The sequence below is a fragment of the Isoptericola halotolerans genome, assembly GCF_003003075.1.
GTDB classification, from domain to species: Bacteria; Actinomycetota; Actinomycetes; order Actinomycetales; family Cellulomonadaceae; genus Isoptericola; species Isoptericola halotolerans_A.
The window spans coordinates 170,079-285,421 of the sequence record NZ_PVTX01000004.1; the positions used below are offsets into that span (position 1 = coordinate 170,079).

The 115,343-nt window shown below is 72.9% G+C and carries 102 protein-coding genes and 1 tRNA gene (1 of these 103 only partly in view); 29 read left to right on the plus strand and 74 right to left on the minus strand.

The window, feature by feature from the left end:
- From deoC to BCL65_RS07780, 12 genes are all read right to left on the minus strand, one after another.
- On the minus strand, nucleotides 1-42 hold the 5' portion of the coding sequence (gene deoC, locus BCL65_RS07725) for a deoxyribose-phosphate aldolase (RefSeq protein ID WP_106266753.1). It extends 678 nt beyond the left edge of the window; 42 of the gene's 720 nt are visible here — the first part of the coding sequence; the start codon lies at nucleotides 40-42; its stop codon lies beyond the left edge, outside the window.
- Nucleotides 39-1,133, minus strand: coding sequence for an adenosine deaminase (locus tag BCL65_RS07730; protein ID WP_106266754.1), 1,095 nt, complete (start codon nucleotides 1,131-1,133; stop codon nucleotides 39-41). Before BCL65_RS07730 ends, deoC begins: the two co-directional genes overlap by 4 nt.
- A 17-nt stretch (nucleotides 1,134-1,150) precedes the next feature.
- On the minus strand, nucleotides 1,151-1,387 hold the full coding sequence (locus BCL65_RS07735) for a hypothetical protein (RefSeq protein WP_106266968.1): 237 nt from the start codon (nucleotides 1,385-1,387) through the stop codon (nucleotides 1,151-1,153).
- On the minus strand, nucleotides 1,384-2,280 hold the full coding sequence (locus tag BCL65_RS07740; RefSeq protein WP_106266756.1) for a hypothetical protein: 897 nt from the start codon (nucleotides 2,278-2,280) through the stop codon (nucleotides 1,384-1,386). The genes BCL65_RS07735 and BCL65_RS07740 overlap by 4 nt, the downstream gene beginning before the upstream one ends.
- Nucleotides 2,281-2,293: 13 nt before the next feature.
- Nucleotides 2,294-3,589, minus strand: a complete 1,296-nt coding sequence (locus BCL65_RS07745; RefSeq protein ID WP_106266757.1) for a thymidine phosphorylase — start codon at nucleotides 3,587-3,589, stop codon at nucleotides 2,294-2,296.
- Complete coding sequence (locus BCL65_RS07750; RefSeq protein ID WP_106266759.1) at nucleotides 3,586-3,990, minus strand: cytidine deaminase; 405 nt, start codon at nucleotides 3,988-3,990, stop codon at nucleotides 3,586-3,588. Before BCL65_RS07750 ends, BCL65_RS07745 begins: the two co-directional genes overlap by 4 nt.
- Nucleotides 3,991-3,993: 3 nt before the next feature.
- Nucleotides 3,994-5,289: an ABC transporter permease gene (locus BCL65_RS07755; RefSeq protein ID WP_106266760.1), complete on the minus strand. Its 1,296-nt coding sequence runs from the start codon at nucleotides 5,287-5,289 to the stop codon at nucleotides 3,994-3,996.
- Entirely contained in the window at nucleotides 5,286-6,647 is a 1,362-nt protein-coding gene (locus tag BCL65_RS07760) for an ABC transporter permease (protein WP_106266762.1), read from the minus strand. Before BCL65_RS07760 ends, BCL65_RS07755 begins: the two co-directional genes overlap by 4 nt.
- Nucleotides 6,644-8,167: an ABC transporter ATP-binding protein gene (locus BCL65_RS07765; protein ID WP_106266764.1), complete on the minus strand. Its 1,524-nt coding sequence runs from the start codon at nucleotides 8,165-8,167 to the stop codon at nucleotides 6,644-6,646. The genes BCL65_RS07760 and BCL65_RS07765 overlap by 4 nt, the downstream gene beginning before the upstream one ends.
- Before the next feature lie 114 nt (nucleotides 8,168-8,281).
- Nucleotides 8,282-9,376 carry a BMP family lipoprotein gene (locus BCL65_RS07770; RefSeq protein WP_106266765.1) on the minus strand — a complete coding sequence of 365 codons (1,095 nt, stop codon included), beginning with the start codon at nucleotides 9,374-9,376 and terminating at the stop codon, nucleotides 8,282-8,284.
- Nucleotides 9,377-9,498: 122 nt separating this feature from the next.
- Complete coding sequence (locus BCL65_RS07775) at nucleotides 9,499-10,716, minus strand: amidohydrolase (protein ID WP_106266767.1); 1,218 nt, start codon at nucleotides 10,714-10,716, stop codon at nucleotides 9,499-9,501.
- Entirely contained in the window at nucleotides 10,713-11,831 is a 1,119-nt protein-coding gene (locus BCL65_RS07780; protein WP_106266769.1) for a mannose-1-phosphate guanylyltransferase, read from the minus strand. Before BCL65_RS07780 ends, BCL65_RS07775 begins: the two co-directional genes overlap by 4 nt.
- 169 nt (nucleotides 11,832-12,000) lie before the next feature.
- Between BCL65_RS07780 and sdhC the strand changes: the two genes are divergently transcribed.
- Genes sdhC through BCL65_RS07800 form a run of 4 tightly spaced genes read left to right on the plus strand, consistent with a single transcriptional unit; the run spans nucleotide 12,001 to nucleotide 15,497 of the window.
- Entirely contained in the window at nucleotides 12,001-12,381 is a 381-nt protein-coding gene (gene sdhC / locus BCL65_RS07785) for a succinate dehydrogenase, cytochrome b556 subunit (protein WP_106266770.1), read from the plus strand.
- Nucleotides 12,381-12,833, plus strand: coding sequence for a succinate dehydrogenase hydrophobic membrane anchor subunit (locus BCL65_RS07790; protein WP_106266772.1), 453 nt, complete (start codon nucleotides 12,381-12,383; stop codon nucleotides 12,831-12,833). Before sdhC ends, BCL65_RS07790 begins: the two co-directional genes overlap by 1 nt.
- 58 nt (nucleotides 12,834-12,891) lie before the next feature.
- Nucleotides 12,892-14,727 carry a succinate dehydrogenase flavoprotein subunit gene (sdhA, locus tag BCL65_RS07795; RefSeq protein WP_106266774.1) on the plus strand — a complete coding sequence of 612 codons (1,836 nt, stop codon included), beginning with the start codon at nucleotides 12,892-12,894 and terminating at the stop codon, nucleotides 14,725-14,727.
- Nucleotides 14,727-15,497 (plus strand): succinate dehydrogenase iron-sulfur subunit, encoded by a 771-nt coding sequence (locus BCL65_RS07800; protein WP_106266776.1) that lies wholly within the window; start codon nucleotides 14,727-14,729, stop codon nucleotides 15,495-15,497. The genes sdhA and BCL65_RS07800 overlap by 1 nt, the downstream gene beginning before the upstream one ends.
- Nucleotides 15,498-15,662: 165 nt before the next feature.
- On the opposite strand, the gene BCL65_RS07805 is transcribed toward BCL65_RS07800, so the two are convergent.
- From BCL65_RS07805 to sigE, 7 genes are all read right to left on the minus strand, one after another.
- Nucleotides 15,663-16,694, minus strand: coding sequence for a YihY/virulence factor BrkB family protein (locus BCL65_RS07805; RefSeq protein WP_106266778.1), 1,032 nt, complete (start codon nucleotides 16,692-16,694; stop codon nucleotides 15,663-15,665).
- 56 nt (nucleotides 16,695-16,750) lie between these two features.
- Complete coding sequence (locus BCL65_RS07810; RefSeq protein ID WP_106266780.1) at nucleotides 16,751-17,302, minus strand: 2'-5' RNA ligase family protein; 552 nt, start codon at nucleotides 17,300-17,302, stop codon at nucleotides 16,751-16,753.
- Nucleotides 17,299-18,351 (minus strand): tryptophan--tRNA ligase, encoded by a 1,053-nt coding sequence (gene trpS, locus BCL65_RS07815; RefSeq protein ID WP_181340723.1) that lies wholly within the window; start codon nucleotides 18,349-18,351, stop codon nucleotides 17,299-17,301. The genes BCL65_RS07810 and trpS overlap by 4 nt, the downstream gene beginning before the upstream one ends.
- 73 nt (nucleotides 18,352-18,424) lie before the next feature.
- Nucleotides 18,425-18,823, minus strand: a complete 399-nt coding sequence (locus tag BCL65_RS07820) for a twin-arginine translocase TatA/TatE family subunit (protein ID WP_106266784.1) — start codon at nucleotides 18,821-18,823, stop codon at nucleotides 18,425-18,427.
- Between the two features lie 42 nt (nucleotides 18,824-18,865).
- Nucleotides 18,866-20,248 (minus strand): S1C family serine protease, encoded by a 1,383-nt coding sequence (locus tag BCL65_RS07825; RefSeq protein ID WP_106266786.1) that lies wholly within the window; start codon nucleotides 20,246-20,248, stop codon nucleotides 18,866-18,868.
- A complete protein-coding gene (locus tag BCL65_RS17970) occupies nucleotides 20,245-21,135 on the minus strand; it encodes an anti-sigma factor (RefSeq protein WP_106266788.1) in 891 nt (296 codons plus the stop codon). The genes BCL65_RS07825 and BCL65_RS17970 overlap by 4 nt, the downstream gene beginning before the upstream one ends.
- Complete coding sequence (gene sigE / locus BCL65_RS07835) at nucleotides 21,132-21,707, minus strand: RNA polymerase sigma factor SigE (protein ID WP_207767687.1); 576 nt, start codon at nucleotides 21,705-21,707, stop codon at nucleotides 21,132-21,134. Before sigE ends, BCL65_RS17970 begins: the two co-directional genes overlap by 4 nt.
- 15 nt (nucleotides 21,708-21,722) lie before the next feature.
- Here sigE and BCL65_RS07840 point away from each other — a divergent pair, with 15 nt between their 5' ends.
- Complete coding sequence (locus tag BCL65_RS07840; protein ID WP_106266792.1) at nucleotides 21,723-22,442, plus strand: O-methyltransferase; 720 nt, start codon at nucleotides 21,723-21,725, stop codon at nucleotides 22,440-22,442.
- 84 nt (nucleotides 22,443-22,526) lie between these two features.
- Here the strand turns inward: BCL65_RS07840 and BCL65_RS07845 are convergent, their stop codons facing one another.
- The 4 genes from BCL65_RS07845 to dapE form a co-directional block, all read right to left on the minus strand.
- Nucleotides 22,527-22,694 (minus strand): DUF3117 domain-containing protein, encoded by a 168-nt coding sequence (locus BCL65_RS07845; RefSeq protein ID WP_106266794.1) that lies wholly within the window; start codon nucleotides 22,692-22,694, stop codon nucleotides 22,527-22,529.
- Nucleotides 22,695-22,835: 141 nt separating this feature from the next.
- On the minus strand, nucleotides 22,836-23,789 hold the full coding sequence (gene folP, locus BCL65_RS07850; RefSeq protein WP_243400857.1) for a dihydropteroate synthase: 954 nt from the start codon (nucleotides 23,787-23,789) through the stop codon (nucleotides 22,836-22,838).
- Entirely contained in the window at nucleotides 23,786-24,565 is a 780-nt protein-coding gene (locus tag BCL65_RS07855) for an LOG family protein (RefSeq protein ID WP_106266795.1), read from the minus strand. The genes folP and BCL65_RS07855 overlap by 4 nt, the downstream gene beginning before the upstream one ends.
- A gap of 10 nt (nucleotides 24,566-24,575) precedes the next feature.
- Complete coding sequence (gene dapE, locus BCL65_RS07860) at nucleotides 24,576-25,688, minus strand: succinyl-diaminopimelate desuccinylase (RefSeq protein WP_106266971.1); 1,113 nt, start codon at nucleotides 25,686-25,688, stop codon at nucleotides 24,576-24,578.
- A 71-nt stretch (nucleotides 25,689-25,759) separates the two neighbouring features.
- Between dapE and dapD the strand changes: the two genes are divergently transcribed.
- Nucleotides 25,760-26,725 (plus strand): 2,3,4,5-tetrahydropyridine-2,6-dicarboxylate N-succinyltransferase, encoded by a 966-nt coding sequence (dapD, locus tag BCL65_RS07865; RefSeq protein ID WP_106266797.1) that lies wholly within the window; start codon nucleotides 25,760-25,762, stop codon nucleotides 26,723-26,725.
- Nucleotides 26,725-27,624 (plus strand): hypothetical protein, encoded by a 900-nt coding sequence (locus BCL65_RS07870; protein WP_106266799.1) that lies wholly within the window; start codon nucleotides 26,725-26,727, stop codon nucleotides 27,622-27,624. The genes dapD and BCL65_RS07870 overlap by 1 nt, the downstream gene beginning before the upstream one ends.
- A gap of 371 nt (nucleotides 27,625-27,995) precedes the next feature.
- Here the strand turns inward: BCL65_RS07870 and BCL65_RS07875 are convergent, their stop codons facing one another.
- The 3 genes from BCL65_RS07875 to fdxA form a co-directional block, all read right to left on the minus strand.
- A complete protein-coding gene (locus BCL65_RS07875; RefSeq protein WP_106266800.1) occupies nucleotides 27,996-29,297 on the minus strand; it encodes a citrate synthase in 1,302 nt (433 codons plus the stop codon).
- 170 nt (nucleotides 29,298-29,467) lie between these two features.
- Nucleotides 29,468-30,616, minus strand: a complete 1,149-nt coding sequence (gene dapC / locus BCL65_RS07880; RefSeq protein WP_106266802.1) for a succinyldiaminopimelate transaminase — start codon at nucleotides 30,614-30,616, stop codon at nucleotides 29,468-29,470.
- Between the two features lie 21 nt (nucleotides 30,617-30,637).
- A complete protein-coding gene (gene fdxA, locus BCL65_RS07885; RefSeq protein ID WP_106266803.1) occupies nucleotides 30,638-30,955 on the minus strand; it encodes a ferredoxin in 318 nt (105 codons plus the stop codon).
- A 71-nt stretch (nucleotides 30,956-31,026) separates the two neighbouring features.
- Here fdxA and BCL65_RS07890 point away from each other — a divergent pair, with 71 nt between their 5' ends.
- The gene (locus BCL65_RS07890) at nucleotides 31,027-31,326 is read left to right on the plus strand and encodes a hypothetical protein (RefSeq protein ID WP_106266805.1); all 300 of its coding nucleotides are present in this window, start codon (nucleotides 31,027-31,029) and stop codon (nucleotides 31,324-31,326) included.
- A gap of 5 nt (nucleotides 31,327-31,331) precedes the next feature.
- Here the strand turns inward: BCL65_RS07890 and BCL65_RS07895 are convergent, their stop codons facing one another.
- From BCL65_RS07895 to BCL65_RS08035, 29 genes are all read right to left on the minus strand, one after another.
- Complete coding sequence (locus BCL65_RS07895; protein WP_106266973.1) at nucleotides 31,332-32,345, minus strand: prephenate dehydrogenase; 1,014 nt, start codon at nucleotides 32,343-32,345, stop codon at nucleotides 31,332-31,334.
- A complete protein-coding gene (locus BCL65_RS07900; protein ID WP_243400856.1) occupies nucleotides 32,342-33,292 on the minus strand; it encodes a prephenate dehydratase in 951 nt (316 codons plus the stop codon). Before BCL65_RS07900 ends, BCL65_RS07895 begins: the two co-directional genes overlap by 4 nt.
- Nucleotides 33,289-34,179, minus strand: a complete 891-nt coding sequence (locus BCL65_RS07905; RefSeq protein ID WP_106266807.1) for a hypothetical protein — start codon at nucleotides 34,177-34,179, stop codon at nucleotides 33,289-33,291. The genes BCL65_RS07900 and BCL65_RS07905 overlap by 4 nt, the downstream gene beginning before the upstream one ends.
- Nucleotides 34,179-36,542, minus strand: coding sequence for a VanW family protein (locus BCL65_RS07910; protein WP_106266809.1), 2,364 nt, complete (start codon nucleotides 36,540-36,542; stop codon nucleotides 34,179-34,181). The genes BCL65_RS07905 and BCL65_RS07910 overlap by 1 nt, the downstream gene beginning before the upstream one ends.
- Before the next feature lie 105 nt (nucleotides 36,543-36,647).
- The gene (locus BCL65_RS07915) at nucleotides 36,648-37,064 is read right to left on the minus strand and encodes a DUF6113 family protein (RefSeq protein ID WP_106266811.1); all 417 of its coding nucleotides are present in this window, start codon (nucleotides 37,062-37,064) and stop codon (nucleotides 36,648-36,650) included.
- A complete protein-coding gene (locus BCL65_RS07920) occupies nucleotides 37,061-38,044 on the minus strand; it encodes a PIG-L family deacetylase (RefSeq protein ID WP_106266813.1) in 984 nt (327 codons plus the stop codon). Before BCL65_RS07920 ends, BCL65_RS07915 begins: the two co-directional genes overlap by 4 nt.
- Nucleotides 38,045-38,047: 3 nt before the next feature.
- A complete protein-coding gene (gene typA / locus BCL65_RS07925; RefSeq protein WP_106266815.1) occupies nucleotides 38,048-39,958 on the minus strand; it encodes a translational GTPase TypA in 1,911 nt (636 codons plus the stop codon).
- A 54-nt stretch (nucleotides 39,959-40,012) separates the two neighbouring features.
- Nucleotides 40,013-41,698, minus strand: a complete 1,686-nt coding sequence (locus BCL65_RS07930; protein WP_243400855.1) for a BCCT family transporter — start codon at nucleotides 41,696-41,698, stop codon at nucleotides 40,013-40,015.
- Between the two features lie 89 nt (nucleotides 41,699-41,787).
- Nucleotides 41,788-43,545 carry a dipeptide ABC transporter ATP-binding protein gene (locus BCL65_RS07935; protein ID WP_106266817.1) on the minus strand — a complete coding sequence of 586 codons (1,758 nt, stop codon included), beginning with the start codon at nucleotides 43,543-43,545 and terminating at the stop codon, nucleotides 41,788-41,790.
- Nucleotides 43,542-44,522: an ABC transporter permease gene (locus BCL65_RS07940; RefSeq protein ID WP_106266819.1), complete on the minus strand. Its 981-nt coding sequence runs from the start codon at nucleotides 44,520-44,522 to the stop codon at nucleotides 43,542-43,544. The genes BCL65_RS07935 and BCL65_RS07940 overlap by 4 nt, the downstream gene beginning before the upstream one ends.
- Complete coding sequence (locus tag BCL65_RS07945; protein ID WP_106266821.1) at nucleotides 44,515-45,441, minus strand: ABC transporter permease; 927 nt, start codon at nucleotides 45,439-45,441, stop codon at nucleotides 44,515-44,517. The genes BCL65_RS07940 and BCL65_RS07945 overlap by 8 nt, the downstream gene beginning before the upstream one ends.
- Nucleotides 45,442-45,672: 231 nt before the next feature.
- Entirely contained in the window at nucleotides 45,673-47,292 is a 1,620-nt protein-coding gene (locus tag BCL65_RS07950; RefSeq protein ID WP_106266823.1) for a peptide ABC transporter substrate-binding protein, read from the minus strand.
- A gap of 250 nt (nucleotides 47,293-47,542) precedes the next feature.
- Nucleotides 47,543-48,232, minus strand: coding sequence for an ABC transporter ATP-binding protein (locus BCL65_RS07955; protein WP_106266825.1), 690 nt, complete (start codon nucleotides 48,230-48,232; stop codon nucleotides 47,543-47,545).
- Complete coding sequence (locus BCL65_RS07960; protein WP_106266827.1) at nucleotides 48,229-49,107, minus strand: ABC transporter ATP-binding protein; 879 nt, start codon at nucleotides 49,105-49,107, stop codon at nucleotides 48,229-48,231. Before BCL65_RS07960 ends, BCL65_RS07955 begins: the two co-directional genes overlap by 4 nt.
- A gap of 31 nt (nucleotides 49,108-49,138) precedes the next feature.
- Complete coding sequence (locus BCL65_RS07965) at nucleotides 49,139-51,904, minus strand: FtsX-like permease family protein (RefSeq protein ID WP_106266829.1); 2,766 nt, start codon at nucleotides 51,902-51,904, stop codon at nucleotides 49,139-49,141.
- Complete coding sequence (locus BCL65_RS07970) at nucleotides 51,901-54,765, minus strand: hypothetical protein (protein WP_106266830.1); 2,865 nt, start codon at nucleotides 54,763-54,765, stop codon at nucleotides 51,901-51,903. Before BCL65_RS07970 ends, BCL65_RS07965 begins: the two co-directional genes overlap by 4 nt.
- 3 nt (nucleotides 54,766-54,768) lie before the next feature.
- On the minus strand, nucleotides 54,769-56,592 hold the full coding sequence (locus BCL65_RS07975; RefSeq protein WP_106266832.1) for an ABC transporter ATP-binding protein: 1,824 nt from the start codon (nucleotides 56,590-56,592) through the stop codon (nucleotides 54,769-54,771).
- Nucleotides 56,592-57,500, minus strand: coding sequence for an ABC transporter permease (locus BCL65_RS07980; RefSeq protein WP_106266834.1), 909 nt, complete (start codon nucleotides 57,498-57,500; stop codon nucleotides 56,592-56,594). The genes BCL65_RS07975 and BCL65_RS07980 overlap by 1 nt, the downstream gene beginning before the upstream one ends.
- A gap of 45 nt (nucleotides 57,501-57,545) precedes the next feature.
- Entirely contained in the window at nucleotides 57,546-59,066 is a 1,521-nt protein-coding gene (locus BCL65_RS07985) for an ABC transporter permease (RefSeq protein ID WP_106266836.1), read from the minus strand.
- A 168-nt stretch (nucleotides 59,067-59,234) separates the two neighbouring features.
- A complete protein-coding gene (locus tag BCL65_RS07990; protein ID WP_106266838.1) occupies nucleotides 59,235-61,061 on the minus strand; it encodes an ABC transporter substrate-binding protein in 1,827 nt (608 codons plus the stop codon).
- Nucleotides 61,062-61,374: 313 nt separating this feature from the next.
- Nucleotides 61,375-61,590: a hypothetical protein gene (locus BCL65_RS07995; protein ID WP_106266840.1), complete on the minus strand. Its 216-nt coding sequence runs from the start codon at nucleotides 61,588-61,590 to the stop codon at nucleotides 61,375-61,377.
- Nucleotides 61,590-62,393, minus strand: a complete 804-nt coding sequence (locus BCL65_RS08000; RefSeq protein WP_106266842.1) for a GNAT family N-acetyltransferase — start codon at nucleotides 62,391-62,393, stop codon at nucleotides 61,590-61,592. The genes BCL65_RS07995 and BCL65_RS08000 overlap by 1 nt, the downstream gene beginning before the upstream one ends.
- A 55-nt stretch (nucleotides 62,394-62,448) precedes the next feature.
- Nucleotides 62,449-63,039 (minus strand): hypothetical protein, encoded by a 591-nt coding sequence (locus BCL65_RS08005; RefSeq protein WP_106266844.1) that lies wholly within the window; start codon nucleotides 63,037-63,039, stop codon nucleotides 62,449-62,451.
- Between the two features lie 92 nt (nucleotides 63,040-63,131).
- A complete protein-coding gene (locus tag BCL65_RS08010; protein ID WP_125206506.1) occupies nucleotides 63,132-63,572 on the minus strand; it encodes a HEPN domain-containing protein in 441 nt (146 codons plus the stop codon).
- Entirely contained in the window at nucleotides 63,565-64,179 is a 615-nt protein-coding gene (locus BCL65_RS08015; protein ID WP_146137215.1) for an ArsR family transcriptional regulator, read from the minus strand. Before BCL65_RS08015 ends, BCL65_RS08010 begins: the two co-directional genes overlap by 8 nt.
- Nucleotides 64,180-64,204: 25 nt before the next feature.
- On the minus strand, nucleotides 64,205-65,290 hold the full coding sequence (gene ychF / locus BCL65_RS08020) for a redox-regulated ATPase YchF (RefSeq protein WP_106266849.1): 1,086 nt from the start codon (nucleotides 65,288-65,290) through the stop codon (nucleotides 64,205-64,207).
- A gap of 51 nt (nucleotides 65,291-65,341) precedes the next feature.
- Nucleotides 65,342-66,397, minus strand: a complete 1,056-nt coding sequence (locus tag BCL65_RS08025; protein ID WP_106266851.1) for a GNAT family N-acetyltransferase — start codon at nucleotides 66,395-66,397, stop codon at nucleotides 65,342-65,344.
- A 59-nt stretch (nucleotides 66,398-66,456) separates the two neighbouring features.
- Nucleotides 66,457-68,079 carry a hypothetical protein gene (locus BCL65_RS08030; protein ID WP_106266852.1) on the minus strand — a complete coding sequence of 541 codons (1,623 nt, stop codon included), beginning with the start codon at nucleotides 68,077-68,079 and terminating at the stop codon, nucleotides 66,457-66,459.
- Nucleotides 68,049-68,891, minus strand: a complete 843-nt coding sequence (locus BCL65_RS08035) for an ABC transporter ATP-binding protein (protein WP_106266854.1) — start codon at nucleotides 68,889-68,891, stop codon at nucleotides 68,049-68,051. Before BCL65_RS08035 ends, BCL65_RS08030 begins: the two co-directional genes overlap by 31 nt.
- A 120-nt stretch (nucleotides 68,892-69,011) precedes the next feature.
- Between BCL65_RS08035 and rmuC the strand changes: the two genes are divergently transcribed.
- Together rmuC and BCL65_RS08045 are read left to right on the plus strand one after the other, a co-directional pair.
- Entirely contained in the window at nucleotides 69,012-70,595 is a 1,584-nt protein-coding gene (rmuC, locus tag BCL65_RS08040) for a DNA recombination protein RmuC (protein WP_106266856.1), read from the plus strand.
- A gap of 42 nt (nucleotides 70,596-70,637) precedes the next feature.
- A complete protein-coding gene (locus BCL65_RS08045; protein WP_106266858.1) occupies nucleotides 70,638-72,413 on the plus strand; it encodes an SLC13 family permease in 1,776 nt (591 codons plus the stop codon).
- 3 nt (nucleotides 72,414-72,416) lie between these two features.
- Here BCL65_RS08045 and BCL65_RS08050 read toward each other — a convergent pair whose 3' ends face one another.
- On the minus strand, nucleotides 72,417-73,454 hold the full coding sequence (locus BCL65_RS08050; RefSeq protein WP_106266860.1) for a 4-hydroxy-3-methylbut-2-enyl diphosphate reductase: 1,038 nt from the start codon (nucleotides 73,452-73,454) through the stop codon (nucleotides 72,417-72,419).
- A gap of 97 nt (nucleotides 73,455-73,551) precedes the next feature.
- Here BCL65_RS08050 and xseA point away from each other — a divergent pair, with 97 nt between their 5' ends.
- Nucleotides 73,552-74,838, plus strand: coding sequence for an exodeoxyribonuclease VII large subunit (gene xseA / locus BCL65_RS08055; protein WP_106266979.1), 1,287 nt, complete (start codon nucleotides 73,552-73,554; stop codon nucleotides 74,836-74,838).
- 7 nt (nucleotides 74,839-74,845) lie between these two features.
- Here the strand turns inward: xseA and BCL65_RS08060 are convergent, their stop codons facing one another.
- Nucleotides 74,846-76,477, minus strand: coding sequence for an ABC-F family ATP-binding cassette domain-containing protein (locus BCL65_RS08060; protein WP_106266862.1), 1,632 nt, complete (start codon nucleotides 76,475-76,477; stop codon nucleotides 74,846-74,848).
- 178 nt (nucleotides 76,478-76,655) lie between these two features.
- Between BCL65_RS08060 and BCL65_RS08065 the strand changes: the two genes are divergently transcribed.
- From BCL65_RS08065 to BCL65_RS08080, 4 genes are read left to right on the plus strand one after another with little or no spacing between them, the layout of a single operon-like run.
- Nucleotides 76,656-76,904 (plus strand): exodeoxyribonuclease VII small subunit, encoded by a 249-nt coding sequence (locus tag BCL65_RS08065; RefSeq protein WP_106266864.1) that lies wholly within the window; start codon nucleotides 76,656-76,658, stop codon nucleotides 76,902-76,904.
- The gene (locus BCL65_RS08070) at nucleotides 76,904-77,827 is read left to right on the plus strand and encodes a carbohydrate kinase family protein (protein ID WP_106266866.1); all 924 of its coding nucleotides are present in this window, start codon (nucleotides 76,904-76,906) and stop codon (nucleotides 77,825-77,827) included. The genes BCL65_RS08065 and BCL65_RS08070 overlap by 1 nt, the downstream gene beginning before the upstream one ends.
- Entirely contained in the window at nucleotides 77,824-78,471 is a 648-nt protein-coding gene (locus BCL65_RS08075; RefSeq protein WP_106266868.1) for a carbonic anhydrase, read from the plus strand. The genes BCL65_RS08070 and BCL65_RS08075 overlap by 4 nt, the downstream gene beginning before the upstream one ends.
- Nucleotides 78,472-78,517: 46 nt before the next feature.
- Nucleotides 78,518-79,951, plus strand: coding sequence for a class II fumarate hydratase (locus tag BCL65_RS08080; RefSeq protein WP_106266870.1), 1,434 nt, complete (start codon nucleotides 78,518-78,520; stop codon nucleotides 79,949-79,951).
- A gap of 165 nt (nucleotides 79,952-80,116) precedes the next feature.
- Here BCL65_RS08080 and BCL65_RS08085 read toward each other — a convergent pair whose 3' ends face one another.
- Nucleotides 80,117-81,454: a PhoH family protein gene (locus BCL65_RS08085; protein ID WP_106266871.1), complete on the minus strand. Its 1,338-nt coding sequence runs from the start codon at nucleotides 81,452-81,454 to the stop codon at nucleotides 80,117-80,119.
- 440 nt (nucleotides 81,455-81,894) lie between these two features.
- Between BCL65_RS08085 and nhaA the strand changes: the two genes are divergently transcribed.
- The gene (nhaA, locus tag BCL65_RS08090) at nucleotides 81,895-83,091 is read left to right on the plus strand and encodes a Na+/H+ antiporter NhaA (protein ID WP_243400854.1); all 1,197 of its coding nucleotides are present in this window, start codon (nucleotides 81,895-81,897) and stop codon (nucleotides 83,089-83,091) included.
- A gap of 121 nt (nucleotides 83,092-83,212) precedes the next feature.
- Nucleotides 83,213-83,707, plus strand: a complete 495-nt coding sequence (locus BCL65_RS08095) for a hypothetical protein (protein WP_106266875.1) — start codon at nucleotides 83,213-83,215, stop codon at nucleotides 83,705-83,707.
- A gap of 1 nt (nucleotide 83,708) precedes the next feature.
- On the opposite strand, the gene BCL65_RS08100 is transcribed toward BCL65_RS08095, so the two are convergent.
- Nucleotides 83,709-84,611, minus strand: coding sequence for a LysR family transcriptional regulator (locus BCL65_RS08100; RefSeq protein WP_106266877.1), 903 nt, complete (start codon nucleotides 84,609-84,611; stop codon nucleotides 83,709-83,711).
- A 132-nt stretch (nucleotides 84,612-84,743) separates the two neighbouring features.
- Between BCL65_RS08100 and BCL65_RS18500 the strand changes: the two genes are divergently transcribed.
- Together BCL65_RS18500 and BCL65_RS08110 are read left to right on the plus strand one after the other, a co-directional pair.
- Complete coding sequence (locus tag BCL65_RS18500) at nucleotides 84,744-86,258, plus strand: 3-oxoacid CoA-transferase (RefSeq protein WP_106266879.1); 1,515 nt, start codon at nucleotides 84,744-84,746, stop codon at nucleotides 86,256-86,258.
- Nucleotides 86,255-87,475 carry an acetyl-CoA C-acetyltransferase gene (locus BCL65_RS08110; RefSeq protein ID WP_106266881.1) on the plus strand — a complete coding sequence of 407 codons (1,221 nt, stop codon included), beginning with the start codon at nucleotides 86,255-86,257 and terminating at the stop codon, nucleotides 87,473-87,475. Before BCL65_RS18500 ends, BCL65_RS08110 begins: the two co-directional genes overlap by 4 nt.
- A 34-nt stretch (nucleotides 87,476-87,509) precedes the next feature.
- Here BCL65_RS08110 and BCL65_RS08115 read toward each other — a convergent pair whose 3' ends face one another.
- Entirely contained in the window at nucleotides 87,510-92,294 is a 4,785-nt protein-coding gene (locus tag BCL65_RS08115; RefSeq protein ID WP_106266883.1) for an NAD-glutamate dehydrogenase, read from the minus strand.
- Nucleotides 92,295-92,388: 94 nt separating this feature from the next.
- The gene (locus BCL65_RS08120) at nucleotides 92,389-93,900 is read right to left on the minus strand and encodes an XRE family transcriptional regulator (protein ID WP_374956672.1); all 1,512 of its coding nucleotides are present in this window, start codon (nucleotides 93,898-93,900) and stop codon (nucleotides 92,389-92,391) included.
- Between the two features lie 138 nt (nucleotides 93,901-94,038).
- Between BCL65_RS08120 and aceA the strand changes: the two genes are divergently transcribed.
- The 5 genes from aceA to BCL65_RS08145 all read left to right on the plus strand — a co-directional run bounded on the left by aceA (nucleotide 94,039) and on the right by BCL65_RS08145 (nucleotide 99,896).
- Nucleotides 94,039-95,388, plus strand: coding sequence for an isocitrate lyase (gene aceA, locus BCL65_RS08125; RefSeq protein ID WP_106266887.1), 1,350 nt, complete (start codon nucleotides 94,039-94,041; stop codon nucleotides 95,386-95,388).
- A 64-nt stretch (nucleotides 95,389-95,452) separates the two neighbouring features.
- Nucleotides 95,453-97,186, plus strand: coding sequence for a malate synthase A (aceB, locus tag BCL65_RS08130; RefSeq protein WP_106266889.1), 1,734 nt, complete (start codon nucleotides 95,453-95,455; stop codon nucleotides 97,184-97,186).
- Between the two features lie 148 nt (nucleotides 97,187-97,334).
- Nucleotides 97,335-97,805 (plus strand): hypothetical protein, encoded by a 471-nt coding sequence (locus BCL65_RS08135; RefSeq protein ID WP_106266891.1) that lies wholly within the window; start codon nucleotides 97,335-97,337, stop codon nucleotides 97,803-97,805.
- Between the two features lie 94 nt (nucleotides 97,806-97,899).
- Entirely contained in the window at nucleotides 97,900-98,325 is a 426-nt protein-coding gene (locus BCL65_RS08140) for a hypothetical protein (protein ID WP_106266893.1), read from the plus strand.
- A gap of 83 nt (nucleotides 98,326-98,408) precedes the next feature.
- Nucleotides 98,409-99,896: an HNH endonuclease signature motif containing protein gene (locus tag BCL65_RS08145; protein ID WP_106266895.1), complete on the plus strand. Its 1,488-nt coding sequence runs from the start codon at nucleotides 98,409-98,411 to the stop codon at nucleotides 99,894-99,896.
- Between the two features lie 136 nt (nucleotides 99,897-100,032).
- On the opposite strand, the gene BCL65_RS08150 is transcribed toward BCL65_RS08145, so the two are convergent.
- Both BCL65_RS08150 and BCL65_RS08155 read right to left on the minus strand, forming a co-directional pair.
- Nucleotides 100,033-100,908, minus strand: coding sequence for a PKD domain-containing protein (locus BCL65_RS08150; protein WP_125206505.1), 876 nt, complete (start codon nucleotides 100,906-100,908; stop codon nucleotides 100,033-100,035).
- Between the two features lie 24 nt (nucleotides 100,909-100,932).
- Nucleotides 100,933-101,592, minus strand: a complete 660-nt coding sequence (locus BCL65_RS08155; RefSeq protein ID WP_106266899.1) for a DUF6318 family protein — start codon at nucleotides 101,590-101,592, stop codon at nucleotides 100,933-100,935.
- A gap of 388 nt (nucleotides 101,593-101,980) precedes the next feature.
- Between BCL65_RS08155 and BCL65_RS08160 the strand changes: the two genes are divergently transcribed.
- On the plus strand, nucleotides 101,981-102,457 hold the full coding sequence (locus BCL65_RS08160) for an HNH endonuclease (protein ID WP_106266900.1): 477 nt from the start codon (nucleotides 101,981-101,983) through the stop codon (nucleotides 102,455-102,457).
- Between the two features lie 6 nt (nucleotides 102,458-102,463).
- On the opposite strand, the gene BCL65_RS08165 is transcribed toward BCL65_RS08160, so the two are convergent.
- The 5 genes from BCL65_RS08165 to BCL65_RS08185 form a co-directional block, all read right to left on the minus strand.
- A complete protein-coding gene (locus tag BCL65_RS08165) occupies nucleotides 102,464-103,501 on the minus strand; it encodes a hypothetical protein (RefSeq protein ID WP_181340724.1) in 1,038 nt (345 codons plus the stop codon).
- Between the two features lie 78 nt (nucleotides 103,502-103,579).
- Complete coding sequence (locus tag BCL65_RS08170; protein ID WP_106266902.1) at nucleotides 103,580-103,870, minus strand: DUF3175 domain-containing protein; 291 nt, start codon at nucleotides 103,868-103,870, stop codon at nucleotides 103,580-103,582.
- A gap of 42 nt (nucleotides 103,871-103,912) precedes the next feature.
- Nucleotides 103,913-104,353 carry a DUF779 domain-containing protein gene (locus BCL65_RS08175; RefSeq protein WP_106266904.1) on the minus strand — a complete coding sequence of 147 codons (441 nt, stop codon included), beginning with the start codon at nucleotides 104,351-104,353 and terminating at the stop codon, nucleotides 103,913-103,915.
- Between the two features lie 18 nt (nucleotides 104,354-104,371).
- On the minus strand, nucleotides 104,372-105,895 hold the full coding sequence (exaC, locus tag BCL65_RS08180) for an acetaldehyde dehydrogenase ExaC (RefSeq protein ID WP_106266906.1): 1,524 nt from the start codon (nucleotides 105,893-105,895) through the stop codon (nucleotides 104,372-104,374).
- Nucleotides 105,896-106,034: 139 nt separating this feature from the next.
- Nucleotides 106,035-107,348, minus strand: coding sequence for a helix-turn-helix domain-containing protein (locus BCL65_RS08185; protein WP_106266908.1), 1,314 nt, complete (start codon nucleotides 107,346-107,348; stop codon nucleotides 106,035-106,037).
- Between the two features lie 208 nt (nucleotides 107,349-107,556).
- Between BCL65_RS08185 and BCL65_RS08190 the strand changes: the two genes are divergently transcribed.
- Genes BCL65_RS08190 through BCL65_RS08205 form a run of 4 tightly spaced genes read left to right on the plus strand, consistent with a single transcriptional unit; the run spans nucleotide 107,557 to nucleotide 110,538 of the window.
- Entirely contained in the window at nucleotides 107,557-108,480 is a 924-nt protein-coding gene (locus tag BCL65_RS08190) for a sulfurtransferase (RefSeq protein ID WP_106266910.1), read from the plus strand.
- Between the two features lie 14 nt (nucleotides 108,481-108,494).
- A complete protein-coding gene (locus BCL65_RS08195) occupies nucleotides 108,495-108,950 on the plus strand; it encodes a SufE family protein (RefSeq protein ID WP_106266912.1) in 456 nt (151 codons plus the stop codon).
- Between the two features lie 57 nt (nucleotides 108,951-109,007).
- A complete protein-coding gene (locus BCL65_RS08200; RefSeq protein WP_106266913.1) occupies nucleotides 109,008-110,144 on the plus strand; it encodes a calcium/sodium antiporter in 1,137 nt (378 codons plus the stop codon).
- A gap of 13 nt (nucleotides 110,145-110,157) precedes the next feature.
- On the plus strand, nucleotides 110,158-110,538 hold the full coding sequence (locus BCL65_RS08205) for a universal stress protein (RefSeq protein ID WP_106266915.1): 381 nt from the start codon (nucleotides 110,158-110,160) through the stop codon (nucleotides 110,536-110,538).
- Between the two features lie 9 nt (nucleotides 110,539-110,547).
- Here the strand turns inward: BCL65_RS08205 and BCL65_RS08210 are convergent, their stop codons facing one another.
- The 6 genes from BCL65_RS08210 to BCL65_RS08235 form a co-directional block, all read right to left on the minus strand.
- A complete protein-coding gene (locus tag BCL65_RS08210) occupies nucleotides 110,548-111,717 on the minus strand; it encodes a DUF2235 domain-containing protein (RefSeq protein WP_125206504.1) in 1,170 nt (389 codons plus the stop codon).
- 71 nt (nucleotides 111,718-111,788) lie between these two features.
- Nucleotides 111,789-112,544, minus strand: coding sequence for an amino acid ABC transporter ATP-binding protein (locus BCL65_RS08215; RefSeq protein WP_106266919.1), 756 nt, complete (start codon nucleotides 112,542-112,544; stop codon nucleotides 111,789-111,791).
- Nucleotides 112,541-113,410: an amino acid ABC transporter permease gene (locus tag BCL65_RS08220; RefSeq protein ID WP_106266921.1), complete on the minus strand. Its 870-nt coding sequence runs from the start codon at nucleotides 113,408-113,410 to the stop codon at nucleotides 112,541-112,543. Before BCL65_RS08220 ends, BCL65_RS08215 begins: the two co-directional genes overlap by 4 nt.
- A 4-nt stretch (nucleotides 113,411-113,414) precedes the next feature.
- Complete coding sequence (locus BCL65_RS08225) at nucleotides 113,415-114,293, minus strand: ABC transporter substrate-binding protein (protein WP_165799965.1); 879 nt, start codon at nucleotides 114,291-114,293, stop codon at nucleotides 113,415-113,417.
- Nucleotides 114,294-114,400: 107 nt separating this feature from the next.
- Entirely contained in the window at nucleotides 114,401-114,907 is a 507-nt protein-coding gene (locus BCL65_RS08230; RefSeq protein WP_106266980.1) for a dsRBD fold-containing protein, read from the minus strand.
- Nucleotides 114,908-115,101: 194 nt separating this feature from the next.
- A tRNA-Met gene (locus tag BCL65_RS08235) sits at nucleotides 115,102-115,178 on the minus strand.
- Nucleotides 115,179-115,343: the final 165 nt, after the last annotated feature.

The following is a 115,343-nucleotide window of genomic DNA, read 5'->3' on the forward strand; positions in this document are numbered from 1 at the left end:
CAGCTCGGACGGCGTCGTCGGCGTCGGGTTCGCGGCGCTCATCGGACGGCCCCCTCGATCTTCTGGTAGCCGGGCAGGATGAGCTCGTCGACGAGCTCGCGGCGCTCGTCGTGGTGCATGAACGCGCTCCACGCCGCGGTGAGGGTCACGTCGGCCAGGTCGTCGATGGTCCAGCCCGCGTCCTCGACGAGCCGGCGCATCTCGTGCGACATCGACGTCCGGGACATCAGGCGGTTGTCCGTGTTGAGCGTGACCGCGAAGTCGAGCTCCTTGAGCCGCGTGATCGGGTGGTCGGCGATCGAGGTCGCCGCGCCGGTCTGCAGGTTGGACACCGGGCAGACCTCCAGGGCGATCTGGTGGTCACGGACCCAGTGCGCGAGCTCGCCGAGCTCCGCGGTCCCCGCGTCGTGGTCGAACGTGATGTCGTCCGCGATGCGCACGCCGTGCCCGAGCCGGTCGGCCTGGCCCAGGTGCACGGCCTGACCGATGGAGTCCAGCCCGGCGGCCTCGCCGGCGTGGATCGTCGTCGGGAAGTTGTGCTCGGCCAGGAAGCGCCACACCTCGGCGTGGCGGTCCGGCGGGAACCCGTCCTCCGGTCCGGCGATGTCGAACCCGACGGAGCCGGCGCCCCGGTAGGCCACCGCCAGCTCGGCGATCTCGAGCCACCGGTCGGTGTGCCGCATCGCGGTGACGAGCTGGCCCACGCGGATCGTCCGGCCCGCGGCCGCCGCCTCGCGCACGCCCTCGTCGATCCCCGCCTGCACGGCCTCGACCGTCTCGGGCAGGGTCATCCCCCGCTGCAGGTGCTGCTCCGGCGCCCACCGCTGCTCGGCGTAGACGACGCCGTCGGCGGCCAGGTCAAGCACCGCCTCGCGTGCCACGCGGGCGAGCGCCTCGGGCGTCTGCATGACCGCGATGGTGTGGTCGAAGGTCTCGAGATAACGGGGCAGCGAGCCCGAGTCGGCCGCGTCCCGGAACCAGGTGCCGAGCGACGCCGCGTCGCCCGCCGGGAGCTCGTGGCCCACCTCGGCGGCCAGCTCGAGCACCGTCTGCGGGCGCACACCACCGTCGAGGTGGTCGTGGAGGAGGACCTTCGGCAGGTCGGGGATCGCGTCGAGGAGCGCTTGCGTCATGGCCCCCAACCTACCGGTCAGACGGAGTCCGGGTCGTCCTCGGGGGCGGGAACGATGCTCGCCTGCTCGGCGACGTCGGCCTCGGCCGCCTCCCCGTCCAGGTCGGGCCGCGGTGTCGCCGGGCGGTACTCGTCGGTGTCCTCCTCGTGCTCGGGCGTGGCAGGAGGCGTGCCCGACTCCTCGACGAGGTTGGTGGTGTCGTCCGGGGCTTCCAGGCCGGCGTCGCGCCAGGCGTCCGAGGGTGTCGTGCTCATGCCCTCCATGCTGGCCCCTCCTGCCGCTCCTCGCTCGGCAGGACCGCCCAGACGACGTGGGGCCAGCCGCCCAGGGCCCGGCGACGGCTCGTCTGCTCCTGCGGGGCACCGCCCGCACCCCGCAGGGCGTCGACGGGCACGGCGTGCAGCGCGCCCGAGGACGGCTCGTAGAGCGTGGCCGTGGGGCCGACGACGGTCTGCCGCACGGCTGTGAGCAGGACCACGTGCCGCGGCACCGCCGTCGTCGCGCCGTGCCCCAGGTCCCCGCCCGTGTACAGCGGCACGGGGATCCCGGCCGACGCCGCGTCGACGGCCGCGCGCAGCACGGCGCGCGGCCCCGCGGACGGTTCCCGGCTGCCGACCACCCGGTGGGTGTAGCGCCACGGGCCGTACCGAGCGGCGCGGGCCGCGCCCCAGGGCGGGGTGCCCAGCCTCCGGGGCCAGACCCGCCGGGTGCGGAGCTGGGTGGCGCGCTGCAGCGCGGCGAACGCGGGCCCCGCACCACGCGGGTCCCGGGCCAGGGCGAGCGCCGCCGCCGGGTCGCCCGCGAGGCGGAGCATGACGAGCACCGCCGCACCGCACGTGGTCTCGTCCACCTGGCGCGCCTCGGGGGCGAGCGGCGTGGGCCCCGCGCCCGGTCGCGCGGCACCGGTCAGATCAGGCAGGAGCAGCGGATCCGGCCGGCCGGGGCGCGGGGGCTCCCGGTCCCGTCCCAGCGGGTCGAGCACCCGCGCCCGCACCGCCGGGTCGGCGTCGCGCAGCGCGGACTCCACGGGGTACGGGACGCGCGGCGCGGGGGGTGCGCCCACGGACAGCTGCGGCACGGGGCCGCAGAACAGCCCCACGGCCTCGAGCAGGTCGGTCAGCCGCTGGGCGTCGTGCCGCACCCGCATGGCGTGCGCCGCGTCAGTGGATCCGGTCGAGGACGATCGGCCGACGCGGCACCGACGTGCCCGACGGCGCGACCCGCCAGCCGCCGTCGAGGGCCGCCCGGGCACGTGCGAACCGCTCCGGGGTGTCGGTGTGCAGCGTCATCACGGTCTGGCCGGCGACGACCTGCTCGCCGGGACGGACGTGGATCTCCACGCCGGCACCCGCCTGCACGGGGTCCTCCTTGCGCGAGCGACCCGCGCCGAGGCGCCACGCGGCGACACCCACGGCATAGGCGTCGAGCTCGGCCAGCACGCCCGTGCGGTCCGCGCGGACCTGCTCGGTGTGCGCGGCCACCGGCAGCTCGGCGTCCGGGTCGCCGCCCTGGGCGCTGATCATGCGGCGCCACACGTCCATCGCACGGCCGTCGTGCAACGCGGCGCGGACCTCCTCCTCCGCCGTGGGGCGCCCTGCGGCGTCGAGCATCTCCACGGCCAGGGCGACGGTCAGGTCGACCACGTCCGCCGGACCGCCGCCGGCGAGGACCTCGACGGACTCGCGCACCTCCAGGGCGTTGCCCGCGGTCCGTCCGAGCGGCACGGACATGTCGGTGAGCAGGGCGACCGTGCGCACCCCGGCGTCGGTCCCGAGCTCGACCATCGTGCGGGCGAGCTCGCGCGCCTGGGCGGCGTCCTTCATGAAGGCGCCGGAACCGACCTTGACGTCGAGCACCAGCGCACCCGTGCCCTCGGCGATCTTCTTCGACATGATGGAGCTCGCGATGAGGGGGATCGCCTCCACCGTCCCCGTGACGTCACGCAGGGCGTAGAGCTTCTTGTCGGCCGGTGCGAGCCCCGCGCCGGCGGCACAGATCACGGCGCCGACGTCGTCGAGCTGCGCGAGGATCTCGGCGTTGTCCAGCCCCGCACGCCAGCCCGGGATGGACTCGAGCTTGTCGAGGGTGCCCCCGGTGTGCCCCAGCCCGCGGCCGGACAGCTGCGGCACCGCCACACCGAACACCGCGACGAGCGGCGCCAGCGGCAGGGTGATCTTGTCGCCCACGCCGCCGGTGGAGTGCTTGTCCGCCGTCGGGCGCGACAGACCGGAGAAGTCCATCCGCTCGCCCGAGGCGATCATCGCCTGCGTCCACCGGGCGACCTCTCCCCGGCTCATGCCGTTGAGCAGGATCGCCATGGCGAGCGCCGACATCTGTTCCTCGGCGACCACGCCGCGGGTGTAGGCGTCCACCACCCAGTCGATCTGCGCGGACGACAGGTGGGTGCGGTCGCGCTTGGTACGGATGACGTCGACGGCGTCGAACGGTTCGTTCATCGGTTCAGGTCCTCCGGTCCGAACGCCTGCGGCAGCATGTCGGACATGGTGACGACGCCGCGGGGCGTCTCGACGAGCAGGTCGGGGCCGCCGTGCTCCCAGAGGAGCTGCCGGCACCGCCCGCAGGGGGTGATCAGCTCACCGGAGCCGGTCACGCAGGTGAAGGCGGTCAGCCGTCCCCCACCGCCCGTGACGAGCGCCGAGACGAGCGAGCACTCGGCGCACAGCGTCACGCCGTACGCGGCGTTCTCCACGTTGCAGCCCACCAGCAGCCGGCCGTCGTCGGCCGTCGCGGCCGCCCCGACGGGGTACCCGGAGTACGGGACGTAGGCGCGCTGGGCGACGTCGAGGGCGGCGGCACGCAGCGCGTCCCAGTCCACGGCGAGCTCGTGCGGGGCCACCGGCTACTCCTTGGTGTACGCGTTGGCGAGCGCTGCCGGCGGCCGCGAGCGGCCCACCAGGCCCGCCACGGCGAACAGGGTGACGATGTAGGGCAGCATCAGCATGAACTGGCTCGGCACCGGGGAGCCGACCACGGAGAGCACGTTCTGCAGGTTGGTCGCGAACCCGAACAGCAGGCCGGCCAGCGCCGCACGGATCGGGTTCCACTTGCCGAAGATCATCGCGGCCAGCGCGATGAAGCCCGCGCCTGCCGTCATCTCGCGGTTGAACTGGTTGATGGACACCACGGTGTAGAAGGCCCCACCCATGCCACCGATCGCGCCGGCGACCAGCAGGGCCCGGTAGCGGGTGCGGAGCACCCCGATGCCGACGGTGTCCGCCGCACGGGGGTGCTCCCCGACGGCCCGCAGGCGCAGACCCCACCGCGTGCGGAAGAGCGCGAACCACACGCCCGGGACCATCAGGTACATCAGGTAGACGACGATCGTCTGGTCGAACAGGACCGGCCCGATGACGGGGATGCGGTCCAGCAGCGGGATGGGGATCCGCTCGAACCGCGTCGTGGCGTTGAGGGTCTCGGTGTTCGGCACGAGCACGAGCGAGTAGAAGAAGCTCGTCAGGCCGATGACCAGCACGTTGAGCACCACACCGACGATGATCTGGTTGACGCGGTAGGTGATCGAGAACAGCGCCAGGACCAGGGACACGAGGGCCGAGGCGGCCATCGCGGCGATCAGCCCGACCCACGGGCTGTTGGTCAGGGAGCCGGCGACCGCGGCGGTGAACGCCCCCGCCAGGAGGTTGGACTCGATGGCGATGTTGATCACGCCGGAGCGCTCGCCGATGACACCGGTCATGGCGCCGTAGACCAGGGGCACCGACAGCACCAGCGCACCACCCAGCAGCCCGACGACCGACAGGTCCCGCGGGCTGCCCGCCGCGGCCCAGGCGAGGAACCCGATCAGCAGCGCCGCGGCGTACAGGCCGACCACCCAGGTCGGCGTCCGACGCCGTGCGCGGGTGGCCACTGCGGACACCACGACCAGGACGGCGGCGACCGCGCCGCACAGCCAGGCCGTCAGCATCCCCGGGACGACGTAGACCGGGATCTGGAAGAAGTCGCTCGGCGTCGACAGCGCGAAGCGCGCGCTGCCCTCGTGCGGCACGAGGAGCAGGAGCACGGCGTAGAGGGCCAGGACCACACCCAGGGCGACGGTCGTCTTCCGGGAGACCGTGCTGACCCGGCGCGGAGCGTCCTGCGGCTGGGCGGGAGCCGAACCGACGGCGGGGGCGGTCATGCCGACACCTCCTTCGCGGCCGTCGTCGGCCGCTTCTTCTTCGGGGCCTTGCCCGGCTGCGGCAGGCGGAAGATGGCCCGCACCAGCGGCGGCGCGGCGATGAACAGCACGATCAGCGACTGGACCACGAGCACGATCTCGATCGGGATGCCCTCGGCGGCCTGCATGGCCGAACCGCCGGCCTTGAAGGCACCGAAGAGGATGCCGGCACCGAGCACGCCGATCGGGTTGGAGTTCCCGAGGAGGGCGACGGTGATGGCGTCGAAGCCGATCCCGGCGTCGATGTCGGCACCGAACCCGGTGGTCGAGGTGCCGAGCACCTGCGAGACGCCGGCCAGGCCGACGAGCGCACCCGCCACCAGCATCACCGACACGGTCGCGCGGGAGACGTCGATGCCCGCCACCCGGGCGGCTCGCGCGTTCTCCCCGACGGCGCGGTAGGAGAAGCCCACGGCCGACCGGTTGAGGATCCACCACACGACCGCGACGGCCACCAGCGCGAGGACGAAGCCCCAGTGCAGCGGGTAGCGCTCGCCCAGGAGCGGCGGCAGGATGGCCGACTCCTGCATCGGGGGCGTCCGCGGGTTCCCGGAGCCCGGTGCCTGCATGAGCCCGGGCGTCGCGAGGAAGTACGACAACAGGTAGTAGGCGACGTAGTTGAGCATGATCGTCACGATGACCTCGTGGGCACCGGTCCGCGCCTTCAGCAGACCCGCGATGCCCGCCCACAGCGCACCGGCGAGCATGCCCGCCACGACGGCCACGATCAGGTGCAGGGGGAAGGGCAGGCCGGTCACGCCGAACCCGATCCAGCCGGCCGCGCTGGCCGCCATGAGCATCTGGCCCTGACCACCGATGTTGAGCAGCCCCGCCTTGAAGGCGATGGCCACGCCCAGCCCCGCCGCGATGAGCGGCGTGGCGTTGGTGAGCGTCTGGGTCAGGGGCCTGATCCCGGCGGCGAACGTGTCGGCCCGGAAGTTGTAGACGGCGCCCTGGAACAGGGCGGAGTACGCACCTCCGACGGCCTGCCCGACCGCGGCGAAGGTGTCGGCCGGCCGCGAGAAGAAGTAGCCGGCCGCGTCCTGGACGGCCTCGTCGGTGACCACGATCATCAGCGACCCGGCGAGGACCGCGAGGAGCACGGCACCGAGCGAGACCGCCCAGCCGCCCGAGGCGATCCGGCGCAGCGCGTCCTGCCACCGGTCGTCCGACTCCTGGTCGGCCGGGCCGGTCTCCCGGGCGCGCTCCTGCTGGAGCTCCTCGGCCAGCCCTGGCTCGGCGGCCGGGTCGACCTGCTCGAGCTGCTCGTCGAGGGGGTCCTCGGACGACTCTGGCGAGCGCTTCGGCGTGTCGCTCACGCGGCGTCTCCTTCGCTGGTCTCGGGCGCGATGCCGGCCATCATCAGGCCGAGCACGTCGCGGGGGGTGTCCGCGGGCACGATGCCGACAACCTTGCCGCGGTACATGACCATGATCCGGTCGGCGAGCGCCACGGCCTCGTCCAGCTCCGTGGAGACCACGACCACGGGGATGCCCGCGTCCCGGGTCGCCACCACCTGCTGGTGGATGAACTCGATGGAGCCGACGTCGACGCCACGCGTGGGCTGCGCAGCGACGAACAGGCGCAGGTCGCGCGAGAGCTCACGCGCCAGGACGACCTTCTGCTGGTTGCCGCCGGAGAGACGCCCCACCGGGAGGTCGATGCCCGTGGTGCGCACGTCGTACTGCTGCACCTTCTCGCGGGCGAAGTCGTCACGGGCGGCCAGCTGCAGCGACCCGGCACGCACGAACGGCGGCCCGTCGGTCCGGTCCAGCACCAGGTTCTCGGCGATGGTGAACTCGCCGACCAGCCCGTCGGTGCTGCGGTCCTCGGGCACGAACCCGACCCCGGCGTCCAGCACCTGGCGCACGGACCGTCCGACCAGCTCCGCGCCGTCCAGCTGCACGGAACCGGTCACGTCCTCCTGGAGGCCGAGGAGCGCCTCGGTGAGCTCGGTCTGGCCGTTGCCCTGGACACCGGCGACGACCAGCACCTCACCACCACGCACGGTGAAGCTGACGCCGTCGACGACGACCTGGCCGTCGGGCTGGGCGACGACGAGGTCCGACACCTCCAGCGCGTTGTCGCGCGGGCGGGCGGGCTCCTTGTGCACCGTCAGCTCGACGGCGCGCCCGACCATGAGGGCGGCGAGCTCGTTGTCGGACGCCGTGGGCTCCGCCTCGCCGACGACCTTGCCGTGCCGGACGACGGTGATGCGGTCGGCGACCTCGCGGACCTCGCGGAGCTTGTGGGTGATGAAGACGATCGCGGTGCCCTCGTCGCGGAGCTGGCGCATGATCATCATGAGCTCGTCGGTCTCCTGCGGGGTGAGCACCGCCGTCGGCTCGTCGAAGACGAGGACGCGCGCGTCCCTGCTCAGCGCCTTGATGATCTCCACGCGCTGCTGGACGCCGACGGGCAGGTCCTCGACGAGCTGGTCGGGGTCGACGTGGAAGCCGAAGCGGGCTGCGGTGTCGCGCACGGTGGCACGCGCCGACTCCAGGTCGAGCACTCCCGCGCCCCGGGTCTCCTCGTGCCCGAGCATGACGTTCTCGGCGACCGTGAACACCGGCACCAGCATGAAGTGCTGGTGGACCATGCCGATGCCGGCCGCCATCGCGTCACCGGGACCGGCGAAGTCCTGGACCTCGCCGTCGAGGACGATCTCGCCCTCGTCGGCCGAGTAGAGCCCGTAGAGCACGTTCATCAGGGTGGACTTGCCCGCCCCGTTCTCACCGAGGAGGCAATGGATCTCCCCGGGCTCGACCACCAGGTCGATGTGGTCGTTGGCCACCAGCGCACCGAAGCGCTTGGTGATGCCTCGCAGCTCGAGCCTCATCGCGGTGCGTCCACCCTTCCTCACGATCCCCTGGTCAGCCTAGGCCGCACGTGGCGGCGGGACACGGGGAAGACCCCGTGCCCCGCCGCCACGGCGGTCGAACTCAGTACGCGGTCACTGGTCCAGGTAGGACGTGACCTCGAGCTCGCCGTCGATGATCTGCTGACGCAGCTCGTCGACCTCGGTCACGAGCTCCGGGTCGACCTTGTCCTCGAAGTCGTGCAGCGGGGCCAGGCCCACGCCCTCGTTCTCGAGGGTGCCGACGTAGGCCTCCGGGTCGAAGGTGCCCTCGCCGGAGGAGAGCACGGCCTCGTAGGTGGAGACGTCCATCTTCTTGAGGATCGACGTGAGCACGTAGGGCTGCGTGGTCGGGTCCGTCTCGTAGAAGTCGGCGTCCACGCCGACGAGCGCGACGTCGCGGCCGGAGTCCTCGATCGCGGCGATGGCGGACTGGTAGATCGGGCCACCGACGGGCAGGATCACGTCGACACCCTGGTCCAGGATGTTCTTGGCCGTGGTCTTCGCGGTCTCGTTGGCCGCGAACCCGCCCGTGAAGGCACCGTCCTCGCCGCCCTCGTAGCCGATGACCTCGACGTCGGCGCCGTTGACCTCGTTGTAGTGCTCCACGCCCTGCTTGAAGCCGTCCATGAAGATCGTGACGGTCGGGAACGGCTGGCCGCCGAACGTGCCGACCTTGCCCGCCTCCGAGTAGCCCGCGGAGAGATAGCCGGCCAGGAACGCCGCCTCGGCCGTGTTGTAGAGCAGCGGCTTGACGTTCTCCGCGTCCTTCTCGCCGTCGAAGTCGTTGTCCGCGGCGTCGTCGACCAGGATGTAGTCGGTCTCCGGGTTGGAGTTCGCGGACTCGACCGTGGCCGGCGACAGCGCGAACCCGACGGCGACGATGGCGTTGCAGCCCTGGTCCACGAGCGACTGCACGTTGGGCTCGTAGTCGGTCTCCGACTGCGACTGGACCTCGCGGAACGCCGCGCCCAGCTCGTCGGCGGCCTTCTTGGCGCCCTCGTAGCTGAGCTGGTTGAAGCTCTTGTCGTCGAACCCGCCCTCGTCCGAGACGATGCAGGCCGTGAAGTCGGACTCCGCCGCAGCGGTCTCGGTCGATTCCCCGGTGGTCTCCTCGGGGGCCGAGCCGCACGCCGCGAGGGTCAGCGCGGCGGCACCTGCGAGGGCGGTGAGCTGGATGGCTCTCTTCACCTGTCACTCCTGTCGATGAGGGTGGGTGAGCGCGGGCGCTCGCCCGTCTCACGATCAGAGACGGCAAGCCTAACCACCGCTCGGGGTCCCCGACGCCGCGAGGGCCTCCCGTGGCCGAGTCGTTATCGAAGCGGTACGTCCGCGGACACCCGGGGACCGAGGACGAAACGTGCCAGCAACCTGGCGCCGATCCCGATGGCGCGCTCGTCGACCACCAGGTCGCCCTGGTGGATGTCGTAGCGGCGCTCGCCGGGCGTCGCGGTGCCGAGGCGGGCCATCGCGCCCGGCACCTTCGTCAGGTACCACGCGAAGTCCTCGCCGCCGAGCGACTGCTCGGTCAGGACCACGCCGTCGTCGCCCAGGACCGCCGCGCCGGCCGCCTCGAGCCGAGCCGTCACGTCGGCGTCGTTGTCGACCGGTGGCACTCCCCGGACGTGGTGCACGCTGACGTCGACGTCGTAGGCGGCCACGACCTGCTCGACGGCGTCGAGCAGCACCTGGCCGGCCTTCTCCCAGGCGCGCACGTCGAGGCAGCGCAGCGTGCCCTTGGCGACCCCCGACATCGGGATCGTGTTGTGCGCGTGCCCCGCCTCCACGGCGCCCCACGTGAGGTTCACCCCGGAGCGCGGGTCGAGCCGGCGGCCCAGCACGGCGGGCACCTGCGTGACGACCTGCCCGAGGGCGTAGACGACGTCACCGGTGAGGTGCGGGCGGGACGTGTGCCCGCCGCCCGAGGACAGGGTCACCGTCACCAGGTCGGACGCCGAGGTGATCGGGCCGATCCGCGTCCCGACCCGTCCGACGTCGAGCTTCGGCTCGGCGTGCACCGCCGCGATCCGGTCGACGCCGTCGAGCACGCCCTGGGCGATGACGTCGTGCGCCCCGCCGGGCATGGTCTCCTCGGCCGGCTGGAAGATGAGGCGGGCACCGACCTCGAGGAGGCCCTCCGCGTCCAGCCGGGCCAGGGCGAGCCCGGCCCCGAGGACCACGGCGGCGTGCACGTCGTGGCCGCAGGCGTGGGCGACGCCGGGGACCGTCGAGGCGAAGTCGCAGCCGCACAGGTCGTCCAGGGGCAGCGCGTCGATGTCGGCGCGCAGCGCCACCCGGCCGCGCCCCGGGACGTCGGGACCGACGTCGCACACCAGACCCGTGGTCTCGAGCATCCGCGGCCGCAGGCCGGCCGCACGCAGGCGCTCGGCGAGCACCGCCGTCGTCCTGACCTCCTCCCAGGAGACCTCCGGGTGCGCGTGCAGGTCGCGACGCACGGCGACGAGCTCCGGCTCGAGCTCCGCCACCACGGCGTCGAGACGCCCGGCCGCCGTGCCGACGTCGCCGCTCACAGCAGGTCCTCGCGGCCGTGGTCCCGCACCGCGTCGACCATGCGCCGCACCTGCTGGGCACGCGCCCGGGTGGTCACCAGGAGCGCGTCGGGGGTGTCGACCACGACCACGTCGTCGATGCCGAGCAGCGTCACCGTGCGCCCGCTCGCCGGGACCACGACCGACCCGGCGCTCTGGACCCGGACCACGTCCGCGCCGTCGCCGAGGACCTTCGACCCGGAGTCGTCGTCGGCCGGCAGCAGCGCGGCGAGCGAGTTGAAGTCGCCGACGTCGTCCCAGCCGAACGTGCCGGGCACCATCGCGACACCGCCCGCCGCGGCCACCGGCTCGGCCACGGCGTGGTCGATGGCGATCTTCTCCAGGCCGGGCCACACCTCGGCGAGGACCCGGGCGCGCTCGGGGGTGTCCCAGGCGTCGGCGACGCGACGCAGCCCGTCGTGCAGGGCCGGGCGCTGGTCGGCGAGGTGGCCGAGCAGCACGCTCGTGGAGGCGACGAAGATCCCGGCGTTCCACCGGTACTCCCCCGAGGCCAGGTACTCGCGTGCCGTCGCGGCGTCCGGCTTCTCGGTGAAGCCGCGCACGTGCACCGCGCTCGGGGCGCCCGCCACGTCGAGCGGGCTCCCGCCGTGCACGTAGCCGAACGCGGTCGACGGGCGGGACGCGGCGATGCCGACGGTCGTGACATACCCCGCCCGGGCCGCCTCGACCGCCTCGTGGACCGACCGCTCGAAGTCCGCCCGCCCGGTCACGACCTGGTCCGCCGCGAAGGAGCCGAGCACCACGTCGCCCACCCGACGTTCCAGCACGGCCGCGGCCAGGCCGATCGCCGCCATCGAGTCCCGCGGGCTCGGCTCCGGCAGCACCTGGTCCGCCCCCACGCCCGGCAGCTGCTCACGCACCGCCGCGACGTGCCGCTCGCCGGTGACGACGAGGATCCCGTCGTCACCGGCGAGCGGGGCCAGCCGGTCGGCGGTCGCCTGCAGCAGCGTCCGCCCGGATCCCGTGAGGTCGTGCAGGAACTTCGGGCGGTCGGCGCGGGAGACCGGCCACAGCCGGGTGCCGGACCCTCCCGCCGGGACGACGGCGCGGAAACCGGGAATGGCAGACGAAGGCATGCTCGCAGCATAGTGACGGGTTCCCGCCGGCCGACACGAAGGCTGTGGAATGTGTCACAGAAACCGCACAGAGACGCCGTTTTCGGACACTCCGTGACCCGATCGCGACCCGGTGTCACTACAGTGACTTCACGTAACCCCGCCCGAATCCGCCAATGGAGGCTCCCCCGTGCCGACTGCTCCCGCTGGCACGCTCTACCGCGGCCGCGAAGGCATGTGGTCGTGGGTCGCGCACCGCGTGACCGGCGTGCTCATCTTCTTCTTCCTGCTCGTCCACGTCCTCGACACGGCGCTCGTGCGGGTCTCCCCCGAGGCGTACAACGCCGTCATCGGCACGTACCAGACGCCGATCATGGGGCTCGGCGAGGCCGGCCTGGTGGCCGCCATCGTCTTCCACGCCTTCAACGGCATCCGCGTGGCACTGGTCGACTTCTGGGCCAAGGGCCCCCGGTACCAGCGGGTCATGCTGTGGGTCGTCCTCGGCCTGTTCGTCGTGACCATGGCCGGGTTCCTGCCCCGCCACCTGATGAACGTCTTCGGAGGCCACTGATGAGCACCCAGACCGCGATCCCCACCCCGCGATCCCCGTACGCGCGGCGCAAGACCACCCGCGGCAACTACGAGCTGTACTCGTGGGTCTTCATGCGGGCCTCGGGCGTGCTGCTGGTCGTCCTCGTCTTCGGCCACCTGTTCGTCAACCTCATGGTCGGCGACGGCGTCAAGGCGATCGACTTCGCCTTCGTGGGCGGCAAGTGGGCCAGCCCGTTCTGGCAGATGTGGGACCTGGCCATGCTGTGGCTCGCCATGATCCACGGCACCAACGGCGTGCGCACCATCATCAACGACTACGCCGAGCGGGACGTCACGCGCGGGATCCTCAAGAGCCTGCTCCTGGTGGCCTTCACATTCACCGTCGTGCTCGGCACCCTGGTCATCTTCACGTTCGACCCGTGCCCGACGGACGCCCCGGCCGAGCTGCTCGCCTCGTTCTGCACGGCCTGAGCCCGCGCATCCCCCCAGCCCGCTGATCCACCACTCGCCGCAGGAGGCATCGGAACCGATGCAGACCCACCAGTACGACGTCGTCATCGTCGGCGCAGGCGGCGCCGGCATGCGCGCGGCGCTCGAGGCCTCGAAGGGGGCCCGCACCGCGGTCATCTCCAAGCTGTACCCCACGCGTTCCCACACCGGCGCCGCCCAGGGCGGCATGTGCGCCGCCCTGGCGAACGTCGAGGAGGACAACTGGGAGTGGCACACCTTCGACACCATCAAGGGCGGCGACTACCTCGTCGACCAGGACGCCGCGGAGGTCATGGCCAAGGAGGCCATCGACGCCGTGCTGGACCTGGAGCGGATGGGCCTGCCGTTCAACCGCACGCCGGAGGGCCGGATCGACCAGCGCCGCTTCGGCGGCCACACCCGCAACCACGGTGAGGCCGCGGTGCGCCGCGCCTGCTACGCCGCGGACCGCACCGGCCACATGATCCTGCAGACGCTGTACCAGAACTGCGTCAAGCAGGACGTGGAGTTCTTCAACGAGTTCTACGTGCTGGACCTGCTCACCGACCACGACCTCACCACCGAGGACATCGAGGACGGCGCGGAGGTCAACGCGACCGGCGTCGTCGCCTACGACCTGGCCTCGGGCGAGACCCACGTGTTCCAGGCGAAGGCGATCATCTTCGCCACGGGCGGCGCGGGCAAGATCTTCAAGACGACGTCCAACGCCCACACCCTCACCGGCGACGGGATGGCCCTCGCCTACCGGCGCGGTCTGCCGCTGGAGGACATGGAGTTCTTCCAGTTCCACCCCACCGGCCTCGCGGGCCTGGGCATCCTGCTCTCGGAGGCCGCACGCGGCGAGGGCGGCATCCTGCGCAACTCCGAGGGCGAGCGCTTCATGGAGCGCTACGCCCCCACCATCAAGGACCTGGCGCCGCGCGACATCGTCGCCCGGTCCATGGCCAACGAGGTGCGCGAGGGCCGCGGTGCCGGTCCCAACAAGGACTACGTGCTGCTCGACCTGACGCACCTGGAGCCGGCGCACATCGACGCCAAGCTGCCGGACATCACCGAGTTCGCCCGCACCTACCTCGGTATCGAGCCGTACACCGAACCGGTACCGGTGTACCCCACCGCGCACTACGCGATGGGTGGCGTGCCGACCAACATCAAGGGCGAGGTGCTCCGCGACGGCCACAACGTCGTCAAGGGCCTCTACGCCGCCGGTGAGGTCGCCTGCGTCTCCGTGCACGGGTCGAACCGCCTCGGCACCAACTCGCTGCTCGACATCAACGTCTTCGGCAAGCGCTCCGGCCGCTCGGCCGCCGCCTACGCCCAGACGGTGGAGCAGCACCTGCCGATCCCGGAGAACCCCGCCGCCCGCGTCGAGGCACAGCTCAGCGAGATGCGTGACCGCCCCGAGGGCGAGCGCGTGGCCGAGGTCCGCAAGGCGCTGCAGGAGACCATGGACGCCAACGCCCAGGTGTTCCGCACCCGCGAGTCGCTCGAGCAGGCCGCGGCCGACATCCGCGACCTGCAGAAGCGCTACAAGAACGTGTCCGTCCAGGACAAGGGCACCCTGTTCAACACCGACCTCCTCGAGGCGATCGAGCTGGGCTTCCTGCTCGACATCGCCGAGGTGACGGTGGTCGCGGCGCTCAACCGCCGCGAGTCGCGCGGCGGCCACTACCGCGAGGACTACCCGGACCGCGACGACACCAACTACATGCTGCACACGATGGCGTACCGCCGTCCGACGTCGGCTCCCGACGCCGCCGACGGGCACGTCGAGGGCTACTTCGACCACGTCGAGGACTTCGGGGACTACAAGGTGGTCCTGGGGTCCAAGACCGTCACCCAGACGCGCTACGAGCCGATGGAGCGGAAGTACTGATGACTGCTGTTCTGGAAAACACCACGGAAGCCGCCCAGGACGGGCAGGCCGGAGCCGTCGCGTCCTTCGAGGTCACGCTGAAGATCCGCCGGTACAACCCGGAGGTCTCCGAGGAGGCGGTCTGGGAAGAGCACACCGTCACGGCGCACGGGACCGACCGCGTCCTGGACGCCCTGCACAAGATCAAGTGGGAGCTGGACGGTTCCCTGACGTTCCGCCGCTCGTGCGCCCACGGTGTGTGCGGCTCGGACGCCATGCGTATCAACGGTCGCAACCGGCTGGCCTGCAAGACGCTCCTCAAGGACGTCAACCCGGACAAGCCGATCACGGTCGAGCCCATCAAGGGCCTGCCCGTGGTGAAGGACCTCGTGGTCGACATGGAGCCGTTCTTCGCCTCCTACCGCGAGATCATGCCGTTCCTCATCACCTCGGGGAACGAGCCCAGCCGCGAGAACATCCAGTCGCAGGCCGACCGTGACCGGTTCGACGACACCACCAAGTGCATCCTGTGCGCCGCGTGCACGTCGTCGTGCCCGGTGTTCTGGACGGACGGCCAGTACTTCGGCCCGGCCGCGATCGTCAACGCGCACCGGTTCATCTTCGACTCCCGCGACGAGGGTGCCACCCAGCGCCTGGAGATCCTCAACGACAAGGAGGGCGTGTGGCGCTGCCGCACGACCTTCAACTGCACCGAGGCCTGCCCGCGCGGCATCGAGGTCACCAAGGCGATCCAGGAGGTCAAGCGGGCGATGATCACCCGCGCCTTCTGAGCTGTTCGTCCAGCGGGGCCGAAGGTGCCCTGCACGGTCGCGTTCACGGGCGCTGCGCGCCCTCCACTTCGGGGATGACGACCGTGCAGGACACCTTCGGCCCCGCTTCGTCGTCCGTCCCGGCGGAAGCGCGAGGTAGCGCACGACGGCGCGAGGTAGCGCGAGTCAGTAGTCGTACAGTCCGCGTCGGACCCCGCGGACCACCGGGCTGTACGGCCGCCCGCTCCCCGGGCCACGGCGTACCACCCGCTCGATCTCGGCCTGGCGCCGCATCCACGCGACCGTCTCCTCCGCGCGTGCGATCTCTTCGAGCCGCGGCGGGTCGTACATCCAGGCGCACGCGATCAGCAGCACGCGAGCCACGAAGTTGACGAGGATCAGCAACGCCCCGACCGTGACGATCGACGCCAGGATCACGTTGCGTTCCGCCGATGCGGTGATCGCCGACGTTCCCACCCACCGCAGCCCGCTGGCCACCAGCCCGGTCGCGAGGCAACCGATCAGCATGTCCCGCCCGTGGCGCGTGCGCACCCGCGCCACCACCCGGATCACCAGGTAGACCAGCAACGTGTCGAGCACGAGGCCCACCGCGAACGTGCCGGCGGACAGGACCCAGCCCAGCACCGCCGAGTCACCCAGCCATCGCGTGATCTGGTTGTTCACCGTCTGCGAGACGATGCTCGCGACGGCCGACGCCAGCAGCATCAACCCGAGGATCACGAACCCCAGCAGCTGCCACACCTTGGACAGCACGGGGCTGACCCCCACCACCGGTGCTTCGAACAGGGACCGCACGGAGTGTCGCAGGGCCGCCATGACGCCGATGGCCGTCCACAGGAACACGATCGACGCGACGACGGTGGTCCAGCTCCACGCCGTCGTCCGCACGAGCTCGTCCGGCGAGACCAGCCCGGCATCGTCCGGCGAGTCCTTCAGCAGTCCCGGCACCCAGCTGTCGATCTGCTCGAAGACCGCCTCACTGAGCTCCGGACGGTTGCCCAGCACCGCCGAGAACACGCTGAAACCGATGGTGAGACCCGCGCCGAGGGAGAACAGCGCCGAGTAGGCTATGCCGCCGGAGAGCTGGTTGCCGCGCTGCGCCAGGTACCAGCGCACGGCCCGCACCTCACGACGGTCCTGCAGCCACTCCGTCCACCGAGCGATCTTCTCGGTCAGGCGCTCGGGTTCGTCAGGCACGCCCCGACCCTACCGAGGAGCCCCGGGCGGGGCAGGTCGTACCGCCGGCCGTCCCGTCAGCCGAGCCTGTCGCCACCGAGGGCGAACGACCGCTGCGGTCGCCACACGCCGTCGTCCCCGTGCTCGTACATCCAGACGGCGGAGACGGCGAAGACCGCCTCGAACGCGCTCATGTCGCGGAACGCCCGGTCGAGCGCCTCGTCGGGCACCTCGTGCGCGACGGTCACGTGCGGGTGGTAGTTGAACCGGAGTTCCTGCGCGAGCACCCCCGACCGGGCCTGTTCCTCGAGCAGCTCGCACTCCGCGATGCCCTCCGCGAGAGCGACGAACACGACCGGCGAGATGGGGCGGAACGTGGCCGTGCCACGCAGGTGGATACGGAACGGCGGCGTCTCGCCGGCGATCTTCTCCAGGTGCTCGCAGACGGCCGGCAGGACCGACGAGTCGACGACGGTCGGGCCGATCACGGTGATGTGCGGCGGGATCGCCGCGGCGAGCGGGTCGCCGACGTCGGCGCGCGCCTCCTGCAGCTGCGTGGCGTACGGCTCGGGGATCGCGATGGCGATCCCGATCCGCACCTGGTCGGGGCCTCGGGGGGGCAGGTTCACCGGTTGCCTCGCGGCAGGAGCCCGAACCGGTCGAAGTACCGGTCCCGGACACCGCCGGCGATCTCGCGGGCCCGTGCCGCGCCGTCGTCGAGCACCTTGTCGAGCTGCGCCGGGTCGGCCAGGTAGGTGTTCGCGCGCTCCTGGAACGGCTCGAGGAAGGCCACGACGGCGTCCGCCAGGTCGACCTTGAGGTAGCCGTAGCCGCGCCCGTCGTACTCGGCCGCGATGTCGTCGATCGCGCGTCCGGTGACGGCGGAGAAGATGGTCAGCAGGTTGGAGATGCCCGGCTTCTTCTCCCGGTCGAAGTAGACGGCGTAGGACTCGTCGGCGTCGGTCACCGCGGACTTGATCGCCTTGGCGGCCTTCCGCGGGTTCTCGAGCAGCCAGATGACGCCCTTGCCGCCGGCGTTGGACTTCGACATCTTGGCGGCCGGGTTCTGCAGGTCCTGGATCTTCGCCGTGGCGGTGACGATGTACGGGTCCGGCACCACGGCGGTCCCGGCGCCGAACCGTGCGTTGAGCCGCTCGGCGATGTCGCGCGTCAGCTCGAGGTGCTGACGCTGGTCCTCGCCGACCGGCACCAGGTTCGCGTCGTAGACGAGGATGTCGGCCGCCATGAGCACCGGGTAGGTGAACAGACCCACGGTGGTGCCCTCGGTACCCTGCTTGGCCGACTTGTCCTTGAACTGCGTCATCCGGCTCGCCTCGCCGAACCCGGTCTGGCAGCTCAGGAGCCAGGCGAGCTCGGTGTGCTCGGGAACGTGCGACTGCACGAAGAGTGTCGACCGTGCCGGGTCGACCCCTCCGGCGAGGTACTGGGCCGCCGTGGCACGGGTGCGCTCACGCAGGGCGACCGGGTCCGGGTTGACCGTCAGCGCGTGCAGGTCCACGACGCAGTACAGCGCGTCGTGGTCCTCCTGGAGCGCGACCCACTGCGTCAGCGCGCCGAGGTAGTTTCCCAGGTGCAGCGAGGAGTCGGTGGGCTGCATGCCGGACAGGATGCGGGGCCGGGGCGCCACAGGCGCGCCCGGGACGGTGGAGTCGGACATGGGGCTCATTCTGACAGGTCGGACGGGGCGGTCGGAAACGCGCGGGACGTCGGTGGGCGGTGGTCGGTCCTTCTCATGTGGCCTCGTCGTCGAACGGCGCGGGCTCCGCCGCAGCCGTCCTCGACGGCGCGGCGCCGACCCCTGCCGCCGTGGCCGCCGCGCTGCCCGTGCCGGCGTAGCCGGCCGTGCGGCGCGTGGTGCGGGGCGCCGGCTCGTCGTCGAGGAGGGCCTCCTTCACGATGCGGCGCGGGTCGTACTGCCGCGGGTCGAGCTTCTGCCAGTCGACGTCCTTGAGCTCGTCGCCGAACTCGTCGTCGATGCGCTCCTTGGCACCCTGCAGGGCGGCCTTGCCCTGGCGCACGAGCGTGCCGAGCTGGCCGGCGTAGTGCGGCAGGCGCTCGGGGCCGATGAGCACCAGAGCGAGCACGATGATGACGACGAGCTCGCCGCCGTTGATCCCGAAGAATCCCACGCCCGACAGCCTAGCCCGCGCTCGAACGCGTCCGGTACCCGCTCACTCGCTCGGGCGCTCCTGCAGCACGACGCGGACGTCCCGCTCGTCGTCGCCGCTGCGGACCCGCAACGTCACGGCGTCGCCGGGCTGGCTGGCCCGGATCGCCACGATGAGCTCGTCGCTCTGCGCCACGGGGCGGCCGTCGATCTCCAGGATGATGTCGCCGGCCCGGATCCCGGCCACGTCCGCCGGGCCCCCGTCGGTCACCGGTGCGTTCCCCTGCTGCGCCTCCTCGGCGACCTTGACGCCCTCACCGGTGTAGCTCGAGTCCAGCAGCACCCCGATGACGGGGTAGGTGGCCTGGCCGGACTCGATGAGCTGCTCGGCGGTGGTGCGCACCTGGTTCGCCGGGATGGCGAAGCCGAGCCCGATGCTGCCGGTCGCCTGCATGGCGCCCGGCGGCTGCGCGATCGCCGAGTTGATCCCGATGACCTCGCCGGCCGCGTTGACGAGCGGACCGCCCGAGTTGCCGGGGTTGATCGCGGCGTCGGTCTGGATCGCGTCGATGAACGCCGTCGTCGCCTGGTCCCCGGCCTGCACGGGCCGGTGCAGCGCGCTGACGATGCCGGCGGTGACGGTCGAGTCGAGACCGAGCGGCGCCCCGACGGCCAGCACCTCGTCGCCGACCACGACGTCGTCCGAGTCACCCAGCGCGAGCGGCGTGAGCCCGTCGGCGTCGATCTTCACCACGGCCAGGTCGTAGTCCGAGGTCCGGCCGACCACCTCGCCCTCGTGCTCGCTGCCGTCGGCCAGGACGACGACGACCTCACCGCCGCCGGTCCCCGCCGCCACCACGTGGTCGTTGGTCAGGACGTAGCCGTCCGCCCGCAGCACGAACCCGGAGCCGCTGGAGAGGCTGTCGTCGGCACCGGTGACCTCGAACGACACGACCGACGGCAGGACGTCCGCGGCGGTCGACGCGAGAGAACCCTCCGGCCGGTCGAACCCTGCCGCGGCCTCGGCGCTGCCCGTCGCGGCCGGCAGCCGTGCGGACGGGTCGCCGTCGGAGCCGGCCCCGGAGATCCGTTCGCCCGCGAACCCGCCCAGGAGCCCGACCAGCAGGGCGAGGACGAGGATCCCGGCGACACGCGCTCCGCCGAGGCGAGCGCGCGGCGGGTCCGGCGTCCCCGCGCCCGTCGGCGCGGGCTCCCCGGACGGCGATCCCTCCGACGGCGATCCCTCCGACGGCGGCACCTCGGACGGCGGCCCGGCCGGCCCCGGAGGGGACGGCTCGGTGCGTGCACCACCCGGCACCGAGGGCGACGTCGGGCCCGGGGTCGGCGACGGGGCCGGGGTCGGCGGCACCTGCACCGGCGCAGGGTCCGGGCGCCGCGCCGGCGGCTCGGGCGCCGCGAAGAGGTCCGAGGGGTCCTGGTGCGTCATGGGCGGGTGAGTGCTCCTGTCACGGTGGTCCAGCCGCGGGTGATCCGGGGTACGACCCCCGCATCGTAGGCATCGTCGGGGAACGCGGCGACCACGTCGACCAGGACGTCGTGGGGGGCGTCGGTCGTCGCCTCGACGACCATGTCGCCCGCCTGCCACGCGACGTGCCACGGGTCCCGCATCAGCACGTGCACGTCGTCCCGTCCGGGGACGTCCAGGCGCACGTCGGACCGGACCACGTCGGCGAGCCGACCGGGTCGCTCGCGGACCACCACGGGGCCCTCGGGTCCCGCCAGATGGATCTCGACGACCTCGCCGTCGGTCCGGACGTCGGTGAGCTCGTAGCCGGCCGGCAGGGCGCCGGGCGCGACGAACGACTCGTCCGGCGCGACGGCGTCGGTCACGCTCGTCGACACCTCGTCCGTCCCGGCGAGCATGCTCAGCGCCGCCGCGCGGGACGTCTCGGGCGAGACGACGGGAGCCTGCCCCAGCACGAACAGGGCGCAGCCCAGCACGCCCGCACCGCCGGCCCCCACGAGGACCAGCCGACGACGACGGCGCCGCCGTGCCGAGCCGGCGATGTCGCCGGTGAGGGTGGTCCGCCACGCCTCCGGCGTCTGCCACGTGGTGTCCCGGTCGGGGGCGCGCAGCGGGTCGTGGTCCGTCGACGGGATGGACGCGGACAGGGCGAGCAGCCGTGCGGTGAGCTCCGGCGTCGGTGCTACGTCGCAGGCCTGCGACAGCCGGCGGCGGGCCGCCCGCGCCGCTTCCAGCTCGGCCGCGCACAGACGGCAGGCCGCGACGTGGCAGAGCGCCCGGTCCGTCTCGGCCGGGCCGAGCTGGCCGTCGGCGAGGGCGCTCACCCGGTCCCCGAGGTGACCGCTCATCGCACCACCTCGGCGCGTCGGTGCTCGAGCGCGTCGCGGAGCTGGGCCCGCGCACGGTGGATGCGGGACCGCACCGTGCCGATCTTGATGCCGAGCGTCACCGCGATCTCCTCGTAGCTGAGGCCCTCGATGTCGCACAGGACGACCGCGGCACGGTACTCCGGCCGCAGGGCGTCCAGCGCCGCCTGCACGTCGTTGTCGAGGTGGGTGTGCTCGAACCCGCGCTCCGGCCGCGCCCGGTCGTCGGTGGCCTCGACGCGCGAGGCGTCCTCGCCCATGGCCTCGAACCGGATGCGCTTCTTGCGCCGGACCTGGTCGAGGAACAGGTTCGTGGTGATGCGGTGCAACCAGCCCTCGAACGTGCCCGGCGTGTAGCTGGACAGGGAGCGGAAGACGCGCAGGAACGTCTCCTGCGTCAGGTCCTCGGCGTCCTGCTTGTCGCCGGTGAGGCGGTACGCCAGCCGGTACACGCGTGCGGAGTGCTCGCGGACGATCTGGTCCCACGACGGAGGTACCCAGCCCGCGGCAGGGTCGGGCGCTGCAGGGTCGGTACGGTCAGCGGTCTCGGTCATCACGGCCATGGTCCCATGCGAACGTGTGAGCGCCCTGGGAGGTTCCCACGTACGATCGCAGCGCAGCAATCCGAGGGGGCCGCCATCACCACCGGGGTCGGTGCCCAGGACGACCCGACGGCCGCCTGGGCCTTCAGCGAGACGTACCTCGCCGAGGACGTGACGCTCCTGCGCGCCCGCGAACGGGCCGCGGAGCTGGGCTGCGCCACCGTCTCCCCCGGCACGGGAGCGCTCCTGCGCGTGGTGGCCGCGGCCCTCCGGGCCCGCGCCGTCGTCGAGATCGGCACCGGCGCCGGGGTGGCTGCGCTCTGGCTGCTGCGCGGGATGGCCCCGGACGGCGTGCTGACCACGATCGACCCGGAGTCCGAGCACCAGCGTGCCGCCAAGGTGGCGTTCGCCGAGGAGGGCGTCCCGGTGCACCGCACCCGGACCATCGTCCGGCCGCCCCTCGACGTCCTGCCCCGGTTGTCCGACGGCGCCTACGACCTGGTGCTGGTGGCGACCGACCCCCCGGCCTACGCCGACTACGTGGAGGCTGCGGTGCGCCTCCTCCGGCCCGGCGGGGTCCTCGTCGTGGTGGACGCCCTGCTGGGTGGGCGCGTCGCCGATCCCGACCGGCGCGACGAGACGACCACGCTCGTCCGGCGCCTCGCCCACGCGGTGCGCGACGACGAGCGCCTCACCCCGGCGATCGTCCCGGTCGGCGAGGGCACCCTGCTGGCCGTGCGCCGGTAGCAGCCGGGCCGCGGCACGACGACGGGCGCGGAGCAGGTGTCTGCTCCGCGCCCGTGAGTTCGTACGTCGTCAGCCCGAGCCGACTCAGCCGGTGACGGCCTGGAGGGCCTCGCCCAGCTCGCCGGCCTCGGTCGCGTTCAGCTCGACGACCAGGCGACCGCCGCCCTCCAGCGGGACACGCATGACGATGCCGCGTCCCTCCTTGGTGACCTCGAGCGGTCCGTCGCCCGTCCGCGGCTTCATCGCAGCCATGTGTGGCTCTCCATTTCCGTTGTCCGGTTCCCCAACTGCCTCAGCCCCGCCCGTCGCCCCGGCGACGGGTCAACGCTGCCGGCACGGCCACGCAGCTCGAGGCGTGCCTCACCATTCTACTGCGGGCCGGGTCGTCCCTGGTCACGCCATCCCGCGCAGAGCCGCACGAGGCGGCGCCTCGTCGCGGACGGCCGCCACCATCTCGAGCGCCTGCCGCGTCGCCGCGACGTCGTGCGCACGGAAGACCCGGGCGCCGTGCCACGCCGCGAGCGCCGTCGCGGCGAGCGTGCCCGGCAGCCGGTCCGCCGGCGGGAGGTCGAGCGTCTCCCCGACGAAGTCCTTGCGGCTCAGCGCCATGAGGACGGGGAACCCGAGCCCGGCGAGCGCCTCCGTGCGGCGCAGGAGGTGCAGCGAGTGCCACGTGTTCTTGCCGAAGTCGTGCGTGGGGTCCACGAGCACCGACGACGGCGGCACACCGCACGCGACGGCCCGCTCGGCCGCGTCGCGCAACGTCGTCAGCACGTCCTGGGTGACGCCGTCGCGCGGATCCTCGGGGGTGCCGTGCTGGGTGCCGTCAGCGCCGCCGGCGCCCGGCGGGTACTCCACCCGCCAGGGGTCGGTGCGGGGCCGCGCCCCGCCCGTGTGCGAGCAGACGACGCCCACCCCGGCCGCGCCCGCGACCTCGACCAGCGCCGGGTCGTGACCGGCCCACGTGTCGTTGATGAGGTCCGCACCGGCGCGGACGGCTGCGCGGGCGACCTCGGAGCGCCAGGTGTCGACGCTCAGGAGCAGGTCGGGCAGCTCGGCGCGCACCCGCTCGAGGAACGGCACCACGCGATCGATCTCCTCGGCGACGCCCACCTCGGGGCCGGTGCCCGCCCGGACCCCGCCGACGTCGAGGATCGCGGCGCCCTCGGCCCACGCGGCGTGGGCGGCCGCGAGCGCCGGGCCGTCGTCGGCGAACCGGGCCGGCGCGTAGAACGAGTCGCTGGTGCGGTTGACGATGGCCATGACCACCGGGCGGGACACCCCGCCGGGCCCGCGGCCGACCTCGCGGCCGCGCAGCACGAGGGGTGCGCCCGCGGGCGGGATCACGAGCGGAACTCGGCGGCCAGCGCCCGGCCTCGCTCGACGACGTGCTCCACCGCGTCCTCGGCGGAGTCGGTCAGGTGGAGCAGGTCGAGGTCGGTGGGGTTGATCATGCCGCGGTCCACGACGGCGGTGCGCACCCACTCGAGCAGGCCGCCCCAGTAGTCGGTCCCGACGAGCACCAGGGGGAACCCGGTGACCTTGTGGGTCTGGACGAGGGTGATCGCCTCGAAGAGCTCGTCGAAGGTGCCGAACCCGCCCGGCAGCACGACGAACCCCTGCGCGTACTTGACGAACATCGTCTTGCGCGCGAAGAAGTACCGGAAGCTGACGCCACGGTTGACGTACTCGTTCATGCCCTGCTCGAAGGGCAGCTCGATGCCCAGCCCGATCGACGTCCCGCCGGCGTCCGACGCGCCCTTGTTCGCGGCCTCCATGATGCCGGGGCCGCCACCGGTGATCACCGCGTAGCCCGCGTCGACGAGCCGGCGGCCGACCTCCACGGCGAGCTGGTAGTCCTCGTGGTCGGGTCGTGTGCGGGCGGAGCCGAACACCGAGACGGCCGGGCCGACCTCGGCGAGCGCGCCGAACCCCTCGACGAACTCGGCCTGGATGCGCATCACCCGCCACGGGTCCGAGTGCACCCAGTCGGTCCCGTCCCCCGGGGCCAGCAACCGCTGGTCCGTGGTGGTGTCAGGGATCTCGGTGCCGCGCAGCAGGACGGGCCCCTTGCGGTACCCCTGGCCGGTCTGCTGGACACCCTCGTCGGTACGGTCGCTCATGGGACCGACACTACTGACCGCGCAGCCAGGTGCGCAGCGCGTCGCGGCACATGGCGAGCTCGCGTACCGGCACCCGCTCGTCGTCGGCGTGGGCCAGCGAGGGGTCGCCCGGGGCGAAGTTGACCGCGGGGATACCGAGCTCCGCGAAGCGCGCGACGTCGGTCCACCCGAACTTGGGCTTCGGCACGCCGCCGGTGAGCGCGAGCACCGCCGCGGCGAACTCGGCGGCGAGCGGTTCGTCGAGACCCGGGCGCGCGGCCGGCGACGAGTCGGTGACCGTCACCTCGTAGCCGTCGAAGAGCTCGCGCAGGTGCGCCTCGGCCTCGGCCAGCGTGCGCGAGGGGGCGAACCGGTAGTTCACGGTGACGGTGCAGGCGTCCGGCACCACGTTGCCCGCGATGCCGCCGCGGATCCCGACGGCGTTCATGCCCTCGCGGTAGACGAGGCCGTCGACCTCGACCTCGGCCGCCTCGTAGGCCGCGAGCCGGGCGAGGATCGGCGCGGCGGCGTGGATCGCGTTCTCTCCCCGCCAGGACCGCGCCGAGTGGGCCGCGACGCCGCGGGTGCGCACGTCGACACGGATCGTGCCCTGGCAGCCGCCCTCGATGTCGGCCGCGGTCGGCTCGCCGAGGACGGCGAAGTCACCGGCGAGCAGCTCAGGGTGGTTCCGCGCCAGCCGCCCCAGCCCGCTCTTGGACGCCTCGACCTCCTCGTGGTCGTAGAACACGTAGGTCAGGTCCACGACCGGCTCGCTGCCGGGACGTCCTAGCTCGACGGCGAGCGCCAGCATCACCGCGATACCCGCCTTCATGTCGACGGTGCCGCGCCCCCACAGGACGCGGTCGTCGCCGGTGCCCTCCAGACGCGTCGGCAGGTTCGGCGGGTCGGTGAGCGGCACGGTGTCGAGGTGGCCCGCCAGCACGACCCGACGGTCCCGGCCGAGCAGCGTGCGCGCGACGACGGCGTCCCCGTCGCGGGTCACCTCCAGGTGGGGCTGCCCGCGCAGGAGCGCCTCGACGGCGTCGGCCAACGCCTCCTCGTCCCCCGAGACGGACTCGATGTCGCACACCGCGGCGAGCACGTCCACGAGGTCGGACGTGGGGATCTCCACCGGGTCGAACAGGACGGGATCGAAGCGATTCTGCTGGCTGGTCACGCGTTCATCGTGCCACCCCGCGCCGATAGGCTGCTCCCATGACGACGCCCACCACCTCTGACCGCACCGCCTGGGGACTCGGCCTCGCGACCGTGGCCGACGACGGCAGCACGCTCGACGTCTGGTACCCCGCTCCCCAGCTGGGGGTGGCGCCCGACGACGTCGACGTGCCGGCCGATCTCGCGGCCCTCTCGCAGCGGGACGACGCGCGGCGGGTGGACGTCGCCGTCGTGCGCACCGAGATCGACCTGGACGCGCCGCCGACCGACGCCGCGGACGCCTACCTGCGGCTGCACCTGATCTCCCATCGGCTGGTGGCGCCCCACGGGCTGAACCTCGACGGGTTGTTCGGCAGGCTCACCAACGTGGTGTGGACCTCCCACGGACCGTGCAGCGTCGAGGGCTTCGAGATCACCCGCCTGCGCCTGCGCGCGTCGACGGACAAGCCCGTCACGGTGTACGGCATCGACAAGTTCCCGCGCATGGTCGACTACGTCGTGCCGTCCGGAGTGCGGATCGCCGACGCCGACCGGGTGCGGCTCGGCGCGCACCTGGCCGAGGGCACCACGGTCATGCACGAAGGCTTCGTGAACTTCAACGCGGGCACCCTGGGCGCCTCGATGATCGAGGGCCGGATCTCGGCCGGCGTCGTCGTCGGCGACGGCTCCGACGTCGGTGGCGGCGCCTCGATCATGGGGACCCTGTCCGGCGGCGGCAAGCAGATCATCTCGATCGGTGAGCGCTGCCTGCTCGGGGCCAACGCCGGCCTCGGCATCCCCCTCGGCGACGACTGCGTCGTCGAGGCCGGCCTGTACGTCACGGCCGGGACCAAGTGCACGGTGCTCGGAGAGATGGGCGACGAGGGCGAGCCGCGCGTCGTCAAGGCGCTCGAGCTGGCCGGACGCGACAACCTCCTGTTCCGCCGCAACTCGCGCACGGGGGCCGTCGAGGTGCTCGCCCGCGCCTCGGGCGTGGAGCTCAACGCCGCCCTGCACGCCAACTGATGAGCCGACGACGGCGCTCCGCCGCTGGTTCGGCGGTCGCCGTCGTCGCCATCCTGGCCGTCGGTGTGGGGGCGGTGGCCGGAGTCATCTGGTTCCTGTCCGCCCGCGAGCCCGCACTGAACCGGGAGCGGTGCACCGCCACCCTCGACGGGACGGGCTGGGAGCTCGCCCCTGTCCAGGCGGAGAACGCGGCGCTCGTGGTGGGCACCTCGATCCAGCGCGGCCTGCCGGCGCGAGCGGGCACGATCGGGCTCGCGACGGCGCTGCAGGAGTCGAGCCTCGTCAACATCGACTACGGCGACCGGGACTCGTTGGGCCTGTTCCAGCAACGGCCGTCCCAGGGCTGGGGAACGACCACGGAGATCATGGACCCCGTGTACTCGACGAACAGGTTCTACGCGGGGCTCGAGCAGGTCGACGGCTGGCAGGACCTCGAGGTCACGGTGGCAGCCCAGGCGGTGCAGCGGTCCGCCTTCCCGGACGCGTACGCCCAGCACGAGACGCTCGCGCGGGCATGGGCCTCCTCGCTGACCGGGCACTCTCCCGGGTCGGTCACGTGCGAGCTGTTCGCCGTCGCCGCCGAGGACGAGCTCGTCGAGGTCCCGAAGCTGCTGGCGCGGGACCTCGGTGTCCCCGGTGAGGCGGTGAGCGCCGACGGGGCGCTGACCACGATCGACGCCGGCGTGCTGCCCTTCGAGAGCGCCGAGCGGTCCACGTGGACCGTGGCCCACTGGGCGGTGGCGACGGCGAAGGCGACCGGTACCGCCGAGGTCCGGGCGGAGGGGCTGGTCTGGACACGGGCGTCGGGCGATTGGTCGCCCCTCGACGCCGGGTCGGAGCCGCTCGCTCGGGGCACGGTCACCGTGACGCTGGGCACGCCCACGGACGCCCCGAGGTAGTAACCCGTTGCGCGAGGTAGTAGCGCTCACGCCGAGGTAGTGACAGGTTGCGCGAGGTAGTGGCGCTTGCGCCGAGGTAGTACCTCGCGTGTCGAGGTAGTGCGGGGTGGGTCGGGTTCCGCCGGGTGTCGGGTCCCGTGCACGGTCGCGTTCACGGGCGCAGGGCGCCCTCCACTTCGGGACTGACGACCGTGCACGGGACCCGACACCCGGCTTTGAGCTTCCCGCCCGGCGCTCCCTCACGCCGTCGGGCACTACCTCGCGCCGCGCGCTACTACCTCGGCGGACGGCCCACTACCTCGCGCCGCGCGCCACTACCTCGGCGGGCGGGGCGCTACCTCGGGGCGAGCGGCACTATCTCGGCGGGGTGGTCAGCGGTTGTCGAGCGAGACGTAGTCGCGGGCTGTCGGGCCGGTGTAGATCTGCCGCGGGCGGCCGATCTTCGTCTGCGGGTCCTTCGACATCTCGCGCCACTGGGCGATCCAGCCGGGCATCCGACCGAGCGTGAACAGCGGGGTGAACATCGCCGGGGAGAAGCCCATGGCCTGGTAGATCAGGCCGGTGTAGAAGTCGACGTTCGGGTAGAGCTTGCGCTCGACGAAGTAGTCGTCGCTCAGCGCGATCTCCTCGAGGCCGCGGGCGATGTCCAGCAGCTCGTCCTTGGCACCCAGCTCGTCGAGCACGGCGTCCGCGTGCTTCTTGACGATGGCGGCACGCGGGTCGTAGCTCTTGTAGACCCGGTGACCGAACCCCATGAGCCGGACGCCGGCCTCCTTGTTCTTGACCTTCTTCATGAAGGTCTCGACGGAGTCGTCACCGGAGCGGATCTTCTCGAGCATGAGCAGCACGGCCTCGTTGGCGCCGCCGTGCGACGGGCCGGACAGGGCGTTGATGCCCGCCGACACCGAGGCGTACAGCGTCGCGTTGGAGGACCCCACGATGCGGACGGTCGACGTCGAGCAGTTCTGCTCGTGGTCGGCGTGCAGGATGAGCAGCTTGTCCATCGCCGAGACGACCGTCGGGTTCGCCTCCCACTCCTCGTAGGGGCGGGCAAAGGTCATACGCAGGAAGTCGTCGACGTAGCCGCGCGCCGCGTCGGGGTAGAGCAGCGGCTCGTCACGCATCGAGCGGTGCACGTACGAGGTGATCGTGCGGATCTTAGCGAGGATGAGCACGGTCGCCAGCTCGACGGCGTCGTCGTCGTGCGGGTCCAGCGACTCCGGGTAGTACGTCGCGAGCGCGTTCACGGCCGAGGCCATGATCGCCATGGGGTGGCCGCCGCGCGGGAAGGTGCCGAGGAAGGTGCGGAACGCCTCCGGCACGAGGGTGTGCCGGTTGATGCGGTCGGTGAACGCCTCGAGCTGCTCGGCCGAGGGCAGCTCGCCGTGGATCAGCAGGTAAGAGACCTCGAGGAACGACGAGCTGTCGGCGAGCTGCTCGATCGGGTAGCCGCGGTAGCGCAGGATGCCCTGGTCGCCGTCGATGTAGGTGATGGTCGACTCGCACGAGGCGGTGTTCGTGAAGCCGGGGTCGACCGTGACCATCCCCGTCTCCTTGAGCAGGGACGAGACGACGATGCCGTCGTTCCCCTCGGTGGCCGGCACCACGGGCAGGGCGTGCGCCTTGCCGTCGACGGTGAGCTCGACCGTGGGGGTCTGCTGGGTGGACGTCATGTCTTCCTTCCCTGACGGGCTCCCGGAGCCCCGTCGTCGGGACCTGGGACACGCGAACTCGTGGCAATGTCATGGACTACCGCTCGGGACCACCTGGGGGCGTCTCCGCAGGGCAGCCTCGGCCTGCGGATGAAACTACCCCTCAATCCCATGCGGTTCCAATCCCCGCGTCAAGCACCTGTGATGCGCGCCACAGCACGTGCGACGGCGTCGTCGCCGGCCGTCAGCGCCACCCGGACGTGCCGCGCACCCGCGGCGCCGTAGAACTCCCCCGGCCCGACCAGCACACCACGTTCGGCGAACCACCGCGCCAGGTCGCGGGACGTCGTCGGACCTGCGGCGTCGTCCTGCGGGCGGACCCACAGGTAGAGGCCTGCCTCGGAGTCGTCGACGGCGAACCCCGCGGCGCGCAGCGCGGGCAGGAGCGCCTCCCGACGTCGCCGGTACCGCTCCCGCTGCGCGGCGACGTGGTCAGCGTCACCCAGGGCGGCGACCATCGCGGCCTGCACGGGCGAGGGGACGATCATGCCGAGGTGCTTGCGCGTCGCCACCAGGTCGCCCACGAGCGCCGGGTCGCCTGCCACGAACGCCGCCCGGTAGCCCGCCAGGTTCGACTGCTTCGACAGCGAGTAGGCGACCAGGAGGCCGTCGTGGGAGCCGCCGTTCACCCGCGGGTCCAGCAGGCTGGGGACGCGGCTCGAGCCGTCCGGACCGACCCACCTGGGGTCCCAGGGCAGCTCGGCGTAGCACTCGTCGCCCACGACGACGGCACCGACCTCGCGGGCCGCCGTCACCACGGAGCGCAGGTGCTCGACGTCGGCCACCGCCCCGGTGGGGTTGGAGGGCGAGTTGACCCAGACCATGCGCACGTCGTCACGCCCGGCCCACGCGGCGACGTCGTCCGCCGGGAGGGGGGTCGCGCCGGCGAGACGCGCGCCGACGTCGTAGGTCGGGTAGGCGATCTCGGGGTGGACGACGACGTCGCCCGGGCCGAGCCGCAGCAGGCTCGGCAGGAGGCCCACCAGCTCCTTGGACCCGACCGTGGGCATGACCCCGGCCGGGTCGAGGTCCGGGACGCCGCGACGCCGCGCGAACCAGCCGGCGACGGCCTCGCGCAGCGCCGGCGTGCCGTACGTCAGCGGGTACCCCGGGGCGTCCGCAGCGCCGGCCAGGGCGTCGCGGACCACCGCCGGGGTCGGGTCGACGGGTGTGCCGACCGACAGGTCGACCATCCCGCCGGGATGAGCGGCCGCCGTCGCGCGCACGTCACCCAGGGTGTCCCACGGGTAGGCGAGGGACCTCAGGTCGGTGAAACCCATGCGCGCGTCCGACGGCGGCGCTCAGGCCTGCGGGGGCAGGCCGGCGATCATCGGGTCGTCCTTCTCGATGACGCCCATCTTGGCCGCGCCACCGGGCGAGCCGAGGTCGTCGAAGAACTCGACGTTCGCGCGGTAGTAGTCCTTCCACTCCTCGGGGACGTCGTCCTCGTAGTAGATGGCCTCGACCGGGCAGACCGGCTCGCAGGCCCCGCAGTCCACGCACTCGTCCGGGTGGATGTACAACGAGCGGGAGCCCTCGTAGATGCAGTCCACGGGACACTCCTCGATGCACGCCTTGTCCTTGACGTCGACGCACGGCTGAGCGATCACGTAGGTCACTGCAGTTCCCTTTCAGGTCACGGGGATGGAGCACGCTCCGGTCGTTCTCGGGGCACTCTAGTATCGCTCACGTGACAAACCCGCACGCGTCCCCCGGATCGTCCGACTGGCGAGACTGGCCGGCCGGCACGCGGGCCGTGGTACGCCGTCGGCTCACGCCCGTGGAGGCGGGCGCGTCCGGGCAGCGCTGGACCGACGTCGTCGGCGTCGTCGTGGCCGCCGACGCCGACGGGATCACCCTGCGGCGGGACCCGGCCCGCCCGGACTCGCCGGGCGCCGGCGAGCAGGTGCGGGTGCCGGCCGCCGACGTCGAGGCCGCCAAGGTCCTGCCCCCGCGCCCCGCCCGGAGGCCGGCGCGCCCGCGCGACTGACCGCGCTACCTCGGCGCGAGCGGTACTACCTCGGCGTAGGTGGGGGTGAGGCCGACGACGACGGCGCCCGCCGTGCAGCGCTCGACCAGCGCCGCCGGCCAGCCCGCGGTCAACGGCACCTGCTCCACCGCGGTGGGAGCCGCGCCGGCGGGCACCGGCGGGTGGCCGGTCTGCCGCACGGCGTCGGCGGCGCGGAAGAACGCGTGCGTCGAGGCGTTGGTCTCCAGCGCCTCGATCACGAGCTCCAGGTCCCGCACCACCTTGCGCAGCGCGGGCGCGACCCAGGCGGCGTTCTGGGTGACCATGGCCTCGGTGCGCGCCGGGTCGGTGAACGCCACCCGCGTGCCGTCGCGGAAGCTTCCCGCGGCGAGCCCGAGCGCCACGTCGCGCACGGGCGCGCCGGCCACGGCGTTCAGCAGCTGGGTGGCGACCACGTGCGGGACGTGGCTGACCAGCGCGGCGGCCTCGTCGTGCACCTCGTCGGTGAGGACGGCGACCGTGCCGGCGCACGGTCCGGTGACCAGCTCCAGCACGGTGGCGAGCCGCGCCGGGTCGACCGCCGGGTCGACCGTCACGGCCCAGCGCACCCCGTCCAGCAGGCTAGCCTCCGAGGCGTCGAACCCGCTGTGCTCGGTCCCCGCCATCGGGTGCGCGCCGACGTAGCGGTCGCCCAGGCCCGCCGCGCGCACCTCCGTGCGCACCGGCCCCTTGACGCTGCCCACGTCGGTCACGGTGGCCGATGCCGGGGCGTGCGCGGCGACGTCGGCCGCCACCGCGGGCATCGCCCGCAACGGGGTGGCGAGGACCACCAGGCCGGCGTCCGCGACGCACCCCGCGACGTCGTCGGCGACGGTCAGGCCCGCCCGCCGGGCGGCGGCGCGCGTGGCGGCCGACACGTCCGTGGCCACGACGTCGACGCCCCGGGCGGCCAGCAGACGGGCCAGCGACCCGCCGATGAGCCCGAGCCCGACGACGGCGACCCGAGGCGCGTCCTCGCGCCCGGCGGCGCCGGCGCTCACCACAGCAGGCCCCGGTCGACGACGGCGGCCGGGTCGTGCGCGCGCACGCTGCCGAGGGGCACGTGCTCGGCCAGTCGTCCCTCGAGACCGCCCTCCCCCGGCTCCGCGGGGTAGGCCCCGAGCACCTTGAGGGCGTCACCGGCACCGAGGAGGTCGCGGAACAGCTCCTGCACGCCCGGCTGCCAGGGCGCGGCGTCGAGCGTCACGACGAACACGTACTGGCCCTGGCGCGCCTTGAGCGGCCGGGTCACCAGGCTCGACATGTTCACGCCGCGGGCGCCGAACGCGTCGGTGACCCGGGCGAGCACCCCGGGGCCGGTCACCACCGGCGTGACCGCGAGCATCGTGCGCCAGGAGGTCTCGCCGTCGGGCGCCGCGCTGCGCCCCACCGCGAAGCGCTCCGCCGCCCGCTCCCGCCGGTCGAGCACCAGGAACCGCGTGCGGGCCCCGGCGAAGTCCTCGACGGCCTCGGCGAGCGTCTCGAGCCCGTAGAGCTCGCCGCACAACCGGGGGCCCAGCGCCACCTGGTGCCGGTCGACGTCGCGGCAGGCGGCCGCGTTGGACGCCGCGGGGACGGGGGTGAGCCCGCGTCCTGCCACGAACCGGTGGCACTGGGCCAGCCCGTGCGGGTGGGCGGTCGCCTCGGTCAGCTCGCCGTGTCCCGGACGCACGAAGGCGTCGAAGGAGACGTCGAGCACCACCTCGTCCACGGCGACGACGTCGGCGCTGCCCAGCAGCGCGTCCAGCGACGGCACGACGTGCCCCTCGACGGAGCTCTCGATGGCGACGACGCCACCGGCGACCGCCCCGGACGACACGGCGTCGTGCACCTGGCCGACCGTGCCGAGCGGCACCTCCTCCACGGGGGTGCCGGCGGACCGCTGCGCCCACGTGCGGGCCGCCTGGTGGGTGAAGGTTCCCTCCGGTCCCAGGTAGGCGATCCTCACGCGCCCGCCCAGCGCGGCGTCAGCGCGTCCGGACCCGGCTCGAACCGCTCCCCCGGCAGCACGGCCAGCGTGCGGTGGGCCACGGACCGCGCGTCGAGCTCGGCCACGAGCGCGTCCAGCACGGTCACCCGCGGGCACCGGAACGACGTGAGGAACACGTGCGGACCGAACGCCGAGGGGTGGCTGCGCAGGTGCTGCAGGTCGACCCCGGCGTCGGCCAGCACGCCCAGCGTCTCGCGCAGCGAGCCCCGGTGGTCGTCCGACGGGCCGAAGGCCAGCCACACCTGGGCGGACCCGCCGAAGCGCGGCCACGCGTCGGCGGACTCCAGCAGCCCGTACCAGACCGGCCCCTGCTCGGCGAGGCGTTCGCCGCCCGGCACCTCCACCCAACCGGCCGGCACCCGGCTGCGCTCGACGACCAGCGAGCCGTGGTCGCCCGCCAGCGCAGCGCGCTCCTCCACCGGCGTCGCGGTCGGGACCAGCCGTGGGCTGACGCCGACGGACCGGAGCGTGTCCGCGCAGTCCCGCATCCCGGCCTCGTCCACCACGACCTGACCGCCCACGACTCCTGGTGGTGCGACCCACACCCACTGGGGCCGGACCGGCACGGCGGCGGTCACCAGCAGCGTCGGGGCCCCGGCCAGCAGCGCCTGCTCGAGCATCGGCGCCGGCTGCTCGGGATGGCCCAGGTGCACGACGGCCGCGAGGTCGTCGATGCTCGCGACCGTCTCGAGCGCCTGCGACGTCGTCCCGAGGTCGAGCAGCTCCTCGGTCTCGTCGGACACCGCGGACGGCACCGGCGATCCGGCGGCGACGCCGGACCAGCCGGCGTCGTGGGCGGCGAGGGCGGCGTGGGCCGAGGACTCGCGGGCGGTACGTCCGAGCATCAGTCCTCGTCCTCGTCGTCGTCCTTCGGCTTGCTGCAGCTCACCGCGTCGTCGGGCTTGTACCGCCAGAAGTTGGACTCGTCCTTGACGAGCTCGCCCTCGAGGTAGACCTTGCGGTAGACGGTGATCGCGAACCCGGCCTCGCCCCCGGAGTACGGCTCGCAGTCCGGGCTGCCCGACTTGTCGACCGTCTTGATCGGCACGACGTCCTGCTTGCCGGAGTCGGACTCCTCGACGTCGTAGTACTTCGTGGACCAGATCTTCACGTGGAGCCGACCACCGGAGACGTAGCTCTGCATGAGCGCGCCGTAGGGCGTGTCGTTCTTGAACTTCATGTCGATCGCGCCGACGTAGATCGTGGCCTCGCGACCCGCCGGGTACCGGCTGAACCAGTAGCTGTGCTGCCGGTGCTCGACGTCGTCGAACCCGGCGAAGAACCCGGCGTTATAGGTGGTCGTGGCCATCTGCGACAGCCCGCCGCCGACGGCGTCGACGTGGACACCGTTGCTCACGACGCCCGCGGCGAAGAACCCGTTCGAGGTCTCGATCGGGGACAGGGTGTCGATCAGCGAGAACGTCTCACCAGGCTTGACGAGGGTCTCGTTGACCAGCTCGGCGCCCCGCACCAGGTTCTTGGTACGGATCGGCTCGCTGGTGAGCGGCGTGGAGAACTCGGAGACGACCTCCTTGACCCCCAGCTCCTCGAGGGAGGCCACGGAGTCCTCCGGGTCCTCCTCGACCAGCTCGACCGATGTCTCCCGCTCGGTGCTCTGCGCCGCTTCCCCGACGGCGGTCGCGACCTCCTCCGGGTCCAGCGTGGTGCCCGTCTCGCCGCCCACGATGGTGGGTTCGCCGCCCGAGAACTCGAAGCGGGCGTCGTCGGGCTCGCGCAGCAGGTCGTCGGTGCGGTCGATGAGGGCGCTGGTGAGCCGATCGCCGTCGAACTCCGCGGCGAGCGCACCCTCCGCCGGGACGAACGACGTCGAGCGGGCCAGGACGCGCGCCGGCAGCTCCGGGCTCTGCTCCCCGACGGCGACGGTGACCGGACCGGAGACGATCTGCTCCGCCTCGGCGTAGGCCTCGTCCGTGGCCGCCTGGTCGATCGCCGGGGGCACGGGCTCGGTGGGCAGCTCGATGGGTCCGGTGGTCACCAGCCACGACTCGACGAGCACGTCGTCAGCGGCGTCCACCACGACCTGCGTCCCGTCGACGGCCTCGGTGGCCGCCGGCTCGCCGTCCGCGAAGCGCACGGTCCCGTCGACGGGTTCCGTCGCGAGCGAGGTCGCGACCGACTCGACGGACGACGTCAGGGCGGCGCGGTCGACGTCCACCACCGGCGGGTTCTCCGAGCCGCCGGCCACGTGCTCGACGAGGCGGGTCGGGTCGAGCGAGAACCCCGTCAGCTCGTCGACCGTCGCCTGGGCGTCGAGCGTGAGCCCTGCCTCCGCCGGGTCGACTGTGCTCGAGACCTCTCCGGCCTGCACCGTCACCGGTTCGGCCGCCCGGGGACCGAGGCCGCTCTCCAGCGCGCTGACGGCCTGACCGGCGTCGAGCCCGCCGATGTCCACACCGGCCACCGTCGTGCCCGAGGGGACGGAGTCCGCGACGAACCACTGGGCACCGACGTACAGGCCGCCGAGGACGACGACCCCACCGGCGACGCCGAGCAGCACCTTCGGCCAGCGGCTGGGCGCGCCGTCGCCCTGGAGGCCGTCCAGCGGCGTGCCGGCGGTGCCCGACGGCGGGACGGCGCCCCCCGTGGGCGCGCTCACGGTCTGGATCGCCTCGGTCGCAGGGGCCGTCGAGGCGCCGGCAGCGGCCGTGCCGGCGCCGCCGACCGCCGCGGTGCCGATCACCCGGCGCTGCTCGTAGGCACGCACCGTCGGCTGGTACGGCACGTCGTCGGCCTCGTCCGAGGCCTGGACGGCGGGCGGCGTCTTGCTCGACCCTGCCGGCTCGACCGGCGCCGCCGGAGCGGGCTCCGGTGCGGGCGCGCTCGGCGCCGCCGGGGCCGCCGACCGAGGTGCGGGCGCGCTCGGCGCCGCCGGGGCGCTGGGCGCCGCGGGGGCGCTCGGCGGCTGGGGCGTGCTCGCCGCCGGCGACGTGTCCGGCCGCGCGGTGCTGGGCGCCTTCGTGCTCGGCGCCGACGAGCTGGGCTCCGGCGCGCTCGGCGCCGCTCCCGGCACCTCGGTCACGATCGGTGGACGGGCGTCGCCGGCGTCAGGTGCGGGCGCCCGCTCGGGAACCTCCGGCGAGGCGGTGCTGCCCGGCGACGCGGTGCTGCCCGATGACGCAGGGCTGGCCGGTGACGCGGTGCCACCCTGCTCGGGCAGGTTCTCGTCGCTCTCGGTCGGCTTGCCCATCGACACGCTCCGTGCTGGTCTCGTCGGGGGCCGGCGCTGCCCCACGCTCACGTCCTGGGCGCGGATCCCCGCGCGCCCACGAATCCTACTCGGCGCGACCGGCCGTCACTGCTGCTCGCCACCGTCGTCGCTGAACCACCGGCGCGGCAGGAACGCCGCCACGGCGAAGAGCAGCAGCCCGCCGTAGGTCCAGACATATCCGACAACCTGTGCGGGCACCAGGACGTCGCCGCCGGGCCCGGTCGCGGAGAGCACCTGGACGGCGACGAGCCAGCCCGCTCCGGCCGCCAGCAGCGTGACCGTCCCGGACCAGGCCCGGCAGAGCACGGCGGTGGAGAGCGTCAGCAGCAGCGCCAACGCCAGCCCCGTGGGCAGGCCCGCCCACTCGCTCCGGTGGGAGACGGTCCCGATCACCCCGACGGCCGCTCCGAGCAGCAGTGCGAGCACGCCACGGAGGGCGAGCGTGCGGCCCGGGACGCGGGGCGGCGCGGACTGGGCGTGGTGGGGCGTGGTCGAGCTCACCGGGCCGAGCCTACCGGCGTGGCGGGGCGCGTGGCCGCCCGCCGCAGGTGCGCCGTGGCGAGCACGGGGGCGAGCACGCCGTTGCTCAGCGCGTAGCGCGCGACGACGCCCGGGCCGGCCGCAGGGGTCGTGCGGCCGGCGTGCTGGACCTGCGTCGCGTGCGCGGCAAGCGCCGCCAGGACCCGGTCGAGCACGGGCGCCACGTCCACCGTGCGGGTCGCGGTCGCCAGCAGGTCGGCGGCGGGCACGGCCACCGGCGGCAGGTCCCCGTCGGGGTCGGGGAGCATGAGGCCGTGGTCGTCCGCGAGCCGCCGCACCGACGGGTCGGACGCGAGCGCCCGGCGCGCGGACCGCAGATCCTCGGCCGGTTCCACGACCTCCCAGCGCTCCGGCACGCGCCACGGCTCACCGCCGACGGCGGCCGTCGGGTCGGTCGCGAGCTCCAGCGCCCGCACGGTCACCTCGTGGGCGCGGACGTGGTCCGGGTGCCCGTAGCCGCCGCCGGCCTCGTAGGTCACCACCAGGGACGGTCGACGGTCGCGGACGACGGAGGCGAGCCGCCGGGCCGCCACGTCGAGCGGGACGCGGGCGAACGCCGTCGGGCCCGAGTCCGGTGCCGGCCCGGCGATGCCCGGTGCGACCCAGGCCATCCCCGAGTCCTCGAACCGCGCGGTCTCCCCGCCGTGCGTGCCGTCGGGGAGCTGGACCGTGTCGAGGAGGACGTGGTCGGCCACGCCGAGCGCGGCCAGCGCGGCGGACAGCTCCGTCTCCCGGTACGCGGCCAGGGCGCGCCCGTCACCCTCGAGGTGCGCGAGGCCCGTGGGGTGCGACGGGGTGTCGATGACCTCGCCCCGCTCGCCACGGGTGCACGTCACCACGGTGACGTGCACCCCCGCCGCCGCGCGGGCGGCCACCAGCGCACCGGTCGCGAGGGTCTCGTCGTCCGGGTGCGCGTGCACCGCGAGCAGGCCGCCCTGCACGGCTCAGCCGCGCTTGGCGCGCGCCGTCGCCCGCGCACGCTCCGTGGCGTCGAGGTTGACCTTGCGGATGCGGACGATCTCGGGCGTGATCTCCACGCACTCGTCCTCGGCCGTGAACTCGAGGGACTCCTCGAGGGTGAGCTTCTGCGGCGGGATCAGGTTCTCGAAGCTGTCCGCGGTCGACGACCGCATGTTGGTCAGCTTCTTCTCCTTGGTGATGTTGACGTCCATGTCCTCGTTGCGCGAGTTCTCACCGACGATCATGCCCTCGTAGACCTCCTGCGTGGGCTCGACGAAGAACGTGCCGCGCTCCTGCAGGTTGATCATGGCGAACGGCGTCACGACGCCCGCGCGGTCGGCGACCAGCGAGCCCGTGGCGCGCGACTCGATGGTCCCCTGCCACGGCTCGTAGCCCTCGGCGTACGACGACGCGATGCCGGTGCCGCGGGTCTCGGTGAGGAACCGCGTGCGGAACCCGATGAGGCCGCGCGCCGGCACGACGAACTCCATGCGGACCCACCCGGTGCCGTGGTTCGCCATGGTCTCCATCCGGCCCTTGCGGGCGGCCATGAGCTGCGTGACGGCGCCGAGATACTCCTCCGGCACGTCGATGGTCATGCGCTCCATGGGCTCGTGCCGCTTGCCGTCGATCTCCTTGGTGACGACCTGGGGCTTGCCGACGGTGAGCTCGAAGCCCTCCCGGCGCATCTGCTCCACGAGGATGGCCAGGGCCAGCTCGCCACGACCCTGCACCTCCCAGGCGTCGGGGCGCTCGGTGGGCAGCACCCGCAGGGAGACGTTGCCGACGAGCTCGGCGTCGAGCCGGTCCTTGACCTGGCGGGCCGTGACCTTGTGGCCCTTGCCGCCCTTGCCCGCCAGCGGCGAGGTGTTGATCCCGATCGTCATGGAGATCGCCGGGTCGTCGACCGTGATGACGGGCAGCGGGCGCGGGTCGTCCGGGTCCGTGAGCGTCTCGCCGATCATGATGTCGGCGATGCCGGCCACCGCGACGATGTCGCCGGGTCCGGCGGACTCGGCGGGCACCCGGGTGAGCGCCTCCGTCCGGAGCAGCTCGGTGATGCGGACCTGGCCGAGGGTGCCGTCGTGGCGGGCCCAGGCGACCGTCTGGCCCTTGCGGAGCGTCCCGTTGAAGATGCGCAGCAGGGCGAGCCGGCCGAGGAACGGCGAGGCGTCGAGGTTGGTGACGTGCGCCTGCAGCGGCATCTCGTCGTCGTACGTCGGCGCCGGGATGGTCTGCAGGATGGTCGAGAACAGGGGCTCGAGGTCCTCGTTCGCGGGCAGCGCACCGTCGGCGGGCTGCTCGGTGGAGGCCCGGCCGGCCTTCGCGGAGGCGTAGACGACCGGCACGTCCAGGACCGCGTCCACGTCGAGGTCGGGGACCTCGTCCGACAGGTCGCTCGCCAGGCCGAGCAGGAGGTCCGTCGTCTCGGCCACGACCTCGGTGATGCGCGAGTCGGGCCGGTCGACCTTGTTGACCACGACGATGACGGGCAGCTTGGCCGCCAGCGCCTTGCGCAGCACGAACCGGGTCTGGGGCAGCGGCCCCTCGGAGGCGTCGACGAGCAGCACCACGCCGTCCACCATCGACAGGCCGCGCTCGACCTCGCCACCGAAGTCGGCGTGGCCCGGGGTGTCGATCACGTTGATCGTGACCCCGCCTGCCTCGCCCGCGTCGGCGGCGGCAGGACCGGCGTACCGGACCGCGGTGTTCTTGGCGAGGATCGTGATGCCCTTCTCACGTTCCAGGTCGCCGGAGTCCATCACGCGGTCGTCCACCTGCTGGTGCGCGGCGAAGGCGCCGGCCTGCCGCAGCATGGCGTCGACCAGGGTCGTCTTGCCGTGGTCGACGTGGGCGACGATCGCCACGTTGCGCAGGTCGGAGCGCACAGACATCTACGGTTCTCTTTCCGTGGGAGGTGGCACCCGGGATCCCGGGGCCGCTCCATCCTACCCGGAGGTGCTACGCCTCCATCGCGAGCGGCGCGTCCCGTTGGTCCTGCTCTGCTGGCTGATCTCCGCGAAGTTCTCCGTCACGTGGTCCGTCACGTGCTCCGTCACGTGCTCGGTGAGCTCCCGGCGGCGCAGGCGCCGCTCGGCCCGGGTGATCTGCCGGTACTCGGCGTCGAGCGCCTTCCACACCGAGATGGCGGACCCGATCATCACCACCGAGAAGGGCAGCGCCGTGAGGATCGCCGCCGTCTGCAGCGCGCTCAGCCCGCCCGCATAGAGCAGCGCCGCGGCGACACCGCCCTCGAGGATCGCCCAGAACAGACGGGACCACAGCGGCGGGTTCGGGTCCCCGCCGTTGGCGAGCATGTCCACGACGAAGGAGCCGGAGTCCGAGGACGTCACGAAGAACACCACGACCAGGACGATCGCGACGACGGCCATCCAGGCACCGCCGCCCGGCAGGCTCTCGAAGAGCTGGAACATCGCCGTGTCGGTGTTGACCACCATCTCCCCGGTCTCGGGATCGGGCGCCAGCATCGACCCCGGGTCGTTGCGCTCCTGGTGGATCGCGGACCCTCCGAACACGCTGAACCACACCGTCGTGACCAGCATCGGCACGAGCAGCGTGCCGAGGACGAACTCACGCACCGTCCGGCCGCGGGAGATGCGCGCGATGAACAGGCCGACGAACGGGGCCCAGGACATCCACCAGCCCCAGTAGAAGATGGTCCAGCCGGACTCCCAGGCGAGGCCGTCCTCGCCCTGGAACGCCAGGGTGTCGAACGTCATGAACATGACGTTCTGGAGGTAGTACCCGATCGACTGCACCCACTCCCGGGCGACGAAGAGGGTGGAGCCCATGATCAGCACCGCGAGGACGAGCGCCGCGGCCAGCAGCATGTTCCCGTTGGAGAGCCACTTGATGCCGCGCTCCAGCCCGGACGCGACCGAGACCGCCGCCACCGCCGTGATCGCCGCGATGAGCCCCATCTGGAGCGCGAGCGTCGCGTCCGCCACCTCCAGGTAGTCGAGACCGGCCGCGACCTGCTGCACCCCCAGCCCGAGGGACGTCGCCACGCCGAACACCGTGCCGAAGATGGCCAGGACGTCGATGACGTCCCCGAGCCGGCCCTTCACCCGCTCCTGCCCGAGGAGCGGCTCGAGCGCCCACCGGATCGAGGCGGGCCGGCCCTTGCGGTGGATCGCGTAGGCGAGGGCGAGGCCGATGACCACGTAGATGCCCCAGGCGTGGAACCCCCAGTGCACGTAGGTCTGGCCCATCGCCGCCTGTGCCAGCGCGGGGGCGTCTCCCGTGACCCCCGGCTTGGGCGACTCGAAGTGCGACAGCGGCTCCGCCACGCCGTAGTAGACGAGCCCGATACCCATCCCGGTGGCGAAGAGCATCGCGAACCACACGGGCAGCCGGAAGTCCGCCGGCTCGTCGTCCGGGCCGAGCGTGATCTCGCCGAACCGGCTCACGCCCATCCAGATCGCGAAGATCATGAAGGCGGCCACGATGACGACGTAGTACCAGCCGAACCCGTTGATCGTCTTGGCCTGGAGGGTGTTCATGACCTCCTTGACCGTGTCCGTCGCGAAGAAGGCGAGCAGCACGAACAGGAGGATCAGTCCCCCCGCCGGGTAGAACACGGCGGGGGCGATCGTGGATCGTCGGCGCGTCATGGTGATCACCTTGACGCCCTTGTCCCAGCACGGCAAATGCAGACGCCGGCGGGTCCCGAGGGACCCGCCGGCGTCCGTGGACCGGGCAGTCAGCCGGCGAGCGCGTCGCCCTCGAGGCGCGCACCCGGGATGGCCGCGAGGAGGTCGCGCGTGTACTGCTCGCGCGGCGTGTCGAAGACCTCGTCCGTCGAGGCCTGCTCGACGACCTTGCCGGACTGCATGACGACCACGTCGTCCGCGATCTGGCGCACCACCGCGAGGTCGTGGGTGATGAACAGGTAGCTCAGGCCCAGCTCGGTCTGCAGGTCGTCGAGCAGCTCGAGGATCTGGGCCTGGACGAGCACGTCGAGCGCCGACACGACCTCGTCGAGCACGACCACCTCCGGCTTGAGGGCCAGCGCCCGGGCGATGGCGATCCGCTGGCGCTGACCGCCCGAGAGCTCGTTCGGGAACCGCCGCATGGCGGACTGCGGCAACGACACCATGTCCAGCAGCTCGCGCACCCGTGCCTCGCGCTCCTTCGGCGAGCCGACGCCGTGCAGCTTGAGCGGCTCCTCGATGGACCGGAAGATCGAGAACATCGGGTCGAGCGAGCCGTACGGGTTCTGGAACACCGGCTGCACCCGGCGACGGAAGGCGAACGCCTCCTTCGGGTTCAGCGCGGCCACGTCCACGCCGTCGAACTCGACGCTCCCGGAGGTCGGGTCGAGCAGGCCGAGGACCATGTTGGCCGCCGTGGACTTGCCGGAGCCGGACTCGCCCACGATCGCGAGCGTCCGTCCGCGCCCCAGGGTGAAGGAGACGTCGTCGACGGCCGTGAAGTCGGCCGACGAGCCCGGGCGCGGCCCACGGATCTGGAAGACCTTCGTGAGGTTCTTGGCCTCGACCACGGTGGCAGGTCCCGCCGCGACGGGAGCCTCGCCCACGTGGTGGGCGTGCAGCTCCGCCGACGCCTCGCCGTGCACGTGCGCCGTCTGGATGCGGCGCGAGGCGAGCGACGGCGCAGAGGCGACGAGCCGTTGCGTGTAGGGGTGCTGCGGGTCGGCGAGGATCTCCCGGGCGGGGCCGGACTCGACCACCTTGCCCTTGAACATCACCAGCAGGTGCTCGGCGCGCTCGGCGGCCAGCCCCAGGTCGTGGGTGATGAACAGCAACGCCGTCCCGAGGTCGCGGGTCATGTCCTCGAGGTGGTCGAGGATCTGCCGCTGGACCGTCACGTCCAGGGCCGACGTCGGCTCGTCGGCGATGAGCAGCTGCGGCCGCGAGGCGAGCCCGATACCGATCAGCGCGCGCTGGCGCATGCCGCCGGAGAACTCGTGCGGGTACTGGCGGGCCCGGCGCGTGGCGTCGGGCAGGCCGGCCTCGGCGAGGACCTCGGCGACGCGCTCGCGCAGCGCCGCCTTCGATCCCTTGAAGCCGTTCGCCTTGAGGGCCTCCTCGACCTGGGTGCCGATGCGCCACACCGGGTTGAGGTTGGACATCGGGTCCTGCGGGACGAGGCCGATCGCCCGCCCGCGCAGCGCCTCCTTCTCGGCCCGCGAGGCGGTGACCAGGTCACGTCCCTCGAACCGGATGGAGCCGCCGGTGACCTTGCCGGTCCCCGGGAGCAGGTCGATGATGGCCGCGGCCGTCGTCGACTTGCCGGAGCCGGACTCGCCGACGATCGCCACGCTCTGGCCGGGGTAGACGGTCAGGTCCGCCCCACGGACGGCCTGCACCTCGCCGACGCCGGTGGTGAAGGAGATCTCCAGGTCGCGGATCTCGAGCAGCGGCTTGCTGGGGTCGAAGGGCGCGGGACCGGCGGTGCCGTCGGCGCCCTCGTTCGTCACGGGGAACTGGGTGGTCATCGCTTGCGAGCCTTCGGGTCGAGGGCGTCGCGCACGACGTCGCCCATCATCATGAAGCCGAGCACCGTCAGGGCCAGGCCGCCGGCCGGGTAGAGGAGGATCTCCGGCGCGGTACGGATGGCACCCTGCGCGGCGGAGATGTCACCTCCCCAGGAGACCGTGGACGGCGGCAGACCGATACCGAGGAAGCTCAGCGTCGCCTCGGCGACGATGAACTGACCGAGCGCGACCGTCGCGTAGACGATGATCGGCGCCGCAGAGTTCGGCAGCACGTGCCGCCACAGGATCTGTCCGCGCCCCATGCCGAGCGACCGGGCCGCGGTGACGAACTCGTTGTTCTTCACGGACAGCACGGTGCCGCGGGTGATGCGGGCGATCTGCGTCCACCCGAACAGCGCGAGCACGAACGCCACGGTGAAGGACGTGCGGTTGGTCGTCACCGACATGATGACGATGGCCGCGAGCACCAGCGGGATGGCGAAGAAGATGTCGGTGATGCGGCTCAGGATCGTGTCGAACCACTTGCCGTAGTAACCGGCGATCGCGCCGATCGCGGTCCCGAGCACGACGACCATCGTGGTGGCGAGCACGCCGACGACGACGGAGGCCCGTGCGCCGTAGATGGTGCGCGTGTAGATGTCGCACCCCTGGCGGTCGAACCCGAACGGGTGGCCGGCCTGCGGCGGCTCGAGCGCCTGGGCCAGGTTGCAGACCCGCGGGTCCAGCGAGGTGAACAGGCCGGGGAAGGCGGCGACGAGGACCACCAGCACGATGATCACGGCCGAGACCCAGAACAGCCAGCGGCTGCGCATCTGGAGCCAGGCGTCCCGCCAGAGGCTGGTCGGGGCGTCGTCGGCCTTGACCGCGTCGACGGCGCCGAGCCCGCCCTCGTCGACGGGTGCGACGTAGCGTTCCTGCCCGGGGCGCGGGCTCGGCGTCACCGGACCGCCCGGGTTCTCGTAGCGGTTCTCAGGCATAACGGATCCTCGGGTCGAGGGCTGCGTACAGCAGGTCCACGAGGAGGTTCGCCCCGATGTAGACCAGCACCAGCACGGTGGTCAGCGACACGACGGTCACGCTCTCGCCACGGATGATCGCGTCGTAGAGCGTGCCGCCCACGCCGTTGATGTTGAAGATGCCCTCGGTGATGATCGCGCCGGACATCAGGGCGCCGATGTCGGCACCGAGGAACGTCACCACGGGGATGAGCGAGTTGCGCAGCACGTGACGGCCGGTCACCTGGGACCGCCGCAGCCCGCGCGCGCGGGCGGTGCGCACGTAGTCGGCCGACAGGTTCTCCGCCACGGACGTGCGCGTGAGCCGCAGCACGTAGGCGAAGGAGACGGCGGCGAGCACCATCGCCGGCATCAGCAGACTGATGAAGTCGGGATCTCGACCGACGGCGACGGGCAGCCAGCCGAGCCGGACCCCCACGACGATCTGCATGACGAAGCCGACCACGAACGTCGGCACGGCGATGAAGAACAGGCTGACGACCAGCGCGCTGCCGTCGAAGATCCCGCCCTTGCGCATGCCGGCGAAGAGCCCGAAGCCGACGCCGAAGATCGCCTCGATCGCCAGTGCCATGAGCGCGAGCTGGATGGTCACCGGGAACGCGTTGGCGATCACCTCGGTGATCTCGCGGCCGCGGAAGTCGACGCCGAAGTCCAGCGTCACCACGCCCCGCAGGAACAGCAGGTACTGGACGATGAAGGGCTTGTCGAGGTTGTACTCGGCGCGGATCTGCTCCTGCACCGCCTCGGGCAGACCACGCTCACCGCCGAGCGCGGCCACCGGGTCACCAGGCCGCAGGAAGACCATGGCGTAGAGCAGGAGGGTGGCCCCCAGGAACACAGGGATCACCTGCAGGAGCCTGCGTCCGAGATACCAGAGCATGGAAAGTTCTCTCCTCGTGTACCTGGCGGTTCACCCCAGGCTACGGGTTCTGTCTCGTCGCGGCGTCGGAGCCGCGAGCAGCGGTGTGGACGCAGGGCGTCGGTGGACGCTCCGCGGCCTCTCGCATCGAGTGGTCGACGTCAGACCGTACCGGACGACGTCGACCACGCGGAACTCTCGCGACAGGACGCCGCCCCCGCGGAGCGGGGACGGCGTCCGGTCAGCGGGGTGTCACTCCTTGGTGATCTGGTACAGGATCGGGTCGCTGTCCCAGCCGAACTGCACGTTCTCGACCGTGTCGGCGTAGCCACCGGTCGCGTTCTGGTACCACAGCGGGATGCCCGGGAGGTCCTGGAACAGGATCTCCTGCGCCTCCTTGTAGAGCTCCGTCGCCGTCTCCGTGTCCGGGGCCGAGCCGGCCTCGGCCAGCTTGGCGTCGAACTCCTCGCTGGAGTACTGGGCGTCGTTCGAGCCGGCACCCGTGCCGTAGATCGGCCCGAGGAAGTTGCTCATGGACGGCCAGTCGGCCTGCCAGCCACCGCGGAACAGGCCCTCGACCTCGCCCGAGTCACGGGCGTTGAGGAACTCGTCGAAGGTGGTGTACGGCGCGAACTCGCAGCCGATCCCCAGGTCCTGGCGGATGGTGTTGCACACCGCGTCGACCCAGTCCTGGTGGTCGGAGTCGGCGTTGGAGGCGATCTTCAGCGTGTAGTCGTCACCGACCGGGTCCATGGACTCGGCCTCGTCCCACATCTCCTTGGCGCCCTCGGGGTCGTACTCGAGCACCTCCGAGCCGGGGATGTCCTCCGAGTAGCCGTCGATGACCGGCGAGGTGAAGTCGTGCGCCGGGGTGCGGGACCCGTTGTAGAGGGTCTCGGTGATGGTCTCGCGGTCGATCGCCTTGGAGATGGCCGCGCGGCGCATGACGCCCGCCTCGCCCTGGAACTCCGGGAGCCACTCGGGCACGTTGACGACCTGGATGAGGGCGGCCGGCTGGTTGACCGCACGCTCGCCGAGCTGGTCCTCGAAGGTGGCGAAGGCCGACGACGGCACGTTCGGCAGCACGTCGAGGTTGCCGTCGAGCATGTCGTTGTACGCCGTGTCCTCCTCGGTGTACGCGACCATCTCGACGCCGCCGTTGGCGGGCTCGCGCGGGCCCTCGTAGCCCTCGCGCGGGACGAGCGTGATGAGGCTGTCGTGCTCCCAGCTCTCCAGCTCGTACGGGCCGGCACCGATCGGCTCCTCGCCGAAGCCGTCCGGGTTCTCGAAGAACGCCTCGGGCATCGGGAAGAACGCCGTGTAGCCGAGCCAGAGCGGGAAGTCCGCCGACGGCTCGCTGAGCTCCGCGGTGAAGGTGGTCTCGTCGACCGCCTCGACCATGATGTCGGACGGCTCCTCGGCGGAGAAGCCGGCGAAGCCGTTGAAGAAGTACTGCTGGTTCTGGGCGTTGTCCAGGTTCGCGACGTACTTCCACGCGTCGACGAAGCTGTCGGCGGTGACCGGCGTGCCGTCGGAGAAGGTCCAGCCGTCCTGGATCGTGATCGTCCAGGTGATGTTGTCCTCGGACTCGATCGACTCGGCCATCTCGTTCTGAGCGGCGCCCTCGGCGTCGTAGTAGACGAGACCCGAGTAGATGTTCTTCACCACGAGACCGCCGTAGACCTCGTTGGTCATGCCGGGGGTCAGCGGGTTCTGGGGCTCGCCGCTGTTGACGGAGACGACGCCGGTGCTGGCGCCGTCACCCTCAGCGGTCGAGTCGCCTTCGTCGGAGCCCGAGTCTCCGCACGCAGAGAGCAGCAGTGCCGAAGCCAGGGTGAAGGCGCCGATGCCTGCTAGACGTCGAGGTGTCACGTGTCCTCCTGAGTAGGTGTGCACGCTCCCGGCATGGATGTCCGGGGGCGGTGGTGCCCTGGCGCGGATGGGCGCACACGGCACGATGCGCAAAGGAGCCTAACCCCTGGACCGTGTCCCGGATCACTCATCGACGACAGATTGCCTCGATCGTGACCCGATTGGAACGCGGACGAAACCCGAGGACCTGCGCGAGCGCGTTCCTTCGTCCCGCGCGCGGCATTTGTCCGGCCTCCGGGTGCGGCGCACGTCACACCAGCTCGCCGTCGTGGAGGTCGACGACGCGGTCCGCGCGCGCCACGAGCTCCGGGTCGTGGGTCGTCACCACCGCCGCCACGCGCTCGGTGTGCACGAGCTCGCGCAACAGGTCCATCACCCGCCGCGCCGTGGCGGAGTCGAGCTGACCGGTGGGCTCGTCGGCGAGCAGCACGCGCGGCGCGGCCACCAGCGCCCGCGCGATCCCGACCCGCTGCTGCTGCCCGCCGGAGAGCTCGTAGGGCCGTTGGGCGGCGTGGTCCGCCAGCCCGACCCGGTCCAGCGCCTCGGCCACCCGGCGCGCCCGCTCGCGCGGCGCGGTGCGCCGCAGCCGCAGCGGCACCTCCACGTTCTCCGCCGCGGACAGCACCGGGAGCAGGCCGAACGCCTGGAAGACGTAGCCGACCTCCTCGCGCCGCACCGCGATCACCTCGTCCGGGCGCATCGCCGTCAGCTCCCGCGCGCCCAGCCACACCCGGCCCGACGACGGCGCGTCCAGCCCGCCGAGGACGTTCAGCAGGGTCGTCTTGCCCGACCCGGACGGTCCCCGGACGACCAGCAGCTCCCCCGGGTCCACCGTGAGGCTCACTCCGCGCAGCCCGTGCACCGCGCCCGGCCCGGTGCCGAAGGTGCGGGTCACCTCCCGGGCCGCGAGCGCCGCCGTCGTGCTCGGTGCTGCCGTCATCGGTCCCCCTCCTCGGTCGTGTCCGGGCGGACCTGGACGTGGTCGGGCTCGAGGGCGAGCCGCACCCGGTCGCGCAGGTCCAGCGCCGCGACGAAGTCCGTCGGCAGCTGGAGGCGACCCACCCGGTCGAGCACCGCGAACTCCTCCGCGACGTGCCGCTCCACCCCCGCGGCGTCGGTCTCGGTGCGACGCAGCACCTCGGTAGCGGTGCGGCCGTCGCGGATCTGCACGGTGCGGGCCACGTGCTCCGAGACCGTCGGGTCGTGGGTGACGATCAGGGTGGTCACCCCGGTGGCAGCGTTGACCGCGCGCAGGGCCTCCAGCACCTCGGCGCTCGTGGCCTCGTCGAGCTCGCCGGTCGGCTCGTCGGCGAGCAGCACGCCGGGCCGGTTGGCGACCGCCACGGCGATCGCGACCCGCTGCTGCTGCCCGCCGGACATCGCCGCCGGCAGCCGGTCCGCGAGGTCCGCCACGCCCAGCAGGTCGAGCAGCTCGGTCACGCGGGCCTCCCGCCCGCCGCGGGGCGACCGGGCCAGCTCCAGCACGAGCCGGACGTTCTGCGCGGCCGTGAGGTAGGGCAGCAGGTTGCGCGACGTCTGCTGCCACACGAACCCGACGGCATGTCGCTGGTACCGCACCCGCTCCCGCCGGGACATGGTCAGCAGGTCCGTGCCCGCCACCACCGCCGATCCCCCGGTCGGGGTGTCGAGCCCCGACAGGATGCCCAGCAGCGTGGACTTCCCCGAGCCCGAGGCCCCCACCACGGCGACCAGCTCGCCCGCCTCGAGGCGCAGGTCCAGGCCCTGCAGCGCCTGCACCTCCACACCGTCGGTGGCGAAGATGCGCACCAGCCCGCTGCACAGGATCTCGCTCATCCGTCCGTCCCTCCCTGTCTCATCCGCCTGCTCAGTCCGTCCCGGCCCGCAGCTGGTCGACGTCGCGCCGGCGCCCGAGCCTCCCCGCGACGGCCGCCCCGATGGCGACGACCCCGACCAGGCCGAGGGCCAGCGCACCGAGCCAGAGCGGGTCCGCGACCAGCGGCGGTGCGGTGTCGCCGCCGGTGAGCGGCGTGAGGTCCACGACGGCGAGCACGAGCGCGGGCACGGCCCAGCCGAGCGCGCCCCCGGCCAGCAGGCCGGCGGCGGTCCACGGCGCCGTCTCCCACGCCACGATCCCCCGCTCCGCCCCGGCGGGCAGCCCGAGGGTGCGCAGCACCGCGAGGAGGCGTCGCCGCGCCGGGGCCGCCAGCACGAGGGCGAGCACCACCGTCGCCGCGGCGAGCAGGGCCGACAGCACGACGGCGAGCACGAAGGCGGTCCGGAGCCCCGCCGCCGACGGCGACGAGAGCAGCGCACGCTCCCCGGCGACCGGGTCGTCGACGACGGCGTTCGGCTCGACCGCCGCGACCTCCCGCTCGACGCGGGCCCGGTCGGCCGCCGTGGCGCCGTCGTCGAGCCCCAGCAGGGCGAGGCGGGAGGAGCCCGCGCCGACGTCGAGCCGTGCGGCGGCGGTCGTGGCGTCGACCAGCAGCGCCGCGGTCGCCGGCGGGAACCCGGGCAGCCGGTCGACGCGCTCGAGCACCGCCACCTCCTGCCCGCCCGGCCACCGCAGCGGTCCGTCGGCGAGGTCGCCGGCCGCGACGACGGGCAGCGTGCCGCCGTCGGGCGCGACGAGCGCGGCCGACCGCTCGGGGGCGCCCGGCACGTCGGCCTGCACGGCCGCGAGCGCCTCGGCGTCGGTCGCGTAGACCGTCACCGTGGTCGTCCCACCGGCGTCCTCGACCTGGACGCGGCCCAGGTCGACGACCGACGCGACGGCCGCCACCCCGGCCACACCCGCGAGCGTCGACACCGTCTCGTCGTCCATCAGCGGGCCCGCCACCCGGACGTCGGCGCCGACGGCGCCCCACGCCTCACGGGTGACGCCGTCGCGCACCGTGGCGGCCAGGACGGTCGAGGACGCCGCGACACCGACGGCGAGGACGAGTGCGAGAGCCGGCAGCAACCCGCCCGCGGCGTCGCGCCGCACCCGGGCGGCCCCGAGGAACGGCACCAGGTCGGCGCGGCGGGCGAGCACCCGCTCGACCCCCCGCACGACGGGTGGCACCAGTCGCAGCACCACGAGGGCCGCCGTGACGCTCACCAGCAGCGGCGCCGCGACGACCAGCGGGTCGACGGCGGGCCCGGTGCCGTCCGCGCCGGCCACGACGCCCCGGTCGAGCGCCAGCACCGCCGTCAGCCCCGCCGCGAGCGCGACCGCGGCTTCCACGAGCAGCCGGTGGCGCCGCCGTCGGGCGGGCACCACGTCGAGGTCCGCGCGGCGCGCTCGCGTTCCCCGCGACGTCGCGACGGCCCCCAGCGCCACCGCCGGAGCGAGACCGCAGCCGAGCGCCGCGACCAGCTGGGCGGGCGAGACCGGGCCCGGAACCACGACCAGCCCGAGCGCCGTGCCGGCCACGGCCGCGGGCAGCCCGACGACGAGCCCTTCGACGGCCACCACGCCCCGCGCCCAGACGCCCGAGGCGCCCCGCGCACGCACCAGCGCCAGCGCGCTCCGGCGGCGGTCCAGGACCAGCCCGGCCGCGAGCACCAGGACCGCCACCAGCGCACCGAGCGGGCCGACGGCGAGCACGGCGACGACGGCGTCCACCCCCTGGCGCTGGCCCAGCACGCGTTCCAGCACGTCGACCAGGCCCGAGGTCGGCTCCAGCGTGACGGCGTCACCCTCCACCGGCGTCGAGGTCGTGGCGGTGAGGCCTCGGAGCTGGGCCAGGAGCGCCGGCGCGTCCGCCGACGTCACGGCGCTCGTGTCCACCGGGAACCAGATCCGGGTGGTCGGGCCGGTGACCCAGGCGCCCAGCGTGCCGGGGTCGGCGAACACGGCGGCCGTCGCGATCTTGCCGACGTTCGGGTCCAGGACCACCTCGGGGGTCACCGCGAGCGGGCCGTGCACCCAGTAGTCGGCCGACGCGTCGCGCGGCTCCCAGGTGCCGACGAGCTCGGCGGGCGGCAGCAACGGGTCGTCGGTGGGATGCACCGACCCCAGGGTCCAGCCGAGCTCCGCGGCGCTCGCCGTGGACATCGCCACCTCGAGGGGCACGGGCTCGGCGTCCACCACGCCGTCGGTGCCCGGCAGCATCGCGTCCCGGTCCGCCACCACGGGCGTCGGCTCCGGCCACCTGCCCTCGACCAGCTCCACCTGGTCGCGCGCCGTGGCGCCCGCGCGCAGGACGATCCGGGGCGCGGCGACGTCGTTGCCCTCGACCGGGCGGACGTCGACCCGCTCGCCGGAGACGAGCAGGTCCGGCTCCCCCAGCACACGGGCCAGCGGCTCGGGCTGGGCGGCGGCCAGCGCGCGCAGACCGTCGCGGTAGCCGTCCAGGTCCGGCTGGGGAGGGTCGACCGAGCCCGCACCCGTCGCGCCCAGAACCGGGCCGTCGTCGGCCACGTAGCCCGCGCCGTATCCCGGGACCCCCGGGCTCGTGGCGATGACGTCCCGGGCGATCGCCGAGGCCTGCGCCGTGGCGTGCGCGAGCTGCTCCGCGTGCAGGGCCGCGACCGCGCGCGGCACGGCCGACGTCACCGTGGCGGCGAGCATCGCGATGACGGCCAGCGCGACGGTCGGCCCCGCGGCCGTGCGCAGGTGGCGGCGGACCAGCAGCAGCAGGCTCATCGCACCTCCGGGCGGTAGGTCTTGTCGCGCGCCTGCGCCGCGACCCGCCCCGCGACGGCGGCGACCACGGCGGCCGTCCCGGCGGCGGCGGCCCCGACCAGCACGGCGGTCAGGCCCGCGTCGACGACCAGGACGGTCGGCGTGGCCCCGACGGAGACGATGCCGAGCGTCGCCCCGGCGAGGCCCGGCACGGTCGCCGCCGCGACGGACCAGCCGGCCAGGACGCCGGCACCGAGCGCCGTCCCGCCGACCATCGCCGTCTCCAGCGCCCGCCCGGCCGCCTGGGACCGCGGCCCGACGCCGGCGGCGCGCAGCACGACGACCTCGTCGCGGCGCCCCGACAGCCCGGCGACCGCCACCACGGCCATCCCGACGACGGCGAGCGCCGCCGCCCCCGCCGCCGCGAGGGTGAAGGCGAGACGCACCGGCGCGGCCGCGTCCGTGCCCCCACCACCGGAGGTGACGACCTCCACGTCCTGCGGCGCCGGAGCGTGCTCCACGGCCGCGGGCCGGGCGGCGGCGGCGAGCCGCTCGACCGCCGCCGCGTCGTCGGGCTCCGCCGCGGCCAGCCAGACCTCGGCGGGCCGCGGGAGCTGCGCCGCGGTGCGCAGGAGCGTCGCGTCGAGAGCGGCGAGGTCCACCAGAGCGGCCTCAGGGACCGGCTGGCCCGGTACCGCCGGCGTCACACCCGCTACCCGGAGCGGCACGGTCGAGCCGGCCGTGGTGATCTCGAGCGTGTCGCCGACCTGGAGGTCCCACCGCTCCGCGGCCGCCTCGCTGACCACCGCCGGGACCGTCGGCGGGGCAGCCGGCACCGGATCGGTGGCGCCCGAGCCGGTCGGGCCGTCCGCCACGAGGCGCAGCCGCGACGTCTGCGTCGAGTCCAGCGCCGCGTCCAGCCCGAGCGTGCCGTCCGCCGCCCGCGCGAGCCCGGCCGACCCGACGGCCGTGGGTGCCCAACGGGAGGCCGACACGTCGAGGGGCACCTCGGTCGACCCCGTGCCGTCTGACACCGTGCCGTCCGGCACCATCGCCGCGACCGACACCTCGAGCGTCGCCCGGCGCGGCCCCGAGACCCCCTGGAAGGCGAGGTCCAGGGCCACGAGCCGCGCGCCGGCCGGCACGCCCGCCGGAAGGTTCGCCGTCAGACCGGCGGTGCTCGACCCCTCGGCCAGCTCGGCCGACCCCGCCTCGACGACGTGGAGGGTCCCGTCGGCGGCGGAGAGCCAGGCCGACACCTCGACCTCGACCGGCTCCGTGCCCGTCGCCGTCTCCGGTCGCTCGTCGACGTCGCTGCTCACCGCGGCGTCCAGGGCCACGCGCAGCGCCGTCGCCTCGCCCGGCAGCACCGGTGCGGCCGCGAACGGTGATACCCCACGCAGCGGCGCGGCGAGCACGGCCGCATCGGGGGTGCGCACCACGGCCGCCACCTGGTCCGCCGGCAGCGCGGTGAGGCCCACGGCCTCGCCCCGGACGGTCGCGTCGACGACGAGTGCCGGCGCTGCGGCGGCGACCCCGTCGAGCGCCGCCAGCTCGTCGGCACGGGGCGGCGGGCGTTCGGCGCTCAGCCGGCCGGGCGCCGGCACCGTGACCCGCACGTCGGTGCCCACCTGCTGCGTGATCGCCTCGGCGCGCGCCCGCTCCGACGTCCCGGCGTAGGCGCCCGCCAGCACCGCCGAGCCCGACGCGAGCACCAGCAGCACGACGCCCACGACGACGACGCGCAGCCGCCGTGCCACCTGCCGGGCCGCGAGCACCGCCGTCGTGCCCCGACCTCTCGCAGCCAGCGCCGCCCCCAGCCGCGCCGCCGGGCCCAGCAGGGCGAGGACGACCAGGCCGAGCGCCGCCAGCAGCAGCGCCGGGGCCGCGGCGGCGAGCGGGTCGGTCCGGACGCCGTCGGGCACGACGACGAGCGGCGACCCGAGGGACCGCAGGCGCAGCAGACCGGCCGCTCCGACTCCCACCGCCGCGACGACGGTGCCGAGCGCGGCGACCTGCCGCAGGCGTCCCGACCGGTCGGAGGCCTCCCGCCCGGCGACGGCGCGGGCCTGCGCCGCGACGACGGTCGTCAGGACGGCGACGGCGCTCGCCGCCGTGAGGGCGCCCGTCCACCCGACGCTCGCCGTCGGGGACGCCCCGCGGGCGAGGAGGACCGCCACCGCGAGCGCGGTACCGGCGCCCGCGGCGAGCACGGCGACGACGCCGGCCTCGACGAGACCCGCCGCGGTCAGCTGCCGAGGGGCCGCTCCCCGCGCCACGAGGATCTCGACCTCGGGCTGCCGGGTCGCGGCGAGGAGGCGGGCCACCTGCGTCAGCGCCACCAGCGCGGTGAGGGCGAGCAGCGCCACCGGTACCGCGGCGACCGCACCCGCGTCCCGCTGGGCGGCGTGCACCACGGCGGCACGCTCGCCGAGGTCTCCCTCGACGACGACGCCGCGCACCGCCACGCCGTCGGCCTCCCGCAGGACGCTCCGCAGCCCGTCACCGCCGGCGGTGAGCCCGGCCAGGTCTCCCGGCGCGAGCGACCCCAGGTCCGGGGTGATCACCCAGGTGACGAACGGGGTGTCCGTCCCGTCGGCGGTCTCGGACCGCATGACGTCGAGCGGCGCGTCGCCGAAGAGCTCGGCGACCAGGTCACGGACGCGCGCGTCCTGCGTGGCGGCGTCCGGAGCGACGCGCGTGGTCACCGTCAGGCTCGCCGGCTCGGGCGCTGCGAGGGCCGCGCGTGCGGCGTCCGTCGTGGACGCGGCCACGGCGCCCAGCATCACCCCGCTCGTCGCCGCGACCACGGCGACGAGCAGGGCGACGAGGCTCAGCAGGCCAGGGTGGGCACCTGCCCGCCGTACCGCGGACCGGAGCACCTGTCAGCCGCCGTGGAACGCCCCGCCCAGCGGGTTTCCACCCTCGGCGCCGGGTGTCTTCCGCCGCGCGGGCCGGTCGTCCCGGGACGTCGGGTCGATGCGCAGCTCGACGACCTCGTCGCCGAGCTCGGCCAGGAGCCGGTGCCGGTCCTCGCGCCGCTGCTGCTGCTCGAGCGGGTCGGGCACGGGTGCCGCCGCGAGCAGCCGCTTCGTGTAGTCCTCGCGAGGGTGGCGCAGCACCGCGTCGCGGTCGCCCTGCTCCACGATCCGGCCGTCCTGCAGCACGACCACCTTGTGGGCCAGGAGGTCGATGACCGCCAGGTCGTGACTGACGAACAGGCAGGCGAACCCGAACTGCTGCTGCAACGACGTGAACAGCTCCAGCACCGAGGCCTGCACGGAGACGTCGAGCGCCGACGTCGGCTCGTCCGCCACCAGGAGATCCGGCTCCAGGGTGAGCGCCCGAGCGATGGAGACGCGCTGGCGCTGACCGCCGGAGAGCTCGTGCGGGTAGCGGTTGTAGCACGCCCGCGGCAGCTCGACGGCGTCGAGCAGGTCCATCACCCGCTGCTGGCGGGAGGCGGCGTCCCCCACCTGGTGCACCACGAGCGGCTCGGCGATCGCCTCGCCCACCGGGAAGCGCGGGTTGATCGAGGCGGCCGGGTCCTGGAAGACCACACCGATGCGACGGCGCAGGTCCTTGAGCTGCTTCTTGCTGAGCGCGCCGAAGTCCTCGCCGAGGATGCGCACGCTGCCCGAGCGGGCCGGGATGAGGCCCAGCGCGCACTTGCCGATCGTGGACTTGCCCGAGCCGGACTCCCCCACCAGTCCCACGATCTCCCCCTGACCGACGGTGAAGGAGACGTCGTCGACGGCGCGGAACGCCGGCTTGCCGAGCCGGTGGTACTCGATGACCAGGTTGTCGAGGGCGAGCGCCGGCGCCGGACGGCGCTGCTCCTCGCCACCGGCCACCGCGACGTCGGCCTGCCCGGTCCCCTCGCCCAGGTGGGGCACCGCGCCGAGCAGCCGCTTCGTGTACTCGTGCTGCGGGTCCGTCAGGACCTGCTCGGCGGTCCCCGTCTCCACGAGGTCCCCCTTCAGCATGACCGCGACGCGGTCCGCCATGTCCGCCACCACACCCATGTTGTGGGTGATGAGCAGGATGCCGGTGTCGAGCTTGTCCTTCAGGGACCGCAGCAGGTCGAGGATGTCCGCCTGCACCGTGACGTCGAGCGCCGTGGTGGGCTCGTCGGCGACGATCACCTTGGGGTCGCACGAGATCGCCATCGCGATGACGACGCGCTGGCGCTGCCCGCCCGAGAGCTCGTGGGGGTACTGCTTGAGCCGGCGCTCCGCCTCGGGGATGCCGACCATGTCGAGGAGCTCGGCCGCCCGGGCCGTCGCCTGCCTGCCGTAGGCGATGCCGTGCAGCTGGAGCGCCTCGGTGAGCTGGTCGCCGATGGTCAGCACCGGGTTGAGCGCCGTCATCGGCTCCTGGAAGACCATGGCGATGTCGTTGCCGCGCATCTTGCGCAGCCCCGCCTGGTCGAGGTCTCCCACGATCTTGTCGCCGACCCGCACGGTGCCGGAGACCCGGGCGTTGGACGGGAGCAGGCCGAGCGCCGTCGTGGAGGTCACCGACTTGCCGGAGCCGGACTCGCCCACCAGGGCGACCACCTCACCGGGGTGGACCTCGAGGGAGACGCCCTTGACGGCGCGCACGTCGCCGAACTCGGTGCCGAAGGTGACCTCGAGGTCGGTGAACGACAGGACGGCGTCGCCGGTCGAGGTGGCGTCGGACGAGGAGGTGATGTCGAGGGTGGTCATCAGGCCTTGGTCCTGTTCTGGCGGGGGTCGAACGCGTCGCGCAGACCGTCACCGATGAAGTTCACGCTCAGGGCGATGGCGAGGATCATCAGACCCGGCCACCAGAAGAGCCACGGACGCGTGGTGAACGCCGTCTGGTACTGGGAGATGAGCAGGCCCAGCGACGTGTCGGGCGCCTGCACACCGAAGCCGAGGAAGCTCAGCGAGGTCTCGAGCAGGATCGCCGCCGAGATCGCCAGCGTGGCCGAGACGATGATCGTCCCGACGGCGTTGGGCAGCACGTGCTTGAAGATGATGCGCTGCGCCCCGGTGCCCACCGCGGTCGCCGCCACGACGAAGTCCCGCTCGCGCAACGACAGCACCTCGCCGCGCACGAGCCGGGCGAGGCCGGTCCACGTCACGATCCCGAGCATGAGGGTGAGCCCCCAGATGCCCCACGGGCTCGCGATCTTGCCGAGCACCGCCGCGAGGACGAGCAGCGGGATGACGATGAGCAGGTCGGTCAGGCGCATCAGCGCCGCCTCGACCCAGCCGCGGTAGTAGCCCGCGAAGGCACCCACCACGGTGCCGATCACCGTCGAGATCAGTCCGACGCCCAGGGCGATGATGACCGACTTCTGGGTGCCGAGCATCACGAGGGCGAAGTAGTCCTTGCCGATCGTGTCCTGCCCGAACGGGTGCTCCCAGGTGGGCGCGCCCGTGCCGATCTTCTCGTACTGGGAGACCGGGTCCTTGTCCCACCAGCCCGGGATCGGACCGATCCCGAGGGAGGTGAAGGCCACGATGATGACGACGGCCAGGACGACCATCGCGACGATCGCGCCCCGGTGACGGAAGAAGCGTCGCCGGACGAGCTGGCCCTGGCTGTACGACTTCTCCTCGGTGGTGACGGTCTCGGCGTCAGTCATGGCTCGCTCCGATGAGGTGGTGCAGACGGGATCCGGTCATGGCGCTCACCGCCGGATCCGTGGGTCGAGGAAGGCGTAGGCGATGTCCGCCAGCATGTTCATCACGATGGCGGCGATCCCCGTGACGAGGAAGAACGCCATGACGGGTGCCGGGTCGACGGCGTTGAGGGCGTCGATGAACAAGGCACCCATGCCCTTCCAGCCGAAGACCCGTTCGGTGATCACCGCACCGCCGATGAGGTTCGCGAAGTCGAACGCGACGATCGTGGTGATGGGGATGAGCGCGTTGCGGAAGGCGTGCTTGGTGATGACCGCCCGCTCGCTCAGGCCCTTCGAGCGGGCGGTACGGACGTAGTCCTGGTTCATCGTCTCGAGCATCGAGGACCGCGTGTAGCGGGAGTACGAGGCGACCGAGACCAGCGTGAGCAGCACGGTCGGCAGGACGAGCTGCATCCCCGTGTCCAGCACCGACTCCCAGAAGTCACCCGTGAAGTTGGGCGTCTGCGAGCCGATCGTCGAGATCGGCCGCGGCTTGAGCTCCAGGAAGCTCGACCAGTTCGCGACGAGGATGTCGAAGACGACGACCAGCGAGGTCAGGATGCCGGTGATCGCCGACACGAGCATCGCCTGCTTGCGCGCGTAGCCGCCCCAGGCCGCACCGACGCCGAGCGAGACCGCCACGGCGAGCACGAAGAGACCGATGAGCACCCACCACGACGACGGCGCCAGCAGCAGGTTCGCGAACAGCAGGTAGCTGACGGTCCCGACGACGGCGGTGGTGACGGCCCCGTACAGCACCCTGCGGTTGCCCAGCCCGGCCACGATCGCCGTGGTGAGCACCGCCGCCCCGAGAGAGGTGAGCAGCACCATCGCGAGCCCGAAGGTCGGGTTGCGGTACCACTCGAGGACGTTGAGCACGTAGAGCACGACGGCGACGAACGCGAACGTGGCGCCCGCGGTGTACAGCTTGCGTCGCCAGCTGCCCCCGAGCACGGCCGCGACGACGACTCCGACGATCAGGGCGATGAGCAGCACCATCGGTGGCTCCATGTCGCCGCTGGCGATCCAGTCGTTGAACCGGATCGCGCCGTACTCCTTCAGCAGCACCGCCGCCCAGAAGACCGGCAGCGAGAAGAAGAGGAAGGCGAGGAACGTCACGGTGTAGTCGAAGCCCGAGTACTGCCGGATCGCGGTCAGGATGCCGAGCGCGACACCGATCACGATGGCGAGCAGCGTGGCGAGCGTGACGAGGCGCAGGGTCGACCCGGCGGCGAGGCTCGTCAGCTCCAGCACGTCGGACCCGTTGATGTTGGTGCCCAGGTCGCACGACCCGGTGAAGCATCCACCGACACCCTGGAGCCAGTCCCAGTAGCGCTGGTACCAGGGCTGGTCGAGGTTCATGAGGTCGATGCGCGCCTGCATGAGCTGCGCGGCGTTGTCCGCGTTCGACTCGCGAAGGTCTTTCAGCGGGTCGCCCGAGATCGTCACGAGCCAGTAGATGAGGACCGACGCCAGCCAGAGGATGAAGACCGAGATGCCGAGCCGTCGGAGGATGAACTTGAGCACGGTGTGCCCCTTCGGGGGCGGCAGGGAGTCTGCCGCCGGTCAGATCGGTGGGACGGAGAGGTCACGCGGCACAGGACCTTGTGCCGTCGCCCGGGACACGGAGCCCTGGCGACAACACCGTGGGGCAGGGAGTCGTGCTCCCTGCCCCACGGCTGGTGCATCAGGTCGTCAGGAAGCGCGAGCCCACTGCTCGCTGTTCCACACGATGCCCGACTGCGCGGCGGTGTCGCGCACGTTCTCCAGGTCGGAGCTGTACGCGCCGACCCCCGGGTGAGCGAACAGCGGGATGCCGAACAGGGTGTCCCACAGCTGCTTCTCGATCACCTTGGTCTGCTCCAGGTGCACCGACTCGTCCGCGGTCGAGGCCAGGGTGTCCCAGGCCTCGTCGACGACCTCGTCGGAGTAGCCGCCGTAGTTCTGCGGCTGGTCCGTCGCGTAGATGTTCTGGCCCGAGGCCTTCTGGCCCGAGCCGGCCCACGCGAACAGCGCGACCTCGTAGTCACCGTTGGGCAGGTCCTTGTCGAAGAACTCCGGCGAGCCGGTGTCGACGATGTTGAAGCCCACCTGGTCGCAGGACGCCTTGATCGAGGCGATCTCGTCGGCGCGGCGCGGGTTGGGCGCCGAGTAGCCGATGCGGACCTCGGTGCCCTCCTCGAGGCCGGCGGCCTCGAACTTCTCCGCGGCCATCTCCAGGTCGACCTCGTCGTAGCGGCCGTCGTAGGAGGCCGAGACGACGTCCTCGTAGCTGTCCTGGAACGGGAACACCTCACGGGCGTTCATCACCACGGCGGTGTCGTCGATCGGCTTGATCAGGTCGTCGACGATCTTCTGGCGGGGCACGCAGTAGGCGAACGCCTCACGCGCCTCGAGGCTGTCGGAGAAGACGCCGTTGTTGAAGTTGAAGTCGAGGTGCTCCCACGTCAGCGTCTGACCGGTCGTGACGGTGACGGCCTCGCCGAGCTGCTCGAGCTGGGCCACCGTGTCGACCGTGGCCTGCGGCTCGATGACGTCGAGGTCGCCGTTCTGCAGCGCCTGGACGTGCGTGTCCGCCGCGGCGAAGCGGAAGGTGAGCTCCTTGGTCGCCGCCGGGGTGCCCCAGTAGCTGTCGTTCGCCGTCAGGGTGATGGACTGACCGGGGACCCAGCCGTCCTCCTTGAAGGTGTAGGGGCCCGACGACGGCACGAGGGCCAGGTCCGGCAGCTCGCCCGGGTCGGAGAGCCAGCCCGTGTTCCAGAACTCGGCAGCCTGCTCGAGGATCTCCATGTCGAGGTCCTGGATCGCGGTGACGAGCTCCTCGGTGGTGATGCCGATCTCCTCGGCGACCACGTGGGCCGGCAGCGGCGCGCTGACGAGGATCTCCCAGTCGGCGTAGATGCGCTCGTAGTCGTACTGGAACATCTTGGCGTCCGCGGAGTCGGCCTGCGGGCCCTCGGGCACGTAGTCACCGAGCGTCATGCCGGAGACGTGGTTGAACAGCGGCGTCTCGCTCGCGTCCTCGGTGACGGCGCCGTCGGCGGTGATCGCCTGCGTGGCCCAGTCGAGCAGGAAGTCCGCGTACGTGATCGGGGTGCCGTCGGACCAGACTGCGTCGTCCGCGAGGGTGTACTGCACCTGCAGCGGGTCCTCGGAGATGGCCTCGTAGGTGCCGAAGGTCTCGTCGTGGCAGATGGTGCCGTCGACGCCGAAGTACCAGAACGCGCCCTGCATGCGCTCGGTGACGGCACTGTTGTACGTCGAGTACGTCTCGGGCGTGAGGGTGTTGTAGCCGAGGAACTCGTCCTCGCCCACGGAGTACTTGACCTCGCCCTCGGCCGTCTCCGTGGTGCCGGTGTCGACCTTGCACGGGTCGCTGATCTGCTCCGCGTCCATCGACTCTTCCGCCATCGACTCTTCCGACTGCGGTTCGTCGTCGGCTGCCGGGCTGGAGCACGCCGAGAGCAGCAGGGCGCCCGCGGCGACGGCCGCGACGGCTGCGCTTGCTCGCCTGATCTTCACTGGGTTCCTCCTCAAGGGGAAGGACCCCCCGCCGTGCTCGTCCGGCACGCTCGTGGCTGTGTCCGGTCTCACCCTCGGAGGGTCCGTGGTGTTCGCCACACCGTACCCAGCCCCGGGTGACCGGATTCACCTTCCCGACACTTTGCGACTTGATCGTTACCGATCTGAGACTGCGGAGAAGCATGGCGCACGATTTCGCCGGTTGCATCGGAACACAAGCGAAACAAGGAGGTTCTGTTCCATCACGTCGCTGTCATATAACGATGTTATGGAAGGAAATGGAAAGGCGAATCCCCGCAAAAGGACTCGGCGCTCAGGCTCGGTGGCCACGCTTCTCGTTGCCGCGGCGGTAGTTGCCGGTGGCACGTGCGAGCAGCTCCTGGTCCTGCTCCTCGTCCTGACCGAGGAGCGCGACCAGCCGGGCGGCCTTCGCCCCGGCGACCACGACCACCAGCCGACCGCCCCTGCTGACGAGCACGCGGCCGTCCTTCGTGACGCGGTGGTCGAACGGGTCGTCCTGGAGGCTCATCAGAGATCCGCCGCCGGACGCCGCCAGCGGTACGGCGTCGTCGTGGACACCTTCACCATGCCCGAGCGCTCGAGGATCGGCCGGGAGAACTCGGTCGAGTCGCTGTGCATCATGTGCGTGCCCGCCGCGAGCGCCGACCGGGCCCGGGCAGCGGTCAGCGCCCGGTAGATGCCGCGTCCACGCCACGCGGGGCGCGTGCACCCGCCCCAGACCCCGGCGAACTCGGTGCCGGCGACCGGCTCGAGCCGCCCGGCGCTCACGATCTCGCCGTCGGCCTCCGCGACCCACAGCTCCATGCCGGGGTCCACGGCCTGCCGGCGGAGGATCGCCTCGGCATGCCCGGCCGACGGCGGGGCGCCGAAGACCTCGTCCGCCATCGCCTGCATGGCGCGGACGTCGGCCTCGGTGGTGAGCCTGCGCAGCGTCACGCCGTCGGGCAGCGGGACGTCGACGGCGAGCGCCTCGGTGAGCCCGATCATGATCGACTCGGTCCCGTCCTGGACGAACCCGGCGTCGACCAGGGCGTCGTGCAGGCCGGGGGCATGGTCGTGGCCACGCGTCTTCCACTCGACGCGGTCGATCGCGTCGTCGGCGCGGAAGTGGTCGAGCGCCCCCGCGACGAGCTCGCGGACGTCCGCCGCATCGGCGCCGCCGAGGTCCCGGTAGGTCACGAACCCCTGCCCGCCGGCGAACGTCACGAGCCACAGCGGTCCGCGGCGGCTCACCCGCAGGGCGGACGGCGTCTCGGCATCGGTGCGGAGCTGCTCGTCGTAGGCGGCGAGGAGCCGTGCGGTGTCGGTCACCTCCGTGACGCTGTCATCGCGGCCTCGCGAGCGCAACGGATTTCCCGCTCGGACATCACTGCTGGCGGGCGGCCCGCAGGTCCTCGTCCGACCACCACGACGCCGCCGCGTGCCCGAGCAGCAGCTTCGGGTAGTAGGCCCAGGCGAACCACGGGGCCCGGACGGACGGGCCGAGAGCGCCGTCGAGCAGCAGACCGCCGACGGTGAGGGCGACGCCCAGGGGACGACGCCGGTCCGGGTAGCGCCGGATCGCCGCCGTCGACTCCAGGAGGAAGACGTAGTGGGCCGCGGCCCACACCGCACCGGGGACGCGGCGGGCCGCCCCGCGGTCCAGCCAGGCGACGGCCGCCGGGTGCACGTGCAGCGCGGCGAACGTGAGGTGCTGGGCGTCCCCCTGCCCGGGACGCTCGTACCAGCGGGCGCACGCCCGAGTGTTGTTGACGTAGGCGCCGCCGCTGAGGTCGACGGCGAGCAGGCACGCCGCCACGGTGCCGGCACGGGCCGCACCGCGTCGCCGGGCCACCACCGGCGCCACCACCGCGCCGACCGCCGTCGTCAGTGCGGTCAGGGCGTGGTTGACCGGCGTCGCCTCCGGCCCGACGAACTCGGCCCACGCGCGACGTACCGCATCGCGTCCGCTGCTCACGCCGCCACGGTGGCACGCCGGGCGACGAGCGGCAACGTGGACAGCGAGCTCCACGCGTGCCCGATCGGCCGACGAGACGAACTGGTGGGACCTCATTCCCCGGATCGGACGTACCGCGCGCAGACCTCGACGATCGCGGACGCTGCGTCGATCGCCTCCGCGACGTCCTGCCTCGTCGCCGTCGGGTGCTCGTCGTCCGGATACTCCGTCGCGTTGCGCACCTGGCGCATCCAGTCGAACTCTTCCAGCGCCTGGTCTCCGACGAGTGCAGCGACCGCGATCCCCGTGTTGCGGTGCGCTCCACCGACAGGGCGGACCCGCATCCCTTCGACGGCGAGGACGGCCGCGAGGGCTTTGCGCGCGGCGTCGTACGCGGCGGTGAAGGCCATCGCGTGATCGTCCGTGCCGGCGAGCATCTCGGCCGTGCGGACATGCCGCTCGGCGGTGCCGATCACGCTGAGCGCATGGTCGCGATTGACGGCCACGCGCTCCAGCCGGCGATTCGCGAGCATCTGGTCGATGACCTCAGGCATGGACGTCACCCGACATCACATCGACGACCGGACGCGAGCGGATCGTCGCGACGAATGGCGAGGGCGCGTCGACACGCCAGTCATCAGGTGCGAGTCGAGAGATGTTCACGGCGGCGTCCAGCCGGTCCCCGGCTTCGGACGCGAGTGCCGTGAGCGTCTTGCGAGGGGCGTCGCCGACGACGAGCACGTCGATGTCACGAGGGAACGGACCGCACTCCCCTGCCCGGCGCGCAGCCCAGGAACCGTAGATCATGACCCGCTCGACGCCGTCCAGGCCCGCGAAGAGCTCCCGGAGCACCGGGACCGGTCCGTAGGTCGCGGCGATCAGGTCTCGCATCAGCGTGAACAACGGGTGCTCCGGATTCGCGCGGACGAGCCGGTTGCGTCCCAGGTGTCGGTCGCGAAGCACCTCGCCGTCGACCAGCCGCCCGACCTCGCGATGCACGACCGGACCGCTGACTCCGGTTCTCCGCCCGAGCTCGGCCAGCGTGAACTCCCGGTCGGGGTGCCCGAGCGTCTCGGCCAGGATCGCCCCGACCGCGTCCGAACGCACGAACGGCGTCAGCCGCGATGCGGAAGGCTTCACAAACAGGAAGATATCTTCCATTTATAGGAATCGTCAAGGTGGCGGCTCACACGTTGAAGCGGAACTCCACCACGTCACCGTCGGCCATCACGTAGTCCTTGCCCTCGATGCGCGCCTTGCCGGCCGCCTTGGCGGCCTGGACCGACCCGTGCTCGACGAGGTCGTCGAAGGAGACGATCTCCGCCTTGATGAAGCCCCGCTCGAAGTCGGTGTGGATGACGCCGGCGGCCTGCGGGGCGGTCCAGCCCTTGCGGATCGTCCAGGCCCGGGCCTCCTTGGGCCCCGCGGTGAGGTACGTCTGCAGCCCCAGGGTGTCGAAGCCCACGTGGGCGAGCTGGTCGAGCCCGGCCTCCGCCTGCCCCGACTCGGCGAGCATCTCGGCGGCCTCGTCGGGCTCCAGCTCGACGAGCTCGGACTCGAACTTCGCGTCGAGGAAGATGGCGTGGGCGGGGGCGACGAGCTCGCGCATGCGGTCCTGCATCGCGGTGTCGGCGAGCCCGGCGTCGTCGGTGTTGAAGACGTAGATGAACGGCTTGGCCGTCATGAGCTGCAGCGAGGCGATCTCGGCGAGGTCGAGACCGGCGGCCTTCGCCCCCTGGAACAGGGTGGTGCCCGCCTCCAGGATCTCCTGGGCCTGCTTCGCCGCGGCGAAGAGGACCGGGTCCCCCTTCTTGATCTTGACCTCCTTCTCCATCCTCGGCAGCGCCTTCTCCAGGGTCTGGAGGTCGGCGAGGATGAGCTCGGTCGAGATCGTCTCGATGTCCCCGGCCGCGTCCTGCGAGCCCTCGACGCGCACCACGTCACCGTCGTCGAACGCGCGTGTCACCTGGCAGATCGCGTCGGCCTCACGGATGTTGGCGAGGAACTTGTTGCCGAGACCCTCACCCTCGGACGCCCCCTTGACGATGCCCGCGATGTCGACGAACGACACCGTGGCGGGCAGGATGCGCTCGGAACCGAAGATCTCGGCCAGCCGGCCGAGCCTCTCGTCCGGCAGGGGCACCACGCCCACGTTCGGCTCGATCGTCGCGAACGGGTAGTTCGCCGCGAGCACGGTGTTGCGGGTCAGGGCGTTGAAGAGGGTGGACTTGCCGACGTTGGGCAGGCCGACGATGCCGATAGTGAGTGCCACGTCGGCCCAGTCTACGCATCGGGGCCGGAGCAGCCGTTCAGCCGCGGACCGTCATCCCTCGACCGTGATGTCGCGGTGCCAGGACTCGGTGACGTAGGCCGTGCGCCAACCGAGCTTGCTGTAGAGCGCCTCGGCGCCCGTGGGGCTGTCCGCGTCGACCTCCAGGCCCACCCGGCGGCGGCCGCGGGCGGCCGCGTCGGCGATCACGGCGTACAGCAGGCCGGTCGCGACGCCCCGCCCCCGCGCCTCGGCGAGCGCACCGATGTAGTCGATGTAGGTGCCCATGCTGCCGGACGCGTCCGGTCCGGACTCCGACCCCACCAGTGCTCCGACGGGCACCGGCTCGCCGCCGGGGACGGACGGGACGTCCGCGAAGGCCAGCCACCAGTGGTCCCAGCGGTGCCCCGGGTCCTCCCGCAGGCGCTGCACGAACTCGGTGAAGTACTCCTGGTAGGAGTTGAAGTGGTCGGTGAACGCGGTCTCGAGGACCTGGTAGACGGCGTTGAGGTCCTCGGCGACCGGCATGCCGTTGTCGTGCTGGGCGACCCGGCGCACGACGACGCCCTCGTGGGGGACGGGGAACGCCCCCGGCTCGCCCTCGTGGGGCTCCACCGGCCGCGTCATCTGCCACCAGGTGCGCACGTGGTCGAACCCGGCCGCCGACAACCACCCGCGCAGGACGTCGTCCCCGGCGAACGCACCGGCGTCGAGCTGCGTGCTCCCCGTGCCGCGGAGCTGCGCGAACTCTCCGCCGACCTCGGCCAGCCACGCGTAGCACCAGGCGGCCACCTGCTCCTGGAGGCCGGTCGCCAGCGTGCGGTCGACCTCGATCCCGATGACCGCGCGGCCCGCCGCACGGTCGTGGGCGTGCGCCCAGGCGCGGATCACGCCGTCGGCGTCCCGCAGGACGACGTGGCGCCGCGTCCACGACGCCTGACCGGCGACCTCGTTCTCGACCGCCCGGACGTCGGCGTCCGCCGAGCCCGTGTACGGAGCGGCCTGCCGCGCACGGAGCTCACCCAGCCGGGGGGCGTCCGCGAGGTCGGGAGCCACCGCCGTCCAGTCGTCGGGAAGAGTCGCTGCCGGTCGGTCGCTCGCAGAATTCACGCGGACCAGTCTGTCAGGTCCGCGCGACACGCCCGGATGCGTGGGCACCGGAGCACCCGTCAGCGGAAGGCGGTCACCTGCGCCAGCAGGTCCGGCAGGCGTCGCTCGTAGACACGTGCGCCCCAGCGGACGCCGACGACGAGCGCACCGGCCGCCGTGGCCAGCCCGACGGCCACCGCGGCCCAGCCGAACCCGGCCGGCGCCCCCAGGATCGCGGCGAGAGCGAGGGCGAGCGTCGGCAGCACCAGCGCGAGCACCACCAGGAAGGCGACCGACTGTGCCACCAGCGTCGCGACCGTCGCGCCCTGCGGCGTCTTGAACGCGCTCTCGCCCGGCTTCGGCACGGGGTACACGAGCCGCGCCGAGACGGCGCTCGACGTCCCCAGGGAGGCGCCCAGCACGCCCAGCGACAGGCCCAGCAGCGCCGGCAGCGCGTCCCACCTGCCGGCGGCACCCGTCGCCGCCACGGCCATCGCGACGACCAGGGGCGCGCCGACGACGACGACCGGCAGCACCCTCCCCCACCGGTCCGCCCGCCCCGGCAGGCCCGTGGCGACGTGCAGCGCGAACGCCGTGTGGTCGTACCCCACGTCGTTCGAGATCCCGAAGCCCAGGATGAACGCCGTCAACGGTGCGACGACGAGCAGCAACCCGGTCCCCGCGCCGGTCGACAGCCCGACCACCGCCAGCGCGACGGGCAGCAGCGGCACCACCGCGAGCGAGACCGCGTACCGCGGATCGCGCACCCAGTAGGTGGCGCACCGGGCCGCGACGGCGCCCGTGGGGGTCGCCGGGAGCCGGGCGAACCAGCCCAGGCCGCGGACCTTCGGGCCGCTGCTGCTGTGCGGAGGGCTCACCAGAGCGCGGGCGAGCGCGCGGTCCCAGACCCACCACGCGGCGCCGAGGGTGACCACGACGACGGCGATGCGGGCCAGCAGGAGCCACCACGCGCCGTCGTGCACGGCGCCCGCGAACGCCCAGGGCGCCCCGAACGGAGTCCACGCGACCACGTCCGCCACCCGGGTCAGCGCCTCGAGCAGCGCGGGACCGGGGCCCGACGCGGTGACCGTGACGCCCTCGGGACCGACGGACTTCTCGGCACCCGAGGACAACCAGGCGACGGCCGGACCGATCAGCAGGAGCGGGACGATCGCCACCACCATGAGGATCTCGCGGTAGCGGCGCGAGTCGAGCAGCGGGGCGAGCGCCGTCGTCGTCGCGCGCGAACCCACCACGCACAGCGCGAGGGCGGCGACGGCGCCGAGCAGGGCCGCCAGGAGCGCGAGCGGGTCGCTCGCCCAGGCGAAGGAGCTGCCCAGGGCGGCGAGCAGCGTCGCCGCGGCCGGCACCGACACGACGCCCGCGACCGCGAGCCCGGCGAGCAGGCGGCGGCGCGGGATCGCGAACGTGACGAACCGCATCGGGTCCAGCGTGGCGTCCATGCCGAACGCGAACAGCGGCACCACCCACCACGCGAGCACGACGACGGCCCCCACCACCGTCAGCACCTGCCCGGTGAGCACGGGGTCGGTCCGGCCGCCGGCGATCGACGCCGCCACGAAGAAGCCGACGACCGTCAGCCCGTAGAGCGCGGCGAAGCAGAGCCCGATCGTCTGCCACACGCTGCGCCGCAGCGTGTTGGCCAGGAGCCTCAGCCGGAGTCGGACGAGGTGCGCAACCACGCCAGGCCCTCCGTCCCTCGGCGGCCGCCGACGAGCTCGACGAACCGGTCCTCCAGCGTCTGCTCGCCGCGCACGGCGTCGACCGTGCCGGCGTCGAGCACGTGCCCGCCGGCGATGATCGCGACGTGCGAGCACATCCGCTGCACCAGGTCCATCACGTGGCTGGACACCACGACCGTGCCGCCCCCGTCGACGTAGGAGTGCAGGATGTCGCGGATGTTGGCGGCGCTGACCGGGTCGACGGCCTCGAACGGCTCGTCCAGCACGAGCACGCGAGGGGCGTGGATCATCGCGCTCGCCAGGGCGACCTTCTTGGTCATGCCGGCCGAGTAGTCGACCACGAACGTGTCCCGGTCGGCCGTGAGGTCCATCGCCACCAGCAGCTCCTCGGTGCGCTCGGCGACCGTCGACCGGTCGAGCCCGCGCAGCAGCCCCGCGTAGGTGAGCAGCTGGGCGCCGGTGAGCCGGTCGAACAGCCGCACGCCGTCGGGCAGGATCCCGAGCCGCGCCTTGGCCTCGTCGGGGTGCGCCCACAGGTCGGTCCCGAGCACGTGGGCCGTGCCGAAGTCGGGGCGCAGCAGCCCGGTCGCCATGGACAGGGTGGTCGTCTTGCCGGCGCCGTTCGGGCCGACCAGCCCGAAGAACGAGCCGGCGGGCACGTCGAGGTCGATGCCGGCGACGGCGATCTTGTCCCCGAACTTCTTCCACAGGCCGCGCAGGCCCAGCGCCGCGGGCGGTGCAGGAGCTCCCGGGGTGGCGGGACCGGGGTCGGCACCCTGGCGAGCGACCTGGTCGGCACCCTGGTCAGCCACCTGGGAGGGGTCGTCAGGCGATGTCACGGGCACCACCGTAGCGGTCGTGGCCGCACCGGATCCGTCCGTCACCCGAGTGCCTCCACCCGGGTGTCGGTACCCCGTGGCAGCCTGAGGCGCATGGAGACGACGACCGCACTGCTGATCTCGCTCGGCACCCTCCTGGTGGGGGTGCTCGTCGGCTGGCTCTGGCACGCCCTGCGCGCGACCGGGCAGGACCGGTCCGGGGAGATGGAGGCCGTGCGCCTGCAGAGCGACCTCGCCGGCGCCCGGCGTGAGACCGCCGCCCTGCGCGACCAGCTCGAGCAGTCCGGCCAGGATCTCGAGCGGCGGCTGGCGGACGCCCGCGAGCAGCACGCCCGGGAGCTCGCAGCGGTCCGCGAGCAGGCGGACAAGCAGCTCGCCCAGGTCCGCCAGGACGCCGACCGCCAGGTCGCCGAGGTCAAGGGCGACCAGGAGCGCACGGCCCAGCAGTTCCGTTCGCTGGCCGGGGAGGTGCTGCAGTCCAGCAGCAAGCAGTTCCTCGACCTCGCCGAGCAGCGCCTCAAGCAGTCCGCGATGCGGGGCGACGAGACCCTCGCCAAGCGCGAGCAGGCGTTCGCCGCCCTCGTGGAGCCGATCGGCAAGAGCCTGGAGCAGGTGCGCCTCGAGGTCGCCGAGCAGGAGAAGAAGCGCATCGAGTTCGACTCGCGGCTCAGCGAGAACATGCGCAGCCTCGCCGAGGTCAACACCGAGCTGCGCAAGGGGACGAACGACCTCGTCACGGCGCTGCGGTCCTCTCAGGAGCGGGGCGCGTGGGGCGAGCTGCAGCTCCAGCGGGTCGTCGAGGCCGCGGGGATGATCGAGCAGGTCGACTTCGACGTCCAGGTCCAGGCCACCAACGACGACGGCGAGACGCTGCGGCCCGACATGGTGATCAACCTCGCCGGCGGCAAGAACATCGTGGTCGACTCCAAGGTTGCGTTCCTCGGCTACCTCGAGGCGCAGCAGGCCGACGACCCGAGAGTGCGCGAGGAGCGCATGGCGGCCCACGTGCGGCACGTGCGCAAGCACGTCGACGACCTGGCCTCCAAGAGGTACTGGGACCTGTTCGACCAGGCGCCCGAGTTCGTCGTGATGTTCGTGCCCGCCGAGGCCTTCCTGTCCGCGGCCCTGGAGCGCGACCCGGCCCTGATGGAGGAGGCGGCACGCAAGAACGTCATCCTGGCCAGCCCGGCCACGCTGCTGGCCCTGCTGCGGACCGTCGCCTACTCCTGGCGGCAGCAGGCGCTGGCGGACAACGCCCAGCGGGTGCTGAAGGTGGGCAAGGAGCTCCACTCCCGGCTCGTCACGATGACCGGCCACGTGACGAAGATGGGCCGCTCGCTCGAGGCGTCGACGAAGGCCTACAACTCGATGGTCGGCTCGCTGGAGCGCAACGTGCTCACCTCGGCGCGTCGGATGGTCGAGCTCGACGTGGTCGACGCGCGGGACGAGATCTCGGAGGTGCGCGGCCTGGAGGAGACGCCGCGGCCCATCACCAAGCCGGAGCTGCTGGCCGCGGAGGAGGGTGGCGTCGTCGCGATCGACTCGGTGAGCGCGGACTCCGCCCTCGAGGCCCTGGTGGAGGCCGACCGCCGGGCCCTGGAGCGGGCGGCCGCCCGCCGGGCCGACGAGGAGGCTGCGGCGCGCTCGGCGGACGACTCCGACGCCGCGGCGGGGTGACGCCTCCGCTTCCCAGTACCCTCGCGTCCGTGGAGCAAGTTCGTGAGCGTTGATGCCTGGGTGACGCTGGCCGTGGTGGCGGGGGTGCTGGCGCTGCTCGTGCGCGGCCGCATCGCTCCCTCGTTGGTGCTGCTGGGCGGTGCCGTCGCCGTGCTGGTCCTCGGGGTGGTCACACCGGAGGAGGCGTTCTCCGGCTTCTCCAACCCGGCCCCCGTGACGGTGGCCGCCCTCTTCGTCCTGGCGGCCGCGGTGGAGAAGACCGGCGCCCTCACGCCGGTGATGCAGCGGACGCTGGGTGACGGCGGCACGTACCGCCGCCCGCTGCTGCGCAGCCTGCCGCCGACGATGGCCGCCTCCGCGTTCCTCAACAACACGCCCGTCGTCGCGATGCTGGTCATGCAGGTGTCCGCGTGGGCCGAGCGGCGTGACATCGCGCCGTCGAAGTTCCTCATGCCGATCTCGTTCGCGGCGATCATGGGCGGGCTGCTGACCGTCATCGGCACCTCGACGACGCTGGTCGTCTCGAGCCAGATGACGACGTTCGGCCTCGACCAGCTCGGCTTCTTCGAGATCTCCCGGATCGGTCTGCCCATCGCGCTGGTCGGCCTCGTGCTGCTGGTGGTCATGGCGCCGATCGCCCTGCCGGACCGGAGATCGGCCCGCGCCGAGGTCGAGGAGGAGGGCCGGCGCTTCTCCTTCGAGATGCAGGTGGTCCCCGGCGGCCCGCTGGACGGCAGGTCCGTCGAGCGGGCGCGGCTGCGGCGTCTCGAAGGGCTGTTCCTCGCCTCCGTGGACCGCGGCGACACCGTGATCGCGCCCGTGCGCCCCGAGACCGTCCTGCGCGGCGGCAACCGGCTGCACTTCGTCGGGCCCGCGCACCGGGTGGTCGACCTCCAGGACACCCCGGGCCTGCGGTCCACCGAGCTGGAGCACGTCCTGGACCTCGAGGAGCCGGCCGTCCGGTACTTCGAGGCCGTCGTGGGTCAGCGGTCGCCGCTCGTCGGCAAGACCCTGAAGGACGTCGGGTTCCGGTCCACGTACCAGGCCGCCGTGCTCGCGATCCACCGGTCCGGCCAGCTCGTCGCCAACCGGCTCGGCACCGAACGGATCCGCCTCGGTGACACCCTGATCATCGTCAGCGACCCCGGGTTCCGCGACCGATGGCGCGACCGGCCCGACTTCCTGCTCGTCGCGGAGCTCGACGGGAGCCCTCCGGTCGCGACGTCGCGCGCCTGGATCCCGGTGGCGCTGCTGGCGGCCGTGGTCGTCCTCGCCGCCACCGGGCTCGTGCCGATCCTCAACGGGGCCCTGGTCGCGGCCGCCGTGCTCCTCGCCAGCAAGGTCCTGACCGTGTCCGAGGCGCGGCGGGCGATCGACTTCGACGTGATCCTCGTCATCGCCTCGGCGTTCGGCCTGGCGGCGGCCATGGAGAGCTCGGGCCTGGCCGAGGCGATCGCGGGCGGGCTCGTGCAGGTGGCCGGCACGCTGGGTCCCTACGGCGTCCTGCTCGGGCTCGTGCTCGCCACGATCGTGCTCACCGAGCTCATCACGAACAACGCCGCGGCCCTCCTGATGCTCCCGATCGCGCTCAACGCCGCCGCCGCGGGCGGGGTCGACCCCCGGGGTGCGGCGATCGCCGTGGCGGTCGCCGCCTCGGCGTCGTTCCTGTCGCCCATCGGCTACCAGACCAACATGATGGTGTACGGCCCGGGCGGCTACCGGTTCACGGACTACGCCCGCCTCGGCTGGATGCTGACCACGCTCGTCATCCTCGCGACCGTGATCCTGGTGCCCGTGTTCTGGCCGCCCGCCGGGTGACGCTCAGACCGGCTGGATCGGCAGCTCGCGCCGCTTCGGACGCGGGCGGTCGTCCTGCCCGCCGGACTCCTTGAGCCCGGCGCGCAGCTCGCGGGGCAGCGAGAACATGAGGTCCTCCGTCGCGGTGCGGACCTCCTCCACGGCGCCGTACCCGCGGTCGGCGAGCATCCGCAGGACGTCGTCGACCAGGATCTCCGGCACCGAGGCGCCGGAGGTCACCCCGACCGTCGTGACGCCGTCGAACCAGGCGTCGTCGATCTCGGTCGCACGGTCGACGCGGTAGGACGAGCGCGCACCGGCCTGCAGGGCGACCTCGACGAGCCGGACCGAGTTCGAGGAGTTCGCCGAGCCGACCACGATGACGAGGTCGCACTCGGGGGCGAGCTTCTTCACCGCGACCTGGCGGTTCTGCGTGGCGTAGCAGATGTCGTCGCTGGGCGGGTCCTGCATCTCGGGGAACTTCTCGCGCAGCCGGCGCACCGTCTCCATCGTCTCGTCGACGGACAGCGTGGTCTGCGAGATCCAGACGACCTTGTCGGGGTCGCGCACCACGACCTTGTCGACCTCGTCGGGAGAGTTGACGACCTGCACGTGGTCCGGCGCCTCGCCGGCGGTGCCCTCGACCTCCTCGTGCCCGTCGTGGCCGATGAGCAGGATGTCGTAGTCGTCCTTGGCGAAGCGCACGGCTTCCTTGTGCACCTTGGTCACGAGGGGACAGGTCGCGTCGATCGTCTCCAGGCTGCGGGCCGCCGCCGACTCGCGGACGGCCGGCGAGACCCCGTGGGCCGAGAAGACGAGCCGGGCGCCCTCGGGCACCTCGTCGGTCTCCTCGACGAAGATCGCGCCGCGCTCGCGCAGCGTGTCGACGACGTGCTTGTTGTGCACGATCTCCTTGCGCACGTAGACGGGCGCGCCGTAGGCGTCGAGCGCCTTCTCCACCGCGACCACGGCGCGGTCGACGCCGGCGCAGTAGCCACGGGGCGCAGCGAGCAGCACGCGCTTGGTGGTGGTGGGTGCGGGGGCCGGAGCAGTCGTCGTCACCCGACCAGTCTAGGAGGCCGGGTGTGGAGAGGCTGTGACGGCCGTCGCAGCGTCGACCGCAGGTCGGCTGTGGGTGGCGTGCGGCATCCTGGGTCGCGTGACCGACGCCAGCCCCGGACCCGACTCCCCCCAGCCGCTGCCCGAGCGCGCCGCGGAGACCACCGCCGAGCGCCCGTGGCCCGTCCGCCTGCTGTCGACCAAGATCCGCGACTACGTCGCCCGGATGTCCTCGGTGTGGGTCGAGGGCCAGGTCGTCGAGCACACCTACCGCCGCACCTCGGGGATGCAGTTCGTCACCCTGCGCGACACGGACGTCGAGGCCTCGCTGCCGGTCAACATGCTGACCCGCGCCTACGACGGCCTGGACCGCAAGCCCGACGTCGGCGACCACGTCGTGGTGCAGGCCAAGCCGGAGTTCTGGGTCAAGACCGGCCGGATGTCGCTGCGCGCCACCGCCATCCGGCAGGTGGGGGTCGGGGAGCTGCTCGCGCGCATCGAGCAGCTGCGCAAGGTGCTCGCGGCGGAGGGTCTCTTCGACGCCGACCGCAAGCGCCCGCTGCCGTTCCTGCCCGCCGTCGTCGGGCTCGTCTGCGGCCGGGAGTCCAAGGCGGAGCACGACGTCGTGGTCAACGCCCGGGCACGGTGGCCCCAGGTGCGCTTCGAGATCCGGGAGGTGGCGGTCCAGGGTGTCAACGCGGTGCGCGAGGTGTGCGAGGCGGTCACCGAGCTGGACGCCCGGCCCGAGGTCGACGTGATCGTGGTCGCGCGCGGCGGCGGTTCGGTCGAGGACCTGCTGCCCTTCAGCAACGAGACGCTCGTGCGGGCCGTCGCCGCCTGCACCACTCCCCTGGTCAGCGCGATCGGGCACGAGACCGACACGCCGCTGGTCGAGCTCGTCGCGGACTACCGCGCGAGCACGCCGACCGACGCCGCCAAGCGGATCGTGCCGGACGTCTCCGAGGAGCGGCAGCGCGTGACCCAGGCCCGCCAGCGGATCCGCGGAGCCGTGACGGCACTGCTGGCGCGCGAGCAGCACGGGCTCGACTCCGTGCGGTCGCGCCCCGTGCTCGCCCGGCCCCTGAGCATGGTCCAGGCCCGGGAGACGGAGGTCGCCCAGCACCTGCGTCACGCCCGGCACTGCCTGGACGCCGCCCTGCTCAAGGGCGCCGGGGAGATCGGTCGCCTCGCGGGTCAGGTGCGGGCGCTGTCGCCCGCCTCGACGCTCGACCGTGGCTACGCCGTCGTGCAGCGTGGCGACGGCGCGGTGGTCCGGGACGCCGCGGAGGTCACCGCGGGTGACCCGGTGCACGTGCGGCTCTCCGCCGGCGCCCTCGACGCGACGGTCACGTCCGTCACGGCCGGCACTGCTGGAACTGCCCCCTGAGGTCCGGTCAGCGGGCGCGGGCCACGCGGCCCTCGTCCCAGACGGGCTCCGCGGACTCCCGCACCGTGCCGTCCTGACCGAACACGAGGAACCGGTCGAAGCCGCGGGCGAACCACCGGTCGTGGGTCACCGCGAGCACCGTGCCGTCGAACGCCTCGAGGCCCTCCTGCAGCGCCTCGGCGCTCTCGAGGTCGAGGTTGTCGGTGGGCTCGTCGAGCAGCAGCGCGGTGCACCCGGCGAGCTCGAGCAGCAGGATCTGGAACCGGGCCTGCTGCCCGCCGGAGAGCCGGTCGAAGGGCCGCTCGGCCGCCGTCGTGAGCTCGTACCGGCGCAGCGCCGCCATCGCCTTGCCGCGGTCCTGCGCATGGTCCTCCCAGAGGATGTCGCGCAGCGTGCGGCCCGCCAGCTCCGGGTGCGCGTGGGTCTGGGCGAAGTGGCCCGGCACCACGCGTGCCCCGAGGCGCGCGGACCCGGTGTGCGCCACGTCGCCGCCCGCGAGCAGGCGCAGGAAGTGCGACTTGCCCGACCCGTTGGAGCCGAGGACGGCGACCCGCTCGCCGTAGAAGACCTCGAGGTCGAACGGCTCCATGAGCCCGACGAGCTCCAGCTCCTCGCACATGACCGCCCGCGTGCCCGTGCGCCCGCCCCGCAGCCGCATGCGGATGTCCTGCTCGCGCGGCGGCTCGGGCGGCGGGCCGGCCTCCTCGAACTTGCGCAGACGCGTCTGCGCCGCGCGGTAGCGCGACGCCATGTCCGGGCTGTTCGCCGCCTGCTGGCGCAGGGTCAGCACGAGCTTCTTGAGCTGCGCGTGCTTCTCGTCCCAGCGCCGGCGCAGCTCCTCGAAGCGCGCGAACCGCTCGCGGCGGGCCGTGTGGAAGGTCTCGAAGCCGGCCCCGTGCACCCACGCGTCCGATCCCGCCGGCCCGGGCTCCAGCGCGACGATCCGGTCCGCCGCGCGCGCGAGCAGCTCGCGGTCGTGGGACACGAACAGCACCGTCTTGCGGGTGGCGCGGAGCTGCTCCTCCAGCCACCGCTTGCCCGGCACGTCGAGGTAGTTGTCGGGCTCGTCCAGGAGCAGCACCTCGTCGGGCCCGCGCAGCAGCGCCTCGAGCACCAGCCGCTTCTGCTCGCCGCCCGAGAGCGTCCGCACCTCCCGCCACTGGGCGCGCTCGAACTCGACGCCGAGCGCCGCCGTCGTGCACACGTCCCAGAGCGTCTCGGCCTCGTAGCCCTGCACCTCCGCCCAGTCGGCGAGCGCCTGGGCGTAGCGCATCTGGGCCGGGACCCCGTCGACGCCGGCGTCCAGCTCCATCACCTCCTGCTCCGCCTCCTCGACGGCGCGGGCGGCGTCGCGGACCCGCGGCGGCGCGACGCCGGCGAGGAGCTGCCGCACGGTGGTGCCGTCGCGCACGGATCCCACGAACTGCGGCATGATCCCCAGCCCGCCGCTCACCGTCACGGCGCCGGCGTCCGGCAGGAGATCCCCGGTGATCAGCCGCAGCAGCGTCGTCTTGCCCGCACCGTTCGGGCCGACGAGCGCGGTCGCGCTGCCCTCCCCGACGCGGAAGGAGACGTCGTCGAGCAGCGCGCGCCCGTCCGGCAGCACGTACTCCACGTGCGCGACCTCAAGATGACCCATGGGCTGATGGTGCGCCGTCGGACGCACCGGGGGCAACGCGATAACGGCGCGTCGCTCGTTCCAGAGGCCTTGAGGGGCTCGGGGCTCGAGGGGCCTCGAGAGGCTCGGCGGGACGACGGAGCGTCCTGACGGACGGACGGACGGGCGCCGTGTCGGTGCGGTGCGGTTGACTGTCCCCGTGACCGACGCAGATCCCACCACGCAGGCCGGCGTCCCCGACGTCGGGACGCTCACGTACGAACAGGCGCGCGACGAGCTCGTTCAGGTCGTCGCGCGGCTCGAGGCCGGCGGCGAGCCGCTCGAGGCCTCCCTCGCCCTGTGGGAGCGCGGAGAGGCCCTCGCCGCCCGCTGCCAGGAGTGGCTCGACGGCGCTCGCGAGCGCCTGGCCGCCGCGCAGGCCACCACGAGCCCCGCCGAGGACGACTGATGGCGCGGCACGTGCTCGCCGTGGGCGAGGCGCTGGTCGACGTGGTGCACCGCGCGGACGGGTCCAGCGCCGAGCACCCGGGAGGTTCCCTGGCCAACGTGGCCCTGACCCTGGGCCGGCTCGGCCGCGACGCCCGTCTGGCGACGTGGCTCGGCCGCGACGACCGCGGGGACGCGGTGCGGGCCTGGCTGGCGGAGTCCTCGGTGACGACGACGGCGGGCAGCGACGGGGCGCCGCGGACCTCGGTCGCGCAGGCCACGCTCGACGCGGCCGGCTCGGCGACGTACGAGTTCGACCTCGAGTGGCGGGTGCCCGCCGGTGCCGGGGCCACCGCCGAGACGCTGGCGGTCCACACGGGGTCGATCGCCGCGGTGCTCGAGCCGGGCGCCACCGGCGTGCGGCGCCTGGTCGAGTCCGCGCGCGCGACGTCGACGATCTCGTACGACCCCAACGCCCGCCCCGTGCTGATGGGCGAGCCCGCGGACGCCCGCGCCCACGTCGAGGCGCTGGTCCGGCTGGCCGACGTCGTGAAGGTCAGCGACGAGGACCTCGAGTGGCTGGCCGCGGGGACCGCCCCGCTGGACGTCGCGCGTGCGTGGGTGCACGATCTCGGCGCGGCCCTGGTGGTCGTGACGTTCGGTGGCGAGGGCGCGACGGCGGTGACGGCGGCGGGCGAGGTCCACGTCCCGTCCCGGTCCGTCCAGGTGGTCGACACGGTCGGCGCGGGCGACTCGTTCATGGGTGCGCTGCTCGACGGCCTCTGGTCGGCCGACCTCCTGGGGGCCGACCGCCGCGAGGCGCTGCACGCCGTCGACCACCGCACCGTGGAGGAGCTGCTGGCACGCTGTGTCGCGGTCGCCGCGGTGACGGTCTCCCGGGCGGGCGCGAACCCGCCGTGGTCCTACGAGCTGGAGGATGCATGACCCCGAAGGACGCCTGGGCCGCACTGCGGTCCGGCAACGAGCGCTTCGTCCGTGACGAGCCCGCCGAACGGTCCCAGATGTCGGTGCGCCGTGCCGAGCTGACGGCGGCGCAGCACCCGCACACGGTGGTGTTCGGGTGCTCGGACTCGCGGGTGGCCGCCGAGATCATCTTCGACCAGGGCCTCGGGGACGTCTTCGTCGTCCGCACCGCGGGTCACGTGGTCGACACCACCGTGCTCGGCTCCATCGAGTACGGCGTCGAGGTGCTGGGCGCACCGCTCGTGGTGGTGCTGGGCCACGACTCGTGCGGAGCCGTCGGCGCCACGGCGCACACCCTGCGCACGGGCGAGCAGCCGCCCGGGTTCGTCCGGTCGGTGGTGGACAAGGTGATCCCGTCGATCGCGGACCTCGCCGGAGCCTCCACGGACGACGACGAGGACGGCGCGTTCGCCGACCGGCTGCGCACGGCGCACGTGCGCCACACGGTCGAAGCGCTCCGCGGCTACTCGCGTGCCCTCGACGCGGCCGTGTCGGAGGGGCGTCTGGCCATCGTCGGGGTCGAGTACGACCTGGCCGAGGGCTCGGCCCGCCTGATCGAGGTGGCGGGCGACGTCGGCGAGGCGCCGCTGCCCCGAGCCGCGTGACACCTCTCACACGCTGACGGCGCCGCCGGTGCGGCACGATAGACGCATGACTTCCGACACCGTCGCCGGCGGCGCCGACGCGCCCGAGACCGAGTACCGCATCGAGCACGACACGATGGGCGAGGTCCGTGTCCCGGCCCATGCCCTGTACCGCGCGCAGACCCAGCGCGCCGTGGAGAACTTCCCGATCTCGGGGACCCCGCTCGAGCGCGGCCACGTCCAGGCGCTGGCCCAGGTGAAGAAGGCCGCCGCCCTCGCCAACGCCGAGCTGGGCGTGCTCGAGCGGGACGTCGCGGACGCGATCGCCGCCGCCGCCGACCGGGTGGCCTCCGGCGAGCTCGACGAGCACTTCCCGGTGGACGTCTACCAGACCGGTTCCGGGACGTCGTCGAACATGAACACCAACGAGGTCCTCGCGACCCTGGCGACCCGGACTCTGGGCCGCGACGTGCACCCGAACGACCACGTCAACGCCTCGCAGTCGTCGAACGACGTCTTCCCCACCTCGGTGCACGTGGCCGCCACCGCCGGGGTCGTGCGGGACCTGGTGCCCGCACTGCAGCACCTGGCCGACGCCCTGTCCGCCAAGGCGGAGGAGTTCGCCGGCGTCGTGAAGTCCGGGCGCACGCACCTGATGGACGCCACGCCGGTGACCCTCGGCCAGGAGTTCGGCGGCTACGCGGCCGCGGTGCGCTACGGCATCGAGCGTCTGGAGTCGGCGCTCCCCCGCGCCGCCGAGGTCCCGCTGGGCGGCACCGCCGTCGGGACGGGCATCAACACCCCGGCGGGCTTCCCCCAGCGCGTCATCGAGCTGCTGCGCGAGGACACGGGCCTGCCGCTGACGGAGGCGCGCGACCACTTCGAGGCGCAGTCCGCCCGCGACGGCCTCGTCGAGCTGTCCGGTGCCCTGCGCACCATCGCCGTCTCCGTGACGAAGATCTGCAACGACCTGCGCTGGATGGGCTCCGGCCCGAACACCGGCCTGGGCGAGATCGCCATCCCGGACCTCCAGCCGGGGTCGTCGATCATGCCGGGCAAGGTCAACCCGGTCATCCCGGAGGCGGTGCTCATGGTGGCCGCCCGTGTGGTGGGCAACGACGCGACGGTGGCGTGGGCCGGCGCGACGGGCACCTTCGAGCTCAACGTGCAGATCCCCGTCATCGCCCAGGGCGTGCTCGAGTCGATCCGCCTGCTGACGAACGCCTCGCGCGTGCTGGCGGACAAGACGGTCTCCGGGCTGACCGCCAACGTGGAGCGGGCCCGGGCGTTCGCGGAGTCCTCGCCGTCGATCGTCACGCCGCTGAACAAGGTGATCGGCTACGAGGCCGCGGCGAAGGTCGCCAAGAAGGCGGTAGCCGAGGGCCTGACGGTCCGTGAGGCCGTCGTGGCGCTCGGCTTCGTGGACCGCGGCGAGGTCACGGAGGCGCAGCTCGACGAGGCGCTCGACGTGCTGTCGATGACGCGTCCCCCGCAGGCCTGACGCCACTCCGCCCTCCGAGACCCGCAGCGCTGGCTCCGCGGGTCTCGGAGGGCGGACTATGTTTGGTAAGCCTTACCTCACCTGCTACGGTCGGCATCACGCGTGAGGCGCGCCGCCGTGTGCGCGGGGCTGGGGGGTTCCACCAGGACGGCGCGCCTCCGCGGGTCAGATCTCCAGCGACTCCAGCATCTCGGTGACCAGCGCCGCCACCGGCGACCGCTCGGACCGGGTCAGCGTGACGTGCGCGAACAGCGGGTGGCCCTTCATCGCCTCGATGACCGCCGCGACGCCGTCGTGCCGGCCGACGCGCAGGTTGTCCCGCTGCGCGACGTCGTGGGTCAGCACCACGCGCGATCCCTGGCCGACGCGCGACAGCACCGTCAGCAGCACGTTGCGCTCCAGCGACTGGGCCTCGTCGACGATGACGAACGCGTCGTGCAGCGAGCGCCCGCGGATGTGGGTCAGCGGCAGGACCTCGAGCATGTCCCGGTCGATGACCTCCTCGACCACCGCGGGCGAGACCAGCGCACCCAGCGTGTCGAACACCGCCTGCGCCCAGGGGTTCATCTTCTCGGACTCCGTGCCCGGCAGGTAGCCGAGCTCCTGGCCGCCGACGGCGTACAGCGGCCGGAACACCAGGATCTTGCGGTGCTGGCGGCGCTCGAGCACCGCCTCCAGCCCCGCGCACAGCGCCAGCGCCGACTTCCCGGTGCCGGCCCGGCCCCCCAGGGACAGGATGCCGACGTCCGGGTCGAGCAGCAGGTCGATGGCGATCCGCTGCTCCGCGGAGCGGCCGTGCACCCCGAACACGTCCTGGTCGCCGCGGACCAGGCGCACCTGCTTGTCCGCGGTGACGCGCCCGAGCGCCGACCCGGCGGACCCCTGGATCACGAGGCCCGTGTGGCACAGCAGCGGGCCCGCCTCCTGGACGACCTGCGGGTCGAGGGACGCCAGCTCGACCGTGGAGCCCTCGTACAGGGCCCCGACCTGGTCGTCCGTCATCGTGATCTCACGCATGCCCGTCCAGCCGGAGTCCACCGCCAGCTCGTGGCGGTACTCCTCCGCGCGCAGCCCGACGGCGGAGGCCTTGACGCGCATCGGCAGGTCCTTCGAGACCACCGTGACGTCTCGCCCCTCGGCCGCCAGGTTGGCCGCGACCGACAGGATCCGCGTGTCGTTGTCCCCCAGGCGGAACCCGGCGGGCAGCACCTCCGGGTCCGTGTGGTTCAGCTCGACCCGGAGCGTGCCGCCGTCCGTGCCGATCGGCACGGGCGCGTCGAGGCGCCCGTGCTGGATCCGCAGGTCGTCGAGCGCCCGCAGTGCGCTGCGGGCGAAGTAGCCGAGCTCGGCGTGGTGCCGCTTGGCCTCCAGCTCGGTGACGACCACCACGGGCAGGACGACGTCGTGCTCGGCGAACCGGTGGATGGCTCGCGGGTCGGACAGCAGGACGGACGTGTCGATGACGAACGTCCGCAGGTCGGTGCTGGTGTTCTCAGTGGCCACGATGTGCTCCTCGCGCAGAGCGGGACGGTGGTGTGGGCGGGCGACCGGCCGAGCGCACGTCGTGCAGCGGAGCCGGGGCCGGCCCTCCTGCGCGGAGCGAGCACTCCATCAGATGGCCTCCCGAGGACGCACAGGGAATGCGTCCTGAGCGTCACGCTACGACTCCGACGGCGTGACGGACGTCACGGGACCGGCGCGTCGCGAAGTCGTCATCCAGAGTTCACGCCCCGGGCCCGCCGGGTGCCGGCCGGTAGGCTGTGGCGAGGTGAGCCGGGAAGTCTGGTCGGCGGTACCGGCTGCGACGCCGGCTCGAACCACGCCCGAACGAACAGGAGCCTCCCCTGAGCACCGACGTCGACACCCAGACCTTCGGACAGCGCCTGTCCCGCTTCCTCTCCCGGGAGACCACGGGCGGCGCGCTCCTCATCGGCGCCGCGATCGTGGCGCTGATCTTCGCCAACTCACCGTGGCGGGAGGCGTACACGACGCTCACCGAGACCGTCGTCGGCCCCGCCTACCTCGGCTCGTTGTACATCCACCTCGACCTCTCGCTCGCCTCGTGGGCGGCGGACGGGCTGCTGGCGATCTTCTTCTTCACCGTCGGCCTCGAGCTCAAGCACGAGTTCGTCGCCGGGTCGCTGCGCAGCCCCAAGCAGGCCGGCGTGCCGATGCTGGCCGCGGTGGGCGGCATGGTGGTGCCGGCCGTCTTCTACGTGGTTGCGATCCTCGTCCTGGGTGACTCCAGCGCTCTGCACGGCTGGGCGATCCCGACGGCCACCGACATCGCGTTCGCGCTCGCCGTCCTCGCCGTCTTCGGCAAGGGCCTGCCGGTCGCGATCCGTACCTTCCTGCTCACCCTCGCGGTGGTCGACGACCTCCTGGCGATCATCATCATCGCGGTCTTCTACACCGAGGCCATCCACGGGGCGTGGCTCGGCGCCTCGCTCGCCGTCGTCGCGGTGTTCGCCTGGTACATCCGGACGCGGAACCCGCGCTGGTGGGTGCTCGTGCCGCTCTTCGTCGTCGCGTGGGCCTGCATGCACGCCTCAGGCGTGCACGCGACGATCGCCGGCGTCCTCATGGGCTTCGCCGCCACCGCGCGCCCGATCCACGGAGAGACCGAGACGCGGACGCACCGCTACGAGCACGCGATCAAGCCCTGGTCGCAGGGCCTGGCGCTGCCCCTCTTCGCGTTCTTCTCGGCGGGGGTCAACCTGGTCGACGGCGGCGGCCCGGCCGAGATCCTCGGCCAGCCCGTCGTCCTCGCCATCGTGGGCGGTCTCGTGGTCGGCAAGCTCCTCGGCATCCTCGGAACCACCTGGCTCGTCACGCGGGTGACCCCCTTGCGGCTCGCCCAGGGCATCGGTGTGCGCGACCTGCTGCCGGTCGCCCTCCTGGCGGGCATCGGGTTCACCGTGTCGCTGCTCATCGCCGAGCTCTCGTTCGGGCACGGCTCGGAGCACACCCTGGGTGCCAAGGCGGCCATCCTCATCGCGTCCGTCATCGCCGCGACCCTGGGCGCGCTCACGCTGCGCTGGGACGCCAAGCAGGAGCGCGGGCCGGACATGAACCGCGACGACCTGCCGGACGAGGTGACCACGGTCATCGGCGACGAGGAGGACCGCAAGGAGCACTGAGCCCCGCGGCCCGGCCGCGGGTACCACGGCCGGGCCGCCCGCCGCGCCCGCGGTCGCGACGACCGGGACCACCGGCCAGACTCGACAGTGCCCGCACCCCTACCACGAGGGACGGAGAGACATGTCGAGCACGAGAACACGCCCGCTCCTGCTGCCGGTCCTGGTGACAGCCGCCGTCGTCTCGCCACTCACGGCGTGCGGCGACGAGGCCCCGGCACCTGGCGCGGACGTCACGGTGGAGGACGTCGCCGAGGCGGACCTCGGCGACGACAGCGACGTCGAGCCTCCCCTCGAGGGGCGGGAGGTCAGCGTCCGGGGCCAGGTGCTGGAGATCCTCGACCCCGGTGCGTTCCTGCTCGGAGATCCGGGAGTGCTCGAGCCGAGGGTGCTCGTGATGAGCACGTCGACCGACTTCGACGACCTCGGCCTGGCGGTGACCCACGCCGTCGTGGAGGACGCGACCGTCGTGGAGGTCACCGGCACCGTCCGTGAGCTGTCCCTCGGAGAGTTCCAGGAGGACTACGCCATCCCCTACCAGCCGGAGATCTTCGAGGAGTACGCCGGCAAGCCGGTGATCGTCGCCGAGCGCCTGGAGGTCCTCGAGCGGCAGGAATGACTCACGCCGAACGGCCCAGCAGCGCGTCCCGCTGCACCTCCACCTGCCGCCGCAGCGCCACCAGGACCGCGGCGACGGCAGGTCGGCGCCACGACTCGGGGTGCACGAGCGCCCGGTAGGGCAGCCGGTCGCGGACCTGGTCGGGCAGCAGCCGGACGAGGTCGCTGTGCCGGTCGGCCGCCAGGCATGGGACGAAGCCGACCCCGGCGCCTGCCCGCGTGGCCTCCACGTGCACGAACACGTTCGTGGACGTCATGGCGTCACGGATGCCCGGCACGAGCCGGCGCGGGGTGTCGAGGTCGTCCACCTGCAGCATCGAGTCGATGAAGTGCACGAGCCCGTGCCCGGCCAGCTCGGCGACGGTCTGCGGCGTCCCGTGCTCGGCGAGGTAGTCGCGCGAGGCGTACATCCCGAGCTCGAACTCGCCGAGCGGCACCACCTGGGCCCGCGGCGCGGGGGCGTCGCCGACCACCACCTCGATGTCGACCCCCGACCGGTGCTGGGCGGGACGCCGGGTCACCGTCACCGCCTCGACCGTCAGGTCGGGGTGCTCGCGGCGCAGCCCGACGACGGCGGGCGGGACCACGTAGGCGCTGAACGCGTCGGTGGCGGTCATCCGGACCACGCCCGTGACCGGGTCGGCCTCGCCGTCGTCGGCGACGAGGCGACCGACGGCGTCGGAGACCGCCTCGGCGGCGCGGGTCGCCCGCTCGCCCAGCGCCGTCAGCTCCCACCCGTCCGTGCCGCGCACGAGGACCCGGTCGCCGAGGCTGCGCTCCAGGGCGGCGACGGTCCGCGCCACCGTGGTGTGCGTGACACCGAGCTCGGCGGCCGCAGCGGTGTAGCGCCCGGTGCGCGCGACGGCGAGCAGGACGAGCAGGTGGTCGGCGGACGGTGTCGGCATGGCTCCACGGTAGCCCGCTGTGCATTCGTGCACAGCGGGTGTGCCTCGATGAGCGTTGCGCGCACATGGCGCGCCTGTGACCATCGGAGGACCATCAGAGACGCCCTGTCGACGACGACGCCGGAGGTTGCCATGCCCACCGCCCCGCACCCGGGACCCGACAAGGTGCTCTCCTCCGCCGCCGACGCGGTGGCCGACATCCCCGACGGCGCCTCTCTCGCCGTCGGCGGCTTCGGGCTCTGCGGCAACCCCGTGGCGCTCATCGAGGCGCTGCTCGACCAGGGCACGCGCGACCTGTGGGTCGTGAGCAACAACTGCGGAGTCGACGACTGGGGCCTGGGGGTCCTGCTCGGCGCGGACCGGATCCGCCGGATCACGGCCTCCTACGTCGGAGAGAACAAGGAGTTCGCGCGCCGGTACCTCGCCGGGGAGCTGCAGCTCGAGCTCACCCCGCAGGGCACCCTCGCCGAGAAGCTCCGCGCCGGCGGGTCCGGCATCGCCGCCTTCTACACGCGCGCCGGCGTCGGCACCCAGGTGGCCGACGGCGGCCTCCCGCAGCGCTACGACGCCGACGGCGGGGTGGCCGTCGCCTCGCCGGCGAAGGACGTGCGGACCTTCGCCGACCCTTCAGCGCCGGACGGCTCCGAGACCGAGTACGTGCTCGAGGAGGCGATCCGCACCGACTTCGCCCTGGTGCACGCCGCGAAGGGCGACCGGCACGGCAACCTGGTGTTCCACCGCTCGGCGCGCAACTTCGCCCCGCAGGCCGCGATGGCCGGGCGCGTGTGCGTGGCACAGGTCGAGGAGCTCGTCGAGCCCGGCGATCTCGACCCGGACGAGATCCACCTGCCGGGCGTCTACGTGCACCGCGTGGTGGTGGTCGGCACCGGGATCGAGAAGCGGATCGAGAAGCGCACCACCCGGCCCGACGTCGCGGCGTCGGCCCCGGAGACCGCGCCGCCAGAGGACGCCGCACCTCGCCGCGGCCGGAGCCGGGACCAGATGGCGGCCCGGGCTGCGGCCGAGCTCGCCGACGGCTCGTACGTCAACCTCGGCATCGGCATGCCGACGCTGGTACCGAACCACGTCCCGGCCGGGCGGCACCTCGTGCTGCAGTCCGAGAACGGGCTGCTCGGCGTGGGCCCGTACCCGACCGAGGACGAGGTCGACCCGGACCTGATCAACGCCGGCAAGGAGACCGTCACGCTGCTGCCGGGCGCCTCCGTGTTCGACGCCGCCACGAGCTTCGGCATGATCCGCGGCGGCAAGATCGACGCCGCGATCCTGGGCGCCATGCAGGTGTCCGCCACCGGCGACCTCGCCAACTGGATGATCCCCGGCAAGATGGTCAAGGGGCCGGGCGGCGCGATGGACCTCGTCAACGGTGCACGGCGGCTGATCGTCCTCATGGACCACACCGCCCGCGACGGCTCGCCCAAGATCCTGCCCGCGTGCACGCTCCCGCTCACCGGACGCGGCGTCGTCGACCGCATCATCACCGACCTCGCCGTGATCGACGTGACCGGCGACGGCCTCGTGCTGCGCGAGCTCGCTCCCGGGGTGACGGCCGACGAGGTCGTCGCGGCCACCGGGGCGCACCTGCGGATCGACCCCGACCTCGACACACCCCGAAAGGTTCAGTCATGACCAGCACCACCGCACCACGACCCGACGACGTCGTCGTCGTCTCCGCCGCCCGCACGCCCCAGGGACGGCTCGGCGGCGCCCTCGCCACACTGTCCGCCGTCGAGCTCGGCGCCGTCGCCGCGCGCTCGGCCCTCGCCGCGGCCGGGGACCTCGCCGAGGACGTCGACGCCGTGGTCCTCGGCCAGGTGCTGCAGGCCGGCGCGGGCCAGAACCCGGCCCGGCAGACCGCCGTCGCCGCCGGGGTCTCCCTGGGCGTCCACGCCGTGACCGTCAACAAGGTCTGCCTGTCCGGGCTGACCGCCGTCGTCGACGGCGCACGCCTGCTGCGGACCGGCGAGGCGTCGGTCGTGCTGGTCGGCGGCCAGGAGTCGATGACCAACGCCCCGCACCTGCTGCCGGGCGCGCGGGCAGGCTTCCGCTACGGCGACGCCACCCTGCTCGACGCCGTGGCGCGGGACGGGCTGTCCGACGCGTTCGACGGGCAGGCGATGGGCCTGAGCACCGAGGAGCACAACGCCGGGGACGTGTTCGTCTCCCGCGCGGAACAGGACGAGGTGGCCGCGGCCTCCCACCAGCGGGCCGCCCGGGCCGCGAAGGACGGCGTGCTCGCCGGCGAGATCGCGCCCGTCGAGGTACCGCAGCGGCGCGGCGAGCCCGTCGTCGTCTCCTCGGACGAGGGGGTTCGTCCGGACACCACGGCCGACGCGCTCGCCCGGCTGCGGCCCGCGTTCTCCGCCGACGGCACGCTGACGGCGGGCAACTCGTCGCAGATCTCCGACGGCGCCGCGGCACTCGTGCTGACCACCCGGGAACGCGCAGAGGCGGCCGTGGTACCCGTGCTGGCCACCGTGCGGTCGGCCGGCCAGGTCGCCGGGCCGGACACCTCGCTGCACTCCCAGCCCGCCCGGGCGATCAGCGCGGCGCTGGCGCGCGAGGGCTGGACCCCGGACGACCTGGACCACGTCGAGATCAACGAGGCCTTCGCCGTCGTGGCCGCCGTGTCGACGCGGGCGCTGGGCCTCGACCCGGAGATCGTCAACCCGCATGGCGGCGGGATCTCGTTGGGACACCCGATCGGGGCCTCGGGCGCCCGGCTGGCCGTGCACGCCGCCCACGAGCTCGCGCGGCGTCGCGCGGCCGGGGAGGACGGGCTCCGCGCCGCCGTCGCGCTCTGCGGCGGTGGCGGCCAGGGCGAGGCGCTGCTCCTCGAGGGCTGACCGACCCACCCTCGTGCGCTGCGGCCCGCGGGCCTCAGCGCACGAGAGACCGGAGCTGGCGCAGCGCCACGGAGAGCGTGGCGATCCCCGGCCGCTCGACGGCGCGGGCCATGGTCAGCGCCTCCATGGCCCGCACCGCTGGGGCGCCGCCGCCCTCGAGCCACTGCTCGAACCGCTCGGCGGGGTCCCCGGAGCCCGTGCACTCCAGGACCGAGGCCGTCAGGGCGATGGCCACGGCGTACACGTCGTCGCGCAGCGCGGCGCGCGCCATCGAGTCCCAGCGGTCGTCCTGGGGCAGCCCGGAGACGTCGGTGAGCATGTCGCCGATGCCGAGGCGGCTCGTCACCGTGAAGTAGGTCCGCGCCACCTGGTCGAGGTCCCAGCCACGCTGCGACGCCAGCTCGGCGACGTCGAGCAGCGTGAGCGAGCCGAGCAGCCCGGCCCCCCGCCGGGCGAGCTCCGGGCCGCAGCCCGCCGCCTCGAGGCTGGCGACCCGCTCCCGGAAACGGTCCAGCTCACCGCTCTGGAGGAGCTCGTCCAGCTGTCCGGCGTAGGCGCGGACGGGGCCGGCGTAGGCCTCGATCTCCGCGCCGACGTCGACCCGGTCCGAGCGGTGCCGCACGAACCACCGGGCGGTGCGGTCGAGCAGCTGGCGCAGCTCCAGGTAGAGATCGGTCTGCACGCGCGCCGCGACCACGTTGTCGGTGGCCTCCACCGCGGCGACGAACCCGCGCAGGTCGAGGATCTCCCGGGCCGCGACGAAGGCGCGGGCGATCTGCTCCGTGGGCGCCCCGGTCTCGTCCTCCGCGCGGAACGCGAAGGTGATGCCCCCGCGGTTGACCATCGAGTTCACCACGGAGTTGACCACGATCTCGCGGCGCAGCGGGTGGTCGGCCAGGTCCTGCGCGTACCGTTCGGTGATCTCGGCGGGGAAGTAGTCGGCCAGGGTGCGGACGAACCAGGGGTCGTCCGCCAGGTCGGTCGCGGTGAGGTCCGCCTTGAGGGCGAGCTTCGCGTAGGCCACGAGCACCGCGAACTCCGGCCGGGTGAGCCCCTGCCGCTGGGCCACGCGCTCGGCGACCTCCGCGCCGTCGGGCAGGAACTCCAGCTCGCGGTCCAGCTCGCCCCGTCCCTCGAGCCACTGGACCAGTCGCTCGTGCACGGGGAGCATGGCGGCCGCGTTCGCCCGCGAGTTGCCCAGCAGCACGTTCTGCTCGTAGTTGTCGCGGAGCACCTGCTCCGCGACCTCGTCGGTCATGGACTGCAGCAGCTCGTTGCGGTCGTCGATCTCCAGCCGGCCGTCCCGCATCACGGCGCCGAGCAGGATCTTGATGTTCACCTCGTGGTCGGACGTGCCGACACCCGCGGAGTTGTCGATGGCGTCGGTGTTGATCTGCACACCGGCGAGCGCCGCCTCGACCCGGCCACGCTGGGAGACGCCGAGGTTGCCGCCCTCCCCCACGACCCGCACCCGGAGGTCGGCGCCGTCCACCCGGATCGCGTCGTTGGCGCGGTCACCGATCTCGGCGTCCGTCTCGGTGGAGGCCTTGACGTACGTGCCGATGCCGCCGTTCCACAGCAGGTCGACGGGTGCCAGGAGCACCGCTTTCTTCAGCTCTGCCGGCGTGAGACGGGTGACGCTCGGGTCGAGGCCCAGGGCCTCGGCCATCTGCGGTGTCACCGGGACCGACTTCGCCGACAGGGGAAACACTCCCCCGCCCGCCGAGACGAGGTCCCGGTCGTAGTCGGCCCACGAGGACCGCGGCAGCTCGAAGAGCCGGCGCCGCTCGGCGTACGACGTCGCGGCGTCCGGGTCGGGGTCCACGAAGACGTGCCGGTGGTCGAACGCGGCCACGAGCCGGATGTGCTCGGAGAGCAGCATGCCGTTGCCGAACACGTCCCCGGACATGTCCCCCACGCCCACCACGGTGAAGTCCTGCGACTGCGTGTCGTGGCCGAGCTCCCTAAAGTGCCGCTTCACCGACTCCCACGCACCGCGGGCCGTGATGCCCATGGCCTTGTGGTCGTAGCCGGCCGACCCGCCGGAGGCGAAGGCGTCGTCGAGCCAGAAGCCGTACTCGCGGGAGATCGCGTTCGCGATGTCCGAGAAGGCTGCCGTCCCCTTGTCGGCGGCGACCACGAGGTACGGATCGTCACCGTCGTGGCGCACCACGCGCTCCGGCGGCACGATGTCGGTGCCGTCCCGGTTGTCGGTGACGTCCAGCATGCCCCGGATGAAGGTCCGGTAGGCCTCCTGGCCCTCGGCCAGCCAGGCGGCCCGGTCGCCGGCGTCGGGCAGCTGCTTGGCCACGAACCCGCCCTTCGAGCCGGTCGGGACGATCACCGCGTTCTTGACCATCTGGGCCTTGACCAGGCCGAGCACCTCGGTGCGGAAGTCCTCGCGCCGGTCGCTCCAGCGCAGGCCGCCGCGTGCCACCTTGCCGAACCGCAGGTGCACGCCCTCGACACGCGGGGAGTACACCCAGATCTCCGCCATGGGGTGCGGTGGCGGCAGGTCGGGCACGCGCGAGCAGTCCAGCTTCATCGAGACCCACGGCTTCGGCTCGCCGGCGGCGTCGCGGACGTAGAAGTTGGTGCGCCAGACGGCGCCCACGACACCCACGAAGGCCCGCAGGATGCGGTCGTGGTCGAGGCTGGCGACGTCGTCCAGGCCGGCCAGCAGCGCGTCCGTCGCCTGCTGCGCCCGCTCGGCGCGCTCGGCGAGGTCGGCGTCGAGGTCCGGGTCGAAGCGCACCGCGAACAGCCGCACCAGGTCGGCGGCCATCTGCGGGTGCGCGACGAGCGCCGCGTCGATGTACTCCGTCGAGAACGCCGAACCGGCCTGGCGCAGGTAGCGCCCGACGGACCGCAGGACGACGATGTCGCGCCACGGCAGCCCGGCGTGCAGGACCAGCGCGTTGAGGGAGTCGCTCTCGGCGTCGCCGGACCAGACGGCGCAGAACGTCTCCTCGAGGGCCGCGGCCGTGCTCGCGTCACCCCACAGGGCCGGGTCGGGGACGGTCAGCCCGAAGTCCGAGATGTGCCGGGTCTCGCCGTCCGGGAGGCTGATCGTGTACGGCCGTTCGTCGATGACGTCCACGCCGAGGTCCGTCAGCAGCGGCAGCACCTGCGTGAGCCGGTGCTCACGCAGCGACGCGAGGGTGAGCCGGCGCACGCTCGGGTCCTCCCCGTCCGGCGCGTAGAGGTGCACCGCGATGGGGTGGTCCTCGGTGAGCCCGTCGAGGCGCGCCATGTCGCCGACCGCCGACTGCGGGGTCACCTGCTCCTTGTACGCCTCCGGGAAGGCGGACCCGTAACGGCTCAGGATCTCCGCCGCAGCCTCCTCGCCGTGGACGTGGTGCAGCTCGTCGACGACGGCCGCCTCCCAGGTGCGGATGACGTCCTCGAGACGCCGCTGCAGGTCCGCCTCGTCCACGGCGGGGATCCCGGCGTCCCGCGGGACGCGCACCACGAAGTGCAGCTGGGCCAGCGGCGAGTCGTCCACGCGGGTGGTGTGCTCGACCCGCTCCGCGTCGAACGCGTCGCGCAGCAGCGCCTCGATGCGCAGGCGCACCGTGGTGTTGTAGCGGTCGCGCGGGAGGTACACCAGGGCGGAGACGAACCGCCCGAACTCGTCGGTGCGCAGGAAGATGCGGGTCCGGCGGCGCTCCCGCAGGCGGGTCACCTCGCCCGCGACCTCGGCCAGGTGCTCGGCGGTGTCCTGGAACAGCTCGTCCCGCGGGTACTGCTCCAGCACCTGCAGCAGGTCCTTGCCGGAGTGCGACGTCGGCGCGTGGCCGGAGGCGCGCAGCACGGCCTTCACCTTCGGCGCGACGATCGGCAGGGTCAGCACGGACGAGGCGTAGGCGGCGGACGTGAACATCCCCATCAGCCGGCGCTCGCCGGTGACGTTGCCGGCGTCGTCGAAGGTGCGCACGCCGACGTAGTCGAGGTACACGTCCCGGTGGACCGTCGCGCGGGAGTTCGCCTTGGTGATGGTGAGCAGGCGCGGCTCGCGCGCAGTCCGGCGCGCCTCCGGGCGCAGGTGGACGACGGCGGGGCTCGCCTTGCGCAGGATGCCCAGCCCCGTGTGCGGCAGGGGTCGCAGCACGTCCTCGCCGTCCACGGCGTCGAGGGTGTACTCGCGGTAGCCGAGGAACGTGAAGTGGTCCTCCGCCAGCCAGGTGAGGAACTCCACGGTGGGTGCGATCGACGCCGGGTCGACGCTCGCGGGCGGCTGGACGCGCAGGTCCGTGCAGATGTCGAGGCAGGCCCGGCGCATCGCGGACCAGTCGTCCACCGAGCTGTGCACGTCGGCCACGACGTCCTGGAGCCTCGCGACCAGCGCCTCCCGCTCCTCCTGGCCGGCGATCCGGTCCGTCTCCACGTGGATCCAGGACTCGAGCCGCCCGCCGTGGGCGCCGATCTCCAGCAGCTCGCCGTCGTCGTCGCGGCGGACGGCGAGCACCGGGTGCTGCAGCAGGTGCAGCGTGGAGCCGTGCCGGGCGATCGCCGCGTCGACGGAGTCGACGAGGAACGGCGCGTCGTCCGTGCAGACGTCGACGACGGTGCGGCGCGAGGTCCAGCCGTCCTCCCGCACGGTCGGGGTGAAGACCCGCACGAGGGTCTGCCCGGGCGCGCGGTGCGACGCGAGCTCGACCGTCGAGGCCGCGGCGCCGACGACGTCGCGCGGCTCCCGCTCGACGAGGTCCTCCGCGGCGTAGGCCTCCAGCAGCCGGCGCGCATGGCGACGGAGCTCGGACGGGAGACCCTCGACGGCCTCCAGGACCTGCGGGTCGGAGACGGCGACGTCGGTCATGTACCTCTTCGTTCTGCGTGGTGAGCGGGCCGTGCCCTGGTGATCTCGATGCTATCCAAGGGGCCTGGTCTCGCCAGGCGAGACCGCCGGCGCCTCACTCGGCCGGGGCGTGCCGCTCGAGGAACTCGTAGACCTCGGTGGTGTCGACGCCGGGGAACGCGCCGGACGGCATCGCCGCGAGCATCGAGGCGTGCGGCCGGGCGCTGGGCAGCGCCTGGCCCGCCCAGCGCTCGGCGAGGGGCTGCGCGGGCTGGCGGCAGCACGAGTCGTCCGGGCAGCGCGAGGTGGACCGCGCCGTCGTCTCCCGCCCCAGGAACCACTTGACCTGCGAGTACGGCACGCCCACGCTCACCGAGAACCGGCCGTCCGGGGTGTCGGAGACGCGGGAGGTGCACCAGTAGGTCCCCGTCGGGGTGTCGGTGTACTGGTAGTACGGGCTGAGCCGGTCCTGGATCCCGAACACCACCCGGGCCGTCCACTGCCGGCACACGTGCTGGCCCTCCACGGTGCCGAGGGCGTCCGCGGGGAACCGCACGCCGTCGTTCTCGTACGCCTTGTGGATGGCGCCCGACTCGTGGACCTTCATGAAGTGGACCCCGATGCCGAGGTGCCGCGTGGCGAGGTTCGTGAACCGGTGCGCCGCCGTCTCGTAGGACACGGCGAACGCGTCGCGGAGGTCCTCGATGGAGATGGCGCGGGCGTCCTTGGCCTCCCGCAGGTGCTTGACGGCGTCCCGCTCGGGCAGCAGCAGCGCCGCGCACAGGTAGTTGGCCTCCACCCGCTGGCGCAGGAACTCCGCGTAGTCGTCCGGCTCGGCGTGCTCGAGCACGTGCGAGGCGAGCGCCTGCAGCAGGGCCGACCGGGCGTCCGAACGCCCCCGGATGCCGTTGCTCGGCAGGTAGACCCGCCGGTTGCGCCGGTCGATGACCGCACGCGTCGACTGCGGCAGGTCCGGCTCGTAGTGGATCGTGAACCCGAGGTGCGCGGCGACGTCGACGGCGGCCCGCTGCGGCATCGGACCGTGCGTGTGCCCGACGTCGTCCAGCAGGGACCGCGCGACGATCTCCAGGTCCGGGAAGTAGTTGTCCTGCGCGCGCATGTCGGCGCGGAGCTCGGTGTTGGCGCGGCGCGCCTCCTCGGGCGTCAGCGCACGCTCCCGGTGCAGCCGCTCGAGCTCCGCCTGCAGCGCGACGATCGCCTCCAGGGCGTCGCTCGGCAGCGACTTGCCCACCCGCACGGGCCGGACGCCCAGCGCGGAGAAGAGGGGGCCTCTTTGCACTCGCTCCAGCTCGATCTCGAGCGCGTCGCGGCGCGACGGCGGCTCGGGCGAGAGCAGGTCGTCCACGCTGGTGCCCAGGGCCCGGGCCACGGCCTGCAGGCGGGCGATGGTGGGTTCGCGCTTGCCGTTCTCGAGCATGGAGACCTGTGACGGCGCACGTGAGATGGCGTTTCCGAGCTCGCCGAGGGTCATTCCCCGACGGGTCCGCAGGTGCCGGATGCGCCGGCCGATCGTCAGGGCGTCGGGCTCGCTGCCGGTCGGGGCCGGCGTCGGGGGCGCCGCGCCGGTCCGGTTCGTCGTCGTGATGGCCATGCTCCAGCGTGACATGGGCCACTGCTTCTGGGAAGCAGAAGAATGCTGATACTTCTTCTCACGAATCCTGGCCGCGGGGGTTGCGCAGGGCGCAGAGTCGTTCTCGAGGGCACCTTCCTCACGACGAAGGCACCACGACCGGAAGGCACGATCATGACCGCGACGCTCGAGACCGGCTCCACGAACGGCACCACCTCCGCACCCGCTCAGGGCACCCGCCCGGGCGACCAGGTCACCACCGCGGCGGCGCTCGCCGAGCAGTGGGCGACCGACCCGCGCTGGTCGGGCGTCGTGCGGGACTACTCGGCCGAGGACGTCGTCGCGCTGCGTGGGTCCGTGGGCGAGGAGCACACCCTCGCGCGCCGCGGCTCCGAGCTGCTCTGGGAGCTGCTGCACACCGAGGACTACGTCAACGCGCTCGGCGCGCTGACCGGCAACCAGGCCGTGCAGCAGGTCAAGGCGGGCCTCAAGGCCATCTACCTGTCGGGATGGCAGGTGGCCGGCGACGCGAACCTCTCGGGACAGACCTACCCCGACCAGTCGCTCTACCCCGCCAACTCGGTGCCCGCCGTCGTGCGACGCATCAACAACGCGCTGCTGCGCGCCGACCAGATCGATGTCGCCGAGAACACGGAGGACGGACCGTCGCGCAACTGGCTCGCGCCGATCGTGGCGGACGCCGAGGCCGGGTTCGGCGGTCCGCTCAACGCCTACGAGCTCATGAAGTCGATGATCGCCTCGGGCGCCTCGGGCGTGCACTGGGAGGACCAGCTCGCCTCGGAGAAGAAGTGCGGCCACCTGGGCGGCAAGGTGCTCATCCCCACCAAGCAGCACGTGCGGACCCTCAACGCGGCGCGCCTCGCGGCCGACGTCTCCGACGTGCCGAGCGTCATCATCGCGCGCACCGACGCCGAGGCCGCCACGCTGCTGACCTCCGACGTCGACGAGCGGGACCGGCCCTACCTCACCGGCAACCGCACCGCCGAGGGCTTCTACGAGGTGACCAACGGCATCGAGCCCTGCATCACCCGCGCCCACGCCTACGCGCCGTACGCCGACCTCATCTGGATGGAGACCGGCACGCCGGACCTCGACCTCGCCCGTCGCTTCGCCGAGTCCGTCAAGGCCGAGTTCCCCGACCAGATGCTGGCGTACAACTGCTCGCCGTCGTTCAACTGGAAGAAGCACCTCGACGACGACACGATCGCGAAGTTCCAGCGCGAGCTCGGGGCGATGGGCTACAGCTTCCAGTTCATCACCCTGGCGGGCTTCCACGCCCTCAACCACTCCATGTTCGATCTGGCCCACGGTTACGCCCGTGAGCAGATGACGGCCTACGTGCAGCTGCAGGAGGCCGAGTTCGCCTCCGAGACCCGCGGCTACACCGCCACGAAGCACCAGCGGGAGGTCGGCACCGGCTACTTCGACCGCGTGTCGACGGCGCTCAACCCTGACGCCTCCACCCTCGCGCTCGCCGGCTCCACCGAGGCCGCTCAGTTCTGACTCACCCGTTTCCCGCCGCCGCGGGGTCCCACCCCCGCGGCGGCCCTCCCAGGAGGAACCTGCCATGACGATCACCGACCTGCCCCGCTCCACCCGCTCCGCCGGTTCGCCGGCCACGCCGCCCCGCGGCATCGCGCTGTCCGACTCGGCCACCGTGGCCGAGGGCACCATCGACGTCGTGGGCCCGCTGGAGCCCGGGTCCGACGAGATCCTCACGCCGCAGGCCCTGGAGTTCCTGGCCCTGCTGCACGACCAGTTCGCCGACGCCCGCTGCGAGCTGCTGCTGACGCGGCAGCGCCGCACCCGGGAGATCGCGGACGGCGCCGACCCGGACTTCCTGCCCGTCACCCGGCCCGTGCGGGACGACCCGTCGTGGCGCGTCGCGGGTAGCGCCGGGGCCCCCGGGCTCGCCGACCGGCGCGTCGAGATCACCGGACCCACCGACCCGAAGATGACGATCAACGCGCTCAACTCGGACGCCAAGGTGTGGCTGGCCGACGCGGAGGACGCCCAGTCCCCCACCTGGTCCAACGTCATCACCGGCCAGCGGGCGCTGCGCGACGCGATCCGCGGCGACCTGACGTTCGAGGCGCCGTCGTCGGACGGGGGCCGCACCCCGGGCAAGCAGTACGCGCTGCGTACGTCCGAGCTGACCGAGATGCCGACCATCGTGTTCCGGCCGCGGGGCTGGCACCTGTTCGAGTCTCACCTGGCGTACACGGGGACGGACGGCTCCACGCAGCCCGCCTCGGGCTCGCTGGTCGACTTCGGGCTGTACTTCTTCCACAACGCGCGCGAGCTGATCGAACGCGGGCGGGGGCCGTACTTCTACCTGCCCAAGCTCGAGGGGCACCGCGAGGCGCGGCTGTGGAACGAGGTCTTCGAGCTGGCGCAGGACGCCCTCGGCATCCCGCGGGGCACCGTCCGCGCCACGGTGCTCATCGAGACGCTGCCCGCGGCGTTCGAGATGGAGGAGATCCTCTACGAGCTGCGCGAGCACTGCGCCGGGCTCAACGCCGGGCGCTGGGACTACCTGTTCAGCGTCATCAAGTGCTTCCGCAACCGCGGCGACTCCTACGTGCTGCCCGACCGCGCGCAGGTGACGATGACGGCGCCGTTCATGCGGGCGTACACCGAGCTGCTGGTCGCGACGTGCCACCGCCGCGGGGCCCACGCCATCGGCGGCATGAGCGCCTTCATCCCGGACCGGCGCAACCCCGAGGTGACGGAGCAGGCCTTCGCCAAGGTCCGCGCGGACAAGGAGCGCGAGGCCGGCGACGGGTTCGACGGCTCCTGGGTGGCGCACCCCGACCTCATCCCGATCGCCCGCGAGGCGTTCGACGCCGTGCTCGGCTCGGCCGAGAACCAGGTGGAGAGGCTGCGCGACGACGTCACGGTGGGCCAGGCCGAGCTGCTCGACGTGGCCTCGGCCCGGCGGGAGGGTGCGACCATCACCGAGGAGGGCCTGCGGACCAACATCTCCGTGGGGGTGCGGTACATCGCCTCGTGGCTGCGGGGCGCCGGTGCCGCGGCCCTGGACAGCCTCATGGAGGACGCCGCGACCGCGGAGATCTCGCGGTCGCAGGTGTGGCAGTGGATGCACTCCGGGACCGTCACGGCCGACGGGGTGACGATCACCCGGACGCTGTGCGACGCCATGCTCCGTGAGTTCCTGCAGTCCACGCCGCGGACGCGCGGGGACCGGCTCGACGAGGCCGCGGCGATCTTCCGCGAGGTGGCGATGGGTGACGAGTTCCCGCCGTTCCTCACGACGAGCGCGTACGCCCGCTACTTCTGACGCCTCCCCTTCGTCGCCGAACGTCGAGGTCCGGACCGGAATGGATGCCCATACCGGTCCGGACCTCGACGTTCGCGCGCCGGGCCTGTCACGTGAGCCGAAGTCGTCCCGTAGCGTGCGGGTACCGGAGAGCGACGAGGGGACACTCATGGGCGCTGGCCGACGCGACCGCATCTGGACCTGGCTGCGGGTCGGGGCGATCCTGGCCGTCGCCTGCGTGACGGGGGCGCTCGCCACCGTTTTCGCCTGGGTGTGGACCGACGAGCTGGTCGACGGAAACGATCTGGCTTACGACGACCTAGCCGGGACGTGGTGGCAGGGCGCGTCAGCGGGGGCGCTACCGACCGCGTTCGGGCTGAGCCTGTGTGCTGTGCTCCTCATCTACTCCGGCCTGGCGTGGTGGTGGCCGATGCTGCTCGTCCTCGCATCCGGGGCGGTCGGTGCCGCGCTGGGTGCTACCGAGCGATTCCCGTACGGACTACCCGCCAGAACGTGGGTGGTGTGCGGGGCGCTGCTGCTCGGCGCCCTGGTGGGTCTGCTGCTCAACGCCCAGACGGTGCACTCCGCCGGCAGAGATGACCGACGCATGGAGATCGCCCGAGTCCGCGGGCGTCGCTGAGACGGGCGCCCGAGACCATCCACAGGGAGGGCTCGGGGCCGAAGCTTGTGGACGAGGCCTGCGGGCGGCGGCCCGGCTCGGCAGGGTAGCGGACATGAACCTCACCGCATCCTTCCGCCCCGGCGACAAGGTGGCCGACGACGGCGCCGTCCTCGAGCTCGCCACCTTCTTGTCCGGCGGGGTCCTCCCCCGCGAGCGCGTCCTCACCCTGAGCTGGCTCGACGCGGACGACCGCGTCACCGGCATCGCGGTGCCCGTGCGTGATGTGCCCGAACGGCCCGGCTCGGAGGACGCCGCCCGGTTCGGGAGCGTGATCGCGTCGGTGACGCAGCAGTCGGTGCCGGGCGGCTCCGTCGTGGCGATGCTCGAGCGGCCCGGCGAGCAGTCCGTGACCGCGGCCGATCGCGCCTGGAACACCGCCCTGCGCACCCAGGCCGCCGAGCGCGGGTTCCGGTTGCACGGCCTGTTCGTCGCCGCCGGCGGTGCCGTGCGTCCGCTCGCTCTCGACGACGCGGCCTGACTGCTCCACCTCTGGCGAGGGGCCGGAGCCGACTCGTACGTGTGTTCGAGTGAGTGTCGGTGGCTGCTGCTTGACTGGTCACCATGACGACGCACCAGGACGACGGCGGGCCGGGCCACGGCCCGAGCCTCGATGCCGCGCTGGACGCCGCCGCCGCGGAGCAGGTCGCGGTGAACCAGGCGGCGGGCCGCCGCACCATGGCACTTGGTCGGGCCCTTGCCGCGGCCCGGTCCGAGCCCACGGCGATGCTCGACGTCGCGGTCGCCCGCGTGGCATCGACGACGGCGCAGCGGCGCGCGCAGGTGGCGCACCGTGCGCTCGTCTCCGAGGTGGCGTGTGCACTCGGCGTGAGCGAGCACCGCGCACGCGCACTGCTCGCAGATGCCGAGGTCCTGGCCGACCGCGCTCCGGGCACCATGGCGGCGCTGTGCGCCGGCCGCATCTCCTACCAGCACGCCGCCAAGCTGGCCGACGGCGTGGCCGACCTGCCGCCGTCGGCCGCCGCCGAGGTCGAGGCAGCCGTGCTGGAACGGGCCGCGTCGCTGCCGCCGGGTCGGTTCGGCGCGCTGGTGCGCACGGCCAGGGACCGGCTGCACCCGGTACCCGCGGAGGTGCGCCGGGAGGCCGCCGCACTGAAGGCCGACGTCTGGCTGGACGACGGCAAGGACGGCATGTCATGGCTCACCGCGCACGTCCCCACGCCCGTGGCCCACGCGGCGTACGACCGTCTCGCCCGTACCGCGGCGGGGGCGAAAGCCTCTGGTGATGCCCGCGGTACGGGGCAGCTGCGCGCCGCCACGCTGGCGGCGCTCCTGCTCGACGGGCAACCGGCTGGCGATGAACCCGGGCCGGCCGCTGGCTGCCCGACGACAGCGCCGTCGTCGGTGCAGCCACCCGGCACACCAGACTTTCTCGTGACGCTGGCACGCGGCGTCCGCCCGATCGTCCACGTCACCGTGCCGATACAGACACTGAGCGGCGACGGCGAGCAGCCCGGCACGCTCAACGGGGCCACGCCGGTGGACGCCGAGGCGGCACGGCACCTGGCCGCCCGTGCGCCCACGCTGCGACGCGTCCTGACCGATCCCGTCGACGGCGCGATGCTCACCGTGGATCGCCGACGCTACGTCGTCCCGGCAGACCTCCGTGCGTTCCTGACTGCCCGCGACGTCACGTGCCGTTTCCCTGGCTGCGCCGTGCCCACGGCACGCTGCGACGTCGACCACACGGTGGACTGGGCCGACGACGGTACCACCGACGCCGGGAACCTCGCCCACCTCTGCCGCGCGCATCACACGCTCAAGCACGAGAGCCGCTGGACAGTCGAGCAGCTCGACGGCGGGGTGCTGGCCTGGACATCACCGCGGGGCCGCACGTATCTCACGAGCCCTGGCGCTGCTGACCATGCGATCGGACAGCTCGACGGCTGGGCGGCCGAGGCGGCGTCCCTCGCGGCAGAGCTGGTCCCCGTGCCGAACTCCGGCGGCGACGAGACATCGACCGGCCCGCCAGATCCTCGGGCCGGCCCGGCGCCCGGTCGGCACGAATCAGGGATCGACCCGCCCTTCTGAGGCACGGTCGTGGGCGACGTTCTCCTGCGCCGGACGGCATGCCGACCCGGTGCCAGGTGGAGGCTTCCCCGGGTTGGACGTCGGCCGGGTTGGACTCTGGACCTTGGCCAGGGTCGGACGCTGGTCAGGACGCCACTCAGGGCTGCACGAGTCGGACCTCGGCGTCGTGAACCTCGATCGGGTAGGTGGTGTCGGTCGTGGTGGCTTCGCCGGGAACGTCGGTCCAGGTGGGGGTGCCCGTGATGCGAAACTGGCCGTGCCACGTGGTGGTCAGGCTCACGGTGTAGGTGCCGGGCGCGGGGTACGGCAGGTGGATCGCGGTGTCGGTGTCCCACTGTCCACCGGGGTGGTCGGTCACCACGGGATCGGTGCCGTCGCCGGCGTCCCAGGTGTACTCGGCCGGCACGGCGCGGATCTCGACCGGCACGCCGAGCAGGTTCGTGGCCATGACCTGCGGGGTGTCGTCGGTGCGGGGGTGCACACCGAAGTTGACGATGGCCCAGTCACGCTCGACCTGCAGGGTGACTTCGGCCGGATCGATGGGCATGGTCTTGAACTCGCGGGTGGCGGCCGCGAGGAGGTCGGCGGGAGTGACGCAGGCGCCCTCGTCGATCAGCTGTGGAGGTGTCTGGGCACCTCCGGGCTGGTTCGTGACAGCCCAGAGTCCGGCCAGCTCGTAGGAGTCCTCGTCGCACTCCAGACCGTCGTAGGCGATCTCGGTGCCTTCGGCGCAGACGTCCGCCAGCACGGTGTAGTCCAGGTCGCGCAGCCAGCACTGATGGACGGTGGCCCGGAAGTAGACCGTGTCCGAGTCTGCTCCGTCGCCGCCGGAGCCATCGATGGCCGCTTGCTGCTCTTCGAGAGTCGAACCGACTGTGACACTGGGGTCCTGACTATCCGCCACCCTCCCGTCGTACGGATTGGCGTCGGCAGCCTCTTGGACTACGGTCGACACAAGATTTGGACCGGTTGCGACCAGCGGAGATGCGATGAGGGCCACCGTCGCTGCCATCGCCACTGAGTGTGACAGCACACGTCAGCCCTCCGGAATTGGCGCGAGTTCGACAAGGAGCCACTCGCCGTCTCTCAGCCCGAGTTCGGCTCTGCGTTCAGCGGATGTCGTTGCCATCTCGAAGATAACCTCGTCGTCCGGCCCGGTGATCGTCGTAGCCGCCTCCGTCAATGTGATATCCATCGGCCAGATCCCTGTCACGACATCGCGCTGGTACACCTTGTCCACCACCACCTCGACGTCACCGCCGGTGAACACGTCTCCGCGCTTTGCGATGGTCTTGGCCTGATCGAGGCGGGACTCGCAGTACTCGCAGGACCGGTGGCTCCGCGCCTCCCACTCGGCGGTGTCCCCGGTGACCATCATCGGCTGCTCGAGGGACAAGATGTACTTCGCCGCAGCCGCCGCTCCCTCGGCATCCTTCTTGTCCATCACGGCCGGCCGCTCCGGCCCCGCCGCTGCGACCTCGTCCGAGGGCTCGGGCGAGGGCTCGGGAGACACCGTCGCGGACGGAGATGCCGTGACGGACGCCGGCAGGGGCAGCTCCGAGGCCGTCGACTCCGGCTCGGGGTCGGCGCCGGTGCAGCCGGCCACCAGCACCGCAGTCGCGAGCACAGCGACCAGAGCGGCGGCCGGCCGCCGCGGCGCAAGGACAGAGGGATCGTGGCGGGTTGTGCGCATCATCGCGTCTCCAGGGCGTCAGACAGGCCAGCGCGGCCAGGACCAGCCACCGACCCTAGCGACCACCGCCCACCGGCGGAACCGCATGTCCCAGCCTGTGGACGGCCCCCAGCCGAGGCCGTGCGCGACCCCGTGCCCGGACCGTCGTGAACTAGCCATACCGGGCCAAACCTTCACATTCGGCACCTGAGGACGGAAGGCGGGGCCGAGAACCGCGCGCAAAGGCCTGGACCTTCGCGCCCCGGCCCCTTACATTTTCCGTGACGGACGCCACAGCGCGCCCGTCCGGCGGTCCTGCCCGGACCGTCGTCGTCCGAGACACCGACTCAGAGGGAGCCGCCGACACCGCGCTGGCCCGACCGGCCCGCGCACCGCAGGAGGGAGCAGGACCGTGACCGACGTACTGGTCCTCAACGCCGGCTACGAGCCGCTGCACCGTGTGTCGGTGAAGCACGCCATCACGATGCTCGTGCGCGAGGTCGCGGTGGTCGAGGAGTTCGTCGAGGGCGCGTCGTTCGGCCCCTACCCGCTCCCCCGGGTCCTGCGGCTCGTGCGGTACGTGACGATGCGCTGGCTCTACCGCGGCGGCGGCCGTCCGGCGGTGACCAAGGACGGCATCAAACGGCGCGACGGCGCGTGCGCCTACTGCGGTGGCCCCGCCCAGACGGTCGACCACGTGGTGCCCCGGTCGCGGGGCGGCGACAGCTCCTGGCTCAACCTCGTCGCCGCGTGCCGACCCTGCAACCACCGCAAGGCCGACCGCACGCCGCTCGAGGCCGGCATGCCGCTCCGGCTCGCCCCCTACGTGCCACCGTTCGACCACGGGCTGGTGCGGCGCCGTCGCCGCGCCAGACCCGTGGCCGCCTGAGCATCGTCAGACGCCGTCGGCCGGCTCCCAGCGCCGTTCGGCACCCTCCGGCTCTCCCTCGGCCGCGGCGAGGTCGGCCTCCCCGACGCGCGCGATCGTCCCGGTGACGGGCTGGGGAACCGCGGGTCCCTCGGCGTCGAGGACGCGGGACGCCACGACGGTGCTGCCGAAGTTCGCGTGACACTCGGTGCAGTACCAGTCCGGGGCCGGCACCGGCACCTCGAAGCCGCCGTAGACGACGTCGGGCTCGGAGCTGACGACGTCGTCGGAGAAGGTCATCCCCCACACGATGCGCTTGGTCTTGCCGCGCACGCCGCAGCCGGGGCACTGCGGCCGCAGCCGGGCGCGCTGGGCGGACACGGAGTGGGCGTGCATGAGGTCGTGGCACTGCGGGCACATGAGGTGCACGTCGCGGATCACCTGTTCGAGGGTGCGCCCGCCGGCCGTCGTCGTGCCCAGCCGGACGGCGCCGTCGTCGTGGGCCTGCAGCTCGTGGACGTCCACGAACCGCTCGCAGGTGGCGCAGCGCTCCTCGCGGCGCATGGCCCAGCCGGACACGGCCCGGTGGCCCAGCACGCGCAGCACGTGCACGTCGGGGGCCGCCGTGCCCTCGGCGCAGTCGCCCGGGTCGATCGTGTGCACGGGACCGTCGTGGAACTGGTTGGCGACGCCGTCCAGCACCGCGCGGGCGTGCTCGGCGGGCAGCCACCCCGAGGACCCGATGTAGGCGTCGGCGCCGTCGAAGAGGTCGGCCCACACGATGGGCCGGTCGGGGCCGAACAGCTCGTCGGTCACCCAGGAGTCGCCGTCGGACGAACCCATCAGCTCCACGGACGCCACGACACCGGCGTCACCGAGGACGGTGACGACGACGTCGCCCCGCTTGGGGCCGTCCGGACCGCCGGGCAGCGAGTGCTCGTGGGAGCGGGTCGCGATCGCGATGGACTCGTTCAGCCAGTCGGTGGACCAGTTCAGGTACACCGACGGCACGAGCCATGCGGGCAGCGACGACACGGACGGGAAGGCCTCTGCTTCGGTGCTCACGGAGTGCAACATAGCCGGTCCGGGCCCTGCTGCGGTACCCCGCTCGGTCACCCGGGCGCGGCAGCCGTCGACGGCGGTTCAGCGCCCGAACACGGCGCGTAGCTCGTCCTTGGCCTGCTCCAAGGTCCGGCGGCGCTCCTCCGGGAGGGTGGACCCGGCCCGGTTCAGGTAGAAGGTCAGCATGGACATCGCGGACTGGTACGGGGTGCCCTCGCGCCGGTCGCTCGCCTCGGCGGACCGCTGGAGCGAGCGGGCGATCCGGGCGGGGTCGTCCCAGGTGAAGACGTCCTCCTCGAGGTCGAGCGCGTCGGAGTGCTCGGTGACGTCCTGGGACCAGCGGTCGTCGTCGTGCTCGGACTTCGTGGCCATCCTTCGACGCTAGGACGACGGGCCCGAGCTCGCCAGGCGCGCTCAGCCGCGCAACGCCTCCGCCTCGGCGTCGGTGAACAGCCGTGACCGGATGAGGAACCGCACGCCTTCCGGTGCCTCCACGCTGAACCCGGCGCCGCGTCCCGGCACCACGTCGATGGTCAGGTGCGTGTGGCTCCAGTACTCGAACTGGGCCCGGCTCATCCAGACCGGCACCGTGAACGTGGCACCGCCGTCGTCGGGTCCGCCGGGAGCCTCCGGCACGGTGAGGTCGCCCAGGTGGACGTCCGCGTCGCCGGTGAGGAAGTCGCCGGCCGGGAAGCACATCGGGCTGGACCCGTCGCAGCAGCCACCGGACTGGTGGAACATGAGGTCGCCGTGCCGGCGCCGCAGCCGAGCGAGCAGCTCGGCCGCGGCGTCGGTGAGGGCGACGCGCGCGGGACGGGGCTCGCCCGCCGCCGTCCCGGCGTCGTCGTCGGTCATGCCGCCTCCTCGGAAGGCCTAGAAGAACCCGTCACGCACGCCGGAGTAGCTGACGAGCAGGTTCTTGGTCTGCTGGTAGTGGTCGAGCATCATCTTGTGGTTCTCGCGCCCCACGCCGGACCCCTTGTACCCGCCGAACGCGGCCGCGGCCGGGTAGGCGTGGTAGCAGTTGGTCCACACCCGGCCGGCCTCGATGGCGCGGCCCGCACGGAACGCCGTCGTGCCGTTGCGGGTCCAGACCCCCGCACCGAGCCCGTAGAGGGTGTCGTTGGCGGTCTTGATCGCGTCGTCGAAGTCGGCGAAGTCGGTCACGGACACCACGGGGCCGAAGATCTCCTCCTGGAAGATCCGCATGGAGTTCTTGCCCTCGAACACCGTGGGCGTCACATAGTAGCCGCCGGAGAGGTCGCCGCCGAGGTCGGCCCGCTCGCCGCCCGTGAGCACCCGGGCGCCCTCGGCCTTGCCGATGTCGATGTAGGACAGGATCTTCTCGAGCTGGTCGTTGCTCGCCTGGGCGCCGATCATCGTGTCGGTGTCCAGCGGGTTGCCCTGCACCGCGGCCTTCGTCCGCTCGAGCGCGTCGCCGAGGAACTGGTCGTAGATGTCGGACTGGATGAGCGCCCGGGACGGGCACGTGCAGACCTCGCCCTGGTTGAAGGCGAACATGGTGAAGCCCTCGAGCGCCTTGTCGTAGAAGTCGTCCCGCTCCGCCGCGACGTCCGAGAAGAAGACGTTCGGCGACTTGCCGCCGAGCTCGAGCGTGACCGGGATGATGTTCTGCGACGCGTACTGCATGATCAGGCGGCCGGTCGTCGTCTCACCGGTGAAGGCGATCTTGCGGATCCGCGACGAGGAGGCGAGCGGCTTGCCGGCCTCCGCGCCGAACCCGTTGACCACGTTCAGCACGCCCGGCGGCAGCAGGTCACCGATGATGTCCATCAGGTAGAGGATCGACGCGGGGGTCTGCTCGGCCGGCTTGAGCACGACGGCGTTGCCCGCCGCGAGCGCCGGCGCGAGCTTCCAGGTCGCCATGAGGATCGGGAAGTTCCATGGGATGATCTGCCCGACGACGCCGAGCGGCTCGTGGAAGTGGTACGCGATCGTCTCGCCGTCGATCTCGGAGATCGAGCCCTCCTGCGCGCGGATCGCCCCGGCGAAGTAGCGGAAGTGGTCGACGGCGAGCGGGATGTCGGCACCGAGCGTCTCGCGCACGGGCTTGCCGTTCTCCCAGCTCTCGGCGACGGCGATCTTCTCGAGGTTCGCCTCGATGCGGTCCGCGATGCGGTTGAGGACGTTGGCCCGCTCCGTGACGGAGGTCCGTCCCCAGGCCGGGGCCGCGCCGTGGGCCGCGTCGAGCGCCCGCTCGATGTCGTCGGCGTTGCCGCGCGCCACCTCGCAGAAGGTCTCCCCGGTGACGGGGCTGGGGTTGTCGAAGTATTCCCCGCTCGACGGCGGCACGTACTCCCCGCCGATCCAGTGGTCGTAACGGCTGCGGTACTCGACGATCGACCCGGGCTGCCCCGGGGGCGTGTAGACGGTCATGCTGGCTGCCTCCTCGCAGTACACACCTCGTCGGGCCCGCGACCTGCGGTCCGGTGCCCGACGGCGGCGCCTCGGCGCGCCGTGGTCGTCACGCTAGGGGCGGGGTGTTGCAGCACCGTTGCAACGGTGCCGGGGCGCCTCAGCGCAGCGCCGCGTCGACCACCGCGAGGTGCGCCCTCGCCCGGCTCCACAGCGGGCTGCCGTGCTCGGCCCGTTGCACGAGGAGGCTCCAAGCCTCGACGTCGTCGGCGCCGTCGTCGGTGCGCGTCCAGGCGTCGAGGGCGGCGGTACCCGTACTGCTCAGGACGGCGGAGCGCAGCTCGGCGGCCAGCTCCGCGCGGACGCGCTCGACGCCGGGGGCCAGCGAGCGCGGGAGCAGCGGGCCGGCGCAGGCGGCGAGCGCCGCCGTCGGGTCGCCCGCGGCGAGGTGCTCGCGCACGACGTCGACGTCGCTGCGCACCCCCGGAGCGAGCCGGTAGGGACGCGACCCGACGACCAGCGTCCCGGCGACGCGACGCAGGCGGGAGATCTCGGCGCGGACGGCGACGTCGGACAGGTCGCCGGGGTGCAGCAGCACCGCCAGCTCCTCGGCGGTGAGCCCGCGCGGGTGCTCGCCCAGGAGCACGAGGATCTCGGCGTGCCGCGGGGAGAGGCGGTGGACGCCGCCGGGCCGGTGGAGCACCGGGGTGCCGAGGAGCTGGAGCGCGGCCCGGGCGGTGCTGTCACCGGTCCCCGCGCGGCCACCAGGCCTGCCCGGCCCGAGCGCCGCGAGCTCGCGTTCGAGGCTCGCCACGGTCGCGCGCACCAGCGAGAGCGCGACGTGCGAGGCGGCGGCGCGGCCGCCGGTCACGTCCAGCACCCCGAGGAGCCGGCCGTCGGCCCCCCGGATGGGGGCGGCGGCGCAGTTGAGCGACTGGACCGGCCGGGAGAAGTGCTCGGCCCCCAGGACCTGCACGGCTCGCCGGGTCGCGAGCGCGGTACCGGGCGCGTTGGTGCCCACGCTCTCCTCGCGCCAGACGGCGCCGGCGACGAACCCGACGCGCTCCGCCGTCGTGCGCGTGCGGGCGTCGCCCTCGACCCACAGGAGCCGGCCGGCGTCATCGCACACGGCGACGACGAGCCCGTCGTCGCGGGCGGCGTCGACGACGAGGTCGCGCACGACCGGCATGAGGGGCGCGAGCGGGTGGGTGGCGCGGTACTCGTCCAGCTCGCGGTCGGCGAGCCCGGCCGCGGCGCGCGGCGAGTCGGGGTCGACGCCGGAGCTGAGGCTGCGGCGCCACGACGCGGCGACGAGGGGGTCGACCCCGGGCGAGAGGCAGCCGGTGCCGAGGAACGTGTCGTAGGCGGTCCGGACGGACCGGCGGTCCCGGCGGACGCCGCCACGGGTCGTGGGCGCGCGACCCGCCTCACGCGCGGACCGGGTGGGATCCTGCGCGGCAGCACGGTCGAGCATGGCGCCTCCGACGTCGTCGTGCGGTGGTCACGTCAGTCTAGGACGCTCCCGGAGCCGCCGAGAGGCAGTTCGTCTCACATCGTGGTCCCAGATCGTGGACGCCGGGTGTCGCCGCAGGTGGGTGCCTGCCTAGGGTGTGGGCAGGTACCCACCTGACCACAGGCACAGCAGGCAACCCACCTGCGGCGACATCCTTCTGGAGGACACCATGCCCGCTCCCCTCGACCCGAACCCGCGCCTGCAGGAGTACGCCCACCCCGAGCGCCTCGTGACGACGGAGTGGCTCGCGCAGCACCTCGACGACCCGGGCCTCGTCGTGGTCGAGTCGGACGAGGACGTGCTGCTCTACGAGACCGGACACATCCCCGGCGCCGTGAAGGTCGACTGGCACACCGACCTGCTGCTGCCCGTCGAGCGCGACTACCTGGACGGCCCGGGCTTCGCCGAGCTGCTCGGTTCCAAGGGCATCGGCCGCGACACCACGATCGTGCTCTACGGCGACAAGAACAACTGGTGGGCCGCGTACACCGCGTGGGTCTTCACGCTGTTCGGCCACGAGGACGTCCGCCTGCTCGACGGCGGCCGCAACCTGTGGGTCGCGGAGGGTCGCGAGCTGACCACCGAGGTCCCGAGCCCGCAGCCGGCCGACTACCCCGCCGTCGACCGCGACGACTCGACGTTCCGGGCCTTCAAGGAGGACGTGCTCGCCCACCTCGGCCACGGTCCCCTCGTGGACATCCGTTCGCCGCAGGAGTTCACCGGCGAGCGCCTCCACATCCCCGACTACCCCGAGGAGGGCGTGCTGCGCGGCGGGCACATCCCCACCGCGCACAACGTCCCCTGGGCCACCGCGGTCGCCGAGGACGGCACGTACAAGCCGCGCGCCGAGCTGGAGGCGATCTACCTCGACGACCCGTCGGCCGGCGGCCTCGGCATCCGGCCGGACGACAAGGTGATCACCTACTGCCGCATCGGCGAGCGCTCCAGCCACACGTGGTTCGCCCTGCACTTCCTGCTGGGCCTCGAGGACGTCCGCAACTACGACGGGTCCTGGACCGAGTGGGGCAACGCGGTGCGGGTCCCGATCGTCGCGGGCGACCAGCCGGGCGAGGCCCCGGGTCGCGCCGCCTGAGAGACACTGGAGCCATGACCGACGCCGCGCCCACCACGCCCGAGCTGCCCGCCCAGCTCGCCGAGATCCGCGAGGACTTCCTGGCCCTGACCGAACCCGACCGGCTGCAGCTCCTGCTGGAGTTCTCGCGGGAGCTGCCCGAGCTCCCCGAGCGCTACGCGCTGGCGCCCGGCCTGCTGGAGAAGGTCGAGGAGTGCCAGTCGCCCGTGCGCGCCTTCGCGGAGCTGGACGACGGCGTGGTGCACTTCTACGCCTCGGCCCCGCCCGAGGCGCCCACCACGCGGGGGTTCGCCTCGATCCTCGCCCAGGGGCTGTCGGGTCTGACGGCCCAGCAGGTGCTCGACGTGCCCGAGGAGTTCCCCCTGCAGCTCGGGCTGACGCGTGCCGTCAGCGCGCTGCGGCTCAACGGCATGGCCGGCATGCTGACCCGCGCCAAGCGTCAGGTCGTGGAGCAGCTCGCCGCGTCCTGACCCGGCCGCCCGCCGCGGCTGCCCCTCGAGAGGCTCGCACGCCCGTACCCTGGGCGCGTGAGCCTCTCGAGCGTGCTGCTCCTCCTGGCCGGATTCGTGCTGCTCGTCGGCGGCGGGGAGGCGCTGGTCCGCGGCGCCGCGTCGCTGGCGCGGACGATGGGCATGTCCTCCCTCGTCGTCGGCCTCACCGTCGTGTCCTTCGCGACGTCCAGCCCCGAGCTCGCCGTGAGCGCCGGCGCCGCGCTGTCCGGGTCCCCCGGGCTGGCCGTCGGCAACGTCGTCGGCAGCAACATCGCCAACATCCTGCTCGTCCTCGGGGTCTGCGCGATCATCGTCCCGCTGGCCGTGACGTCGCGCGTGGTGCGCACGGACATCCCCGTCATGATCGGGATGTCCGTCCTGGCCCTGGTCCTCGCGCTCGACGGGACGCTCAGCACGGTCGACGGCGTCCTGCTGCTGGCGCTGCTGGTCGTCTACGTCGTCGTCACCGTCGTCCGCTCCCGCCGGGGCCGGGGCGACGCACCGTCAGCCGAGGCCGCAGAGCCGGCCGCCGCCGAGCCGGCCGACGCCGAGCCGCACGCCCCGAGCCGGCTCCGGACGACCCGGGCCCGCTCGATCCTGCTCGACGTGGTGCTCGTCGCCGTCGGGGTGGCCCTGCTGGTCGTGGGGGCGCAGCTCCTCGTGCGCGGGGCGACGCAGATCGCCACGAGCTTCGGCGTGAGCGACCTGGTGATCGGCCTGACCGTGGTCGCCGTCGGCACGTCCCTGCCCGAGCTGGCCACCAGCGTCATCGCGGTCCGGCGCGGAGAGGGCGACCTCGCCGTCGGCAACATCGTCGGCAGCAACACGTTCAACATCGGCGCCGTCCTCGGGCTCACCGCCGTCATCGCCCCCGGCGGGATCGACGTGGACCCGGCGGCAGTGCACTTCGACCTGCCCCTCATGGTCGCCGTCGCGCTCGCGCTGCTGCCCGTCGCGTTCACCGGCCAGCTCATCCGGCGCTGGGAGGGCGCGCTCTTCGTCGCGCTCTACCTGGCGTACGTCACGTTCGTCCTGCTGGCGGCCGCGGAGCACGACGCGACACAGCCCTTCGGCTCGGCGATGCTCGGGTTCGTGCTGCCGGTCACGGCCGTGTGGCTCGTCGCGCTCGCCGCGTACGAGCTCGGGCTGCGACGCGGCCGCCGCGAGGTGTGACAGAGTTGGTGCCATGACGGTGCTCGTGGCCTACAACGTCTCCCCGCACGGCGAGGCGGCAGTCCGCACGGCGCTGGAGGAGGCCGGGCGGCGCCATCTCCCGCTGCACGTGATCGTGCTCGACCCGCAGCCGGCGGACGCGCCCGTCCCGGCCGAGCTGGCGGCGGTGCTGGCCGACACCGGCGCCGACGCGGACGTGAGGTCCCGCGACGAGGACACCGAGCCCGCCGACGCCATCCTCGACGCGGCGGAGGAGACCGGGGCGACGCTCGTCGTCGTCGGGTCCCGCAAGCGCTCCAGCCAGGGCACGTTCCTCATGGGGACCACCACGCAGCGCGTCCTGCTGGACTGCCCCGTGCCCGTGCTCGTGGTCAAGGACGCCTACGGCGCCTGACCGCTCCGCTCACGAGCGGTAGCTGAGCACGCGATCGTCGTCCTCCAGCCCCACCACCGGGACCGTCGGCAGGTTCCCCACGCCGCCCGCGCCGTCCAGCCACCACTGCAGGTTCCGGGCGTGCTGGGCGTAGGAGTCCCGCTCGACGTGCCTGACCACCGGCGCCGCCACCGCGACGGCGTCGCGCCACGCGTCGCCGTCACGCTGGGCCAGCACCCGCAACCCGCCGCGGAACACCTCCCGCCCGTCCACCGTGCGGCCGCCCGGCACCATCCGGCGCACCCCGTTGACGAGCCGGAACGCCAGGCGGGGACGGGTCGCCACCACCAGGTCGCCGCGCACCGCTGTCTGCCGGGCGAGGGAGTCCTCGTCGATCGCGACGCCCACCGCCCGCAGCTGCTCCACCATCCACAGCAGCGCGACGTCGGACAGCCCGCACTGCGCACCACCACCGCCGACGTCGCCGTGGCCGCCGGGGAACCACACCTGCCGCACCCGGTCGGCCGCACCCGGCGGCACCTGCCACAGGCAGGGCGCGAACGTCAGGCGTCGCTCGTCGATGGCCAGCGCCTGCCGGGCGACCTCGACCCGGTCGCCCAGCCGGACGTCGTGGAACTGATAGCGGTGCCGCGCGAGCACGGGGACCCCGAGCGCACCGACCGTGTCGAACACCCCGAGGAACCGCACCGGTACCTCCTGGCCGTGCGCCCGGCGGAAGTCCCGGCGGTCCCTGGCCAGCGCCTCCTCGGCCTCGGCACCGCGCGCCCGACGGCGGTACAGCCGTTCGGCCTCCGGCAGCCGGCCGTCCAGGATCGCGCCACGGGTGAGCAGTCCGACCTGCCCCACCATGCCGACCACGCTGCGCGCCGTGTAGGCGCCGCGCGAGTACCCCAGCACGACGATCTCGTCGCCCGGCTCGTGGTTCATGGCGAGGAAGCGGTAGCCGTCCACGACGTTGCGCGTCAGGCCGTAGCCGAAGGCGCCGCCGAGCACCTGGTCGATCTTGTAGCCGCGGGCGCCCACGCCGCCCACGTACTCGACCTGCTGGACGACGCCCGGGCCGTCGTCGGCGGGGACGAGACCGCGCCGGACCACCCGGGCGATCTTCTCGATGTTCGACACGTGCTGGTTCACCCCGTGGTTCCAGGTGCCGTCGCAGCACAGGACCAGACGCTTCATCGCGGTCACCTCTCCTCGTCCTGAGGGAGGGTCCGGCACGGCCGTCTGATACGTGCCGTCCGGGGCCCGGCTCAGCGCAGGCGGCGCAGGAACTCCTGGGTGCGCTCGCGCTGCGGGTCGTCGAGGACCTGCGTCGGCGTGCCCCGCTCGTGCACGCGGCCCTGGTGCAGGAACACCACCTCGTCGGCGACGTCCCGGGCAAAGCTCATCTCGTGCGTCGCGACCACCATCGTGGTGCCCTCGTCGCGCAGGGCGACCAGCAGGTCGAGCACCTCCCCGACGAGCTCGGGGTCGAGCGCCGAGGTCACCTCGTCCAGCAGCAGGAGCTCGGGTCCGCTGACGAGCGCCCGCGCGATGGCCGCCCGCTGCTGCTCCCCGCCGGACAGCTCGTCCGGGTAGGACCGCTCCTTGTGCGCCAGGCCGACCTTCTCGAGCATCTCCCGACCCGCCGCCACGGCCGCGGCGCGGCCCCGGCCGTGCACCAGCCGCAGGGCGAGCGTCACGTTGTCCAGCACGCGCAGGTGCGGGAACAGGTTGTACTGCTGGAACACCATCGACATCCGGGCGCGGGCCGCGTCCGCGTCCACCCACGGGTCCGCGACGTCCACCCCGTCGAGCAGCACCTGGCCGTCGTCAACCTCCTCGAGGAGGTCGATCGCCCGCAGGAGGGTCGACTTGCCCGACCCGGACGAGCCGACCACCACCACGCACTCGTGCTCGGTGACGTCCAGGTCGATGCCGTCGAGCACGACCTTGCGCGGGGCCCCCCGCCCGGTGCCCGGGTAGCTCTTGCGCACACCACGCAACGACAGCAGGGCGTCGCTCACCGGATCACCCCCGCACCGCTCACGCCACGCAGCCGGCCGCGCCAGCCCTGCCGGGCCGACCAGGCGTCCACGAGCCTCGTCAGCGGGATCGACAGCAGCAGGAACAGCACGCCCGCGACCACGTAGGGCGTGAAGTTGTAGTCGCCCGTCGTCGCGATCTGCGCCGCCCGGATGGCGTCCACGGCACCCAGGATCGAGATCAGCCCGGAGTCCTTCTGCAACGAGACGAGCGTGCTCGCCGTCGGCGCCGTGACGTTGCGGACCGCCTGCGGCAGCACCACCCGGCGCACCGTCTGTCCCCGCGTCAGGCCGAGCGACCGCGCCGCGGCCACCTGCGACGGGTGCACCGACTCGATGCCCGCCCGGAAGATCTCCGCGAGATAAGCGGTGTAGGTCAGCACGATGGCGAGGCCGCCGAGGAACGCCGCGCTCACCGGCAGCCACTCCAGGCGCAGGGCGGGCAGCCCGAACCCGGCCAGGAGCAGCACCAGCAGCACGGGCACGCCGCGGAAGACGTCGACGTACAGCACGGTCAGCACGCGCAGCGGGAAGAGGGCCGGCAGCCGCGAGGTGCGCACGACGGCGAGGAGCAGACCGACGACGAGGCCCACCACCGAGGCCACCACCCAGACCCGCAGGTTGAGCCACAGGCCCTCGGCGACCTCGGGCAGCACCTCGACCGCGCGCTCCGGCGAGAAGAACGCCGTGCGCGCCCGCTCCCAGCCGGGAGCGGTGGCCACGACGTACGCCACGGCAGCGACGACGACGACGGTCGCCACGGTCGCGACGGCGAGCGCCCGGCGGTGCTGGGCCCGCCGGAAGGCTTGCCGCTCGCGCGCCCTGGCGGAGGGCTGCCAGTCCGTCATGCGCTCAGGAGAGCTGCTCGATGTCGTCGGAGTCGAGCCACGTGGTGCGCAGCTCGTCCAGCGTGCCGTCGGCCTCGAGCTCGTCGACCGCGGCGGACACGCAGGCCGTGAGCTCCGAGTCCTTGTCCAGGACCAGACCGAGCTGTTCCGGCTCTCCGACGTCGGGCAGCGTGCCGATGACGGTCGTGTCGGGGAAGTACACCGTCGAGGCGGCCACGCCCTGGTCGACGTCCATGACCATCGCGTCCACGGTGCCCGAGGTCAGCGCGGTCATCCCGTCGCCGGCACCGTTGAACGGCACCACCTCGACGTCGTCGCCCCATGCCTGCTCCGCGGCCTCCAGCGAGGTCTGGGAGGCGGTCACGCCCACCTTGGCGCCGCTGAGGTCCGCCAGGCTCGCGGCGTCGGCGAACTCGCCGTCGTCGGCGACGATGACGCCCTGCCGGCTGGTGAGGTACGGGCTGGAGAAGTCGACGGCCTCGGCCCGCTCGTCGGTGATCGTCGTCTGGTACGCGGCGACGTCGAACGGCTTGATCGCCGGGGAGACGATCTGCTCGAAGGTGACGGACGTCCACTCGACGTCCTCGGCCGCGTAGCCCAGGCGGTCGGCCACCTCGTACACCAGGGCCGACTCGAAGCCCTCGCCGCTGGCGGGCTCGCCCACGTACCAGGGCTCGAAGGGCTCGGAGGCCCCGACGGTCAGCGTGCCCTCGGTCAGCGTCGGCAGGTCCGCGGCGTCGCAGGCCTCGGTTCCGGCGGCGGCCGTCGGTGCGTCGGAGGGCGCGGCCCCGCCGTCCGAGGGGGCGTCGTCGGCACCGCACGCGGCGAGGCCGAGCACGAGGGCGGGTGCCAGGGCGGTGGCGAGGACGAGTCGGGAGCGCACGGTTGGTTCCTCCTGGTCAGGGGCGACGATGCCGTCGCGGGCCGACATCGACCCTATGCGCGGGGCGTTCCGGGCGGAACGGCGGCGGCTGTGCGTCCGCTCACAGCTCAGGTGTGCACGTGACCCTGCTGGCCGGTGGCGGCCGCGATGTCCGACTCGGCCTGCCCGAGCAGCGAGTCGGCGAGCCGACGCAGCGCCCGGCCCGCGGCCACCTCGTCACCGATGACGGGCACCTCCTCGTCGCCGGGGTCCTTGCGGGCGTGCCCGACCGCCCGCAGGGCACCGACGTCGGCGTGCTCGGGCGGGCCGGCCACGAGCACCGCCTCCGCCGTCGTGCTGCCGGCGGACTCCACCAGCGCGACCTGCACCTGCCACGTCACCGACCGCGCGGGCCGCGGCTCGGCCTCCTGGTCCTGCCCGGCGCCGGCGCCCTGCTCCTGCACCAGCGAGTCGGGGCCGGGGAACAGCAGGGTCTCCTCACCGGTGTCCGACCAGCGCACCCGGTACGGCGGGCTGCCGTCGCCGTGCGGGCACTCCACCACGACGCCGTCACGCACCGCACCACCCACCACGCCGGCGGCGGTCACGATCCTGTCCCCTAACGAGGCTCTCATGCTGTTGCCCTCCGTCTCGTCCTCGAGTCGACGCTGCCGTCCTCCCATGGTGCTCCCCCCGCCGCGCGCTCGCGTGCTGACGGGGCCGCGTGCGGAGCATCAGGGCGCCGTGCGCAGAGAGCGTCCCGGAGACGACGAGAGGCCCCCGGGAATCCCGGGGGCCTCTCGACCAGGACCGCCTGTGCGATCCACCGTGGTAGCGGGGGCAGGATTTGAACCTGCGACCTCTGGGTTATGAGCCCAGCGAGCTACCGAGCTGCTCCACCCCGCGTCGACATCCTGAACACTACGGCATGCGTCGCGCCCGACGCCAATTCGTCGTCACGACGCCACGCCGTCCGGGAAGCATGGCCTGGTACGTCGAAAGGCCCCCGGAGATCCCGAGGGCCTTTCGACGAGGACCGCCTGTGCGATCCACCGTGGTAGCGGGGGCAGT

Coding starts and splice junctions, on each gene's coding strand:
- BCL65_RS07730 (WP_106266754.1), bottom strand. CDS start 1,133: ATGACGCAAGCGCTCCTCGACGCGATCCCCGACCTGCCGAAGGTCCTC.
- BCL65_RS07735 (WP_106266968.1), bottom strand. CDS start 1,387: ATGAGCACGACACCCTCGGACGCCTGGCGCGACGCCGGCCTGGAAGCC.
- BCL65_RS07740 (WP_106266756.1), bottom strand. CDS start 2,280: ATGCGGGTGCGGCACGACGCCCAGCGGCTGACCGACCTGCTCGAGGCC.
- BCL65_RS07745 (WP_106266757.1), bottom strand. CDS start 3,589: ATGAACGAACCGTTCGACGCCGTCGACGTCATCCGTACCAAGCGCGAC.
- BCL65_RS07755 (WP_106266760.1), bottom strand. CDS start 5,289: ATGACCGCCCCCGCCGTCGGTTCGGCTCCCGCCCAGCCGCAGGACGCT.
- BCL65_RS07765 (WP_106266764.1), bottom strand. CDS start 8,167: ATGAGGCTCGAGCTGCGAGGCATCACCAAGCGCTTCGGTGCGCTGGTG.
- BCL65_RS07780 (WP_106266769.1), bottom strand. CDS start 11,831: ATGCCTTCGTCTGCCATTCCCGGTTTCCGCGCCGTCGTCCCGGCGGGA.
- BCL65_RS07790 (WP_106266772.1), top strand. CDS start 12,381: ATGAGCACCCAGACCGCGATCCCCACCCCGCGATCCCCGTACGCGCGG.
- sdhA (WP_106266774.1), top strand. CDS start 12,892: ATGCAGACCCACCAGTACGACGTCGTCATCGTCGGCGCAGGCGGCGCC.
- BCL65_RS07800 (WP_106266776.1), top strand. CDS start 14,727: ATGACTGCTGTTCTGGAAAACACCACGGAAGCCGCCCAGGACGGGCAG.
- trpS (WP_181340723.1), bottom strand. CDS start 18,351: ATGTCCGACTCCACCGTCCCGGGCGCGCCTGTGGCGCCCCGGCCCCGC.
- BCL65_RS07825 (WP_106266786.1), bottom strand. CDS start 20,248: ATGACGCACCAGGACCCCTCGGACCTCTTCGCGGCGCCCGAGCCGCCG.
- BCL65_RS17970 (WP_106266788.1), bottom strand. CDS start 21,135: ATGAGCGGTCACCTCGGGGACCGGGTGAGCGCCCTCGCCGACGGCCAG.
- sigE (WP_207767687.1), bottom strand. CDS start 21,707: ATGACCGAGACCGCTGACCGTACCGACCCTGCAGCGCCCGACCCTGCC.
- BCL65_RS07840 (WP_106266792.1), top strand. CDS start 21,723: ATGCGAACGTGTGAGCGCCCTGGGAGGTTCCCACGTACGATCGCAGCG.
- BCL65_RS07845 (WP_106266794.1), bottom strand. CDS start 22,694: ATGGCTGCGATGAAGCCGCGGACGGGCGACGGACCGCTCGAGGTCACC.
- BCL65_RS07855 (WP_106266795.1), bottom strand. CDS start 24,565: ATGAGCGACCGTACCGACGAGGGTGTCCAGCAGACCGGCCAGGGGTAC.
- dapD (WP_106266797.1), top strand. CDS start 25,760: ATGACGACGCCCACCACCTCTGACCGCACCGCCTGGGGACTCGGCCTC.
- BCL65_RS07870 (WP_106266799.1), top strand. CDS start 26,725: ATGAGCCGACGACGGCGCTCCGCCGCTGGTTCGGCGGTCGCCGTCGTC.
- BCL65_RS07875 (WP_106266800.1), bottom strand. CDS start 29,297: ATGACGTCCACCCAGCAGACCCCCACGGTCGAGCTCACCGTCGACGGC.
- dapC (WP_106266802.1), bottom strand. CDS start 30,616: ATGGGTTTCACCGACCTGAGGTCCCTCGCCTACCCGTGGGACACCCTG.
- BCL65_RS07905 (WP_106266807.1), bottom strand. CDS start 34,179: ATGCTCGGACGTACCGCCCGCGAGTCCTCGGCCCACGCCGCCCTCGCC.
- BCL65_RS07910 (WP_106266809.1), bottom strand. CDS start 36,542: ATGGGCAAGCCGACCGAGAGCGACGAGAACCTGCCCGAGCAGGGTGGC.
- typA (WP_106266815.1), bottom strand. CDS start 39,958: ATGTCTGTGCGCTCCGACCTGCGCAACGTGGCGATCGTCGCCCACGTC.
- BCL65_RS07930 (WP_243400855.1), bottom strand. CDS start 41,698: ATGACGCGCCGACGATCCACGATCGCCCCCGCCGTGTTCTACCCGGCG.
- BCL65_RS07935 (WP_106266817.1), bottom strand. CDS start 43,545: ATGACCACCCAGTTCCCCGTGACGAACGAGGGCGCCGACGGCACCGCC.
- BCL65_RS07940 (WP_106266819.1), bottom strand. CDS start 44,522: ATGCCTGAGAACCGCTACGAGAACCCGGGCGGTCCGGTGACGCCGAGC.
- BCL65_RS07945 (WP_106266821.1), bottom strand. CDS start 45,441: ATGCTCTGGTATCTCGGACGCAGGCTCCTGCAGGTGATCCCTGTGTTC.
- BCL65_RS07955 (WP_106266825.1), bottom strand. CDS start 48,232: ATGACGGCAGCACCGAGCACGACGGCGGCGCTCGCGGCCCGGGAGGTG.
- BCL65_RS07960 (WP_106266827.1), bottom strand. CDS start 49,107: ATGAGCGAGATCCTGTGCAGCGGGCTGGTGCGCATCTTCGCCACCGAC.
- BCL65_RS07965 (WP_106266829.1), bottom strand. CDS start 51,904: ATGAGCCTGCTGCTGCTGGTCCGCCGCCACCTGCGCACGGCCGCGGGG.
- BCL65_RS07975 (WP_106266832.1), bottom strand. CDS start 56,592: ATGACCACCCTCGACATCACCTCCTCGTCCGACGCCACCTCGACCGGC.
- BCL65_RS07980 (WP_106266834.1), bottom strand. CDS start 57,500: ATGACTGACGCCGAGACCGTCACCACCGAGGAGAAGTCGTACAGCCAG.
- BCL65_RS07995 (WP_106266840.1), bottom strand. CDS start 61,590: ATGAGCCTCCAGGACGACCCGTTCGACCACCGCGTCACGAAGGACGGC.
- BCL65_RS08010 (WP_125206506.1), bottom strand. CDS start 63,572: ATGCCTGAGGTCATCGACCAGATGCTCGCGAATCGCCGGCTGGAGCGC.
- BCL65_RS08015 (WP_146137215.1), bottom strand. CDS start 64,179: ATGGAAGATATCTTCCTGTTTGTGAAGCCTTCCGCATCGCGGCTGACG.
- rmuC (WP_106266856.1), top strand. CDS start 69,012: ATGGAGACGACGACCGCACTGCTGATCTCGCTCGGCACCCTCCTGGTG.
- BCL65_RS08060 (WP_106266862.1), bottom strand. CDS start 76,477: ATGGGTCATCTTGAGGTCGCGCACGTGGAGTACGTGCTGCCGGACGGG.
- BCL65_RS08070 (WP_106266866.1), top strand. CDS start 76,904: ATGGCGCGGCACGTGCTCGCCGTGGGCGAGGCGCTGGTCGACGTGGTG.
- BCL65_RS08075 (WP_106266868.1), top strand. CDS start 77,824: ATGACCCCGAAGGACGCCTGGGCCGCACTGCGGTCCGGCAACGAGCGC.
- BCL65_RS08080 (WP_106266870.1), top strand. CDS start 78,518: ATGACTTCCGACACCGTCGCCGGCGGCGCCGACGCGCCCGAGACCGAG.
- BCL65_RS08095 (WP_106266875.1), top strand. CDS start 83,213: ATGTCGAGCACGAGAACACGCCCGCTCCTGCTGCCGGTCCTGGTGACA.
- BCL65_RS08100 (WP_106266877.1), bottom strand. CDS start 84,611: ATGCCGACACCGTCCGCCGACCACCTGCTCGTCCTGCTCGCCGTCGCG.
- BCL65_RS18500 (WP_106266879.1), top strand. CDS start 84,744: ATGCCCACCGCCCCGCACCCGGGACCCGACAAGGTGCTCTCCTCCGCC.
- BCL65_RS08110 (WP_106266881.1), top strand. CDS start 86,255: ATGACCAGCACCACCGCACCACGACCCGACGACGTCGTCGTCGTCTCC.
- BCL65_RS08115 (WP_106266883.1), bottom strand. CDS start 92,294: ATGACCGACGTCGCCGTCTCCGACCCGCAGGTCCTGGAGGCCGTCGAG.
- BCL65_RS08120 (WP_374956672.1), bottom strand. CDS start 93,900: ATGTCACGCTGGAGCATGGCCATCACGACGACGAACCGGACCGGCGCG.
- aceA (WP_106266887.1), top strand. CDS start 94,039: ATGACCGCGACGCTCGAGACCGGCTCCACGAACGGCACCACCTCCGCA.
- aceB (WP_106266889.1), top strand. CDS start 95,453: ATGACGATCACCGACCTGCCCCGCTCCACCCGCTCCGCCGGTTCGCCG.
- BCL65_RS08135 (WP_106266891.1), top strand. CDS start 97,335: ATGGGCGCTGGCCGACGCGACCGCATCTGGACCTGGCTGCGGGTCGGG.
- BCL65_RS08140 (WP_106266893.1), top strand. CDS start 97,900: ATGAACCTCACCGCATCCTTCCGCCCCGGCGACAAGGTGGCCGACGAC.
- BCL65_RS08145 (WP_106266895.1), top strand. CDS start 98,409: ATGACGACGCACCAGGACGACGGCGGGCCGGGCCACGGCCCGAGCCTC.
- BCL65_RS08150 (WP_125206505.1), bottom strand. CDS start 100,908: ATGGCAGCGACGGTGGCCCTCATCGCATCTCCGCTGGTCGCAACCGGT.
- BCL65_RS08155 (WP_106266899.1), bottom strand. CDS start 101,592: ATGATGCGCACAACCCGCCACGATCCCTCTGTCCTTGCGCCGCGGCGG.
- BCL65_RS08170 (WP_106266902.1), bottom strand. CDS start 103,870: ATGGCCACGAAGTCCGAGCACGACGACGACCGCTGGTCCCAGGACGTC.
- BCL65_RS08175 (WP_106266904.1), bottom strand. CDS start 104,353: ATGACCGACGACGACGCCGGGACGGCGGCGGGCGAGCCCCGTCCCGCG.
- exaC (WP_106266906.1), bottom strand. CDS start 105,895: ATGACCGTCTACACGCCCCCGGGGCAGCCCGGGTCGATCGTCGAGTAC.
- BCL65_RS08185 (WP_106266908.1), bottom strand. CDS start 107,348: ATGCTCGACCGTGCTGCCGCGCAGGATCCCACCCGGTCCGCGCGTGAG.
- BCL65_RS08190 (WP_106266910.1), top strand. CDS start 107,557: ATGCCCGCTCCCCTCGACCCGAACCCGCGCCTGCAGGAGTACGCCCAC.
- BCL65_RS08195 (WP_106266912.1), top strand. CDS start 108,495: ATGACCGACGCCGCGCCCACCACGCCCGAGCTGCCCGCCCAGCTCGCC.
- BCL65_RS08205 (WP_106266915.1), top strand. CDS start 110,158: ATGACGGTGCTCGTGGCCTACAACGTCTCCCCGCACGGCGAGGCGGCA.
- BCL65_RS08210 (WP_125206504.1), bottom strand. CDS start 111,717: ATGAAGCGTCTGGTCCTGTGCTGCGACGGCACCTGGAACCACGGGGTG.
- BCL65_RS08220 (WP_106266921.1), bottom strand. CDS start 113,410: ATGACGGACTGGCAGCCCTCCGCCAGGGCGCGCGAGCGGCAAGCCTTC.
- BCL65_RS08230 (WP_106266980.1), bottom strand. CDS start 114,907: ATGAGAGCCTCGTTAGGGGACAGGATCGTGACCGCCGCCGGCGTGGTG.